The 115,343-nt window shown below is 62.9% G+C and carries 103 protein-coding genes, 1 pseudogene and 1 other annotated feature (2 of these 105 cut by a window edge); of the genes and pseudogenes, 44 read left to right on the forward strand and 60 right to left on the reverse strand.

Annotated elements, in window-relative coordinates:
* Nucleotides 1-632: the 3' end of an ABC transporter ATP-binding protein gene (locus tag ABC729_RS17810; protein WP_495608949.1), read on the forward strand. Its footprint begins 1,042 nt before the window's first position; the window shows 632 of its 1,674 coding nt (coding positions 1,043-1,674); its start codon lies off the left edge, out of view; its stop codon occupies nt 630-632.
* 83 nt (nt 633-715) lie between these two features.
* On the opposite strand, the gene ABC729_RS17815 is transcribed toward ABC729_RS17810, so the two are convergent.
* The 4 genes from ABC729_RS17815 to ABC729_RS17830 form a co-directional block, all read right to left on the reverse strand.
* Nucleotides 716-1,944, reverse strand: a protein-coding gene (locus ABC729_RS17815; protein ID WP_495606774.1) for an IS3 family transposase whose coding sequence is annotated in 2 segments (ribosomal slippage) — nt 716-1,656 and nt 1,656-1,944 — 1,230 coding nt in all. Because the reading frame shifts where the segments join, the coding sequence is not laid out codon by codon here.
* Nucleotides 1,547-1,663: a sequence feature (AL1L pseudoknot), on the reverse strand. It overlaps the preceding gene by 117 nt.
* A 79-nt stretch (nt 1,945-2,023) precedes the next feature.
* Nucleotides 2,024-2,800, reverse strand: coding sequence for a cobalamin B12-binding domain-containing protein (locus tag ABC729_RS17820; protein ID WP_495608950.1), 777 nt, complete (start codon nt 2,798-2,800; stop codon nt 2,024-2,026).
* A 270-nt stretch (nt 2,801-3,070) separates the two neighbouring features.
* Nucleotides 3,071-4,978 carry a 1-deoxy-D-xylulose-5-phosphate synthase gene (locus ABC729_RS17825; RefSeq protein WP_495608951.1) on the reverse strand — a complete coding sequence of 636 codons (1,908 nt, stop codon included), beginning with the start codon at nt 4,976-4,978 and terminating at the stop codon, nt 3,071-3,073.
* Between the two features lie 190 nt (nt 4,979-5,168).
* Complete coding sequence (locus ABC729_RS17830) at nt 5,169-5,657, reverse strand: c-type cytochrome (RefSeq protein ID WP_495608952.1); 489 nt, start codon at nt 5,655-5,657, stop codon at nt 5,169-5,171.
* A gap of 59 nt (nt 5,658-5,716) precedes the next feature.
* Between ABC729_RS17830 and ABC729_RS17835 the strand changes: the two genes are divergently transcribed.
* On the forward strand, nt 5,717-6,163 hold the full coding sequence (locus tag ABC729_RS17835; RefSeq protein ID WP_495608953.1) for a TspO/MBR family protein: 447 nt from the start codon (nt 5,717-5,719) through the stop codon (nt 6,161-6,163).
* Here the strand turns inward: ABC729_RS17835 and ABC729_RS17840 are convergent.
* From ABC729_RS17840 to ABC729_RS17865, 6 genes are all read right to left on the reverse strand, one after another.
* Nucleotides 6,130-6,429 carry a hypothetical protein gene (locus ABC729_RS17840; protein WP_495608954.1) on the reverse strand — a complete coding sequence of 100 codons (300 nt, stop codon included), beginning with the start codon at nt 6,427-6,429 and terminating at the stop codon, nt 6,130-6,132. The two genes, ABC729_RS17835 and ABC729_RS17840, sit on opposite strands and share 34 nt — an antisense overlap.
* Nucleotides 6,413-7,678, reverse strand: a complete 1,266-nt coding sequence (locus ABC729_RS17845) for a geranylgeranyl diphosphate reductase (protein ID WP_495608955.1) — start codon at nt 7,676-7,678, stop codon at nt 6,413-6,415. The genes ABC729_RS17840 and ABC729_RS17845 overlap by 17 nt, the downstream gene beginning before the upstream one ends.
* Before the next feature lie 3 nt (nt 7,679-7,681).
* Entirely contained in the window at nt 7,682-9,067 is a 1,386-nt protein-coding gene (locus ABC729_RS17850; RefSeq protein ID WP_495608956.1) for a BCD family MFS transporter, read from the reverse strand.
* Between the two features lie 10 nt (nt 9,068-9,077).
* Nucleotides 9,078-9,998: a chlorophyll synthase ChlG gene (gene chlG, locus ABC729_RS17855; RefSeq protein WP_495608957.1), complete on the reverse strand. Its 921-nt coding sequence runs from the start codon at nt 9,996-9,998 to the stop codon at nt 9,078-9,080.
* A 141-nt stretch (nt 9,999-10,139) separates the two neighbouring features.
* Nucleotides 10,140-11,576 carry a transcriptional regulator PpsR gene (gene ppsR / locus ABC729_RS17860; RefSeq protein WP_495608958.1) on the reverse strand — a complete coding sequence of 479 codons (1,437 nt, stop codon included), beginning with the start codon at nt 11,574-11,576 and terminating at the stop codon, nt 10,140-10,142.
* Entirely contained in the window at nt 11,573-12,355 is a 783-nt protein-coding gene (locus tag ABC729_RS17865) for a cobalamin-binding protein (RefSeq protein ID WP_495608959.1), read from the reverse strand. Before ABC729_RS17865 ends, ppsR begins: the two co-directional genes overlap by 4 nt.
* A gap of 393 nt (nt 12,356-12,748) precedes the next feature.
* On the opposite strand from ABC729_RS17865, the gene bchF reads away from it, so the two are divergent.
* Genes bchF through idi form a run of 16 tightly spaced genes read left to right on the forward strand, consistent with a single transcriptional unit; the run spans nt 12,749 to nt 29,014 of the window.
* Entirely contained in the window at nt 12,749-13,288 is a 540-nt protein-coding gene (gene bchF, locus ABC729_RS17870) for a 2-vinyl bacteriochlorophyllide hydratase (protein WP_495608960.1), read from the forward strand.
* Entirely contained in the window at nt 13,288-14,595 is a 1,308-nt protein-coding gene (locus tag ABC729_RS17875; protein WP_495608961.1) for a ferredoxin:protochlorophyllide reductase (ATP-dependent) subunit N, read from the forward strand. Before bchF ends, ABC729_RS17875 begins: the two co-directional genes overlap by 1 nt.
* Complete coding sequence (gene bchB, locus ABC729_RS17880) at nt 14,592-16,145, forward strand: ferredoxin:protochlorophyllide reductase (ATP-dependent) subunit B (RefSeq protein WP_495608962.1); 1,554 nt, start codon at nt 14,592-14,594, stop codon at nt 16,143-16,145. Before ABC729_RS17875 ends, bchB begins: the two co-directional genes overlap by 4 nt.
* Nucleotides 16,117-18,078 (forward strand): cobaltochelatase subunit CobN, encoded by a 1,962-nt coding sequence (locus ABC729_RS17885; protein WP_495608963.1) that lies wholly within the window; start codon nt 16,117-16,119, stop codon nt 18,076-18,078. Before bchB ends, ABC729_RS17885 begins: the two co-directional genes overlap by 29 nt.
* Nucleotides 17,960-19,891 carry a cobaltochelatase subunit CobN gene (locus ABC729_RS17890; protein WP_495608964.1) on the forward strand — a complete coding sequence of 644 codons (1,932 nt, stop codon included), beginning with the start codon at nt 17,960-17,962 and terminating at the stop codon, nt 19,889-19,891. Before ABC729_RS17885 ends, ABC729_RS17890 begins: the two co-directional genes overlap by 119 nt.
* A 41-nt stretch (nt 19,892-19,932) precedes the next feature.
* On the forward strand, nt 19,933-20,817 hold the full coding sequence (bchL, locus tag ABC729_RS17895) for a ferredoxin:protochlorophyllide reductase (ATP-dependent) iron-sulfur ATP-binding protein (protein ID WP_495609521.1): 885 nt from the start codon (nt 19,933-19,935) through the stop codon (nt 20,815-20,817).
* A 12-nt stretch (nt 20,818-20,829) separates the two neighbouring features.
* Nucleotides 20,830-21,543: a magnesium protoporphyrin IX methyltransferase gene (gene bchM, locus ABC729_RS17900; RefSeq protein WP_495608965.1), complete on the forward strand. Its 714-nt coding sequence runs from the start codon at nt 20,830-20,832 to the stop codon at nt 21,541-21,543.
* Nucleotides 21,540-22,979 (forward strand): BCD family MFS transporter, encoded by a 1,440-nt coding sequence (locus ABC729_RS17905; RefSeq protein WP_495608966.1) that lies wholly within the window; start codon nt 21,540-21,542, stop codon nt 22,977-22,979. Before bchM ends, ABC729_RS17905 begins: the two co-directional genes overlap by 4 nt.
* 35 nt (nt 22,980-23,014) lie before the next feature.
* Nucleotides 23,015-23,800: a photosynthetic reaction center subunit H gene (gene puhA, locus ABC729_RS17910; RefSeq protein WP_495608967.1), complete on the forward strand. Its 786-nt coding sequence runs from the start codon at nt 23,015-23,017 to the stop codon at nt 23,798-23,800.
* The gene (gene puhB, locus ABC729_RS17915; protein WP_495608968.1) at nt 23,797-24,468 is read left to right on the forward strand and encodes a photosynthetic complex putative assembly protein PuhB; all 672 of its coding nucleotides are present in this window, start codon (nt 23,797-23,799) and stop codon (nt 24,466-24,468) included. Before puhA ends, puhB begins: the two co-directional genes overlap by 4 nt.
* 6 nt (nt 24,469-24,474) lie before the next feature.
* Nucleotides 24,475-24,972 (forward strand): photosynthetic complex assembly protein PuhC, encoded by a 498-nt coding sequence (gene puhC, locus ABC729_RS17920; RefSeq protein ID WP_495608969.1) that lies wholly within the window; start codon nt 24,475-24,477, stop codon nt 24,970-24,972.
* The gene (locus tag ABC729_RS17925) at nt 24,969-25,274 is read left to right on the forward strand and encodes a hypothetical protein (RefSeq protein WP_495608970.1); all 306 of its coding nucleotides are present in this window, start codon (nt 24,969-24,971) and stop codon (nt 25,272-25,274) included. Before puhC ends, ABC729_RS17925 begins: the two co-directional genes overlap by 4 nt.
* Nucleotides 25,271-26,377, forward strand: a complete 1,107-nt coding sequence (acsF, locus tag ABC729_RS17930; protein WP_495608971.1) for a magnesium-protoporphyrin IX monomethyl ester (oxidative) cyclase — start codon at nt 25,271-25,273, stop codon at nt 26,375-26,377. The genes ABC729_RS17925 and acsF overlap by 4 nt, the downstream gene beginning before the upstream one ends.
* A gap of 6 nt (nt 26,378-26,383) precedes the next feature.
* Nucleotides 26,384-27,205: a putative photosynthetic complex assembly protein PuhE gene (gene puhE / locus ABC729_RS17935; RefSeq protein WP_495608972.1), complete on the forward strand. Its 822-nt coding sequence runs from the start codon at nt 26,384-26,386 to the stop codon at nt 27,203-27,205.
* Between the two features lie 33 nt (nt 27,206-27,238).
* Nucleotides 27,239-28,456, forward strand: a complete 1,218-nt coding sequence (gene hemA, locus ABC729_RS17940) for a 5-aminolevulinate synthase (protein WP_495608973.1) — start codon at nt 27,239-27,241, stop codon at nt 28,454-28,456.
* Nucleotides 28,457-28,477: 21 nt separating this feature from the next.
* Nucleotides 28,478-29,014 (forward strand): isopentenyl-diphosphate delta-isomerase, encoded by a 537-nt coding sequence (gene idi / locus ABC729_RS17945; RefSeq protein ID WP_495608974.1) that lies wholly within the window; start codon nt 28,478-28,480, stop codon nt 29,012-29,014.
* A 171-nt stretch (nt 29,015-29,185) separates the two neighbouring features.
* On the opposite strand, the gene pufC is transcribed toward idi, so the two are convergent.
* The 12 genes from pufC to ABC729_RS18005 all read right to left on the reverse strand — a co-directional run bounded on the left by pufC (nt 29,186) and on the right by ABC729_RS18005 (nt 40,157).
* Entirely contained in the window at nt 29,186-30,292 is a 1,107-nt protein-coding gene (gene pufC / locus ABC729_RS17950) for a photosynthetic reaction center cytochrome PufC (protein ID WP_495608975.1), read from the reverse strand.
* Between the two features lie 13 nt (nt 30,293-30,305).
* Entirely contained in the window at nt 30,306-31,268 is a 963-nt protein-coding gene (gene pufM / locus ABC729_RS17955; protein WP_488966155.1) for a photosynthetic reaction center subunit M, read from the reverse strand.
* 13 nt (nt 31,269-31,281) lie between these two features.
* Nucleotides 31,282-32,127 carry a photosynthetic reaction center subunit L gene (pufL, locus tag ABC729_RS17960; RefSeq protein ID WP_495608976.1) on the reverse strand — a complete coding sequence of 282 codons (846 nt, stop codon included), beginning with the start codon at nt 32,125-32,127 and terminating at the stop codon, nt 31,282-31,284.
* Nucleotides 32,128-32,241: 114 nt separating this feature from the next.
* Nucleotides 32,242-32,439 (reverse strand): light-harvesting antenna LH1, alpha subunit, encoded by a 198-nt coding sequence (gene pufA / locus ABC729_RS17965; RefSeq protein WP_495608977.1) that lies wholly within the window; start codon nt 32,437-32,439, stop codon nt 32,242-32,244.
* A 12-nt stretch (nt 32,440-32,451) separates the two neighbouring features.
* Complete coding sequence (pufB, locus tag ABC729_RS17970) at nt 32,452-32,673, reverse strand: light-harvesting antenna LH1, beta subunit (RefSeq protein WP_054166378.1); 222 nt, start codon at nt 32,671-32,673, stop codon at nt 32,452-32,454.
* A gap of 115 nt (nt 32,674-32,788) precedes the next feature.
* The gene (locus tag ABC729_RS17975; RefSeq protein ID WP_495608978.1) at nt 32,789-33,010 is read right to left on the reverse strand and encodes a hypothetical protein; all 222 of its coding nucleotides are present in this window, start codon (nt 33,008-33,010) and stop codon (nt 32,789-32,791) included.
* Nucleotides 33,011-33,056: 46 nt separating this feature from the next.
* Nucleotides 33,057-34,499, reverse strand: a complete 1,443-nt coding sequence (gene bchZ / locus ABC729_RS17980; protein WP_495608979.1) for a chlorophyllide a reductase subunit Z — start codon at nt 34,497-34,499, stop codon at nt 33,057-33,059.
* Nucleotides 34,493-36,073, reverse strand: a complete 1,581-nt coding sequence (bchY, locus tag ABC729_RS17985; RefSeq protein ID WP_495608980.1) for a chlorophyllide a reductase subunit Y — start codon at nt 36,071-36,073, stop codon at nt 34,493-34,495. Before bchY ends, bchZ begins: the two co-directional genes overlap by 7 nt.
* Before the next feature lie 13 nt (nt 36,074-36,086).
* Nucleotides 36,087-37,058, reverse strand: a complete 972-nt coding sequence (locus ABC729_RS17990; protein WP_495609522.1) for a chlorophyllide a reductase iron protein subunit X — start codon at nt 37,056-37,058, stop codon at nt 36,087-36,089.
* A 35-nt stretch (nt 37,059-37,093) separates the two neighbouring features.
* Nucleotides 37,094-38,032, reverse strand: a complete 939-nt coding sequence (bchC, locus tag ABC729_RS17995) for a chlorophyll synthesis pathway protein BchC (RefSeq protein ID WP_495608981.1) — start codon at nt 38,030-38,032, stop codon at nt 37,094-37,096.
* A 108-nt stretch (nt 38,033-38,140) separates the two neighbouring features.
* Entirely contained in the window at nt 38,141-39,280 is a 1,140-nt protein-coding gene (locus tag ABC729_RS18000; protein WP_495608982.1) for a methyltransferase, read from the reverse strand.
* 7 nt (nt 39,281-39,287) lie between these two features.
* Entirely contained in the window at nt 39,288-40,157 is an 870-nt protein-coding gene (locus ABC729_RS18005) for a polyprenyl synthetase family protein (protein ID WP_495608983.1), read from the reverse strand.
* Between the two features lie 110 nt (nt 40,158-40,267).
* Here ABC729_RS18005 and crtD point away from each other — a divergent pair, with 110 nt between their 5' ends.
* Nucleotides 40,268-41,845: a 1-hydroxycarotenoid 3,4-desaturase CrtD gene (crtD, locus tag ABC729_RS18010; protein ID WP_495608984.1), complete on the forward strand. Its 1,578-nt coding sequence runs from the start codon at nt 40,268-40,270 to the stop codon at nt 41,843-41,845.
* 14 nt (nt 41,846-41,859) lie between these two features.
* Entirely contained in the window at nt 41,860-42,714 is an 855-nt protein-coding gene (locus tag ABC729_RS18015; RefSeq protein ID WP_495609523.1) for a carotenoid 1,2-hydratase, read from the forward strand.
* Here ABC729_RS18015 and ABC729_RS18020 read toward each other — a convergent pair.
* From ABC729_RS18020 to ABC729_RS18065, 10 genes and pseudogenes are all read right to left on the reverse strand, one after another.
* Nucleotides 42,711-42,878 carry a hypothetical protein gene (locus ABC729_RS18020; RefSeq protein ID WP_495608985.1) on the reverse strand — a complete coding sequence of 56 codons (168 nt, stop codon included), beginning with the start codon at nt 42,876-42,878 and terminating at the stop codon, nt 42,711-42,713. The two genes, ABC729_RS18015 and ABC729_RS18020, sit on opposite strands and share 4 nt — an antisense overlap.
* Nucleotides 42,871-44,049, reverse strand: coding sequence for a phytoene/squalene synthase family protein (locus ABC729_RS18025; protein ID WP_495608986.1), 1,179 nt, complete (start codon nt 44,047-44,049; stop codon nt 42,871-42,873). The genes ABC729_RS18020 and ABC729_RS18025 overlap by 8 nt, the downstream gene beginning before the upstream one ends.
* Nucleotides 44,046-45,599, reverse strand: coding sequence for a phytoene desaturase family protein (crtI, locus tag ABC729_RS18030; RefSeq protein ID WP_495608987.1), 1,554 nt, complete (start codon nt 45,597-45,599; stop codon nt 44,046-44,048). The genes ABC729_RS18025 and crtI overlap by 4 nt, the downstream gene beginning before the upstream one ends.
* The gene (bchO, locus tag ABC729_RS18035) at nt 45,596-46,504 is read right to left on the reverse strand and encodes an alpha/beta fold hydrolase BchO (RefSeq protein WP_495608988.1); all 909 of its coding nucleotides are present in this window, start codon (nt 46,502-46,504) and stop codon (nt 45,596-45,598) included. The genes crtI and bchO overlap by 4 nt, the downstream gene beginning before the upstream one ends.
* The gene (locus tag ABC729_RS18040) at nt 46,501-48,264 is read right to left on the reverse strand and encodes a VWA domain-containing protein (RefSeq protein ID WP_495608989.1); all 1,764 of its coding nucleotides are present in this window, start codon (nt 48,262-48,264) and stop codon (nt 46,501-46,503) included. The genes bchO and ABC729_RS18040 overlap by 4 nt, the downstream gene beginning before the upstream one ends.
* Nucleotides 48,265-48,295: 31 nt before the next feature.
* Nucleotides 48,296-49,330 (reverse strand): magnesium chelatase ATPase subunit I, encoded by a 1,035-nt coding sequence (gene bchI / locus ABC729_RS18045; protein WP_495608990.1) that lies wholly within the window; start codon nt 49,328-49,330, stop codon nt 48,296-48,298.
* Nucleotides 49,331-49,370: 40 nt separating this feature from the next.
* Nucleotides 49,371-49,649: pseudogene (locus ABC729_RS18050) on the reverse strand (integrase core domain-containing protein); the annotation flags it as partial.
* Between the two features lie 126 nt (nt 49,650-49,775).
* A complete protein-coding gene (locus ABC729_RS18055) occupies nt 49,776-50,726 on the reverse strand; it encodes a hypothetical protein (protein ID WP_495608991.1) in 951 nt (316 codons plus the stop codon).
* A 35-nt stretch (nt 50,727-50,761) separates the two neighbouring features.
* Nucleotides 50,762-51,688, reverse strand: a complete 927-nt coding sequence (locus tag ABC729_RS18060) for a radical SAM/SPASM domain-containing protein (RefSeq protein ID WP_495608992.1) — start codon at nt 51,686-51,688, stop codon at nt 50,762-50,764.
* Nucleotides 51,689-51,693: 5 nt separating this feature from the next.
* Nucleotides 51,694-52,914 (reverse strand): tetratricopeptide repeat protein, encoded by a 1,221-nt coding sequence (locus ABC729_RS18065; protein WP_495608993.1) that lies wholly within the window; start codon nt 52,912-52,914, stop codon nt 51,694-51,696.
* 746 nt (nt 52,915-53,660) lie between these two features.
* Here ABC729_RS18065 and ABC729_RS18070 point away from each other — a divergent pair.
* From ABC729_RS18070 to ABC729_RS18095, 6 genes are all read left to right on the forward strand, one after another.
* Entirely contained in the window at nt 53,661-55,511 is a 1,851-nt protein-coding gene (locus tag ABC729_RS18070) for a glycosyltransferase family protein (protein ID WP_495608994.1), read from the forward strand.
* Nucleotides 55,512-55,591: 80 nt separating this feature from the next.
* Nucleotides 55,592-56,887: a glycosyltransferase family 4 protein gene (locus ABC729_RS18075; RefSeq protein ID WP_495608995.1), complete on the forward strand. Its 1,296-nt coding sequence runs from the start codon at nt 55,592-55,594 to the stop codon at nt 56,885-56,887.
* Nucleotides 56,887-57,627: a methyltransferase, TIGR04325 family gene (locus ABC729_RS18080; protein WP_495608996.1), complete on the forward strand. Its 741-nt coding sequence runs from the start codon at nt 56,887-56,889 to the stop codon at nt 57,625-57,627. Before ABC729_RS18075 ends, ABC729_RS18080 begins: the two co-directional genes overlap by 1 nt.
* On the forward strand, nt 57,627-58,058 hold the full coding sequence (locus tag ABC729_RS18085) for a hypothetical protein (protein WP_495608997.1): 432 nt from the start codon (nt 57,627-57,629) through the stop codon (nt 58,056-58,058). Before ABC729_RS18080 ends, ABC729_RS18085 begins: the two co-directional genes overlap by 1 nt.
* Complete coding sequence (locus ABC729_RS18090) at nt 58,055-59,158, forward strand: DegT/DnrJ/EryC1/StrS family aminotransferase (protein ID WP_495608998.1); 1,104 nt, start codon at nt 58,055-58,057, stop codon at nt 59,156-59,158. The genes ABC729_RS18085 and ABC729_RS18090 overlap by 4 nt, the downstream gene beginning before the upstream one ends.
* Nucleotides 59,155-59,934, forward strand: a complete 780-nt coding sequence (locus tag ABC729_RS18095; protein ID WP_495608999.1) for a class I SAM-dependent DNA methyltransferase — start codon at nt 59,155-59,157, stop codon at nt 59,932-59,934. Before ABC729_RS18090 ends, ABC729_RS18095 begins: the two co-directional genes overlap by 4 nt.
* 67 nt (nt 59,935-60,001) lie before the next feature.
* Here ABC729_RS18095 and ABC729_RS18100 read toward each other — a convergent pair whose 3' ends face one another.
* The gene (locus ABC729_RS18100) at nt 60,002-60,784 is read right to left on the reverse strand and encodes a sulfotransferase domain-containing protein (protein ID WP_495609000.1); all 783 of its coding nucleotides are present in this window, start codon (nt 60,782-60,784) and stop codon (nt 60,002-60,004) included.
* 289 nt (nt 60,785-61,073) lie between these two features.
* Between ABC729_RS18100 and ABC729_RS18105 the strand changes: the two genes are divergently transcribed.
* Both ABC729_RS18105 and ABC729_RS18110 read left to right on the forward strand, forming a co-directional pair.
* On the forward strand, nt 61,074-62,072 hold the full coding sequence (locus tag ABC729_RS18105) for a phosphoglycerate dehydrogenase (protein ID WP_495609001.1): 999 nt from the start codon (nt 61,074-61,076) through the stop codon (nt 62,070-62,072).
* Between the two features lie 109 nt (nt 62,073-62,181).
* Nucleotides 62,182-62,958, forward strand: a complete 777-nt coding sequence (locus ABC729_RS18110) for a GntR family transcriptional regulator (protein ID WP_495609002.1) — start codon at nt 62,182-62,184, stop codon at nt 62,956-62,958.
* On the opposite strand, the gene ABC729_RS18115 is transcribed toward ABC729_RS18110, so the two are convergent.
* The 7 genes from ABC729_RS18115 to ABC729_RS18145 form a co-directional block, all read right to left on the reverse strand.
* A complete protein-coding gene (locus ABC729_RS18115; protein WP_495609003.1) occupies nt 62,955-63,740 on the reverse strand; it encodes a MipA/OmpV family protein in 786 nt (261 codons plus the stop codon). The genes ABC729_RS18110 and ABC729_RS18115 overlap by 4 nt on opposite strands.
* 195 nt (nt 63,741-63,935) lie before the next feature.
* On the reverse strand, nt 63,936-64,244 hold the full coding sequence (locus tag ABC729_RS18120) for a DUF4387 domain-containing protein (RefSeq protein ID WP_495609004.1): 309 nt from the start codon (nt 64,242-64,244) through the stop codon (nt 63,936-63,938).
* Nucleotides 64,244-65,629 (reverse strand): acyclic terpene utilization AtuA family protein, encoded by a 1,386-nt coding sequence (locus ABC729_RS18125; protein WP_495609005.1) that lies wholly within the window; start codon nt 65,627-65,629, stop codon nt 64,244-64,246. The genes ABC729_RS18120 and ABC729_RS18125 overlap by 1 nt, the downstream gene beginning before the upstream one ends.
* Before the next feature lie 105 nt (nt 65,630-65,734).
* Nucleotides 65,735-66,430 (reverse strand): Crp/Fnr family transcriptional regulator, encoded by a 696-nt coding sequence (locus tag ABC729_RS18130; RefSeq protein ID WP_495609006.1) that lies wholly within the window; start codon nt 66,428-66,430, stop codon nt 65,735-65,737.
* Entirely contained in the window at nt 66,424-67,191 is a 768-nt protein-coding gene (locus ABC729_RS18135) for a class II aldolase/adducin family protein (protein WP_495609007.1), read from the reverse strand. The genes ABC729_RS18130 and ABC729_RS18135 overlap by 7 nt, the downstream gene beginning before the upstream one ends.
* Nucleotides 67,192-67,226: 35 nt before the next feature.
* Complete coding sequence (locus ABC729_RS18140; RefSeq protein ID WP_495609008.1) at nt 67,227-68,264, reverse strand: AbrB family transcriptional regulator; 1,038 nt, start codon at nt 68,262-68,264, stop codon at nt 67,227-67,229.
* Between the two features lie 3 nt (nt 68,265-68,267).
* The gene (locus ABC729_RS18145; RefSeq protein WP_495609009.1) at nt 68,268-69,527 is read right to left on the reverse strand and encodes a CitMHS family transporter; all 1,260 of its coding nucleotides are present in this window, start codon (nt 69,525-69,527) and stop codon (nt 68,268-68,270) included.
* On the opposite strand from ABC729_RS18145, the gene ABC729_RS18150 reads away from it, so the two are divergent.
* From ABC729_RS18150 to ABC729_RS18170, 5 genes are all read left to right on the forward strand, one after another.
* Nucleotides 69,526-69,762 carry a hypothetical protein gene (locus ABC729_RS18150; RefSeq protein WP_495609010.1) on the forward strand — a complete coding sequence of 79 codons (237 nt, stop codon included), beginning with the start codon at nt 69,526-69,528 and terminating at the stop codon, nt 69,760-69,762. The two genes, ABC729_RS18145 and ABC729_RS18150, sit on opposite strands and share 2 nt — an antisense overlap.
* 96 nt (nt 69,763-69,858) lie before the next feature.
* Nucleotides 69,859-72,006, forward strand: coding sequence for a TonB-dependent receptor (locus ABC729_RS18155; protein ID WP_495609011.1), 2,148 nt, complete (start codon nt 69,859-69,861; stop codon nt 72,004-72,006).
* 265 nt (nt 72,007-72,271) lie between these two features.
* On the forward strand, nt 72,272-73,636 hold the full coding sequence (locus ABC729_RS18160; protein WP_495609012.1) for an MmgE/PrpD family protein: 1,365 nt from the start codon (nt 72,272-72,274) through the stop codon (nt 73,634-73,636).
* A gap of 2 nt (nt 73,637-73,638) precedes the next feature.
* Nucleotides 73,639-74,913 (forward strand): glycerate kinase type-2 family protein, encoded by a 1,275-nt coding sequence (locus ABC729_RS18165; RefSeq protein WP_495609013.1) that lies wholly within the window; start codon nt 73,639-73,641, stop codon nt 74,911-74,913.
* Nucleotides 74,914-74,924: 11 nt separating this feature from the next.
* Nucleotides 74,925-76,007, forward strand: a complete 1,083-nt coding sequence (locus tag ABC729_RS18170) for a tartrate dehydrogenase (RefSeq protein ID WP_495609014.1) — start codon at nt 74,925-74,927, stop codon at nt 76,005-76,007.
* Between the two features lie 100 nt (nt 76,008-76,107).
* Here the strand turns inward: ABC729_RS18170 and ABC729_RS18175 are convergent, their stop codons facing one another.
* Nucleotides 76,108-76,416, reverse strand: a complete 309-nt coding sequence (locus ABC729_RS18175; RefSeq protein ID WP_495609015.1) for a winged helix-turn-helix transcriptional regulator — start codon at nt 76,414-76,416, stop codon at nt 76,108-76,110.
* Between the two features lie 95 nt (nt 76,417-76,511).
* Between ABC729_RS18175 and ABC729_RS18180 the strand changes: the two genes are divergently transcribed.
* Nucleotides 76,512-77,066 (forward strand): carboxymuconolactone decarboxylase family protein, encoded by a 555-nt coding sequence (locus ABC729_RS18180; protein ID WP_495609016.1) that lies wholly within the window; start codon nt 76,512-76,514, stop codon nt 77,064-77,066.
* A gap of 3 nt (nt 77,067-77,069) precedes the next feature.
* Here the strand turns inward: ABC729_RS18180 and ABC729_RS18185 are convergent, their stop codons facing one another.
* Nucleotides 77,070-77,297 (reverse strand): hypothetical protein, encoded by a 228-nt coding sequence (locus ABC729_RS18185; RefSeq protein ID WP_495609017.1) that lies wholly within the window; start codon nt 77,295-77,297, stop codon nt 77,070-77,072.
* Nucleotides 77,298-77,439: 142 nt separating this feature from the next.
* Here ABC729_RS18185 and ABC729_RS18190 point away from each other — a divergent pair, with 142 nt between their 5' ends.
* Nucleotides 77,440-78,705 carry a glycosyltransferase gene (locus ABC729_RS18190; protein ID WP_495609018.1) on the forward strand — a complete coding sequence of 422 codons (1,266 nt, stop codon included), beginning with the start codon at nt 77,440-77,442 and terminating at the stop codon, nt 78,703-78,705.
* Nucleotides 78,706-78,817: 112 nt separating this feature from the next.
* Here ABC729_RS18190 and ABC729_RS18195 read toward each other — a convergent pair whose 3' ends face one another.
* Entirely contained in the window at nt 78,818-81,379 is a 2,562-nt protein-coding gene (locus ABC729_RS18195) for a glycoside hydrolase family 3 protein (protein WP_495609019.1), read from the reverse strand.
* Nucleotides 81,380-82,060: 681 nt separating this feature from the next.
* Here ABC729_RS18195 and ABC729_RS18200 point away from each other — a divergent pair.
* Both ABC729_RS18200 and ABC729_RS18205 read left to right on the forward strand, forming a co-directional pair.
* A complete protein-coding gene (locus ABC729_RS18200; protein ID WP_495609020.1) occupies nt 82,061-85,039 on the forward strand; it encodes a TonB-dependent receptor in 2,979 nt (992 codons plus the stop codon).
* Nucleotides 85,040-85,185: 146 nt separating this feature from the next.
* Nucleotides 85,186-86,685 (forward strand): tryptophan halogenase family protein, encoded by a 1,500-nt coding sequence (locus ABC729_RS18205; RefSeq protein WP_495609021.1) that lies wholly within the window; start codon nt 85,186-85,188, stop codon nt 86,683-86,685.
* 255 nt (nt 86,686-86,940) lie between these two features.
* Here the strand turns inward: ABC729_RS18205 and ABC729_RS18210 are convergent, their stop codons facing one another.
* The 8 genes from ABC729_RS18210 to ABC729_RS18245 form a co-directional block, all read right to left on the reverse strand.
* Nucleotides 86,941-87,408 (reverse strand): hypothetical protein, encoded by a 468-nt coding sequence (locus ABC729_RS18210; protein ID WP_495609022.1) that lies wholly within the window; start codon nt 87,406-87,408, stop codon nt 86,941-86,943.
* A 229-nt stretch (nt 87,409-87,637) separates the two neighbouring features.
* Nucleotides 87,638-88,063: a hypothetical protein gene (locus ABC729_RS18215; RefSeq protein WP_495609023.1), complete on the reverse strand. Its 426-nt coding sequence runs from the start codon at nt 88,061-88,063 to the stop codon at nt 87,638-87,640.
* A 205-nt stretch (nt 88,064-88,268) separates the two neighbouring features.
* Nucleotides 88,269-89,243, reverse strand: coding sequence for a LysR family transcriptional regulator (locus ABC729_RS18220; RefSeq protein WP_495609024.1), 975 nt, complete (start codon nt 89,241-89,243; stop codon nt 88,269-88,271).
* 68 nt (nt 89,244-89,311) lie between these two features.
* The gene (locus ABC729_RS18225) at nt 89,312-90,643 is read right to left on the reverse strand and encodes a class-II fumarase/aspartase family protein (RefSeq protein ID WP_495609025.1); all 1,332 of its coding nucleotides are present in this window, start codon (nt 90,641-90,643) and stop codon (nt 89,312-89,314) included.
* A gap of 10 nt (nt 90,644-90,653) precedes the next feature.
* Nucleotides 90,654-91,475, reverse strand: coding sequence for a carbohydrate ABC transporter permease (locus ABC729_RS18230; RefSeq protein ID WP_495609026.1), 822 nt, complete (start codon nt 91,473-91,475; stop codon nt 90,654-90,656).
* A complete protein-coding gene (locus tag ABC729_RS18235) occupies nt 91,468-92,343 on the reverse strand; it encodes a carbohydrate ABC transporter permease (protein ID WP_495609027.1) in 876 nt (291 codons plus the stop codon). The genes ABC729_RS18230 and ABC729_RS18235 overlap by 8 nt, the downstream gene beginning before the upstream one ends.
* Nucleotides 92,340-93,680 carry an ABC transporter substrate-binding protein gene (locus ABC729_RS18240; protein WP_495609028.1) on the reverse strand — a complete coding sequence of 447 codons (1,341 nt, stop codon included), beginning with the start codon at nt 93,678-93,680 and terminating at the stop codon, nt 92,340-92,342. The genes ABC729_RS18235 and ABC729_RS18240 overlap by 4 nt, the downstream gene beginning before the upstream one ends.
* Complete coding sequence (locus ABC729_RS18245; protein ID WP_495609029.1) at nt 93,677-94,759, reverse strand: ABC transporter ATP-binding protein; 1,083 nt, start codon at nt 94,757-94,759, stop codon at nt 93,677-93,679. The genes ABC729_RS18240 and ABC729_RS18245 overlap by 4 nt, the downstream gene beginning before the upstream one ends.
* A gap of 195 nt (nt 94,760-94,954) precedes the next feature.
* Here ABC729_RS18245 and ABC729_RS18250 point away from each other — a divergent pair, with 195 nt between their 5' ends.
* Entirely contained in the window at nt 94,955-97,840 is a 2,886-nt protein-coding gene (locus ABC729_RS18250) for a TonB-dependent receptor domain-containing protein (RefSeq protein ID WP_495609030.1), read from the forward strand.
* A gap of 319 nt (nt 97,841-98,159) precedes the next feature.
* Here the strand turns inward: ABC729_RS18250 and galE are convergent, their stop codons facing one another.
* Nucleotides 98,160-99,161, reverse strand: coding sequence for a UDP-glucose 4-epimerase GalE (galE, locus tag ABC729_RS18255; RefSeq protein ID WP_495609031.1), 1,002 nt, complete (start codon nt 99,159-99,161; stop codon nt 98,160-98,162).
* Between the two features lie 316 nt (nt 99,162-99,477).
* On the opposite strand from galE, the gene ABC729_RS18260 reads away from it, so the two are divergent.
* From ABC729_RS18260 to ABC729_RS18275, 4 genes are read left to right on the forward strand one after another with little or no spacing between them, the layout of a single operon-like run.
* Entirely contained in the window at nt 99,478-100,893 is a 1,416-nt protein-coding gene (locus ABC729_RS18260; protein ID WP_495609032.1) for a hypothetical protein, read from the forward strand.
* Nucleotides 100,829-101,449, forward strand: coding sequence for a phosphoribosyltransferase family protein (locus ABC729_RS18265; protein WP_495609033.1), 621 nt, complete (start codon nt 100,829-100,831; stop codon nt 101,447-101,449). Before ABC729_RS18260 ends, ABC729_RS18265 begins: the two co-directional genes overlap by 65 nt.
* Nucleotides 101,442-102,125: an HAD family hydrolase gene (locus ABC729_RS18270; RefSeq protein WP_495609034.1), complete on the forward strand. Its 684-nt coding sequence runs from the start codon at nt 101,442-101,444 to the stop codon at nt 102,123-102,125. The genes ABC729_RS18265 and ABC729_RS18270 overlap by 8 nt, the downstream gene beginning before the upstream one ends.
* Before the next feature lie 21 nt (nt 102,126-102,146).
* Nucleotides 102,147-103,130, forward strand: coding sequence for a polysaccharide pyruvyl transferase family protein (locus ABC729_RS18275; RefSeq protein WP_495609035.1), 984 nt, complete (start codon nt 102,147-102,149; stop codon nt 103,128-103,130).
* On the opposite strand, the gene ABC729_RS18280 is transcribed toward ABC729_RS18275, so the two are convergent.
* The gene (locus ABC729_RS18280; protein WP_495609036.1) at nt 103,094-105,442 is read right to left on the reverse strand and encodes an acyltransferase family protein; all 2,349 of its coding nucleotides are present in this window, start codon (nt 105,440-105,442) and stop codon (nt 103,094-103,096) included. The genes ABC729_RS18275 and ABC729_RS18280 overlap by 37 nt on opposite strands.
* Before the next feature lie 201 nt (nt 105,443-105,643).
* On the opposite strand from ABC729_RS18280, the gene ABC729_RS18285 reads away from it, so the two are divergent.
* The gene (locus tag ABC729_RS18285; RefSeq protein WP_495609037.1) at nt 105,644-107,059 is read left to right on the forward strand and encodes a lipopolysaccharide biosynthesis protein; all 1,416 of its coding nucleotides are present in this window, start codon (nt 105,644-105,646) and stop codon (nt 107,057-107,059) included.
* 20 nt (nt 107,060-107,079) lie between these two features.
* A complete protein-coding gene (locus ABC729_RS18290; RefSeq protein WP_495609038.1) occupies nt 107,080-107,439 on the forward strand; it encodes a hypothetical protein in 360 nt (119 codons plus the stop codon).
* A 10-nt stretch (nt 107,440-107,449) separates the two neighbouring features.
* Here ABC729_RS18290 and ABC729_RS18295 read toward each other — a convergent pair whose 3' ends face one another.
* From ABC729_RS18295 to ABC729_RS18325, 7 genes are all read right to left on the reverse strand, one after another.
* Nucleotides 107,450-109,414 carry a glycosyl hydrolase family 28-related protein gene (locus tag ABC729_RS18295; protein ID WP_495609039.1) on the reverse strand — a complete coding sequence of 655 codons (1,965 nt, stop codon included), beginning with the start codon at nt 109,412-109,414 and terminating at the stop codon, nt 107,450-107,452.
* Entirely contained in the window at nt 109,353-110,597 is a 1,245-nt protein-coding gene (locus tag ABC729_RS18300) for a glycosyltransferase family 4 protein (RefSeq protein WP_495609040.1), read from the reverse strand. Before ABC729_RS18300 ends, ABC729_RS18295 begins: the two co-directional genes overlap by 62 nt.
* 2 nt (nt 110,598-110,599) lie before the next feature.
* A complete protein-coding gene (locus ABC729_RS18305; RefSeq protein ID WP_495609041.1) occupies nt 110,600-111,310 on the reverse strand; it encodes a P-loop NTPase family protein in 711 nt (236 codons plus the stop codon).
* Nucleotides 111,307-112,788: a GumC family protein gene (locus tag ABC729_RS18310; protein ID WP_495609042.1), complete on the reverse strand. Its 1,482-nt coding sequence runs from the start codon at nt 112,786-112,788 to the stop codon at nt 111,307-111,309. Before ABC729_RS18310 ends, ABC729_RS18305 begins: the two co-directional genes overlap by 4 nt.
* A 10-nt stretch (nt 112,789-112,798) precedes the next feature.
* Complete coding sequence (locus ABC729_RS18315) at nt 112,799-113,533, reverse strand: polysaccharide biosynthesis/export family protein (RefSeq protein WP_495609043.1); 735 nt, start codon at nt 113,531-113,533, stop codon at nt 112,799-112,801.
* A 14-nt stretch (nt 113,534-113,547) separates the two neighbouring features.
* Nucleotides 113,548-114,309: a sugar transferase gene (locus ABC729_RS18320; protein WP_495609044.1), complete on the reverse strand. Its 762-nt coding sequence runs from the start codon at nt 114,307-114,309 to the stop codon at nt 113,548-113,550.
* Nucleotides 114,310-114,439: 130 nt separating this feature from the next.
* On the reverse strand, nt 114,440-115,343 hold the 3' portion of the coding sequence (locus tag ABC729_RS18325; protein ID WP_495609045.1) for a CpsD/CapB family tyrosine-protein kinase. 83 nt of this gene lie beyond the right edge of the window; 904 of the gene's 987 nt are visible here — the last part of the coding sequence; the start codon falls outside the window, past its right edge; the stop codon is at nt 114,440-114,442.

Genomic DNA, 115,343 nt, shown 5'->3' on the forward strand with positions numbered 1-115,343 from the left:
GTTTCAGCTATCCCGACGGGCGCCGTGTTCTGCAAGACGTAAGCCTGGATATACCTCGGCACGCGCGGGTGGCGCTGATTGGGCCGTCGGGGGCGGGGAAATCGACCCTGTTGAACCTTATCGCGCGCTTTCACGATCCTGACGCTGGCACGATAATGATCGACGGCATCGATATCCGCGACATCAGCCTGTCTTCGCTACGACAACATGTGACCCTGGTCAGCCAGGAATGCGAACTCCTTGATGACACAATATGGGCCAACATAGCGGCTGGGCGTCCCGATGCTGACGAAGCCGCCATTCATGCCGCTGCACGGTCGGCGCTGCTCCACGATTTCATCATGACCCTGCCCGAAGGGTATGGGACACGAATTGGCGAGGCGGGCCTGAGCCTTTCCGGCGGGCAGCGCCAGCGCCTCGCTCTGGCGCGGGCCCTTTTAAAGGCATCGCCTATTCTGCTTCTGGACGAGGCGACATCCGCGTTGGACTTGGAATTGAGCCGGAGTTTTTGGAAAATTCTCCCCCTAATGGGTATGAACAAAACTGTTATAATTGCAGCGCATCAGCTCTTGAATGACATTGATGTTGATTTTACAATAAAAATCACGAACGGACGTGCTTCGTTAAAATAAAACTCCTATTCTTAGAGCTGCGTTTTCTGACTGGAATCGGGGATTGAACCGCTCCGAGTTTGCCGGAGGCTTGAATTTAATAGTTATGCGGCCATGGCTTTAGTTTCCAGCGCTGCGTAGAAGTTGGCTTCGGCTTCCGCAGGCGGGATGTTTCCGATTGGCTCGAGCAGGCGTCGGTTGTTGAACCAGTCGACCCATTCCAGGGTGGCATATTCCACGGCCTCGACGCCACGCCAGGGACCGCGACGGTGGATGACCTCTGCCTTGAACAGCCCGTTGATCGTCTCCGCCAGTGCATTGTCGTAACTGTCTCCGACGCTGCCGACCGAAGGCTCGATACCGGCTTCCGCCAGCCGCTCGGTGTAGCGGATGGACAGATATTGAGACCCGCGGTCGCTATGGTGAACCAGGCCCATGGCCTTGGCGGGGCGGCGGTCATGGACGGCCTGTTCCAAAGCGTCGAGCACGAACCCTGCCTGCGCAGAGGTGCTGACGCGCCAGCCCACGATCTTGCGGGCATAGGCGTCGATGACGAAAGCCACATAGACGAACCCTTTCCAAGTGGCGACATAAGTGAAATCCGACACCCACAGCCTGTTCGGCGCAGGTGCCCGGAACTGCCGGTTCACCTTGTCCAGCGGGCACGGTGCTTTCTTGTCGGGTATCGTCGTCCTGTGCGGCTTGCCACGGATGATGCCCTGGATACCCATGCCCTTCATCAGCCGGGCGACCGTGCAGCGGGCCACATCGAACCCCTCGCGCCCCAGTTGCCGCCAGATCTTCCGCACGCCATAGACCCGCCAGTTCTCCTCGAACACGCGGCGGATCTCCGGTCGCAACGCCGCATCCCGGCGCGCCCGGTCCGACAGCCGTTCCGGATCGGACCGCCCGGCCAGATGATTGTAGTATGTAGATGGGGCGATCGGCAGAACCCTGCAGATCGGCTCGACCCCGTGCGCATCGCGATGCGCATCGATGAACGACACCATCATTTCGACCGGCGGTCGAGCTCCGCCATCGCAAAATACGCCGACGCCTTGCGCAGGATTTCGTTCGCCTGGCGCAACTCACGGTTCTCCCGCTCAAGCGCCTTCATCCGCTCGGCCATCTCCGTCGGGATGCCGGCACGCCGGCCGCTGTCCACCTCGGCCTTCTTGACCCAATCGTTCAGGGTGGGGGCTGAACAGCCGATCTTGGCCGCAATCGACAGGATGGCCTGCCAACGTGAGCCATGCTGGCCCTCATTGTCCAGAACCAGCCGCACCGCGCGTTCGCGCACCTCAGGGGAAAACTTGTTCGTCGTCTTGCTCATGATGGCTCCATCCTACTCAAGAGTTGGAGCCTCCGGCAAACCCGGAGCGGTTCAGGCGGCGCGGCGGGATAGATCGCTCTTACGCATGACTTGCGAGTTGCATGACGTCCAAGGTTGATCGGGTGACGAAATCGGCACCGATGCGTTTGAAGGCCATTGGGGCGGCAATGACGGCGGGGCCGCCAATGGCAATCTTTATGTGCCGACTCTTCGGCGTCGCATGGACGCGCCGCACCACCTCCGAACAGGCCCGTGCCTCATCGACACGACCGACGGAAATCCCCAGCAGATCGTAGGGTTGACTTGAAAGGCGCGTGTACAGCCCCTCATCGACCTCAAGGTCGCTGCCGCCATCGACCACCCAGCCCATGTCGCGGAAACAGGACGCCACGATGGAAACGCCGAGCGTATGCTGCGCCCCATGGGTGCGGGCCAGCAGGATACGCCGCTGCGTATCGGGATTTAAGGTCGATGTGGCTGCGGCGTGGGACACGTGATTCACAATCATGCCCAACCGCGTCGAAGCGACGGCCACCTGCATGAAATCAGTCTCGTCAGTACACCAGCGATGGCCAAGTTGCGCTGCGACAGGTGCGAACAGATGCACGGCCAGCGTTCTGACAGGAATGGCGGAGCGGACCAGTTCCTCAATGACACCCCGGTGCTTGCGCGGGTCCGGGTCGATCAGACAGTTCAGCAGACTATCGCGATAGCCGATGGCCTGTTCCACCCCGGGCATCTGACGGGCGAGGGGGTGATTTTCCGGGTAGAGCATCAAATCCTCACCACCACCCGAATCCAGGCTATGGTGATTGGATACGTTCTCCGGGTGGCTGGCACCGACGATGTTCGACACAGAACCCCTGATCGCGCGCTCAAGAATGCTGTGATCGTTGATCCCCAGATGGGGTTCCCCTGACGCCGATTTCATCTGTCGCGATTGTGGATGCCTTGCGGCGTTTGGCAACCCGCTTGGCCCCTTATCGTCCTTGCTGGCCATGTCCCCCCCTCGGTGCTTGGCCTGGGAAGTATGGCTTCCTCATGGCGCGAGATTACCCCATCCCTACGATTCTGCAATTTTTTTCAGCTGTGATTTGACCCTGATCATTGTGCTGGTTTGTGCTTGTCATTCCGCTGCAATGCCGCGAACATCCGATACTTGCCCTTCTCTGCCGGAATAGGGCAGGGGGGATGCACGCGCCTGGTCGCGAATGTCGAGTGCGCTGATGACCAGCCGTTCAATATGCTCGGCGTTCAGATTGGCCATCCGGTACATTTCTTCTGGTGATGCGTGTCCCATGAAGCTGTCTGGCAGCGTCATGGTTCGTATCCCGCACCGGCCGTCCAGCATCCCGCTAGCCGCCAGGTGATGGAGGACGAGCGCCCCAAATCCACCCGTGGCCCCCTCCTCAATCGTGATCAGGAGACGATGACGCGACACCAGCTCTTCGATAAGCGCGGTGTCCAGGGGTTTCGCGAAACGCGCATCCGCCACGGTGACCGAGATACCCCGGCAGGCCAGCGCCTCACGCGCCGCCAGACATTGCCCCAGTCGCGTGCCGAAAGACAGAAGGGCGACGGTTGATCCGTCTTCGACCACGCGCCCCCGACCGATCGGCAGGACCGTTCCGCGTGCGGGAAGTGGTGTGCCAGAACCCTCACCGCGTGGATACCGGAACGCAATCGGCCCGCTATCGTGGGCTGCGGCTGTCGCCACCATATGGACAAGTTCCGCCTCGTCGCTGGCGGCCATTACAGTGAAGCCCGGAAGGTTCGCAAGATACCCGATATCAAAGGCACCGGCATGGGTGGGGCCATCGGCACCGACAAGGCCGGCCCTGTCGATAGCGAAACGCACGGGCAGTCTTTGCAGGGCCACATCGTGGACGATCTGGTCGTATGCCCGCTGCAGGAATGTGGAGTAGATCGCACAGAAGGGCCGCATTCCGCTGGCCGCCAAACCGGCGGCAAAGGTCACTGCATGCTGTTCCGCGATACCGACATCGAAGGCACGGTCGGGAAAGGCGCGGGTGAAGAGATCAATGCCCGTTCCTGCGGCCATGGCTGCCGTGATGCCAACGATACGGCCGTCATTCTCAGCCTCGGCAATCAGCGCGTTGGCAAAAACCTTGGTGAAGCTGGGTGCTCTGCTGGGCGATTTTGCCTGTACCCCCGTAGCGATATCGAAAGGGGAAACACCATGCAGTTTGTCTTCGGCCTTTTCGGCATGGACATAGCCCGCCCCTTTTCGGGTCAGTGCGTGCAGAAGGACCGGGCCGTTGGCGTCACGTTTCAGATGGCGCAGGGTGTTGAGCAGTCCCTTCATGTCATGCCCATCCACGGGGCCGTGATAGGTGAAGCCCATCTGTTCAAACAGGCTGGTCAGGCCTGTGGGTGTCATGTCTCCCGCGCCGGCACGCGATGGCCCGGCGAGGCGGTCCAGATGAGATGCCAGGGCACCCGTCGGCGGCGAGATGGACATGGCATTGTCATTGAGGATGACAAAGAGGCGGTGACCAAGCGCGCCGGCATTGTTGATCGCTTCGAATGCCATGCCGGCGGAGAGGGCACCATCACCGATGACGCAGATCACGTCGCCCACATCGGCACCCAGTTCCCGCGCAGCGGCAAAGCCCAATCCGGCAGAAATGGATGTGGAGGAGTGTGCGGCGCCAAACGGATCATGGCTGCTTTCGGCGCGTCGCGTGAATCCCGACGGCCCGCCTTTTTTTCGCAGCTTACGCATCGCGGCACGCCGACCGGTCAGCACCTTATGGGGGTAGCATTGATGACCCACATCCCAGATCAGCTTGTCGTGCGGCGTGTCGAAGACAGCATGCAACGCGACGGTCAGTTCCACCACCCCGAGACTGGATCCCAGATGTCCGCCGGTTTCAGAGACGATAGACAGCGTTTCCGACCGAAGCTCGCCGGCAAGCTGTATCAGGTCGTCATCCGACAGGGTCCGAAGGTTCGATGGCTCCCGGATGCGATCCAGCAGTGGTGTCTGTGACGATACGGATAACTGCCCCATTGCGTATCCTCCCGCGCATGAACATGCGCCCGCAGGTGATCCCTGCCGTCATTCTGTATGGGTGCCCTTTGCCTTTCCGGCGGGGCGTGTCAAGATTGATAGTCAGGGAAACCGGCTGGAGTGTAAACTTTTATTTACACTTTTTCAGATTTTGGTGCCGGCTGGTGAACAAACCGGCACCAGACCATTCTCACTTATGAGGGCTGAACTGTTTCAGATAGGCGATTACGTCGATGATTTCCTTGTCTGTTTTCAGACCAGGAAAGGCCATCTTGGTGCCGGTCACAAGGGTTTTAGGGTTGGGGAGATAGGCCTTCAACAGCGTCTCGTCCCAGATTTTGCCCACCCCAAAATCCACCATTGATTTGGAATATGTGTAACCCGCGACCGTTCCCGGTTGCCGGCCGAACAGGCCCAACAATGACGGGCCAACCTTGGGTTGGTCATTGTCGGCATTATGGCAGGCCATACATTTGTTGAAGACCAGCTTGCCGGCTGTCGCGTCGCCTTCCTGGGCAGTGACCATCGTTGGCAAGAGGGTCAGGGCAATGACGCTGGTGAGCGTCAGGATTCTGGACATGCTTACCTCCTGTGGTGAAGTCCTGAATTTTCCAATCGATTGAGCAGAAGCAGCCAGTTGGGTCTGGCTGTGCGACGCCGCATAGACCGGCAGGATCATTGCGGATTGCGTTTGTTCGTTTAGTGTCTCAACTGCCCATCGGGTTGGAGGAGGATTTCATGGCGGCACTGGTCTTTATCGTTATCGTCGTGATAGCCGCATCCAGCGGGGCTATTTTCAAGCCGGGCGAATGGTACGAAAGCCTTCGTAAACCGGCCTGGACGCCACCAAAATGGGCCTTTCCGGTGGTCTGGACGCTGCTGTACGCGGCAATGGCCTATGCCGGCTGGCAGGTTTGGACCCTGTCGGGCTTGTCTGTGCCAATGGCGTTCTGGGGCATTCAAATCGTCGTCAATGCCATGTGGTCATGGATGTTCTTCGGATTGCGCCGGATGCGTCTGGCCTTGGCCGACATTGCGGTCCTGTGGGCGTCGATCCTGGGCTTCATCCTCACGTCCTGGCCGATCTCGGAATTGGCGGCCGCGCTTTTCCTCCCCTATCTGGTGTGGGTGACGATTGCCGGGTTCCTCAATTATTCAGTCCTGCGGTTGAACAGCCCCTCGTGATCTGGTTCGCGCATGACGATATCGATGGCATGCGCCACAAGTGACGCTGCCAACAGCACCAGTATCCAGATAGGGCCATGTCCGCGAAGGGCCAGTCCCAGGGCTGCGAGAAGACAGGTCCCTGAACAGGCATTGGCGCAAAGAGCGCGAAAGCGCCGCAATGGCGCGCGCGACCTTAAGCAAAGGAACGACGTTTCCGTCCACAGCACCAGAATGGCGAAGAGGCAGATCCAGCCATTATTGAGCCCTTCAAGCAACAGTGTCATGCCCACCCGCCCGAATGCCGAACAATGCTTTGAGATCCTTGAAAAACACCCGGATATGGGCCAGAGGATCCCGCCGTACCAGCGCCTTGTTCAGGTAGGATTCCCATGTCAGACGCTGGACATCCGGGTCTGCACACATGGCAACGAATTTTTCCCGGAACCGGTCACTGCGATACCAGACGGCCTGCATGATGCCGAGGATGAAGAACACGCGGCCATGGGCGCGCATGAAGCGCCGCCGTGCCTGTTTCAAATCAGCCGGCTTCATCGTTTTCAAGAAGGAATCGACGGCGTCGGCGCAGAGCCGGCCGCAGAGCATGGCATAATGAATCCCCTCGCCAGAGGCCGGGGCAACCGTGCCTGCGGCATCTCCGGTCAGTAGGACATTTCGTCCATTGTCCCATCGCCGCATGGGCTTCAATGGCAATGGTGCCCCTTCCCGACGAACCACCCTGCAAGGGCCGAGCCCGGCTGCCTCCCGCAGATCCTTCGTCGCGCCGCGCAGATCATGCCCTTTCATCCCCGACCCGCAGCCAACCGAGGTGTGGATGCCATGGGGAAAGACCCAGCCATAGAAGTCCGGCGAAATGCGGCCATCATAGATGACGTCGCAGCGGTCCGGCGTGAAGGCCGGGACCTCGCCTTCTGTCGGACTTTCAACAATCTCGTGGTAGGCGAAGACATAGGGCGGACGCTTGTTCGCAGCGAACATCAGGCGACGCACAGTGGAATTGGCACCATCGGCACCGATAACCACCCGCGCGTGCAGGGTCAGCGGCGGGGAGGCGGGATCGGCATCGGCGGGGGTCAACGACAGTTGCAGCGTGCGATCAGCACGTTCATCCATTGCGATCAGCTTGCCCTTGAACAGCCGGGCACCCGCCCTTTCGGCCCTGGCGCGCAGATAGGGATCGAAGCTGGCCCTGTCCACCATCCCGACAAAACCGATGGCACCGATGCGCATCTCCACCGCGCGACCGGACGGGGCGATGATCCGTGCGGCGTTCGCACGGGCGACCAGCATGTCTTCGGGTATGGCGAAATCCGACAGGGTCCGCGATGGGATCGCCCCGCCGCATGGCTTAATGCGGTTACCCGGGTCAACCAGCAGGACCGTGCGCCCCATCTTTACAAGGCTTTCAGCCGCCATCGTGCCACTAGGACCGCCGCCGATGACAGCGACATCATACAAGTCGGGCCATGCAGGGCGACCTTCCGCCCGGTCGGGGTGGGTCGGGGCCGTGTCCATCGCTTACTCCGCCGCCTGGATGGAGGCTGGCCCGGACCGCAGCGCTACCGATGGCCTCCGTTGACGCCCGATCCGCAGCGCCACAATCGCAGAGGCCAGAAAAAGCAGGGACTCCAGAGCGAAAACCGTCCCAAAGGCGCTGCCATCATCGCCCGTCACCGCCCGACCAATATCCAGCGCGACACTGCCCAACAGGCCGCCAAGCCCAAAGGATATCGCCTGGGCCGCACCCCACACACCCATACGCATGCCGGCATTGCCGGTCCTGCCGTGCGTCGCCAGCTGCATCATCGTGCCGATGGCCGCGACGGCAAACATGCCATTGGCAAAACCCAGAGCAAAGATATGCGGGCTGAGCGGCCAATGCGGCGCGACCGTGGCCGCCAGACAAAGCAGCGCCAGCGCCACGGCGGAGCCAAGGCATCCGATGATGATGAACAGTCTGGCCAAGCCGGGCACCCGGCGGCTGAAGAAGAAGCCACCAAGCCCGACGATCGCCATACCTGCAAAAACACCGGCATGCTGCATACCCGACAGCTGCGTGGATTGGCCCGGCGTCATGCCGAACAAGATGCCCGCAAAGGGTTCCAGGATCAGGTCCTGGGTGGAATAAGCCAGCATCGACATGGCAATGAACAGCGTGAACAGGCGCGCCTCTCCGTCCCGCCAAACTTCCCGAAGGCTGTCGCTGAACCGCCCCGGTGGCGCGTTGGCTGCCCCGGCAGATGCAACGGCCGGCTTGCGTTCAATGCCCAGTACCGACAGCCAGGCAATACAGAACGCGACAACGCCGGTCGCCGCCGTGACTTCGACAAGGCGCAGGTGGGTGTAGGGCTCCAGCACGATGCCGGTAACAACGGAGGTCACGATGATGCCCATGACCATCATCATCCAGGTGATCGTGGCAGCCGTGGCCCGCCGTTCCGGCGATGTGCGCGTGGCAATCAGCGCCAACAGGGAGGTTCCGCTGGCCCCGATCCCGACCCCGATCAGGACATAAGCCACAAACACCACCGCGAGGCCCAGGGCATGGTTCTGTGAGAAAATCAGCGTCGTGGCGGAGGCAAGCGTGCCCGCAAAAGCCAGCAGCGCCAGACCGGCCAAAATCCAGATTGTTCGTGACCCGCCAGTGTCGGACCGATGTCCCCACACGGGCCGAGAGATCTGGACCGCATAATGCACCCCGACCAGGAGACCTGGAATAACAGCGGCCAGCCCCAGTTCGACGATCATCACGCGGTTCAAGGTGGAGTTGGTCAGAACCACAATCGCGCCCAGTGCAGCCTGCACCAGCCCCAGGCGCAGAATGTCGAACCACCCGAGCCCTCCGCCTGCGCTGGCCTTCTGGCGACCATCATGGTGGGAAACAGGCTGCGCATCCATGCTCATGACCTTGTCCTCAACCAAGAGAGTTGGTGAGCGCGGCGGTGCGCAGGCCAAAGGCGGCGACCATCATGCCCGTAACATAAAGACCGACGCCGACGGATGAATACCAGACAGCCCGACCGACCGGATCACTGAGGAAACGGCGCATGCAGGCCAACTGGATCGTCAGCACAAGGGCGACCCCCGCCGCATGAAACGGCAGGGTCAATGAGGCCAGAAGCCCAACCACGGCCAGTTGCGGCAGTGCCATGACGATACAGGCAATCCGCGCTGCCGCCGGTGCGCCGTGCAGGACCGGCAGTGTGGAGATATTCATTTCCCGGTCGCCCCGGATCGACTTAAAGTCGTTCAGCGTCAGGATACCGTGCGCGCCGACGCCATAGAGCGCGGCAACCAATAGGACATTTGTATCAGGCATCAGCCCCGTCATCGCCGTTGCCGCCGTGATCCAGGGCAGTGTTTCATAACTCAGCCCGACAGCGCCGTTGCCAATCCAACCATTCTGCTTGAAGCGGAAGGGGGGCGCGCTGTATCCCCAGGCCAGCGCCAAACCCGCCAATGCCGCCACAAAGACCAGCGGTCCCAGCAATGCCGCGACAGCGGCCGACAGCATCGACATCAGAAGGGCGATATAAAGCCCCCAACGGCCAGGCATCCGACCAGAAGGGATGACACGATCCGGCTCGTTGATGGCGTCAACATGGCGATCGAACCAGTCATTGACGGCTTGGCTGGTGCCGCAGAGCAACGGGCCGGCCAACAGGATGCCAAGGGCGGCATTGAGAGCGGCAGTGCCCAGTGACTGGCCCGACGACACAGCACCGCAGGCATAGGCCCACATGGGAGGAAACCAGGTAATGGGCTTCAGAAGCGCGAGCACCGCAGCGGGGCCCGGCCAATCACGCCTTTGTTGATCTGTCTGGGTGATTTCCATGAGGCGATGCTATGCCCGCCCCAGCACAAGTGTCAATCTGAATTGACAGTATTTCGATTGACACTCGCACTCACGGCGAACCTTCTCGCCGCGTACCCTGCGCACGATCTGTTGATCACCCTGGGCGGATCATGGGAACCGTCAGTTCGAGGGACGGTAATCTTCCAGGCCGTGTCGGCGCAGCTTGATATAGAGGCTCTGACGCGAAAGGCCCAGCATCTCTGCTGCGGAAGCGCGGTTATTGTTGGTCTGGTCCAGCGCCGCCTCAATACAGATTTTTTCGATCACTTCCAACGACTCGCGGACGAGATCCTTCAGCGGCACACGGCCCACCAGATTGGCGAACCCGTCGGCCTGATCGGGTGAGCCCGGAGCCGGAATGGTTCGCCTGTCGATGCTGACAGGCTGCGGAACCACGATCACCTGGGTCAGGCCAGATTCAGGATTGCGACGGGCGGACATCAGCACAGGCCGGTCGCCGGAGAGATTATCCGTCAAGGTGGTCGTAAAGCCCCGCACCACCTGCTCTTCCGCCAGACGCGAGTAGAAGACGTGCAGATCAAGCGAGGTTTTGGAGAACCAAGTCCCCAGGCTGCGACCGACCACCTGCGACAAGGAGGGGGCCTGCGCCAAGTCGAGGAACAAGGTATTGGCGGCCACGATCTGCCCTTGATCGTTTGTCTGAACCGCTGGTTCCGGCACATCGGCGAGGTCGACCTGACGCTCGTTGCGCTTTTCCACCTGTGTGGAACCCGCTTCCGCCGCGTCCCCGGTCTGCCAGGCAGAAATGATCAGGTTCGTGACGCCGTTCTCCCGATAGGATCGCAGGCTGAGCGAAATGGCGTCACCCTTTACCGTTTTGAGCGTGTCCAGCCGAACGGGTGCTGCGCTGTGCCGCGCCTCGCCGATCGCATCCCCCAATATTTCCCGGTCCTGCTTGCGGAAAAGGTCGCGGAACGGCTTGCCGACAATGCCCGCAGCGCCGCCACCGATCAGGCTTAGTGCGGCGGCATTGGCATCGAGAACCGTCTTGCGCTCCCCGTCCAGCATGACATGCGCGATGCTGGAAATGCGGAAGGCTGTCCGATACCGCGCCTCGGCCTCCTGAAGTTCCCGATAGTCGGCTTCCAATTCCATCTGCGTTTCGACCAGACGCTGCTGGTCCAGCATCTGCTGGCGCAACTCCCGACCAATGACGAGCGTATAGGCAAATCCTTGTGCGGAGAAGATGGAGTAGAGAACCGGCAGGTCGGGCCGGCCATCGCAACTATGGTTGATCTGATATCCCCTGGCCTGCCGCGCGCTGTCACGACCGGCCAGCATCGCGTCAACCTTTGGAACAGATTCGATGGTCACCAAGTCCCGTAGGCGTTGCCCAATCGCCTTGTCCAAACCATAACGACCGATTTCCGGGTCGGTATAATGAATGCGGGCAATCTTCTGATCCTGATCGATCAACAAAACGATATCGGCACCAAGGCCGACCAAGGCCACAATTGAATCGGCATCCAGCGACTTCAGCAGGCTGACTGCAACTTCGGCACCGTGCATCGCGTTCTTACCGTTATGGGGCTTCATCGTATCAGCCAATCAGGTCTGCCAGCACGGGCAAAGACCTTGTGGCCAGATGCCTGTGCCTGTTGGCCGATCGCTTCCAGTTCATGAAACTTCTCTAATATCCTAGAAGCGGAATAAACACTGTCACATACGCAGTCAATCCCCAAACCCACAAGAAAATCAATGGAATCCAGGGCGGCGACGCCGCCTGCGACAATCGGCGTTCGCGAAGCCGGCCCCAATGACCTCGCGGTGGTAACGATATCTTCGAATTCCTTCTTTAGGCGCTGATTGCTCCAACCAATGCAGATCATGTCCGCCCGCTTAAACGCAGAACGCAGTTCTGCCCCCTTTGGGTCTTTCCCTTCCAGGACCTGGCTGGTCCAGCCCATAGTGTCGAACAGAAGTGCCAGGATATGTTGAGCCAGCGTGTGCTGCTCCCCCATTGGCGTCGTGATGACTACGAAAGGCGTCCAGGCGCGGGAGCGCCGACTTCTGAATTCAAAAGAAAGCAGCCTGATTATTTCCTGAAGACGCGCGGTGCCGATGGTCACATCGATGAAATCGCAACTGTCATCAACCCACTTCTGTCCTAACAGACGCGCCGCGGCCTCGACAAAAAGCACTGTAACAATATCGGGCTGATCGGCGGATATCTCCCGCCGCATGAACTCCCGCAGGGAGGAGGCCCGTATCCCCGGGCGTGTAACCTCGGCGCAGAATGTGGCGAGAGCGGCGTCGTAGCGACGATCATGCTCCAACCCCAATTCATACCGCATTGCCAGTTTCTCGGCCGTCATTGGTGCCACGGTCCTCTGGATGATGCGGTTCAGTTCGTACCGATCACTTGATGCTAGGTACTCTCCTTGTCCCTGGCGGGCAAGCTTTACCCCTCCAGCCGGTCCGTCGGACCTCAGGGTCGTTTGCTCACAATAGTGGCTGTCGGCGTCGATGAATATCCTGCCCATCTGCTCGCGCTGGAACGCCCCCCTGTCAACCCAGAGCCTGCGCGACGCCAGGTGCGGACGGGGTGATTGCGACCGACACGCGAGCGGGCATCCAGAGAATGGCGGGCCCGGCATAAGATGTAAATAAATATTTACGTCAACTTAGATTGACACTTTTGCCATGGCGAGGATACTCTTTCTGATCTCGATGACCCCGCGACATGCGGACGGGGAGAAGGAGAGAGCGTGATCGGTAAGATCCATCCATCGCATCCCGGCCCGGCGCTTTACACCGACGAGGAAAGGCGGCGGCGTGACGCGAGCGGATGGACCCTGGTCCAGGGCGTGCTGGCACCTGTCCAGTTCCTGGTTTTCCTGGTCAGCCTGGGGTTGATTGTCCGGTATCTGTCGACCGGCGACGGCTTGGCGATGGCCCAGATGTCGGTGGTGGTCAAAACGCTGACGCTTTACGCCATCATGATCACCGGTTCCATTTGGGAACGGCGAGTGTTTGGCGTCTATCTCTTCGCCCGGCCCTTCTTCTGGGAAGATGTCTTCTCCATGCTGGTGCTGGCCCTGCACACGGCCTATCTGCTGGCGTTGTGGTCTGGTGCCCTTGGTTCAAATGGTTTGATGCTGCTGGCACTGGCGGCCTACGCCACCTACATCGTCAATGCGGGACAGTTTGTCTGGAAACTGCGTCTGGCCCGGCTGGATGCGGCCCGGCGGATTGATGCAGCCACGAGCAGTATGGATGCCGGTCTGTCAGCGGCGGGGAGGGTGTAATGAGCATGCCCCAGCTTGCCACCTGTACCGAGCCGCCTGCCGCCGTACAGCCCATCCGGCAGCGCGGCCAGCATGAGGTTTTCTGCGGTCTCACCTCCATCATCTGGCTGCATCGCAAGGTGCAAGACGCATTCTTCCTGGTCGTTGGTTCGCGGACCTGTGCGCATCTGCTGCAATCGGCAGCAGGCGTGATGATCTTCTCCGAACCGCGCTTTGCCACCGCCATCATGGAAGAACGGGATCTGGCCGGGATGGCCGACATGCATGATGAGCTGGATGGAGTTGTGGCGCGTCTGCTGGAACGCCGGCCTGATATCCGCATGCTGGTTCTGGTCGGTTCCTGCCCGTCGGAGGTGATCAAGCTGGATCTGTCGCGGGCGGCCACCCGCCTCAATGCTGTGCATGCCCCCCGCCACCGCGTGATCGCCTATTCTGGCAGCGGGATCGAGACAACCTTCACCCAGGGGGAGGATAACTTCCTCGCCGCCCTGATCGCCGACAAGACAGCGTCGCCGGCTGCGGGCATGCCCGCGAGGCTGGTGGTCGTCGGTTGTCTGGCCGATGTGGTGGAGGATCAGTTCTGTCGCCTGTTCGCGGAACTGGGTCTGACCGGGGTGGTGTTCCTGCCCGGTCGTGACGCCATCAAGGGGTTGGTCATGGGGCCGGATACCCGCTTCATCCTGGCCCAGCCCTATCTGGGGGCTACCGCCGCCGCACTGGAAGCGCGCGGGGTGCGGCGTATCGACTCCATTTTCCCGTTGGGTGCAGAAGGAACATCCGCGTGGCTGCGCGCCATCTGCACCGCCTTCGGCGTGGATATGGCGCGTTTCGATGCGGTGGTGGCACAGCCGAGCCGCCGGGCGGCAGAGGCCATGGCGCATTACCGGCCCTGGCTGGAGGGACGCAGCGTCTTTTTCTTCCCCGATTCCCAGATGGAGCCGTCGCTGGCCCGGTTCCTGGCCCGTGAAATGGGATCGGAACTGCTGGAGGTTGGCAGCCCGTATCTGCATCGTGAGCATGTGGCGGGCGAACTGGCGTTGTTACCGGCGGGTGTGCCCATCTCTGAAGGTCAGGACGTGGACCTTCAGATCGACCGCTGCCGTGATGCCAATCCCGATCTGATTGTCTGCGGCCTTGGCCTTGCCAATCCATTCGAGGCAGAGGGGCGGGTCAGCAAATGGTCAATCGAGTTCAGCTTCACGCCTATCCAGGGCTTTGAGCAGGCCGGTGATCTGGCGGAGCTGTTTGCACGGCCCCTGATGCGCAACGCGATCCTCAGCGGCGACCGCCGGGAGGCCACGCGATGAAGCTTTCCATGTGGACCTACGAAGGCCCGCCGCATGTGGGTGCCATGCGCATCGCCGCTTCGATGAAGGGTGTGCATTATGTGCTGCACGCGCCGCAGGGCGACACCTATGCTGATCTGCTGTTCACCATGATTGAACGGCGGCAATCGCGTCCGCCCGTCACCTACACCACCTTCCAGGCCCGCGATCTGGCCGGGTCGACGGCGGATATCTTCAAGAATGCCTGCCGTGACGCCGTGGCCCGGTTCGCACCGGAAGCTTTGCTGGTGGGAGCGTCCTGCACTGCGGAACTGCTCCAGGACGATCCGGGCGGGTTGGCCCGCACGCTGGATGTACCGGTGCCGGTGGTGCCCCTGGAACTGCCTTCTTATCAGAAGAAGGAGAATTGGGGCGCTGCGGAGACGTTTTACCGTCTGGTGCGCGCCTTCGTGGGCCGTGCGCCGCGCCCGGAAAACATCCCGGCCAACAGTTGCAACATCCTGGGCCCCACCTCGCTGGGTTTCCGTTGCCGCGACGATATCACCGAAATCGTCAAGCTGCTGACCGAGGAAGGGTTGGATGTGCGCGTTGTGGCCCCACTGGGTGCTGCGCCGGCTGATTTAGCCCGCCTGCCGGAAGCGGCGTTCAACATCGTTCTTTACCCCGAAATCGCCGATGTCACGGCCCGATGGCTGAAAACCGCGCATGGGATGCCGTTCATATCGACCATTCCCATTGGCGTCGGGGCCACGGAACAGTTTCTGACCGAGGTGCGGGCGCTGGCCGGACTGTCGGCGCAGGAGAGTCCCCGCCGTGACCGTCTGACCTGGTACAGCCGGTCCATTGACAGCAACTATCTGACGAATAAGCGAGTTTTTATCTTTGGCGACGCCACCCACGCCATCGCCGCCGCCAGGATCGCGTCGGAGGAACTGGGCTTCCGCGTCTGCGGCCTGGGCACCTATATGCGGGAATTTGCCCGCGATGTCCGGGATGCGGCGGCCAAGTACGGGGTGGAGGCGCTGATCAGCGACGACCATCTGGAGGTGGAGACCGCCATTGTTGCCGCCCGGCCCGAACTGGTGCTGGGTACACAGATGGAGCGGCACATCGCCAAACGGCTGCGCGTGCCCTGCGCCGTCATCTCCGCGCCCACGCATGTGCAAGATTTCCCCGCCCGCTACTCCCCGCAGATGGGGTTCGAAGGGGCGAATGTCATCTTCGACAGCTGGGTTCATCCCCTGATGATGGGGCTGGAGGAACATCTGTTGCAGATGTTCCGCGACGATTTCGAATTCAATGATGGTGCCGCCGCCTCGCACCTGCATCCGCAGGCGCCGGCTGTCAAGCTCGTGGCGGAGCCGCCGCAAGCGGCCCCCGCCATCGCTGTTACCGCCGCCGTAGGGGTGATCGCCACCTGGACGCTGGAGGCCGAAAGGGAGCTTCAGAAGGTTCCGTTCTTTGTCCGGGGCAAGGCCCGGCGCAATACCGAACTCTTTGCCCAGGGCAAGGGGATACATCCGATCACCGTGGAGACGCTGTATGACGCGAAAGCCCATTTCGCCCGCTGACAGCACCCCGGTCCGGGTGGTGCTGGTCACGCTGGACAACCACATTGTGGCGGCAGTGGATGCTGCCCGGCTGGCGCTGACGCGGGAGTTGCCGGGACTGACGCTGACCGTGCATGCCGCCACCGACTGGGCAGAGAATGCGGGGCGGCTGGCCGCCTGTCGGTCGGACATCCTGAATGGCGACATCATCATCGTCTCCATGATCTTCGTGGAAGAGCATGTGAAGGCCATTGCCGACGTGCTGGAGGCCCGGCATCGCGACTGTGACGCCATGGTCTGCTGCATGTCGGCCGGTATGATCATGAAATTCACCACCATGGGCCGCTTCCGGATGAGCGGTGAGCAGAAGGGTCCGCTGGCCTTGTTGAAGAAGCTGCGCGGGTCCAGTTCCCGGGGCGGCATGGACAATGGCAAGACGGCGGGGGAGCGGCAGTTGGCCATGCTGCGCCGCCTGCCGCAGCTTCTGCGCTTCATTCCCGGCACGGCCCAGGATGTGCGCAACTACTTCCTGACCCTGCAATACCGCATCGCCGCATCGGAAGAGAATGTGGCCAACATGGTGCGGTTGCTGGTCGCGAAATATGCCAAGGATGACCGCAAGGGCCTGCAGACCCGGGTCACGGTTGGCGATCCCGTCGAATATCCCGATGTCGGCCTGTATCATCCGCGTCTGAAACCGCGCGTCACCACGCAATTATCCGCCTTGCCGCAGCCGTCTGCGCCCAAGGGCACCATCGGCCTGCTGCTGATGCGCACCTATATCCTGTCGGGCGACACGGCGCATTATGACCGGGTGATCGCGGCACTGGAGGGGCGGGGATACCGCGTCGTTGCGGCCTTCTGCAGCGGTTTGGATATGCGCGGTGCGATTGAGCGTTACATGGACCCGGTGGGCGGTGGCACGGCCATTGACGCGCTGTGTTCCCTGACCGGTTTTTCGCTGGTGGGCGGCCCTGCCTACAGCGACAGCGCCGCTGCGGCCCGCACATTGGCAAAGCTGGATGTGCCTTACCTTTCGGCCTTCGTGACAGAGTTCCAGTCAAAGGAAGGCTGGCAGAAATCGGGCCAGGGCCTGACGCCCATCGAAACCACGCTGATGGTGGCGATCCCGGAACTGGATGGTGCCACAGGCGCCATGGTCTTCGGCGGCCGTTCCGAAGGTGGCACCAAGGCCAAGCCCTGCAGCTGTTCCCGGCAGTTGGGCGAATGCCCTGCTGCCCGTGCCTGCATGCAGCCGGATGATGAGCGGGTGGAGTTGCTGGCCAACCGGCTGGCGGCCATGGTCGATCTGCGCCGCAAGCAGCGGCGGGAGCGACGCATCGCCGTTACCCTGTTCAACTATCCGCCCAACAGCGGCAGCATCGGTACTGCCGCGTTCCTGGCGGTGTTTGAAAGCCTGCATGCCACCATGAAGCGGCTGGCCACCGAAGGCTATGAGGTTGCCGTCCCCGACAGCGTGGATACGCTGCGGACCATGCTGCTGGAAGGCAACGCGGTCTTCCACGGGACGGAGGCCAATGTTCATGCGGTTGTGACCGCCGACGAGCATGTGCGCCGGGAACGCCATCTGGCCGATATTGAAGCACAATGGGGACCAGCACCAGGCCGTATCCTCAGCAACGGGCGTGGCATTTTCGTGCTGGGTCGGCAGTTCGGCAATCTGCTGGTCGGGCTGCAACCCTCCTTCGGCTATGAAGGCGACCCGATGCGCCTGCTGTTCGAGGGCGGGTTCGCCCCCAACCATGCGTTCGCTGCCTATTATACCTATCTGCGGGAGACGTTCCGCGCCGATGCCGTGCTGCATTTCGGCACGCATGGCGCGCTGGAATTCATGCCGGGCAAGCAGACAGGGCTGTCGGCCACCTGCTGGCCGGACCGCATCCTGGGTGCCATGCCCAATATCTATCTCTACGCGGCCAACAACCCGTTCTGAGGGTTCCATCGCCAAGCGGCGGTCGGCGGCCACGCTTGTCAGCTACCTGACCCCGCCCATCACCCAGGCCGGGCTGTATAAGGGGTTGAGCGAGCTGAAAGTCAGCCTGGATCGCTATCGTGCGGCAGAGCCAGAAGCCGCGACGGAACGCAGCCGCATGATGGCCCTGATCCGTGTCCAGGCCGAGCAACTTGACCTCAGCCCCGCGCCACCCAATGCCGGTGAGGCGCAGGTGGTGCAGTATCTGATGCAGCAGATGATGGAGCTGGAATATGCGCTGATCCCGCATGGCCTTCATGTCGCGGGCCAGGGGATGGGACGTGCGGAACGGCTGGAACTGCTGGATCATATCGTTGCCGGAATGGAGGATGCGGCCTTCCTGCGCACCGATACCGCACTCACCACCGCGATCGTGGATCAGGACAGCCGCGCCATCGACATGACCCTTCGCGGCGCGGATGAGGGCAAGCGCGCCACCGTGGCGCGACTGTCGGCCATGAATGAGGGCCTGCTGCATAATGAAGAACTGGACGGTCTGGTCCGTGCCCTGGATGGCCGGTTCATCATGCCGTCACCATCGGGTGACCTGCTGCGCACGCCCGATCTGCTGCCCACCGGGCGCAATATCCATGGTTTTGACCCGTTCGGCATCCCCAGCGCCTATGCGATGCAGGATGGCGAGCGGCAGGCGGGCAAGGTGCTGGAACGGTATCGCCAGATCGACGGGCGTCTGCCGGAAACGGTCGCCATCGTGCTTTGGGGTACGGACAATCTGAAGACCGGTGGCGCGCCGATGGCGCAGGCCCTGGCCCTGATGGGCGCCCGTCCCCGGCTGGATGCGTACAACCGCGTCTGCGGGGCCGAACTGATCCCGTTGGCGGAGCTGAAGCGGCCCCGTATTGATGCCGTCATGACCCTGTCGGGCATCTTCCGTGACCTGCTGCCCATCCAGGCCAGCATGCTGGCGGAGGCCAGCTATCTGGCGGCCACGGCGGATGAGCCGGTGGAGATGAACTATATCCGCAAACATGCGCTGGCCTATTGCGAGACGCATGGCTGCGTGCTGGAGGCGGCGGCCTATCGCGTGTTCTCGAACGCCGAAGGGGCCTATGGCGCCAATGTGAACATGCTGATCGGTTCCTCATCCTGGACGGACGATGAAGAGATCGCGGAGACCTATACCCAGCGCAAAAGCTTCGCGATTAACCGCAAGGGCAAGAGCAGCAACCAGGCCGCCGTGCTGGACTCCATTCTCAGCGACGTGGACATGGCCTACCAGAACCTCGACTCTGTTGAGGTCGGCGTCACCACCATCGAACATTATTTCGACACGCTGGGCGGTCTGACCAAGGCTGTTTCCCGTGCCAAGGGCGATGCTGCTTTGCCGGTCTTCATCTCCGACCAGACGCAGGGCGAAGGCAAGGTCCGCACGCTGGGCGAACAGGTGGCCCTGGAAACGCGTACCCGCACCCTGAACCCGAAATGGTTCGAGGGCATGCTGAAACATGGGTACGAAGGGGTCCGCCATATCGAGGCGCAGGTGACCAATACGCTGGGCTGGTCGGCGACCGCCGGCGGTGTGGACCCCTGGGTCTATGAACAGATGACCGAGACATTCGTGCTCGACCCCCAGATGCGCCAGCGTCTGTCGAGCCTTAACCCCGCCTCTACGGCCCGCGTCGCGGCCCGGTTGATGGAGGCGCATGAGCGCAATTACTGGCAGCCGGACACCGAGACCCTGGCCGCCCTTAAACGGGCCGGTGAGGAGCTTGAGGACCGTCTGGAAGGCGTGGCAAGGGAGGCTGCCGAATGAACATACAGATCAATACCAAGACGGTTGAACGTGATACGCGAATGGTACAGTCGCTGCGCGAACGCGCGGATGGTGAGGGCAGCGTTCAGGTCCATCTCGATCCGACCATGGAGATTGATGGCGCCAAGGTCTTCGCCGTCTATGGCAAGGGTGGGATTGGTAAATCCACCACCTCGTCCAACCTCGCGGTCGCCTTCTCCAAGCTGGGCAAGCGGGTTTTGCAGATCGGCTGCGATCCCAAGCATGACTCCACCTTCACCCTGACCAAAAGCCTGATCCCTACGGTCATCGACGTGTTGGAGAAGGTGGGGTTCCATTCGGAGGAGCTGCGGCCCGAGGATTACATGGTCCAGGGCTATAACGGTGTGCAGTGTATCGAGGCGGGTGGACCGCCGGCGGGTACCGGCTGTGGTGGCTATGTGGTGGGGCAGACGGTCAAGCTGCTGAAGGAACACCACCTGCTGGATGATACCGACGTTGTGATCTTCGACGTGCTAGGTGATGTGGTCTGCGGTGGTTTTGCCTCCCCCCTTCAGCATGCCGAACGCGCCGTGATCGTGGCGGCCAATGATTTCGACAGCATCTTTGCCATGAACCGCATCGTGGCGGCCATCAAGGCCAAGTCGAAGAATTATGAGGTGCGGTTGGGTGGGGTCATCGCCAACCGGTCGCGGGAAACCGATCAGATCGACCGCTATAACGCCGCTATCGGCCTGAAGCGTCTGGCCCATATCCCGGACAGCGATCAGGTGCGCCTCAGCCGTCTGAAGAAAAGCACACTGTTCGAAATGGGTGACAGCCCGGAGATCGTGGCCATCCAGCAGGAATATCTGAAACTGGCCGAGACGCTGTGGGCCGGCACGCCGGGGTTGCTGGTGGAGCCGATGAAGGATCGGCAGATTTTCGACTTCCTCGGGTTTGAGTGACAGGGGCCCGCAATGACGCATGTCGACCACATACGCCGGACCGGAGAGATCGAACATTACTTCGATCGTACCGCGTTGGACGCCTGGAAGAAGCTGACCGGTGAACAGCCGGTCAGCGGCATTCGCGCGACGGTCCGCAGGGGCCGCGACACAATGCGTCAGATCATGATGGGCTGGCTGCCGAAGGATCTGACGGGCTGGCGCATCCTGGATGCGGGTTGCGGGTCGGGGGTGATGTCGCTGGACCTGATGGATCGTGGTGCGGACGTGCTGGGTATCGACCTGTCGGCGCAAATGGTGGATTTCGCCCGTCAGCGCGCGGCGGAGCATCGCCCGACCGGCGCGCATCGGGGCACGGTGCAGTTCGACAGTGGCGACATGCTGGATACGCGTCATGGTCGTTTTGACGCTGTCATGGCTATGGATGTGCTGATCCATTACGATGCCGCGCATGCGACCCGTGTGCTGGAGCAGCTGGCCGCCCGCGCCGACCGGAAGATGGTCTTCACGCTGGCACCGGGATCGCGGTTCCTGCGCACCATGCTGGCGGCGGGTCGCGCCTTCCCGCGCGGCAACCGCTCCCCCTCCATCTATCCCGTGGATACCGATGATCTGGTCGCCAATCTGGTTACCCGACCGGACATGAAGGGCTGGCTGGTCGGACGGACAGAGCGTGTCTCCATCGGGTTTTACAAGTCCCAAGCCATGGAGGTCTTCCGGCCATGAGCATGGGCACCGCCAACCGCAGGATCATCGGGCTCTGGCAGAAGCTGGGGACCCGATACATGCCGTTTGCGGATGCGGCGTCGGTCGAAATGCCGCTGTCCCGGTTGTTGCGTCTGGCCCTGTTCCAGATTTCGGTGGGCTGCGTCCTGGTACTGTTGAACGGCACCTTGAACCGGGTGATGATCGTTGAACTGGGCGTTCCAGTCGAACTCGTCTCTGCGGCTATCGCCATTCCGGTGCTGGCGGCCCCGTTGCGGTTGTTCTTTGGCTACCGGTCCGATGCGCACCGGTCAGTGCTGGGCTGGCGGCGCGTTCCTTATGTCTGGCTGGGCAGCCTGTTGCAGTTCGGGGGGCTGGCTATCATGCCGTTTGCCCTGCTGCTGCTGCAATCACAGACGGTGGGGCCGGAATGGGCGGGCGCTGTGGGTGCCTTTGCGGCCTTCATGCTGACCGGCTTTGGCATGCATATGTCACAGACGGCAGGTCTGGCGCTGGCAAGCGATCTGGTGCCGGCGGAGAAGCGGCCACGGGTCGTGGCCCTGCTCTATGTCATGCTGCTGGTCGGGATGATCGGGGCCTCTGCCTTCTACTCTGTCGCCCTGGTCGATTTCTCCGCCATGCACCTGATCCAGGTGATCCAGGGTACAGCGGTGTTCACCATCGTGCTGAACGTCGTCGCTATCTGGAAGCAGGAGGCGCGGAACCCCGCACGGGTTGCGGAGCGCGGTACCCGCGCCGACTTCTGGGAGGCGCTTAACCAATATCGCAGCGATCCAGGTACCGTTCGCCTGCTGCTGGCGGTGGCGGTGGGATCGGCGGCCTTCTCCATGCAGGACATCCTGCTGGAACCCTATGGCGGTGAAATCCTGGGCATGTCGGTGGGGCGCACGACGCTGCTGACCGGCTTCTGGGCTGCGGGCACCATGGCCGGCTTTGCCTGGGCGGCGCACAGCTTACACGCGGGCGGTCAGATGTACCGTATCGCCGCGCGCGGCCTTCTGATCGGTATCTCCGCCTTCTCTCTGATCATCCTGGCGGAACCGCTGGGTATGCGGAACCTGTTCTATGCCGGCGCTGCCGGTGTGGGCCTTGGCGGCGGGTTGTTTTCCGTTGGCACACTACTGGGTGCCATGGCGCTGTCGGCGCGGTCGGAAAACGGCATCGTGGTCGGTGCCTGGGGGGCGGTACAGTCCACCGCCATGGGGTGCAGCCTGCTGGCCGCCGGCCTGATCAAGAATGGCGTCAACAGCCTCGCGTTGGATGGCCGGCTGGGCGAGGCGATGATGACCCGCGCTTCGGGTTATCTCACCGTCTACCTGTTTGAAATCGTGCTTCTTTTTGTCTGTCTGGCCGTGATTGGTCCCCTGACGGGGCAGCACTGCCGGGCGGTCGGTTCTGGTGACATGCGTTTGGGCCTGGCGGAGATGCCCGGCTGATCGCCGGCGCAAGCGCCATCATTGGAGGGACAAAAATGATCGGTTCTCTCGGCGGCAGCCTTGATGTGGCGCAGATGGTGCTTTACGCCTTCTGGCTCTTCTTTGCGGGTCTTCTCTGGTACCTCCGGCAGGAGGACCGACGGGAGGGCTATCCGTTGGAGGAGGATGCGACAGGGCGGTACAACAAGAACCCGTTCCTGTTTATTCCGCCCAAAAAGACCTTCGTCCTGCCACATGGTCAGGGTGCCAAGCAGGTGCCGGACTTTGTCCGCGATACGCGGCCCCTGTCTGCCAAGCGCTTTGCCAAGGCACCGGGTTATCCGATCGAGCCGCTGGGCAACCCGTTGCTGGCCGGTGTCGGCCCCGGTTCATGGGCGGAACGGGCGGAAACACCGGACATGACGGCCCATGGCGACCCCCGCATCGTGCCGCTGCGCCATGCCGAAGGCTTTGCCATCGCCGAGGGGCAGACCGATCCCCGCGGCCTGTCGGTGATCGCCTGTGACGGTAAGGTTGCCGGCACGGTCAGCGATGTCTGGGTGGACCGGTCCGAACATCTGATCCGCTACTACGAGGTGGCGATTGGATCCGCCGACGGGGCGCGGAACGTTCTGCTGCCCAATAACTTCGTTGTGATCCAGACTGGGCGCGGCAATCGCCGTCAGCTCTATGTCCACGCCATCACGGCGACACAGTTCGCCGACGTGCCGGCAACGGTCAATGATGGGACGGTGACGCTGCGTGAGGAAGACAAGATCGCCGCCTATTACGGTGCCGGTCTGCTGTACGCCGTCAGTGACAGACAGGAGTCGCTGCTGTGAAACAGTTCGTTGCCCGTGAACATGAGATAGAACCGGTCGCCGGCCTGCCGGAACACCTTCCGGCGGGGGAGGAAATCCTCTGGCAGGGGCGGCCGTTGGCCCGGCTGGTGACCAAGCATGTGCTGAAAAGCACCTGGATCGGCGGCTATTTTGTCGTGCTGGCGCTGTGGGCTGCGGCGGCAGGTGTGGCGGATGGTCAGCCGGTCGGCGGTATCCTGTTTTCGGTTGCGGTTCTGACCGGTTTGGCTGGCTTGGCGTTGGGCCTGCTGGAACTGTTCGCCTGGGCGGTGGAGCGGACGACGCTCTATACCGTGACCAGTGAACGGGTGGTGATGCGGTTCGGCGTCGCGCTGTCGATGACGCTGAACCTGCCGTTCTCCCAGATTGATACGGTGGCGCTGGGCCGTCTGGGGGGAAAGGCCGGCACCATCGCCATGGCCCTGCGCAAGGGATACCGGCTGTCCTGGATGGTGCAATGGCCGCATGTGCGCGGCTGGCGCTTTGCGTCACCTGAACCCAGCTTGATCTGCCTGCCCGACGCCGAAGCAGTCGCAGCCGTCCTGACGCTGGCCTATGGACAGCATGCCAGTGCGCGGTCCGGCCACCCGCGTCTGCTGGTGGCGGCGAATTCCGTTGAGACCGTCCCGCATGCTGTTGATGCGGAATAGGAGGGGATGATGCCATCCGCGCTCAGCCTTGGTTATCTCGACAGCCGGAAGCGGCGGGGGACGAACCGGTTCCCGCGCTGGATATTGCTGTCCACCGCCACGCTTCTGATCTTCGCCACCGCCGCCGTGATGTTCGGTCAGGAGACCGGGATCGGCGTGGTGCGTGAGGAGGCGAGCCGCCCGGTCGCCATCCGCGACATCACCATCACCCGGGCACCGGGCGACAGGGTGACGGTCACAGATGCCACGACGGGTGCGGTGATCGCCGATTATCCCGTTGACGAGGGTGGGTTCGTGCGGGGATCGCTGCGTGCCTTTGAACGGATGCGCGATGTGGCCAAGGCCCCCAAGGATGCGCCCTACCGTCTGATCCGCTGGGAATCCGGGCGGGTCAGCCTGTCTGACACGGCGACGGGTGAGCGCATCTATCTTGACGCTTTCGGTCGCGACAATGCGGCAGCGTTTGCAGCATTGCTCGGTCTGCAAGGGGGACCAAGGCCATGAACCCTGTTTTTGCCTTGATGCGGCGGCGCGAGACCGTCGATTGCACCGTTGAGATCAACAATACGTTCGAGGCGTTGGGCGCGCATCTGCGCTTCGACAATGGCGTCATCGTCCATCCGGGTGACGAGGTGCTGGTGCATGGCGCCCCGGTCCAGGTTCCCTATGGCCAAAGCCGCAGCTTCCGCCGGCAGGCCACCATCACCCGGGCCGGTGCGCTGGAACGCGCCTGGATCCGGGCGACCGGCGATCTGGACATGCTGGAACTGTGCGAATTCAACTTCACGGAGAGGGCATTGTCATGAGCAACGCATTGAAGGCCGATCTCCACGACCATGAACCCTCCATTGAGGAAAAGCTGGCCGCAGTCAATGACACCACACGCAGCGCGTTGGTCTCCACCATGCTGGCACCACGCTTTTACACCACCGATTTCGACGAGATGGACAGGATCGATGTGGAGCCGGTGCGTGCTGAATGGGACGCCCTGATCGCACAGATGCGCAGCGACCCGAACCGGGGCCATTTCCGTCGCAATGCCGATTGGGACCATATCGACATTAATGAACTTGAACCGGCGCTGCGCGAAGAGTTGACCGATTTTCTGGTTTCTTCGCTGACGTCGGAATTTTCCGGCTGCGTCCTTTACAAGGAAATGAAGCGCCGGGGGACCAACAAGGAAATCTGTGAGCTATTCGGCTATATGAGCCGGGATGAGTCCCGCCATGCCAGCTTCATCAATGATGCGCTGAAGGATTTTGGCATCGGCGTCAATATGGGCTTCCTGGCTAAGGCTAAGAAATACACCTACTTCAAGCCGAAGTTCATCTATTACGCCACCTACCTGTCGGAAAAGATCGGCTATGCCCGATACATCACCATCTTCCGCCATCTTGAAAAGAACCCGGATCGCCGGTTTCACCCGATTTTCAAATGGTTCAAGGAGTGGTGTAACGATGAATTCTCGCATGGCGAGGCCTTCTCCCTGATCATCCGCTCCGATGAGCGGCTGTTGCAGGGCGTGAACAAGCTTTGGATCAAATTCTTCCTGCTGGCCGTGTTCGCCACCATGTATGTGCGCGACCATATGCGCCCGGCCTTTCATGCCGCCATGGGCGTGGATATCGATGATTACGATATGCGTGTCTTCCGCCTGACGTCGGAGATTTCGCGCCAATGCTTCCCGCTGGTCCTGGACCTGGATAATCCCGCCCTGTGTGAAGGGTTCCGTCGGATGGAGCGGATCAACCGTCGCATGATGGCGGCCAAGCGGCGCGGTGGCGTTGTGGGCGCGGCCGGCAAGGCTCTCTGGGGGGCGGCTGCGGGTGTCAACTTCCTGCGCATGTACATGATCCCGGCAAAGACCAATGCGATCCCCGCGACATCGCGCCTTCAACCGGTCTGGTAGGGCGTCATGGAAGTCGCCAACCCGGTCATCGTTGTGCTGATCGCCATCGGGGTCTGGTGGCTGTCGACCGGGCTTGTGCTGGCCATGGTCCATCGGACTGAGCGTGGAGGCTGGGGTCCGGTGCAGGTGATGCCGCTGATGACGCTGTTCGGTATCGCCGGCGTCGGCCTGATGTGGATTGGGGCGGAAGAGAAAACCTCGTTCGGGTCCTATGCCGGGTTCTTTGGTGCCCTGCTGGTCTGGGCCTGGCATGAGGCGGCGTTCCTGACCGGCGTGCTGATGGGCGGTCGGTCCGGGGAATGCCCGCCGGCCCTGTCTGGCTTTGCACGTTTCCGCGCCGCGTGGGAAGCGATCTGCGATCATGAGATTGCCATTCTGATCACCGGGCTTGGGCTTTGGCTGCTGCTGGCGGACAGCCCCAACCTGTTCGGTCTGGCGGCCTTTGGCCTGCTATGGGGCATGCGGATTTCGGCGAAGCTGTTGATTTTCTTCGGCGCGCCAAACGCGATCAGTGAGTTGATGCCAAGGCGCATCGCGCATCTGAAAAGCTACTTCAAGACCGATCACCTGACGCCGCTTTTTTATCTGCTGATGGCGGGTGCAGTTACGCTGTTCATCCTTCTGGTCATCGCGGCCAATGAGGCGACACAGGATCATTCCGTGGTCGGGCACTCATTGCTGGCGACCTTCATGGCGCTGGCCATCCTCGAACATCTGGTTCTCGTCCTCCCCGTTTCCGACACGGCGCTTTGGCGCTGGGCGGTGCCGGGCGGGGGCAAACATGGCCGGTTGCCCATTGGCGGGCAGGCCACCGACAAGCAGCAATAAGTCTGGGATACAGGGACGGAAAGGGGATTAAAAATGGACGTTTTCGCTCATATGCAGCAGGCATTGCACGACCTGAAGATAGCGGGCAATTACCGCGTCTTCGCTGAACTGGAGCGTCAGTGCGCGGACTTTCCCAGGGCGACCGTCCACAGGGCCGATGGTGAAACAGGCGAAGTGACCGTCTGGTGTTCCAATGACTATCTGGGCATGGGACAAAACCCCAAAGTGACCGGGCGGATGACGGAAATCATCGCCAAATGTGGGGCAGGGGCCGGCGGCACCCGTAACATTTCCGGCACCAACCATTACCATGTGCAACTGGAGAAGGAGCTGGCCGACCTGCATGGCAAGGAAGCGGCCCTGATCTTCACCTCCGGCTACGTTTCCAACTGGGCCGCACTTGGCACGTTGCTCTCACGCATCCCCGGCATCATCGTCTATTCCGATGCCCTGAACCATGCCTCCATGATCGAGGGCATCCGCCATTCGGGATGTGAGCGCCGCATCTTCCGGCACAATGATTACCAGCATCTGCGCAAGCTGATGGCCGCCGATGATCCGAAACTGCCCAAGATGGTCGCCTTTGAATCCGTCTATTCGATGGATGGCGACATCGCGCCGATCAAGGAGATCTGCGACGTTGCCGATGAGTTCGGTGCCATCACCTATATCGACGAGGTCCATGCCGTGGGCATGTATGGCCCGCGCGGTGGCGGCGTGGCGGAACGCGAAGGCCTGATGGACCGGATCACGGTCATTGAAGGCACGCTGGGCAAGGCCTATGGCTGCATGGGTGGCTATATCACGGGATCGGAAGTGCTGGTCGATTTCGTTCGTTCCTTCGCGTCGGGCTTCATCTTCACTACGGCCCTGCCGCCGGCGCTGGCCGCCGGTGCCACCGAGGCAATCCGGCATCTGAAGGAAAGCCAGATCGAACGGGCGCGCCACCAGGCAACGGTGGCCAAGGTACGCCAGGCGCTTGACGCGCGTGGTATCCCGCACATGCATAATCCCAGCCATATCGTGCCGGTGATGGTGGGCAATGCTGCCAAGTGCAAATGGATTTCCGACATCCTGCTGGATCAGTTCGGAATCTATGTGCAGCCCATCAATTATCCTACCGTTCCCGTCGGCACCGAACGTCTGCGCATCACGCCGACCCCGTTGCATACGGATGCCGATATCAAGCATCTGGCCGATGCGCTGTCGTCGCTGTGGTCACAATGTGCCCTGGCGCGTCAGGTGGCCTGATCCCAGGAGGCGACCATGGGAATGATCGACAGACCAATCGTCATCCCGGCAGTGGCCGCCGACGGATCGCTGTATCCAATTGAGAAAATGCAGGCCCATATTACGGGCCAGCTGCATCTGGCGGTCTCGGTCTTCGTCTTTGACGGGGACCGGCTGCTGCTGCAGAAGCGCGCGCAGGGCAAGTATCATTGCGGTGGCCTGTGGGCCAATACCTGCTGTTCCCACCCGCATTGGCGCGAAACGGTGGAAGATTGCGCCACCCGCCGTCTGACGGAGGAGCTGGGGATCACACTGCCCCTGCGGCGTCACCAGACCGTCGATTATGAAGCCGATGTCGGCGCCGGCCTTCGGGAGCATGAGCGCGTGACGCTGTTCAGCGCCTCGGCCGACCGGACCCGTCTGGTCCCAATTCCTGACCCGGAAGAGGTTGAGGCCACCCGCTGGATCAGCTTGGCCAACCTCCGGCGTGAAATCGCGCGTGATCCGAACAGTTTCACACCGTGGCTGCGGATTTATCTGGAGCGGTTCCCAGACCTGTCCTTCGATCAGGCGGCGTGATTTTCAAAGACATGGATCAGCGATGAGCGCCGGCGATTGCGGGCCCGTTTCGCATGTGCTGGACAAAAGAAAACAGGGGGAGCCTTGCGGCTCCCCCTGGAGTTGTCGCCGTCATGGGGGAACGACGGCCCATGACAGGGAGAGCTGCGGGACGTGCCCGCAGCCGGCCCCTTACGGCTGGGTAACGGGCGTGGCGGCGCCGCCTAGCACTTCGGTCTTGCCAGGAATGTAGGTGCTGAAATTCGGCACATCCGTGGAGCCTTTGACGGCAACAGCGTCGATGTAATCCTTCAGCATGGACACGCCATAGAGCGGCTTCTGCACGCCATTATGGCAGGTTGCACAGCCGATCTTCAGCACATCACCCTCCGGTCCCTTGCGGTTGGCCGGAAAGACAGGGGTCAGCCCCTGCATGTAATCGACATTAAGGTGACGGGCCATCTTGATGCCGTGCCATGCGGTCACCCGCTGCGGCGGGCTTTGGTCCCAATCGTTGAAGGCACGGGTATTGTGGCAGGTGGTACAGTTCACGCCGAGCGATTCCGACATGTGTACCATCAAGGCCCATGTTTCTTCGGTTTCCTTGGTTCCGACGGGGTTCTTGCCCGTGGGAAGGGCCGTTGTCGAATGAACCCGGATCGGTTTGTCACCCAGCAGATAATCAGACAGGGCGTTCTGCGGCAGGGAGGTCTTTCCAGCATTGACCGCGACGACGTTCTGGCCGCTGCGGTTGGAGGTCATGTTGCCCGCCGGTTTGGGGTCGAGGGTCGTACTCCAGACTTGTGCCGGCACACCCTTACCGCGATGGCAGGTGTAGCAGGTGACACCTGTTTCAGCGACATGGGCCTTCCAGTCGACATTGATCGATTGGGTCATCTGGATCATGCGGCGGGCGACGACCTTCTGATAGATCTCGTCCGATGCCATATTGTCCGGGTTATGGCAGTAGTTGCAGCCGGCTTCCGGTGCCACCCATTCGGTGATGGAGGCCATGAACTGGTTGAACTGATCGCCCGACAGATTGCCCAGAACCTGGACATTCTGATAAAGGGCAGAGGCCTTGTCGCCTGTCGGATCGGCCTCCCACGGGGCAGGTGGGGCGACGTTGGCGGCCTTCAGGGCGGCCTCTGTCTCCAAGTCCCGGTGGTGATACATGCCGGTACCACGAAAGCCGAGCTGATCGGTGGCAACGGGTGGCGCATCCCAGCCAGCGCCGACGAAGCTGGCCACGGCCAGCAGGGTGCCGGCGGAGGCGGCGAATGGTAACCAGAGTTTCATGGTCCTCCCTCCCTTATTGCGCCGGATCGACGACGTTGGGCCACATGTCGGGCAGCGGTGAGACAAGCCCGTGGTTGACGCCCCACAGGTACCAATTGTCGACCACGGTGCCGGTCAGCAGGATGCCGATGCCGCCCGTCAGCGGCGTCAGGATGGCGAACCACCAGGCCCAGCGGTGAACGGATTCCATGGTTGCGTTGAACCCCATCGTCCAGCGCCAGAACAGGGCCGCGCGTTCCGAGGCGGTGCCCCGGTCGGTGATCTGTTCCAGTTCCCGCTCGCCACCATATTTGCCGACCGCCAGGATCGTTGCGCCATGCATGGCGAACAGCAGGACGGAGCCGTACAGGAACACGATGGAGAGGCAGTGGAAGGGGTTGTAGTAGAGGTTGCCGTAGCGGATGGAGAAGGCGGCCGTCCAGTCCAGGTGCGGGAAGATGCCGAACGGCACCGCTTCGGAGAAATTCCCCATCAGCAACGGGCGGATGAAGCCCAGCACCAGGAACAGCCAGATGGCTGCTGCAAAGGCCCAGGCGACATGGGTCCCCATCTCCAGCTGCCGGGCGCGGCGATAGACGCGAACCCACCAGAGCAGAACCGACAGGGTCAGGAAGAAGCCAGCGATCAGCCACCAGCCACCCTCCGCCAAGGGCGGTAACACCTTCAGCCCGTATTTGGCCGCCGGCGGCTCCAGACCCAGCCAGAACAGCTGCCGGACAAACTCAATCGGGTCCCAGCCGACAGAGGCCAGCATGTTCAGCCCGATGATCTCAAAAGCGATGAAACCGAAGACCAGCGACAGGGTGCCCAGATAGCCCAGATAAATGGGCCCGATCTGGGCATTGCCGATAATGCCGAACAGGCGCACGAAGAATGGCTTACCGGTACGCGGACTGTCGCCCCGGGGCAGCGGCATGCCTTCTTCGGCGGGGCCGCTGACTTGGATCGGGGTGATGATGTTCTGATATTGTGCCATCACTCAATCCTCCTCAGCGCCAGATCGGAAGTTCAAGCCACCAGCTCCACCACTGGGGCCAGCCCTTGTTCCAGAAGGGCCCACTGATGATGATGCAGACCGCACTCCAGAACCCGGCATTCAGCGCCAGGATCAGACCCAGCCGGTGGATGCCCAGTGTGCCGATCGAATAGCCAATGATGTCGCGGAAGAAGGTGTCTTCATATTCCGGCGTCTTCACCTCGGCCTGTTTGCCCGGGTCATCAAGCGAGGCGCCCGGATTGGCAGCCGACAGGATCAGACCGCCATGGAGCGACAGGGCCAAGGTCGTCGTGAAGAAGAACGACACGGCGATCATGTGCGCCGGATTGTAATGGAAGTGCAGATACTGGTACCCGACGTTCGACACCCAGTCGAGGTGACTGAAAATGCCATACGGAAAGCCATTTCCCCACGCACCCAGCAGCAGGGGTCGAAACACCACCAGCGTGGCATAGGCGAAGATGGCGAAGGAAAAGGCGAAGGGGACGTGATAGCCGATGCCCAGCTTTCGACAAATCTCCACCTCACGCAGCGCCCAGGAGATGAACGCCCCCAACGCGCAGACCGTAATGATCTGCCACAGGCCGCCCTGTTTCAGCGGGGCCAGCGCCAGACCATAGGACAGGTCGGGCGGCGCGATTGAGATCTGCCAGATGTTCCAGGTTGGCCCGATGGCCGCCCCGTACAGGATCAGGGCTGTGCCCAAAATGGCGAAGAAGGCGGTGGTAACGCCGAAGAACCCGACATAGAAGGGCCCGACCCAGAAGTCGAACAGGTCGCCGCCGATCAGCGTTCCACCGCGCACGCGATATTTGCGTTCAAAACTGAGCAGCGCCATGTACGTGCCCTCCGAGAGAGGCCAGCCAGTTGGTCATCCAGTTGGCGATGTCTTTTGTTGAATGTTGGCGGCGGGCGGGGCCGTCACCGGCCACGCCTGCTGCCGTCTTGGGGATCAGCCGACGCTCTGTTGATCCGTACCCTGGTAGAGCGAATGCTCGATCACGCTGGTCTTGAGGGGCTTGCCCTCCAGCCAGTTGAACCGCTCAGTGCTCAGCAGGATGAAATGGATCAGGATGGCGAGCGTGAACAGAAACACGGACAGTGCGACCAGCGCCTTGCGCGGATCGAACATCAGCCAGATTCTCCACATATCGCTTTCTCCTTAACCGATCATCGGCAGCAGTGATTGTGCCGTTTGGCCGATGCCTTCCAGTGAGGCATAACCATTCGGCCCTGGGATCCATGGGCGCCACATCCAGACCAGAACATGCGCGGCGATGGCGATCGCCGTGAAGATCAGGAAGCCTTGGATGAAGAACGAATGGACCTCGCGAGCTTCGCTTTCGGTCAGACCCGAAAGTGAGACGTTTGATGAGTCAGCCATCAAATCCACCTCCTCGTCTCGAATGCCGCGGCACCCCCGCGGCAGGGTTCCAGCAATGCCACCGGGGTGACACGACCGGGATTTGACGGTGTCGAGCACACCGGCAAGGAAGCGGTTACACGTTGAACGCGTAACCGATGGCGGCGTGGGCCGACGAACGGGCCTCTGCAAAAATCGACTGCGCAGGGCGGGCGGTGCTGCGGTGGAAAACGCGGGTGGTCCGGCCAGCCATCGTGGCCGCCAGACAAAGCGGGTAGGAAATCAGGAAGACGAGGCGCATTTCTGCGCGCTCCAACTGTCGGCCCCTGGCGGCCCCATGTCCGATGCTGAACATCATCTTGTCCTCCCCGCTGCCGTCCCCCGACGGCATCTTGATTAGGTCTTTACGCGTGTACGCTGGCGGCCCCTTTGACATGACCAGCCGTGACCTCATGCGCGCCTTCGCGGCGCGCCTCCCTTTCGGCCGCTTCCCGCAGACGTTTGGCAGCCGAGATGCGGATCAGGACGGGTTCCGCGCTGATCCGCTGTTCCAGAAGCGCCTGTGCATCCGGCGACCAGGGCAGCGCGCTGCCGGTGCGCGTGGTGGTCGGCTCAATCGCGTCCAACTCTCCGGCCCGGGGCAGGATGTCGAACAGCATGTCGAAAAGGGCATTGCAAACCTCCTGGATCAACCAGGACGCCCCGGAATAGCCCATGACCGGCGTGCCTGTATGGCGACGGACAATGGCACCGGGATAGGAGAGCTGGATGAACTTGCCGCGCTGACCGCGCTCGGCCATGTACATGCGTTCGTTGAACGATCCGAACATGATCATCGGCGGCTTGCCGGTGACCATGTCCTGGATCGCGTCATTGTCGGTCTTGACGCCCGGCTTGCGCTGTACCGCGAAGGCGCAGGGCAGGCCCATTTCCTCTTCCAGGAAATTGCGCACGCCGCGCGTATAGGTTTCCCCCGCGACCACGGCGAAGCTTGCCGTCCCGAAGAAATCCTGGGTCACCGAGCGCCAGAGATCCCATAGCGGCTTCAGCGTTGTGTGTTTTTCGCGCTTGATGAAGGGTTCCGGGTCCAGACCCAGCATTTCCCCCAATTGCCGCAGGAAGGCGGTGGTGGAGTGGATGCCGATGGGGGCCTGCAAATAGGGGCGGTCCAGGCTTTCGCACAGCAACCGCCCGAATTCCCTGTATAGGCAGATATTGGCATCAGCATCGGCCAGCTTGCGAACATCATCTACGTGGCTTCCCAGGGGGAAGACCATGTTGACCTCTGCCCCCAACCCTTCTACGAGCCGGCGGATTTCCGCCAAGTCGGAGGGCATATTGTAGGTACCGTAGATGGGGCCGATGATATTGACGCGGGGCTTGGCCCCTTCCGGGCGTCGGCGCGGGGCGGGGACCTTGCCGCCCTTCGGTCCGAATTCCGTCCACAGCCATTTCAGGGCGCGGTCAGCACTCTGCCACTGGTCCTCATCGATGGTGCGCGGCAGGAAACGGACGATATTTGACCCTTCCGGCGTGACCCCGCCGCCGATCATCTCCGCGATGGAACCGGTGACCACGACGGCCGGCAGGTTGGGGTCCAGGGCCAGACGCGCCCGCTTCATCGCCCCTTCGGTGCCATGGCGGCCCAGCTCATCCTCCGACAGGCCGCTGACCACGATGGGCAGTTCATGCGGGGGCAGGGCGTCGGTATAGTGCAGCACGGAAGTGACGGGCAGGTTTTCACAGCCCACAGGGCCGTCAATGATCACCTGCAGCCCCTTGATCGCCGTGAAGGCGTAGACGCTGCCCCAGTAGCCGCCGGCTCTATCATGGTCGAGGATCAGCATCCGACGCTATCTCCATTATCGACCGCATTGCGCGATTGGTTGGTCTTAGCCGCGTATTTGCGACGAAAGGCGCTGCGGTCCTGTGGCACCTCTTCCCAGATGCCGGCGGCGTCACCCGTGCCAACCCCGTCGAAGAAGGCGTTCATCGCATCAAAGCGCGGCTTGTTGGCGATGGCACCATTGATGACCGAGGGCAGCGACCCCGGCCCCGCCGGGCCCATCAGGGGGCGGGCGGAGATCAGGTTGGTGAAGTAGAGCGCCGGCGTTCCCGCCTCCTTTGCCTTCTGCACCACGGGCGTCGTGCCGATGGCAAGGTCGGGTTTGAATTCGGCAAAGGCCGCCAGATCCTGTTCCAGCGAGGCGCGGAAACGGACGATCACGCCCTTGGCCGCAAGCCATTCCGCATCCTCGGCATTGTAGGGCGTCTTCGGGCAGGCCGTGCCGACATAGCGCAGGTCAGCGCCCAGTTCGACCAGCAAACGACCCACCAGCAGTTCAGAACCTTCATATCCCGACAGGGTGATACGGCCATTGATGCGGTTGGCGGCCAGCCCGGCGCTGATCGCGCCACGCATGGCGTTGCGGGTCTGGTCGATCTTGGCCTGCGGCACCCCACAGCGCTGCCCGATGGCGGACAGCCAGGCATCGGTGCCATCCAGCCCGATGGGGGCGGACCCGACAATGGGTCGGCCCGCCGCCGTAAATTCCCGGAAGGTGGCGGTGTAGAAAGGGTGTATGGCGGCAACGGCGGCGCAATCCAGCGCACCATACAGGTCCCGCCATTCCCGCACTGGAATGCTGGGTCCCACCGCCAGACCCATCGGGTCCAGCATATTGCCGATGACGACAGGGTCGGCCGGAAACATCTCGCCCACCAGCGTGACGGTCGGCTTGTCCTTCAACCCGGCACGCGGCATCTGTACCGGGCCTGCCTCTGCTTCCTGTCGCGCATAGGACAGCATGGCACCCGACAGCACGTCCTTGGCCTCGGCATGGGTAGGTACGCCGAAGCCGGGTACGTCGATCCCGATGATGCGGACCCCGTCAATCTCCTTCGGCAGCATTTTCAGCGGAATGCCCGATGCGGTGGGTACGCAGAGATTGGTGACGATGACGGCATCAAATCGACCCGGATCGGCCATCAGATGCACGGCCTCGACGATGTCCTCGTAAAGCTTGCCGGTGACCAGCGTTTCAGAGCTGAACGGCACATAGCCGACGGAGCGCTTGGCCCCATAGAAATGGGAGGTGAAGGTCAGACCATAGACGCAGCAGGCCGATCCCGACAGGATGGTGCCAACCCGCCGCATCCGCAAGCCAACGCGCAGCGATCCGAACGCCGGGCACATGGACTGCGGCTGATCATGCGGTCCCTTGGGGTAATCGCGTTCCAGCCGGTCCATCAGTTCGTCATTGCCGGCAGCACGGGCGGCGGCACGCGACAGCTCGACGCCACCATGGCACCCGGCTGCGACGGGCTTTACACCGTCCGCCGTGAAGCCCGTGCTCACGTCCCCGGACAGGGCCGTCTCACCGGCAGCTTCGCGTGTGAAGTCCAAGGGCTGGTCGTCCATGGTTGCGTGCCCCTCAGACCCGGTCGTAGATGACTTCGAGCGAAGCGCGTTTCAGCGCACCCGCAGGGCACATATCTTCCGGTGTCGCCGGTTCCAGCTGGAAATTGCCGCCGGTCTGACTGGCGTCGAACAGGCCCAGCAGGCCATCCTGATCCAGCGGGCGTGGCAGTACCGGCGGGGCTTCCGCCAGATTGATCGACAGCGCCTCGAACAGGGGTCCCCAACGATTATCGGGAGTACCGATGATCTGATAATTGGCGCTCTTGCGGCGGATGTCTTCGTCCTGCGGGATAGAGGCCAGAACCGGGATGCCGACCGCGTCGGCGAAGGCCTGCGCCTCCCCGGTGCCGTCATCCTTGTTGATGACCAGACCTGCCACACCGACATTGCCGCCCAGATTGCGAAAATATTTCACCGCTGAGCAGACATTATTGGCCACGTAGAGGGACTGGAGATCATTGGACCCGACCACCACGACTTTCTGGCACATATCGCGGGCGATCGGCAGGCCGAAGCCACCGCAGACCACATCGCCCAGGAAATCCAGCAGGACAAAGTCGAAGTCCCATTCATGGAACCCCAGCTTTTCCAGCGTCTCAAACCCGTGGATGATGCCGCGACCGCCGCAGCCACGGCCCACTTCCGGGCCGCCCAGTTCCATGGCGAACACGCCGTCGCGCTTGAAACAGACGTCGGAGATGGAAACTTCCTGACCGGCTTCCTTGCGGCGGGACGCTGTCTGGATGATGGTCGGGCAGGCGCGCCCCCCGAACAACAGCGATGTCGTGTCGCTTTTTGGGTCGCAGCCGATCAGCAGCACCTTCTTACCCAGCTGTGCCAGCATGTAGGAAAGGTTGGCCAGCGTGAAACTCTTGCCGATACCGCCCTTGCCATAGATGGCAATGATCTGGGTTTCCTTGGTGACCTTGCCGACATGCGGCGCATCGGGTTCGATGGCCGCTTCCTCACGCAGGCGCCTGCTCATGGATTTCGGGCTGCTGCGGACGTCCAGATCAAGGCTCATGCGGCTTTCCTCCAGTCGATCACCATTTTCAGGCAGCCGAGGTCGTTGAATGCGGTTGCGTAGGCAGATGACGCCTGGGCCGGTGCGGCCCGGTGTGTCAGCAACCCGTCGAGGGACAAACGCCCGGTTTCCACCAGACGAATAACCGCGGAAACATCCTCCGGGCGGAATTCCGCCGCGATGGACAAAGTCAGTTCCCGCATGAAGGCCGGGGCAAAGGCATAACCCACCCGTTCCCCATAGAACCCGGCCAGGATCAGTTCCGCCGGCTTGCGCAGGCGGGTAATGATGCTGTCGATGGCGGTGGCATCGCCGCTGGCATCAATCGCGGTGCCATAGCGCGTGTCGCCATCTTCCCCGGGATACATCACCGAATAGCCTTTGCCTCCGGTGCGACGGGTGGCGGCCGTTTCCCAAACAACGGGTGCCGCAAAATCAAGGGCAAGCACCATGCGGGCGATCAGACGCCCGAGCACGCCGTGGCCCACGACCAAACCCACCGGACCCTGCGCCCGTCGCACCGCATGGTGCGCCGTTGCCGCCAGGGCCAGCAGGACCCCATTCTCCTGCAAGGCAGGTCCAACTTCGAACACCCGCGCGCCCGGCACAACCAGGGTAGAAGCGTTGGCCCCAAACAGGCCCGCCGCGTCTGCATAGCAACTGGCACCGGGAACAAAGACCGTAGCGCCAATGCGATGGCCGGAGTCCGGTCCAGCCTGGATGACCTGCCCCACCGTTTCATAGCCAGGAACCAGCGGATAGGACATGCCGGGAAACCGGGGCATCGTGCCCTGGAACAGCATCTTCTCCGTGCCTGTGGAAACACCGCTGGCAACCGTCTCAACCACGACGTCGCCGGGCCCCGGAGCATGGAGAGCCAGTCGCCGAACAGCGACGTCTCCCGGTCTCTCGAATACCACAGCCGTCGCGTACATTCGGGCACCTCCCCAAGGCGAGCAATCCGTTTACGCTGATGTCATATTAAGTTGACACATAGAACTGTCAATTAGTATTTACACTTTTTTGGTTAACCGTGCTTGGCGTTATCGGACCGCAGTCACGATGGTGGCGATCAGCGGGTTTGGCGTCGCCAGTGTGCGGATGGTCTGGAACCCCGCTGCCGACAGAAATTGGGCGATTTCCCGCGCGCTGCGGCAACGTCCTGATCCCATGGCCAGGAAGTAGACACCGAAATAGGCGGCTGACAGCCGCGCCCCCTCGCTGTGCCCATCCATGGCTTCGGCGACGATCAGGGTGGTGCCGGGCCGCAGCGACCGGTGAATGTTGGCCAGAATGGTTTCCACACGCGAATCATCGTGATCGCACAGCACCCGGATCAGGGTCACGCAATCGGCGTCACCGGGCACCGGGTCGCGGCTGAAATCGCCACCATGGACCCGCGTTCGTGCCCCCAGGCCCAGAGTGTCAAGGTGCTGCGCCGCGCGGTCTGCCACAGCGGGGAGATCGAAAAGGCGCAGCCCAAGGCCTGGATGGGCATCGGCCGCCGCGGCCAGGAAAGCGCCATCGCCGCCCCCGATATCCAGCAGGATGGTGTACGGGCTGAAATCATGGCTGGCGAGAATGCAGTCAGCCATCATCGCCTGACTTTCCCGCATCAAGGTGGAGTAACCTTCCACTTCGGCGGGCATCGGTCCGTCGGCCCCCATATCCCGGACATAGGCCCAGTAGCGGCGCAATTCCGTCTGGTCGCCACCTGTCCGCAACAACTGGTCCGGATCGATCAGGTCACGGTAGAGCATGGCATGGTGGCGGACCATGGCGTCCAAACCCCTGTCCGCCGCCAGGATGACGCCAGTATCGTCCAACACCCACAGGTCGGGCCGGATCTCAATCAGCAGGTCCAAGGCGGCATTGGCGCGCAGCAGCAAGCGCGCCCGATCTGCCGGCAGCGCCAGACAGTCGGCAACTGAGGCCGTCGTCAGCGCCCCATGCTGCAAGGCCCGGTAGAGACCCAACCGTACCCCGGCCAGCAGCACCTGTGAAAAGATGAAACCGCCCGTCAGGCGGAACAGTGCATTGGCCTTGCCATTGCCGATGGCGCGCAGAAGCGGCAGCCGCGCCACCCATCGGCGGAAACCAGGGCTTGCCACCATCCGGATGCGCCACAACCGCAGACGAAGCGCCAAAGATGGGGTTTCCGCGTCGGCGATGGGCATTGGCATGCCTGTGTCAGGCAGCGCTGACGGACAGGGTCTTCGGCATCAGCCGCGTCGCCTCGTTCAGGATCATGGCACGGAACGGGTCGCGCCCGGCGCAGTCCGGCACGCTGTCAGCGGCGGTTTCCACCAGGGTGCGCAGATGTTGCAGCGCCTTGGGTACGCCCAGCGCCCTGACGATGTTGGGCTTGCCGTTACGCCCATCCTGGCCGGCGGGTTTCCCCATGCTGTCCGTGGCACCCAGTGCATCATAGAGATCATCCGCCACCTGATAGGCAGACCCCAGGGCATCGGCCAGCGTCAACCAATCCTGCGGATTGCCGCCCGCCGCGATGGCACCCGTCGAAACGGCGCCGGCAAACAGGGAGGCGGTCTTGGCCCGATGATACTGGGTAATGTCAATGTCCGCTTCCACTTCCCATGCCTGTCCGGCGACCAGCCCGTAAGGTGACCCGACAGCCTTGGCGATAGTGGCAATCAGGGGGGCGGTCAGGCGCGGCGCGTGCATTGTCTCGCGCGCCACGGTTTCGAACGCCGCCACGATCAGGCCATCCCCCACCAGAAGGGCGATCTCTTCGCCGAACTCTGTATGCACGGAAGCCTGCCCCCGCCGGGTCGCGGCATTGTCGAAACAGGGCATGTCGTCATGGACCAGCGAAGCACAGTGCAGCAATTCAATGGCGACGGCGGCGGCATTGGCCGCCTTCGGGTCCCCGTCGCCACAGGCCGTCGCGACGGCCAGGCAAAGACGAGGTCGTATGCGGGCACCACCGGGAAACACCGCGTGGCGCAGCCCCTTTGCCAGCAGCTGTGGACAACCATTGGCCGTCGCAAGCCGCAAGGCGAGCTGCAGTCCGGCTTCAATGCGCTCAGGCAAATCCATGGGCCGACCTCCGTGCACATAATTGTCAATTTAACTAGACGACAAAATGTGTAAATATAAATTGACACAAACGGATGGAAAGTCAATCCGCGAGGAGCAGGCCAAACGAAATGGGCGTTGACACCCGAACAGACGATGCCGTGGTCATTGTGGGGGCCGGTATGGGCGGCCTTGCGGCCTCGCTGGTGCTTGCCCATGCGGGATATCGGGTGACGGTCGTGGATGCCGCGACCGCCCCTGGCGGCAAGCTGCGGCAGGTGACGGCGGGCGGGCGTCTGTTTGATGCAGGGCCGACGGTCCTGACCATGAAATGGGTCTTTGATGAATTGCTCGCGCGGTTTGGCACGGCCCTGGAAACAGAGCTGCGGTTGACCCGGTGTGACGTGCTGGCCCGGCATTACTGGCGGGGTGGGCAGCAACTGGACCTCTTCACCAATGCCGCCCGGACCCAGGATGCCATCGGTGACTTTGCAGGTGCAAAGGCGGCGGCGGGTTTCGCCCGCTTCGCCACCGACAGCGCCCGGATATACCGGCTGCTGGAACGTAGCTTCATTGATGCACCAAGACCCAACCCGTTGTCGCTGTCGGTCCGTATCGGCTTGCACCGTCCAGCGTCACTGATGGCGCTTCGGCCTTACACCAAGCTCTGGTCGGCGCTCTCCAGTTACTTTGCCGATCAAAGGCTGCGGCAGCTGTTTGGCCGTTACGCCACTTATTGCGGGTCCTCGCCGTTCTTGGCACCGGCAACGCTGATGTTGATCGCGCATGTCGAACAGATGGGTGTGTGGATTGTCGATGGCGGCATGGCGGCACTGGCCCGGTGCCTGATGACCCTGGCGCAGGCGGCGGGTGTGGAATTTCGGTTTGGAGAACGGGTTGTCACGATCGACCGGGACCTGTCCGGCCGATCTGTCACCGGTGTGACAACCGATCAACAGCAGCATCTGCGCGCCGGTTCCATCATCTATAATGGTGATGTGGCGGCCTTGGCAGCAATGATGAACCCGGCGGCCCCGCCCCCGCGCCGACCGGCGGAACGGTCGCTGTCGGCGTTGGTCGCCTGTGGTGTGGCAAAGCCGGAAGGGGTCGCGCTGGCCCATCACTCCGTTTTCTTCAGCGATGATTACGCAGCGGAGTTCGATGCCATCCGGTGCCACCGTCGCCCACCAGCCGACCCTACCGTCTATCTCTGCGCCCAGGATCGGACCGACAGCGGGCGTCTGCGGGCAGACGGGGTGGGGGAACGGCTCTACAGCCTGATGAATATGCCGGCGGATGGCGACAGCCATGCCTATACGCAAAGCGAGATCGACCGATGCCTGTCCGCGATGGAAAGACGCCTTTCGGCCAACGGGTTGACGTTGACCTACGATCGCCTGGTTCTGTCGGTGACGACGCCGGACTGGTTTCACCGGCTGTATCCGGGAACGGGCGGGGCCTTGTACGGGATGGCGTCACATGGCCCGATGGCATCCTTTCGGCGTCCAGCGGCAGCGGGTCCGATCCGGGGTCTGTATCTGGCGGGGGGCAGCGTGCATCCGGGGCCGGGGGTGCCGATGGCGGCCCTGTCGGGGAAGATCGCGGCGGAAAGGCTTATAGCGGACCAGGCTTTGATCGGTCGGTCCCGGTCGGCGGCTACCACTGGTGGTATGTCGATGCGGTCAGTGACTGCGGACAATATGCGCTGACGGTCATCGCCTTCATCGGCTCCGTCTTCTCCCCCTATTATCATTGGTCCGGGCGGGGGCAGCCGGATGATCATGTGGCGCTGAACATCGCGCTTTATGGCCCTGGTGGCAATGTCTGGTGCATGACGGAGCGGGGTCGTGGCAGCCTTCAACGCAGCGTGCGACAGCTTCGGATCGGGCCCAGCGGCCTGTCGATGCATGGCGACCGGCTGGTGATTGATTTCACGGAAATGGCCTTGCCCTGGCCGGGGCAGCGCCTGTGGCCGAAGCGAGTAACGGGGCGTGTGGAACTGACCCCCTTTATCGGCGGTGACCGAGTTTTCCACATGGATCCCGCGGGCCGGCATGTCTGGTCGCCCCGTATGCCCCGGGCCATAGCCACTGTTGACTGCGATGCGTTGCCCGGCGGCGGCTGGCAGGGGCGTGCCTATCATGACATGAATTACGGCGACCGCGCCCTGGAACAGGATTTTGTCGGCTGGGACTGGGCCCGGGGCAGTGACGGGGCGGATGGCGATACGGTCATCCTTTATGACGCGCTTCTGCGTCAGGGACCCCGCCGCCGCTTCGCCCTGCGCTATGACGGTCGGGACGCAGCACCCCAGATGCTGACCATCCCCGACCGACAGCCATTGCCACGCGGCATCTGGGGCGTGCGCGCCGGGATCGCCTGCGACCTTGCGGACAGGCCGCGTATGTTGAACCGACTGGAAGATTCTCCATTCTATATCCGGTCGCGGGTTGAAACCGTCCTGGATGGACAGCGGATGGAGATGATGCACGAAACGCTGGATTGCCGCCGGCTGTCCCATCCCCTGGTGCGGCTGATGCTGCCCTTCCGTATGCCGCGCCGGGCGCGCTATCCTTAGCGACGATCCCTGCTGTCGTCGGGCGTCTCTGCCTGATGCGCCTTGGCGCGTTCGCGGTCCTGCTTCTCATATTTCCGCAGGTCCAGCCGTTGCCAGATATAAAATCCGATTGCCAGGGCGAAGACGAAAGCCGCTTCAATCAGCCCGAAATAATCCTCAAGCAACGCGCCCCGCTTTCTGCCACCGTTCCTGCCTTTGCGCCCGCCTTTCGTCCCGACTGCGCAGTTGCAGACGCAGCAAGATCGACGCCACGGTGTCCAGGCTGGCGGCAGGGCGTTGGTGTGGCGTTGCCACCGCGCGGGCCTGTTGAAAGGTTTCAGCGGCGGCCGTGACCATCTGGCGCACCGCCGGATCGGCAGGTGCGACTTCCGCCGTTTGGGTGATTCCGGCAGGCAGCGGGGTGGGTTTCAGGGCCTGTACCACCAGCACCAGCTTGCGCGCCAGCGTGGTACGGGCCCGGCAGCTGACACTGTCAAACCCGTTACGCGCGATGCTGCGGCCAATATCCTGATAGGTGAGGGCGGCGGCGCGGATGGCATGGCGGCAATCCGCCGGAAGCCGCACGATCCCGGTATGACCAAGCTGGTAATGGTGATCGGCAACCATCAACAGGCGCCGCACCACTTGGCCCAGTGCCGGCGTAAATCGGGGGGCGGCCAGGAAGGCATCGGCGTCAATCCCCGCCTCCCGCAGCCAGTCCAGGGGCAGATACAGGCGGCCATTGCGCGCATCCTCACCCACGTCGCGTGCAATATTGGTAAGCTGCATGGCAAGGCCCAGGTCGGCGGCCCGCGCCAGGGTCCAGACATCGCCCTCATTCATGACCAGCGACATCATCAGGCCGACGGTGGATGCGACCCGGGCCGCATAATCCTTAACGTCCGCCATCGTGTGGAACCGTCGCCCCTCCATATCCATGGCGAAGCCGTCGAGAAGGGCCAGCGGAATGGCCTTGGCAATGGCGTGCTGATGCACGATCCGGGCAAAGGCCCGGTCGCAGGCATGGTTGTACGGAACACCTTCATAAAGCCGGTCCAGCCGGTCACACAGCCGGTCCAGCGCATCGGGCTGTCGCGCCTGATCATCAATCAGATCGTCGGAGTGCCGGCAGAACGCATAGAGCGCATGGGCCGCCTGCCGGGTGTGCCGGGGCAACAGAAGGGAGGCGATATGGAACGATTTCGACCCGCGCCGGATAGAGGCGGTGCAATTGTCCAGATCGGCCATATCCCCCCTGAAACCATAATTCAGTTCGATAGACCGGCCCGACAGCGGCCGCGCCATACGATTAGCGTCGGTTTCCGGGCTGTCGGTGGTGGTGGTCAATTCCGTCATCGTGGCACGTTTCCCCCGCCGAAGGCGCTTGGGTCTGGTACAAGGCCGGCGACAATGCGGGCCGATGACAGGACCCCCGGCAGGCCGGCACCCGGGTGGGTTCCCGCCCCGCAGAGAAACAGATTATCAAGTTCCTCGCTGCGGTTATGGGGTCGGAACCAGGCGCTTTGCAGCAGTTTTGGTTCCAGGGCGAAGGCCGCCCCCTGCCATGACAGCAGCCGATCGCGGAAATCCAACGGTGTTGCCAAGTGGGAGACGGTGATATGCCGCTCCAGGTCGGGCAGGATGGTGCGCGACAGGTGGGCCGCGATGCGCTGACGATAGGTTTCCGCCATCTCCCCCCAATCCACCGCCCCGCCCAGATTGGGAACCGGGCTCAGCACATAAAAGGCATCGCAGCCTGCGGGGGCCACGCTGGGGTCGACGGCACTGGGGCGGTGAAGATACAGGCTGAAATCATCGGCGAGGCGTTGCCGGTGGAAGATATCATCCAACAGCCCACGGTAACGCGGCCCGAACAGCATTGTGTGGTGATGAACATCCTCATACCGCCGGCTGGTCCCGAAATACCAGACAAACAGCCCCATGGAATAATCGCCCCGGGCGATTTTACTGTCGGTCCAGCGCCGCCTGGGGTGGTGACGCAGCAAGCGCCCATAGGTGGTGGCCGGATCACCGTTTGAAATTACAATGTCGGCGGCAATCACCTCACCGCTGGTGAGACGCACGCCCGTGGCCCGTCGCCCCTCCGTCATGATCATGTCAACCGTTTCGCCCAGACGGATGGTTCCGCCATTGCGCCGGACCAGATTGGCAATCCCCTGTACCAGCGCATTGGTCCCGCCCATGGCATAATGCACGCCGTACCGGCTCTCCAAATGGGCGATCAGACAGTAGAAGGAGGTGGCGGAGTAGGGGTTGCCGCCGATCAGCAGCGGATGGAAAGAAAAGATGGTGCGCAGCCGGTCATTCCGGAAATGCTTCGACACAACCGAATGGACGGAGCGATAGCCGCCAAGCCGCGCCAGTGAGACCAGGGTTCGGGCTGTGAAGGTCAGGCTGTGGAAGGGGCGGTGGGCCAACTGTTCGAACGCGACCTCATAGATACGTCGGCTTTCGTCCATGAAACTGCGATATCCCGGCACGTCGCCGGGGGCGAAGCGGGCGACCTCCGCTTCCATCGCGACGGGATCACCGGAATAATCGAACCAAGCCCCGTCATCGAAACGGATACGGTAGAACGGATTGCAGGGCCGCAGTTCAACATCTTCGGACAGCCGCCCCCCGCAATCCCGCCACAGTTGCTCGAACATCCAGGGGGCGGTGATGATGGTTGGGCCCGCATCGAAAACGAACCCGTCCAGCCGGTGGGCGTAGGCCCGCCCGCCCGGCGCATCCAGCGGATCGATGATGGTGACGCCATAGCCGCGGGCCGCCAGCAGGGCACCAGTGGACAGCCCGCCGACCCCCGCGCCGATCACAACAGCCTGTGGCTGGGACGGATCGGGTGTCTGGGTGTCGATCCCTGGGCGGGGGCGGATCATGTTCATGCGGCATCCACCGTTTCGGACAGGCGGGTGGCGACAGCGTTGGCCACCAAGGTACTGACCAGATCGGGCCGGCATTCATGCAGCAGGTGGCCGCCGCGATCCACCAGGGTCAGGCGCGCCCCCTCGGCATGTTCCGCCGCGTGACGGGAATCCCGACAGGGCACCATCGGGTCATCCTTCGCGGCGATCAGGGTTGGCGGAACCGGCAAAGCGGCCAGCAGCCGGTCGAACCGGTTCAGGTTCCACGCCGCCATCATACCAAGCGCACCTTGTACATGCCCCGATGATGTCAGCAGCCTGCGATAAAGATCGGCGCCCCGATCATCGATGATGGACCCGGTGGCGGACAACAGATTATCCCCGAACCATCCACCCCGTGCGGCCAGGGAAAACATCGTCGCCGTGAAAGGGGCCGCGAACAGCGCCTTTGCCAGGGGGGAGAACAGCCTGTTGCCCTTGATGGGAAGGAAGGCCCCATTGATGGCGACGACCAGCGGCCCGGTCCGCCGCCGGCTTGCCGCGGCCAGGCTGATGGCGATGGCTGCCCCTGCTGAATGGCCGACAAGGGCGATCGGCGTCAGATCCATGGCCGATATCAGCGCCTGCACCAACCGGGTCATGCCGGTCAGCGACAGGTCCAGGTTTCGGCGCGGGCGGCTGAATCCATGGCAGGGCAGGTCAATGGCGACGACCCGGTGCGCCCCGGCGAGTGCAGGCATCAGATATCGCCAGGAATGGCAGGCAGCTCCCGTTCCATGCAACAGCAGCAGCAGCGGCCCCCCTTCCGGTCCCATTTCTTGAATATGCCAGCGCAGGTCCGCGGTATCGACAAAGCGGCTGGCCGACCGGTGGGGCCAGTCCTGTCCATCACGATCCCAGTCCAGCCAAGCCCCGCCCTGCGTCATGGCAGCCCCTTATGCATCGTGGTTCGCACGATCTGCGACATGCGTGCGGCATCGGCCTGACGCAGCAGATGCAGTTCGGCCCCCAGCATGCCGGCCAAGCTCGTCACGCTGTCGCGTGGTCGCCGCGCGATGTCGATACAGATGCAGGTCAGACCATGTTCACGGTAAAGGCTTGCGATCCTCTCAGTCTGGCGTCCGGCCAAGGCCCGGTCAGCGGTGCCATCCAAGGCGATATTGCCGCTGCCATCGGTCATCACCACCACAATGGGAGTACTGCCCCGTCGGCGCGCGGACAGGGCCATCTCCAACCCGCGCTCCAGCCCGGAGGCAAGCGGTGTCGGGCCGCCGCCGGGCATGGCCGACAGACGTCGCTTGGCCGACACCAGCGAGCGCGTGGGGGGCATCAGGATTTCCGCTGCCTTACCGCGAAAGGCGATGAGCGAGACCTCGTCACGCCGGACATAGCAGTCGGCCAGCAGCTGTTCGATGGCACCTTTGGTTTCGCCAAGCCGTTCCAAGGCGGTGGACCCAGAGGCATCCACGACAAAGATGGCGGTGGATGGTTGTTCATGTCGCCGCCGCCGGTAGCGGAAGTCCTCCTTGCGGATAAGCAGCCCGCCCGCATCGCCCGAACCGGGGCGCAACTGTGCCCGGAACATTTGCCAGGGAATGGCGGCCCTTAATGTCTCCACCAGATCGGGCCGCGCGTCGGGGAACGGGGGGCTGCTGCTGGCGGAATAGGGTCTACCCCGCCTCGTATTGCGTGCCGATGCACCACCTTTGCCGGCCCTGCGGCCCTGGCGGGCTGCCCGTTCCCCGCTGGTCAGTGTCAGGCCATCAATACGGCCCTGTTCCACAGCGGCCAGCAGTTCGGTCAGGCTGTCCAGTTCCTGAGGCATCCCATCAGCACCGTCCTGCGGGCCTGGGCCGCTTGCGGCATTTTCCGGGGCGGGGGGCGGTGCGCTCTGCTGTTCCGGTTTCGGCTGTACCTGTGGTGGTTCTACGCCAATACATAGTCGAAGTGCCGCCACAGCGTCTTCTGCACCTGCGGCCTCGCGTCCCGCAAGGGCGGCGTGGATGCGTGCCACCCGCGACAGGTGATGGAATGTACGCTGCGACCGATGGCCGGTCGCCGTCGCGATGCCACACAGAGCTTCAAGTATCCCGTCCGCGATCCCCACGGATTGCCAGTTATCGGGGGCCTGTGGCGATGCATCCGGCGTCATGCTGCTGGAAAGGGCCACACCGTCGAGGTTGATATGGAGACCCAGCCGATCGGCCAGGGCGGCGGGCAGCGCTTCTTCAGGATTGGCGGCCTCGTCCAGGGCGATGACGGTGAAACGGCAGGGAGGGCGTGGACATGCATCCATTCCTGGTCCTGGGCGCAGGCTGGGGCAGACCTGTGTGTCCATAGCCTCGGCAATCACCGCAGCGGCTCCCGGTTCCAGCCGTTCAGCCATCGGGATGGTCAGCAAGCCACCATCGGCGGCGGACAGGATACCACTGTCCCAGACCAGCCTGCTATCGGCCAGCGACCGCGCAATATCCAGACGACCGCTCAACGTCGCCGCCGTGACACCCGGTGGCAGCCGCATGTTGGGGCCGGAGGACATCAATGACCGAAGATGCGCCAGAAAGCGGTCGCGGACACCTGACGCGCGGGCGGTGACCCACAGGCCACCAATCGCCGTTCCGCCCGTTGCCAGGATCTGGGCTGCTGTCAGCGCCAAGCGCCATCGCTCCTCGCTCTGGCGCTGCATGTCGCTGCATGTTCCGTCGCCGTCTTCTGCCTCATGCATGGCCATGTCCGGTGTCCAGTGCCGCCAGCGCCCGTTCAATGCGCGGCGTCGTTCCCGCCTCGTCCATCGGGTCGCGGCGTAACCGGTGGCACAGCACCATGGGCGCGATCTCTTCAATGTCGGTCCAGGTCACCGTCATGCGTCCGGCCAGTGCGGCAGCCGCGCGCCCAGCCCGCAGCAAAGTCAATTCGCCGCGCATGCCGTCAATCCCCAACCGCATGCAAAGCTGGGACATACGGAACAGGATGGCGTCCGGCACCTCCACCTTTTTCACAATCTTGCGTGCGGCAACAACGCTGTTGCGGATGGCGGCCTCTCCCTTGGCCCGCGCCGCAACGAAACCGTCGGGATCGGATTCATAGGCATCACGGCGGCGGATCACCTCGATCCGCATTTTCAGGTCCATGATCGTTCGCACCTCGACCGATAGACCGAACCGATCCAGCAATTGCGGGCGCAGGTCGCCTTCCTCGGGATTGCCGCTGCCGACCAGCACGAACCGGGCGGCGTGTCGCACACTCAAGCCTTCACGCTCGACGACATTCACCCCGGATGCCGCCGCGTCCAAAAGCAGATCGACCAGATGGTCCTCCAGCAGGTTGACCTCGTCGATATAAAGGAAGCCGCGATTGGCCGTGGCCAGCAACCCCGGTTCAAACGCCTTTTCTCCGGCCACCAGCGCCTTTTCAATGTCAAGCGACCCGCAAACCCGATCCTCGGTCACGCCCAGGGGCAGGTCCACCATTGGCGTGCGGATCTTGACCATCGCCGGCTTGTTTTCACCAATGGCGCTGCAATGAGTGCATGCAGGCTGGGGGTCATTGGGCAGGCAATTATAGCGACAGCCAGCGCGTGTCTCGATCTTCGGCAAAAGCTCCGCCAACGCACGGACAGCGGTCGATTTGCCTGTGCCACGGTCACCCATGACCAGCACTCCGCCCAGCAACGGCTCTACCGCAGCCATCAGCAGTGCCTTCTTCATATCCTCCTGGCCGACGATGGCGGAGAATGGAAATGGGTTGGGCATGGGCGCGTTCCCTGCTGGGGAGTGTCAACATATATTGACACTATTTTGCGACTGTAAGAAGGGAAAATTGACACACAGGTGGCGCTGGTGACGCCGGGGTTGTTTTCTTGTGCCGCCGCGATACTTCCCTCACACGGTACTCACGGAGCTGGCCCCCCAGCGCAGAATGAGGGCGTTGGATATTGTAGTAATCGATCCAGCGTCCGATCCCGGCCCTGGCCTAGCTGCCAGTCTCGAAAGCGTGGTGATAGACGCATCCGTATGTCAGTGATCGCCAGAGCCATTCGATGAACATATTGTCCATCCAGCGGCCCCTTCCATGCATCATGGCGATCAGGTGCAGGAACCCCGCCGCAGGGGAATGTAGGTGATGTCCGTACAGCAGACATGGTCCGGCCGGCGCAAGCCGGGAACCAAGCGTGGCACCCTATCCGGTCACCGGGGACTAGCTCTGACCCATCCGGACCTGCCATTCCGGACTGTAGAGCTCATCTATCGCACCAAGGGGAACTGTTCTGTCTCTATCGACATCAACGACTGTCATATCTGCCAACAGCAGTGCCCGTTCGGAGCCGCCGATATGGGATAGACGCCCGTCTGGATCTCGCGATTCCCGGAATTGCGACGGCAGTGCCCGTCTTTCTTCAATGGCAAGATTGCCAGCCAATTCCCGGCGGACGAAGAAGGCATTGTGACCCGCCCGATTGCTGCCGACCAGCGTGTAACCCTTGCGTGCCGCCACCCTTTCCAGCGCCCGGATCGAGGCGCCGAAATACAGCCAGGAATAATGCGCTTTACTGCGCTGGAAGTCCGGGTCATAGGGAACGGTCAGGGCGTGCAGGTCGCCCAGGACCGCGTTGTATTCACAGATCACAATGTCCGGCCGCACTACATTGATGGCATCAAATACCCAGTAATCATTGCCATCAATGTCAATGCTCAGCAGGCCGATCTCTCCGGCATGGCCACAGTTGACGATGATCTCATTGATATTGTCCTTTGTAATGAAGGCCTGTTGAGCCGTCAGGTCGTGACGCCAATAGAGTTCATCGTTTCGAATGGTCTCGATATCGGCGGGGCTGGAATCCAAGACCAGACCTCGCCAATTGCGGTTCCGCATGAGATAGCGGCTATTGCTTTCCGTGAAGTCGCCCACACCAAATTCGATGAAGCGTTCGGTCCGGATATCCAAATTCTGGACCAGCCATTCAATAATGCCATCCTCACCCATCTGCGAGGAAACCTGGAACTCCACATCCGAAAGATGACGGATCTGCCGGCGGCTGCGCATCGCTTCCCCCAGCGCGCGTGCTGTCAGCATGAGCTGCCGGTCGGCCGCGCGCATCAGCTGATCATATTGCCTCCAGGGTAGTGCCTCTTCAGGGCGCGGGGACATGGGTGTTACCTTTCACGCGGCGGGAGGGGCGGAGATTATGCCCGAAGATAATCACAGTGGCGGCACAGGGGATTATCAACCTTGTTATCCAGGAACTCACGGCGCAGGTCGCGCATGGGCTGACCGTTCCATATTTCTTTCAGCGACTGCCGCCCCACATTTCCCAGCACCAGCCGCTTGTCGTAATCATAACAGCAAGGCACGACGTCCCCGTCCCAGGTGACCGTCATCCGTGTCCAGGGAAAGGTGCAGGTGACGTGGTCTCGGCGCGCCGTCGGACGCTCCCCATCCAGTCGGCTGACATCCGGGGCGTTGCCGTCCCAGGTGACGAAAGACTTGTCATAGAAGAAATCCACCCCTTCCAGCCCAGACCAGAAATCGCGGGTGCGGGCAATGCTTTCCTTGTTCTCCCCAAACAGGATCATCGACACACAGATTACGACCTTGGACCCCATGGCTTTCTTTAATTTCAGAAAATCCAGCAGATGACGAACTGACGGTTCATAGGCATCCTTAAGCCCGCGTATCCGCTCGAAAGTGGCATCGTCATGGCCATCGATGGAGAGATAAAGCTTGCGGGGTTCCGCCCGCAGCAGGGCTTGCGCTATGGCGGGCTTCAGCAGCAGCGGGTTCAACGACAGGGCCGTGAACACACCCCGCCCTGAGGCATAGGAGATGAAACGGTCGAACTCCGGATGCACCAGACTTTCCCCGAAATGGTGCAGCCAGCATTCCGACCCCATGGCCTGCTGGGGATTGTCCTCCACATATTCGTCAATCACCTTGCGGAACAGGTCGAATTCCATCAGTCCCTGTGCCCGCGTCATATTGTGCGTCCGCGCGCACATGATGCATTTGAAGGGGCAGCGGTTGGTCAGTTCGATGTTGAAAATTGAATAGGGTGCGTCGATCCATGTCGGATCCCCGACGGCCTTGACCGCCTCCGCGTGCTCTTGCACCATGTAATCTATCCCCCAAAGCCGGCTGCGCTCAAATGCGGCATCAGCGCTTCACCCGATGGTCCCAACAAACGCAGTGTTACGCCGATCCATTGGCTTTCCTCCCGCACCGCATCGGCTATCAACCGCTTTGCCTCCTCCACCTGTTTCAGGTCCAAGAGGGCGCGCGCGCGGCCAAGACGCGGTAGCGCGTGGCAAGCAAAATCCCCGCATTCCCCGTTGAAATCAGCCAGGGCCTCGGACGGTCGGAGACGCGCCAGCCAAATCAGGCCCTGGAATACGCGCGCCCGAAAAGTCTCGGGATCATCACGCCGGCCCTCATTGATGGCATGTTCCGCCGCATTCAGATCACCCGCCCGCAGATGCACCAGCCCCCGGATGATCAGCGCCCATTTCATCCAGGGATGTTCTGCCCTGACAAGGTCACAGATTTCCAGCGCCTCTGACAGACGGTCATGCAGCAGATGGGTGTAGCCGATCATGAGACCGGCCCAGACACGCAGCGGGTCGGTGCTGTTGCGGACCCGCCAGTAACATTCCAGGGCCTGTGTATCTTCGAAGCGGAGCCGATGAAACTGACCCAGGACATACCAGGATGACATCCGTTCCGGTGCCAGGTCGATCGAAGCCAGCAGATCCCGTTGGGCCTCCATCTGGCGATTGAGCAGCAGGTAGGAAAAGCCTTTTTGATGCAGAACATCGAACATGTCGTCAGTATGGGGGGCGGCCAGATCGCACCAACGCAGGGCCTCCTCGCTGTTACGGCGCAACCTCCCAGCGACCATGATCACTGTTCGGGGGCGGTAGCTGACGGCACCTGGAGCCAGCGAAAGTGCGCTTCGGGTCAAGGCAACAGCTTCGTCCCCCTCTCCATGGCTATGTGCTGCCTCTGCCTCGTCAAGGAGAACCATGGCCTGATATTCTGCTCCACCGGCGAAAATCTCATCCACCGCAGTGCGGGCCCATTCCCTTGCCGCTGCTCCCTCAAACTGTCGGATTAGGCGCATGGCGAACCCGTACCGGCCTGGATCGGCTTCAACCATTGTCTTAAGAGCCGCGACGGTCGCGTACTCTGTGGCCGCACGCGCGTGGTCGCGGACACTCCGCAGCTTCAAACGGTCCAGAAGCGCTGCGGCGAAGCCGTATTGGCGGGGGTCCAAGGTAACCAGCCGCTGTAACTCCGCCATCAGCGCGGCGTGGTCTTGCGCCTCCAGGAAGGCAGATGCCATGTGATGGTGATAGTTCAGAACCGTGTCGAGGCGGACTGTGTCCCGCCAATTCTCTATACATCCTTCCGTACTGCCTGCCCGGTTGTCGGCGGTGCCGCAGGAAACCATTGGGGTGTTCTGCATCATCCGAATGTTCTCAATCAACCGCCGGGACAGGGTGCTATCAGCGATGTATTATATTCTTATCATTGCATGTTTTGTTCAAAAAGAGATAGCATTCACTATGCGTAGTGGCGGAGGCTCGTTATTTAACCTGTGGGGCGCTAACCAAATCCAAGGCTAGTGGTTCGGGGTGGATGGATGCCGACTGTCCTAATCTCTTCAGTCGGCATTCGCACTTTTATCCGGGATTTTTGCGATTGCTGTCTGTTGAGAAAGGGTGACGTTCTCATGTCGATGCAATGCCGTGAGGACGGTCGGCCTGACGCGTACATGGTTTTGTTTGCCATTGCCGGCTCATATCCATGACGATGCGGCCTTCTTCCGCCGCCTTGCGTGTGGCTTTCTTCAATCCGTTCGAAACTGATGCTCCGTTTGCAGAGCGTGAATTGGCACTGCGCATGTTGGCCGCAGCCAACGCGATGGGGTGGCAAGCTATTGTTGCACACCGCGCGGCGGAGATTGAGGCCTTCGATCCTGACATGGTCATATCACTGCACCCGCAAGTCACGCCCAAGCTGACACGTCATTTTACGGTGGCGTGCCATTGGAATCCGCCCAAGCTACATGAAGCCTATCCCGTTTTCATGAGGAATGAGCGTTCCTATGATGGGTTCCTGATCGCAGCTGACGACCTGCGTCAACGGCTTGCAGATCTGTTCTGGCCTACCGCGCGCGCCCTGCTGACCGCGCCGATGTATCCGAGTTCTCCGGCGTGGGCGCTGGAACCAACACTCAGTCCCGACAGCCGGTTATTCTATATAGGTTCCAACTGGGACGGCAAAAGATATCCCCATCTGCTGAAACGGCTGGCGGCAGACGGCGTCCTGGCGCTCCATGGGCGCCGCGACCGGTGGGAACATATGGCGGATGCCTTTACGGGCGAGGTGCCATTCGATGGACGATCGGTTATTGAACAGGCCAATGCGTGCGGGCTTGGGTTGGCGTTGCATCTTCCGGTGCATGCCCAGGCTGCGATTCCCAACATGCGTATTTTTGAGCTGGCGGCGGCCGGTGCGCTGGCCATCGCGGATCATCATCCCTTCATCGCAGAGGCCTTCGGTGACAGTGTGCTCTATGTCGACCTGAAAGCGGGCGAGATGGAGGTCGCCGACCAGATACTGGCCCATGTCGCCTGGGCGCGGGCCAACCCCTTGCGCGGTCGGGAAATGGCGCGGGCGGCACAGGCCATCTTCCTGGAACGGTTCAGCCTGGAGAAGCTGTTCGCACCCTTGCCGGATCTGCTGGCGCAGGGTCGCAGGATGCTCGGCTTTGATCGGCCTTTGGACCCGCCCTCGCGGGTGCCGGTTGATCTGGTTCTGCCGGTGGAACCGGGTGGCTGGGACGACGCAATTGCGCGGGTTGAGGCCGTTGGCATGCAGACGGCAGGGCGTATCGGGGTGATCCTGGCGCATTCCAGTAATGATGAGGTCACTATTCCGGAAGGGCTGCTGCGTCCCCTGGCTGATCTGCGAATGGTCCGCGCCCCTGACGGGGCGGCGGCCGGGACGGTGTTATGGGCCGGATTGCGGGCGGCCAGGGCTGATTGGGTCGGCATCGTTCCACCAGGAGCCAGGCTCTTTCCCAACCATGTGGCCACGCTGCTTGCCGCGGCGGCGGAATTGGATGTGGATGCCGTGCATGGCGGCGCGGTTCAGCCCATGGTGCCGGAAGAATGCTATGAGTTGTTCCAGGCTGAAGCCCGCCCGGTTCCGGTGGGTTTTGGCCCCGTGGAAACCGCCACAGTCGAAGCCACGGCGGCCACCTTGCATCCAGCCAGTCTGCTGATGCGGCGCGCACGCCTGAAACCCGTTCTTCGCCGCGACCCTGAACTGGGCGAGGCGGCAGCCGGGTTCCTGGCGCACCGGGTGGTGGCGGGCGGTTTGACGGGTAGCAGCGGCCTGCTTACCGTCAGCGTCGACCGGCGGGCCGATGCGCCGGTTATCGCGGAGCGGGAACGCGTGCGCCGCTTGTCCCTTTTGCGCCCGGCAGCGGCCGTGAACAGCGGCAGTCCGCGGCAGGAAGGCGAGATGGCCATTACCGGCTTCACCGACCCTGACCCGGAACTGGCAGCGCGACTGCCGCGCCTATGGGGCCATGCCGACTTTGCCACCCTGCCACGGGATCGCCCTATCTACCTGTATGGTGCCTCACGCGGGGGCTGTATCGTGAAACAGGAGCTTGATCGGTGGAGTGGCTTGGCACCAACGGGTTTTGTTGACGGTCTATGGGCCGGCGAGGCCTGGGGCCTGTCTGTTTCATATCCGGAAAGCATTGCTGATGCGTTGCGGGGTGCCACTGTGATCATCTCCAGCCAGCATGTCTCAGAAATCGCCCGGCGTCTTGCTGCCATTGGCATCGCCGAACCCTACAACGCCTATCCCTTCATTGCCTGGCAGGTTCATATTGATAATCTGGCAGAGCAAGGGCGGAGATAACAGTCGCTACTGCACCCTTTTCCGTTCGCGGTGCCGGGCAACGACCGTCGGAAAGTGACCCCATTGGAGGGGATTTGACAATGCGGGTTGGGGTTTTCAGAGGCCTGTCCGTTTCTGCTGGCGGTGGCTATCAGTATGAAATGGCGCTGCTGGATGCGCTGTCCGATCTCGCGCCCTTGCTGCCATATGAACTGCCGTGCGTCAGCAACGATCCGGATGGTCTGCGCGGAAATCTGCATGCCCGACGGCTTCGCTATGGCAATATGCCGATTGTTCCGCTGCATGATCTTCACATTCAGCAGCACCCCCCAGAAGCATATCTGGCGCAGCCGCGCGCGGCACTGGCCATCACGCCGTCCGATGTGACGGGGCCGGATATCAATCTTGGTCGGGCATTGAGAGAGGAGGGGGTGGACCTGCTGCTCTCCCTCTACACCCCGCTATTTGGGCCGAAACCGCCGATCCCCTTCATCGTGCCGATCCATGACCTGCAGCATCGCATCCAGCCGGAATTTCCGGAGGTGGGCGACAAGGCGGAGGTGGAAATCCGCGACCATAGTTTCCGAACGCTTTGCCAGTACGCGACCCTGGTCCTGGTGGATTCCGAGGCTGGACGACAGGATGTGCTGCGCTTTTACGGGGATGTCATTGACGATGACCGCATCCGCGTTCTGCCTTACTTTCCACCGGCGCGGCGCGTCCAGCTTCCCGATGACAAGGACAGGGCGCGTGTCCGCCGGCGCTACAGCCTGCCCGACCGTTTCTTTTTCTATCCGGCACAGTTCTGGCCGCACAAGAATCACCGGTTGATCGTGGAGGCGCTGGCACGACTGCGTCATGAACAGGGAGAATGCCCGACGGTTGTCTTTGCCGGTGGCTATGCCGACCCGCTTCGTGCCCGGACCTTCATTGATGTCATGGAAATGGCCGGGCGATTGGGCGTGGGCGGCCATGTCCATTACCTGGGTTTTGTGCCGGACCGCGACATGCCCGCCCTTTATAGCTTATCGGCGGGTCTGGTGATGCCGACATTCTTCGGCCCGACCAACCTGCCACCGCTGGAGGCCTGGGCCTTCGGGCGTCCCGTCATCACAACTGACCTGCCCAGCATTCGTGACCACCTTGGCGATGGTGCCCTCTATGTCGATCCGCGCGATCCGGAAAGCCTGGCCAATGCCATGCGCAGCCTATGGCGCGACCAGGGTCTGGTTGCCGAATTGATGAAGAATGCAGCCCGGCGTCTTGCCAGTTTTCGCTATGAGGATTTCCTCAACGCGCTGCGGCATATCCTTGATGAAGGGGTTGAGCGTGTGCGGGCGGGACGGACACCCGTCATGCCGGACGGTTGGCATATCGAAGATGCGGGAAGTATCTGATGGGCATTTTCAGCGGCCTTTATCCAGACCACCTGACGGCCCGCCCCCTGGCCCAGTCCTATGATGATGCCCGCGTCGTGGACCGGTTGGCGGAAATCCAGGCAAGGGCGGCATGGGACGGCAGCCTGTATCCGCTGGCCCAGCAAATGGCCGCCGCTTTCATGGCGGCCATCGTGCGTGCCGGGTGCTCTGATCAGCGTATCCGTGTCTGCGATGTCGGGGGCGGGTTGGGCGGCAGCCGCCTTGTGATCTCAGGCCTGCTGGGCCGAACAATCCACCTTGACTGGGACGTTGTGGAAACGCCGGCCCTGGCGAGGGTCGGCAATGAACGCTTCGCCGGCCCGGATATCCGTTTCCACGACAGTCTTGATGCGCTGGAAGATCGGGAACATGACATCATCATCGCGTCCGGTGTTCTGCAATATCTACCAAACCCGGCAACAGCGTTCGCCCGGCTGGCCCGCCATCCCCATCATCATCTGGTACTGAACCGCTTTCCCATTCGTCACAGCCCGGATGGCGCACAGGACGATATCTGTACCATTCAGGATTTGGCGGCGCTGCTGCCCGGCGTCAGCGTGCCCCATTGGTGCTTTTCGCAGCCATTCTGGCAGGGCCTGATCGAGCGCAGCCACACATGTGTGGCGCACTGGACCGACGATTTCGATGGCCGTCACCCCCTGCCGGATGGCAGCGAGGTGTCATTCGTCGGTATGCTGCTGTCCCGAGGGATCGGGTGATGATCGAAACTGTCTGCCATGAGGGTAGGACGCTGGCCATCATCATCCGGGCTGAATTTCGGGAGCCCGGTATCCATTTCTTCACGCCACACGGCTTTTCCCAGCAGCTCGGTTTCATGCGCCACCCGGCTGGCAAGGTCATCGAACCGCATATGCACAACCCGGTCCCCCGAGCCGTCGATCTGACGCAGGAGGTTCTGATGATCCGGCGCGGTGTGCTGCGCGTCGATTTCTACGCCGGGGACCGCACCTATCTGCATAGTCGCGAATTGCGGGCCGGTGACGTGGTCCTTCTGGCGTCCGGCGGGCATGGTTTTCAGGTGATCGAAGAGGTGGAGATGGTAGAGGTCAAGCAGGGACCCTATACGGGGGATACCGACAAGACCCGCTTCGATGGTGTGTCCATCTCTCCTGAAGGATCGGCACCATGATCCCGGTCAGCGCGCCATTGCTGAACGGGCGGGAGATGGACTATGTCCGTGAGGCCGTGGAATCCGGTTGGATTTCCTCGGAAGGGCGGTTCATCGCGGCGTTCGAACAGCGCTGGGCGGAATATTGCGGCGTGCCGCATGGCATCGCGGTCAGCAATGGTACTGTCGCCCTGCAACTGGCCCTGCGCGCGCTGGATTTGCCAGCGGGTTCGGAAGTCATTCTGCCCAGTTGCACCATCATTTCCTGTGTGCTGGCGGTGCTGGAGGCGGATTGCGTGCCGGTACTGGTGGACAGCGACCCGCAGACATGGTGCATGAGTGCAGATCAAGTGGCGGCAAGGATCACGCCGCGCACGCGGGTGCTGATGCCTGTGCACCTGCTTGGCCATCCCTGCGACATGGCCCCGCTCTGGGAACTGGCTGACCGGCACGGGCTGCTGATCGTGGAGGATGCGGCGGAAGCGCATGGCGCGGAATATGACGGGCGACGCTGCGGCGGTTTGGGGACGCTGGCCTGTTTCAGCTTCTACGCCAACAAGATCATCACCACCGGTGAAGGGGGGATGGTAACCACCGCTGATCCCGTTCTAGCGGAGCGGCTGCGCGCAATGCGTAACCTGTGCTTTCGCCGCGACCGGCGGTTCCTGCATACGGAACTGGGGTTCAATTACCGCCTCACCAACATGCAGGCCGCCGTCGGTCTGGCACAGGTGGAACGGATCGGGGAGCATATCGCCATAAAACGCCGGATCGCGGCCCGCTATCTGGAGGGTCTTCAGGGTTTGCCGCTGACACTACCGGTGGAGCGCCCGTGGGCACGCAATGTCTATTGGATGTTTGGTCTGGTTCTGGATGATGGCATCCCGTTCGATGCGGAGGAACTGGCCGTCCGTCTGCGCAATGAAGGGGTGGATAGCCGCCCGTTCTTTTTGGGCATGCATGAACAGCCCATCCTGAAGGCACGCGGCCTGTTTGAGGGGGAACGATATCCGGTGGCGGAACGGCTGGCGCGCCGGGGACTTTATCTTCCCTCCGGCCTTGGCCTTGGGTCGGAGCAGCAGGAGAAGGTGATCGATGCCATGCGGCGGGTGTTGGCATGAACCCGGTCTTCGGCCCTGGCTATGCCTCGGTCTATGACGTGCTGTACCGGGACAAGGATTATGCGGGGGAGTGCGATCTGCTGACCCGGTTGTTCGCCGATTTTGGCGTCCGCCCCATCGGTTCCGTGCTTGACCTTGGCTGTGGTACAGGGGGACACGCGATGCCACTGGCCCGGCGCGGATTTCGCGTTACGGGGGTGGATGCCGCCCCGGCGATGCTGGATATTGCACGCAGCAAGGCCGCTATGGGGGCCCGTCCGGCAGGGGCCATTGATTTCGTGCCAGCAGACATACGCACATTCCAGCTCGGGACGCTGTTCGATGCCGCGATCATGATGTTCGCGGTGCTGGGCTACCAGAGGGAAGATGTTGACGTGCTTTCCACCCTGTCGGCTGTCCGGGGGCATCTGGTGCCGGGGGGGCTTTTCCTGTTCGATTGCTGGTATGGACCCGCTGTTCTGGCCCTGCGGCCGGAAGATCGGGTCCGCACGATCCGGCAAACCGATGGGCAGATTGTCCGCACGGCCCGCACCGATCTTGATGTCGATGCCCGGCTATGCCGGGTGTATTTTACTGTCACGCGGACCATCGGTGAACAGCGCCTGGGGGACGTACAGGAAACCCATGCCATGCGGTTTTTCTTTGCCGATGAACTTCGGACCTTCCTTGCCGCAACCGGGTTCCGCCTGGAGGCGCTGCGGGCCTTCCCCGACACTGCGCGCCTGCCGGATGAGACAAGCTGGAGCGTTATCGCCATCACCCGGACGATAGACTGAACAGCTTCAGCATCGGTTTTGTCGTGTGGTTCACGCTTTGGAAGGCTCCATTTCAATCGTTTAGACTTTATATGCGGCAGGACAAGGCAGGCAGTTCGGCAGCGAAGACCCGGTCGGCCAGTGTCCGCTCTTCATCTGTCAGGACGGTATGATAGCAGTCGCGATGGCCTTTATTAATGAAACGGCGACCGTGATTATAACCCTGTGCCAGTTCTGGACGGTAGAAAACGCCTGTTCGCCGATGGCGGGCTTCTTCTTCCTCCAGGGCTGCCATGGCTGGCATCGTGCTGCGGGCGATGGCCTGTTCCATTCGGGTGAGAGGGACCGGCAGTTCCAGAAAAGCCAGTATCCCTGCTAAGGTTTCTACAGGCTGATCAACAAGATCAGCATAGGTCACCAGATGGACCGGCACCATTCCCTGGTCCAGCCAAGAGCGGACATGGTGTCGCCATGTACCTGAGACATCGAACCCGCCCCCCCCGGATGACAACCAGTCTTGCACGAAGCCCTTTAACGCCGCCGCGTCCGTTGGCGCACTGCAAGGGTCCAGATACTGCCGGTAATCCCAGGCCGACATCATGACGTCGATCGGATGACGGATCAGATAGACCGCCTTTGCCGTGCGTCCGATGCCAGGCCTGTCGCTCGCAAAAGGGAAATGCGATTTGATGACATGGGGTTTGTCAGGCTCCCCAAAAGCCAGATCAGGCCAAGCATGGATATCGATCACATACCGGCGCTCCAGATCGCGAATATCCACCGCGTCATCGAAAAGACAGTGGAACAGCAGGAAGGACAGATATGTGACCCCCGACTTTGGAAAAGCCGACAGACAGAGCAGATCCCGCATCAACCACCCCGTGTGACCTTCGCCATTGGCCAGTATTTCCATCCTATCATCACCAACTGTGAGGTCAGCTTCCAACATTCAGCGCGGGACAAATTTTCTCCGCTCCAGGGTTCTCCAATGTGTTCCGGCCCTTCGCTTTGCTCAATCATGCCAGTCGGCATCGCGGAAGTGGGCTTTCACGTCGCCTGTTTAAGTCCGCATTAGAAAATCCATAAAGGCATTTTTTGGATGCAAAAAATCCTGTTGGAGATAGGATGAGCCTTTCTCTGACCATGAAGAGCACCGCCCCATGTCGTTCGTCCCTCATAAGATCGTCGTTACCCAGCGTTTCTTTGACGACAAGTCCCACGCCTTTTTGCGCGCCCATGGCTGTGAGGTGGAACTGGCCCCGCTGCCGCCGGGCAAGGGTGATGGCGATCTGGATTTCGAGACGCTGTGCCGGTTGCTGGACGGGGCAGCGGGGTGGATCGTCGGGCATGCGCGGGTGACACGGGCGTTGCTGGAGGCGCTGCCCGGCCTGCGGGTCATTGCGCGGCGTGGGGTGGGTTATGACCGGGTCGATGTGGCGGCAGCCCGCGCGTTGGGCCGGGTGGTCACCATCGCGGCGGGCGGCAATGATGATGCCGTGGCCGATCACACAATCGGCCTGATGATCGCCGTGGCACGGCGGTTCCGCGAAAGCCAGCTGGCCATGCTGGCCGGCGACTGGTCCATCCTGAACGGTCATGATCTGTGCGAGCGGACGGTGGGTCTGGTCGGGCTGGGCCGCATCGGCAAAAGCGTGGTGCGCCGCCTGTCCGGCTTTGACGCCAAGGTCCTGGTCCATACGCGCAACCCCGATCCCGATTACGCCGCCGCCACCGGCGTGGAGTATGTGGACCTGCCGGAACTGCTGCGCCGCAGTGACTTTGTCAGCCTGCACGCGCCGCTGACGCCCGCCACGCGTTTCATGATCGACGCGCCGGCACTGGCCGCCATGAAGAAGGGGGCCTTCCTGATCAATACGGCGCGCGGTGGGCTGGTTGATGATGCGGCGCTGCTGACGGCGCTGCGGTCGGGCCATCTGGGTGGGGTGGGGCTGGACGTGTTTGTCAGCGAGGGGGATGCCAGCTTCGCCCCTGTGTCCGATGCACTGTTGGCGCTGCCGCAGGTGGTGGCCACTCCCCATGCCGGGGCATCGTCGCATGAAGGGCTGGCGCGCACCAATCTGGTGGCGGCCCGATCTGTCATTGCCATCCTGAACGGCCTGACCCCGCCGCCCGGTACGGTGGTGGCGGACGGGCGCTGATCGCCAATATTCGGGCAGCCACTCTTTCAGGGGTTGCAAGGCTGCCCGGGGATCGGTGTAAGAGGAAGGGCACGGGACGCCACAGGCGGGCGCGCGGGGGATCAAGCTCATGGAACAGGCGATGGAAGCGGCGGGCATTGACGAGGCGGAAGCAGGCGAACTGGCCGAGCCGCAGCAGACCGAGCCGGCCACGCATTCCGTGCTGATGCAACTGCGCGAAATGATCGTGACGGGCAAGATCGCCCCGGACAGCAAGTTGCGAGCCGAAGCGCTGGCCAGTCTTCTGAACGTGTCGCGCACGCCCATCCGCAGTGCGCTGGCCGTGCTGTCGGCGGAAGGGCTGGTGAATTACAGCGTCAATCGCGGCTATACCGTCCGCGCCGTCACCATCGGCGACGTGTTCGACAGTCTTGAAGTGCGTGCAACGCTGGAAGGTATCGCCGCACGGTCGGCGGTCAATCTGGGCTGGGAACCGGACGCGCTGCGCCAGTCGATCAGTCTGGTCGAACAGGGGCGGGCCATACTGGACAAGGGGCAATGGTCCGAACAGATCGAATATGAATGGTATGAGCTGAACCGGCAGTTCCACCGCTCCATCCTGGTGGCGTCGCGTAATGAGGTGCTGCGCAACGCCGTGCGCATGACTTTGATCTACCCGATCCTGGGTGACGCCGCCCGGCTGTGCCCCAGCATCGCGGCCAGCGTGCCACTGCGCTATCGCCAGCTTTCATCCACCCCGCCCGACCATGTCATGGAAAGCCAGGCCGAGCATGAGGCGGCGCTGGACGCCTTTCGCCGCGAGGATGCGGACGAGGCACAGCGCCTGATGTCCAGCCATGTGCTGGCCACCAGGCACCGGCTCAAGACTATTGTGATCCCGCGCTAGAAGCGATAGCCGATGGCAAGGGCACCGGAGAGCTGGCTGGTACTGCCTTCCAGATCGACGATGGGGCTGTCCTTGAAATCGCCCGTCAGTTGCTTGTAGCTGCCCAGAAGCTGGATGCTCCAGTTCTCGTCCAGGGCGTATCCGACCTTGGCGCTGAGGCCGATATCGCGGATGCCGCCGCCGGCATTGTATGCGGGAAGGCCGCTGGCTGTCGCCCCGGCGGCATCGATGCCGAAATAGGCCTGGGCATATTTGTCATCGACATAGGTCAGGCGGATGCCGGCCCCGACCGACCAGCGGTCGCCCAGCCTGCGACCATAGTTCAGGCCCAGCGAACCGATGGTGCCGTCATGGTCGTTGGAAAGGTCGGCCAGGAAGGTCGTGTCCAGGGTCAGGCTGTCGCGCCGGTCGAACAGGCCCTGCCAGGAATAGCGGGCGAACCCCCCGGCCTCGAACGCGTCACCGATCTTCGGCAGGCGGCCGACCCGGTCGCTTTTCACACCTTTGTCACGGCCATTGCCGATATTCATCATCGGCCCCAGTGCTAGGCCGTTTGCGGGTTCGAAGCCCAGCCGGACCTCCTGTCCCTGTGCCTCCAGGAAATAGGGGCCGTAGGACAGGTCGCCGGCGATATAGGGCGTCAGTTCGAAATCGTCCGAACCCAGATAATCGGGCCGGGTGCCGATGCCAGCGGCAATGCTACCGGACCATTCATGAGCATGTGCCGTGAACGTAGCGGCCGACAGGGCGGCCAGCAGGATATGGAGGCGGAAGCCCCGCATAATCAATCTCCTCGTCAGATGACGGGCGTCGTCCCTCCCACAGGGATTTCGCGGCGGTGGCGACCATCCTGTCCCCTTCCCGCCGGCTTTGATTGTCTGCGAGGCTCCGTTCTATTTTGTTCCGTCAAGCGCTGGCCTGCACCGGCAAGAGCATGAGCGCTCACGCCGGTGCTTTCGGGCCTTACAGCGCCTGGGCTATCCCAACTCGACATCCAGCAACCGCACGAATTGCTGGCCGCAATGCATGTCGCGCTCCACCACGCCGCCCTGGGGGCTGATGCGGGCATGGGAGATCTTGACCATGTTCAGGCTGGGCACCGGATAGTGGCGCACCAGGGCGGGGTCGGCACCGTAAAGGCGGTGGAACGTGTCCGGGCCGAGCGCCGGGTGGGCGTGATAGTCGCGGAACTTCTCCGGTCCATCGAAGAAAAGGTCGAAGGTGACCCAGAAGGGTCCAGCATTCTTGGACCGGACATGGCGGCAGACATCCTTGAGCTTGACCATTATGCCGCCCCCCCTTGGGCAAGATCGATCCAGACTGTGCGTACCAGTTCCATCGGGTCGTCCAGTTCCACCACATGGTTCAGCAGGAACTCATAGACGGGACCACGGTCGATGTCGGCCGGGCTGAAGGCGAAGCCGTAGCTGGGTAGTTCCTCATCCATCACCACGGGGAAATGGAAGAAATAGGGGTTGCAGGCCTTGGCGATCTGCGACGCCATTTCCTGGCTGTCGGCGGTGGCCACGAACAGTACCCCGATTTCCCTTGGGGCCGGTGTGCCGGGCGGCGGCCGGTCGCCGGATACGGCGTTCCAGCCATACATGCGCAGCGAGATATGGAAATCCCCTGCCGCCGCACCGATGGTCTTGTGCACCCGGTCATAGAGCGCGGCCAGCATGCGGTCGTGGAAACTGTCCACATCGGTCAGGACATGCGGGTCCTGGATGCCGATCAGCATCACCGTCTGAAACCGGCGGCTGCCGGCCCCTTCCAGCTTCATCGTGTAGGGCTGCGGCCGCCAGACGGAGCCGGTAACGGCGACGGTACGGTCATCGCGCTGGGTATAGACCGCGTCGGTCACGTCCAGCACGCCGCCGGGTTCGGTCAGCAGGAATGGGTTGCTGTTCTCATACAGCATATGGGCCGACACGCTGTCTGGATTGCAGCGGTTGGCCGGCGACAGCGGCTCCACCTCGAACCCGTCATTGCCGATGGAGATCAGGATACCGGCGCTGGCGGCGGGGGAGACGGTGCATTGCCCACCGCATTCCGCGATCTTGGCCGCATGCCAGGAGGCACCGACATGCGCGCCCTTCAGCAGGGCGAAGCTGGCCAGCACCGCCGTATCCGTGGTGCGCCCACCCAGAATGATGTCGGCCCCCGAGGCCAGGGCGGCCATATAGGGTTCCGGCCCCATGACGGCGACGATATGGTCGCATTCGTCGATGGTCTCATTCGCAAGATTGCCCAGCGGCGGCAGCGGTCGGATCTTGCCGGCTTCGTTATATTTCTTCAGCGTTTCTTTTTCCTGCTCGCAATAGAGCAGGGCGATCTTAGGGGCCAGACCCAGTTCGGCGGCCACTTCCAGCACGATGTCGCGGGTCCAGTCCAGGTTGCGGTCGCCACCGGCCTGACCGCTGGTGCCCACGATCAGCGGGATGCCGGCATCAGCGCCGGCCCGCATCAGGATGGTCAGGTCCCGCTTCACGGAGCCGCGATTATTCTTGGAAATGCCCAGCGCCAGATAGGCGGCACCGCTGTCGGTGGAGCCGGCATCGGTGGCGATGGCGTGCGCGCCACGGGCGATGCCGTAACGCACCTCGTCCTCCCGCGCGCCGGCGCCCAGGGACCCGGTGGGGACCAGGATTTTGATCGGACCGTCCAACATGATTGCTCAATCCAGATGATTGCGGAGGCCTGCCGTGAGGCCAGTGGGGAGAGACTGAATTATTGAATTCATTCTGTCAAGATTTTGGATGCAAAAACTCGACACTCAACGCGCCAGGGCCGAAAGCCCTTCAAGATCCAGGATGTCGATGCCGCCCTGACGGTTGCGGATCAGGCCGGCGCGTTCGGTTTCCAGGAGCAATTGTCCCAATCCCTGACGCGACAGGCCCATGCGTCCGGCCAGATCATCACGCGCGATGCGCACGCGGCCACCATCCGCCCCGCCCGCCATGGCCAGCAGCAGATCCGCCAGCCGGGCCGGCGGGCTGCGCCGCAGCAGCAGCCCAACATGGTCGATGGCGGCCCGCTGCTGCTGACAGGCCAGCAGGGCAAGATGGCGCAACAGGTCGGGAGATACGGCGCTGATCGCGTCGATGTCGGGCTTGGGGATATGCAGCAGGATGGTGCGGCCCATGGCGATGGCATCATAAGGCTGCGCCCCGCCATCCAGCGTGGACAGGACCCCGAACCAGCGGCCGGCGGTCACCACCAGATTGACCAGGGGACGTCCCGTGGCAGGATATGAGACCAGCCGCACCCCACCCGACAGGACGCGGAACAGCCCGCCCGCCGGATCGCCCACGCGATAAGCCAGATCAGCCTCTGCCAGCCGGGTGCGCCGCGCGGCGGCGGCCAGCCAGCCACGGCAGGCCGGTGGCAACTCGGCAAACCAGGGGTCCGTTTCCAGCAGAGGCAGGATGCCCGACAGCGACACCGGCATGGGACGGGCCGCGATCAGCACCGGAAACCGGGATCGACCCGGTCCAGCCGGCGCAGCAGGGCGGGCCAGGCCAGCCGTTCCGCCGCCATGTCGGCCATGGGGCCGGTCGATTGCTGGCGCACCTTGTCGATGGCGGCGGCGGCGGGCTGATGCAGCGCGTCCCGGCCCGCCGTCAGCATATGGACCTGTGCCTCGCAGGCGCGTTCCAGGAAGTAGATGCGCAGGAAGGCGGTGGCGATGGAGGAACCGACGGCCAGCGTGCCATGGTTACGCAGCATCAGGATGTTCTTCGCCCCTATATCGGCGACCAGCCTGTCGCGTTCCTCCAGATCGGTGGCGATGCCTTCATATTCATGGAAGGCGATGTCGTGATGCACGATCATCGCCGTCTGGGTCAGGGGCAGCAGCCCGTCTTGCATGGCCGACACGGCCTGACCGTGCGGCGTGTGCAGATGGATGACGGCCTGCGCATCGTGGCGGGCCATATGCAGGGCGGAATGGATGGTGAAGCCGGCGGGATTGACCATATGCGGCGTCGGTTCCACCGCCTTGCCTTCCACATCGATCTTCACCAGCGAGGAGGCCGTGATCTCCTCGAACATCAGATTGTAGGGATTGATCAGGAAATGATGGTCCGGCCCCGGAATGCGCACCGACATGTGGGTGAAGATCAGATCGTCCCAGCCATAAAGGGCGGCCAGCCGGAAGGCGGCGGCGAGGTCGGCGCGCAGTTTCCATTCCGCCGGCGACACCTGTTCCGGGATGCTTGCAGCGTTGGTCATCGGAATTCTCCGGTTTGAGAAATCGGGAAAGCCCGTCAGGTCAGGCGGCGGGCCACATAGGTCGCCAGGGCCGGTCCCAGCAGCAGGACCAGCAGCACGCGCACCACCTGCGCCGACAGGATGAAGGGAAGGTCAACAGGTACCGTGGCACCGATGATCAGGATGGCGTCGATGCCGCCGGGCGTCGTCGCCAGATAGCCGGTCAGCAGATCGACCTCGCACAGAGCGGAGACCGCCAGTCCCAGCAAGGCGCACAGCACGATCAGCGCGACGGTGGCGGTCATGATGCGGGGCAGGGCGCGGATGCAGCCGGCCAGGGTTTCGCGGGTGAAGGACAGGCCGATATTCCAGCCGATGATGGCATAGGCGGCGGCGGCCAGAAGCGGCGGCACCGACGGGCGCGCCAGACCCGCCGCCATCAGGCCCGCCCCCAGCAGCCCCGGCACCAGGAAAGCGCCGGAGGGAAAGCGCAGGAACCGAGCCACGACGGCACCGGCCAGGGCCAGGGCCGCCGTTTCCCCCAGGCCCCAGCTGTCGAGTGGCGGGAACCAGCCGGCGCCATGCAGCGGCACCGTCTGCCCCGACAGGAAATGGGCCAGCGCGATGGATGATCCGGTGACGGTCAGGATGCGCAGATACTGCATCACCGCCACCATGCGACCGTCACCGCCATGTTCCTGCGCCAGCGCCACCATGCCGGCGGCCCCGCCTGGGGCCAGGCCCCAGACAGCGGTGGAACCGCTGAACCAGCCGCCGCGCGCCAGCAGCCAGCCCAAAGCAGTGCCGGTCAGCAGCGTGGCCATCGCCGCTGTCAGCAACAGGGGCAGGCGCATCAGCATCTGCGGCCCCATGGCCCGGCCCAGCGCCACCGCCACCAGACAGCCGACAATGGTATAGGCGACCAGGAGTGCTGATTTCGGCACCCGTGCCCCGGCCCCGGACAGGGCGAAGCCGATGCCGGCCAGCAGCGGCCCCAGCAGCAGGGCGGCAGGCACATCCTGTGCCTTCAGCCCCCAGACCAGCAGGCCGGTTACCGTGGCCAGCAGCAGCCAGATGATGGCGCGGCGTGGCATGGCTTAACCTGCCCGCAGCGGAATGGCCCCGGTGGCGATGGCGGCGACCAGCACCACCAGCGATATCAGCACCGCCCATTTCAGGGCGAAGCGCTGCGCATCCGCCACATCCACGCCCAACAGCCCGCAGGCCAGATAGATGGGGGCCAGCAGGGGGCTGAGCGTGTGGACCGGCTGTCCGATCAGGGAGGCGCGGGCAATCACCTCCGGGCTGATGCCATAGCTGGCGGCGGCATTGGCGATGATCGGGACCACCCCGAAATAATAAGCGTCGTTCGACATGACGAAGGTCAGCGGCATGCTGGCGAGCGCCGTGATGGGTGCCATATAGGGGCCGATATCGGGCGGGATGACGTCCAGCGCCGCCTTGGCCATGGCGTCGGCCATGCCCGTGCCGTTCAGGATGCCGGTAAAGGCCCCCGCCGCGAACAGCAGCATGACGATATTCACGACATTGTCGGCATGCGCGCTGATCCGCGCCGTCTGATCGCGCAGGCGCGGATAGTTGATGGTGATGGCGAGCGCAAAGGCCCCCATCATCATCACAGGCAAGGGCGCGAATCCCAGAACCATGCCCAGCACCAGCAGCAGGGTCAGCCCCAGATTGACCCAGAACAAGCCGGGACGTCGCGCCTCCATATCGATCCCCAGCTTGGCGGACAGCTTGACCGCCGGGCCTTCATCGGCCCTTGGCGCGGTGCCGGCCAGCCGGCGGCGTTCGGAGCGGCCGAACATCCAGGCCAGCGTGAAGATCGCCAGGAAGCCCGCCAGCATGGCCGGGATCAGCGGCGCGAACACCTGTCCTAAGTCCGCGCCAACAGCGGCGGCGGCCCGCGCCGACGGCCCGCCCCAGGGCACATAATTCATCAGCGAATTGCACAGGCCCAGCAACGTCGCCAGGATCAGCGGGTTCATACCTACGCGCCGGTAGACCGGCAGGAAGGCCGTGATGATGATCAGCGCCGTCGTGGTGCCATCGCCGTCCAGCGACACCAGCGTGGTCAGCGCCGCCGTGCCCAGCGCGATGCGCACGGGATCGTCGCCCACCATGGCCAGCACGCGCCGCACCAGCGGATCGAACAGGCCCGCATCCATCATGACGGCGAAATACAGCACGGCGAAGGTCAGCATCAGCGCCGTGGGTGCCACCTGCAGCACGCCGTCGATGATCATCTTTCCCAGACCGGGGCCGGCCCCGGCCAGCAGGCCGAACAGGATGGGGATCAGCAGCAGGGCGGCCACAGCCGACATGCGCTTGGTCATGATCAACACCATGAAGGTGGTGACCATCGCCGTTCCCAGCAGGGCAGGCGAAAGCAAAGTTTCAAACAAGGCACCGTCTCCCGCAGCCCGGATCGCCACCGTTTTCCCACCATTGATCTGGGCAGGAAAGCGCGCGCCAGGGGCCGCCGCATGGAATGAAGGAGGCATCGCTACCGGTGCCATCATCCTGCGTGGGTGGTCCGGTTTCGTCAAGAACAACATCCATAATGAATAATTTTTGCATCCAATATGTTGACCAACGACATCCAGTCTGTCTACTCTGCCTTCACAACCGGCCCAGACCGGAGAAAAAGCCCAGAGGGAGGATCGAATGAGAAGGTTCAGCCGCAACGCGATGGCCGGTGGCGCATCGGCCCTGATGCTGCTGTCGGGCGCTGTCGCCCAGGCCCAGAACGCGGCCCCATCGGATACGCTGGAAGAAATCATCGTCACCGCGCAGCGCCGCAGCGAGCGTCTGCAGGACGTGCCGGTCACCGTGACCGCCTTCAGCGCCGAAGAGATCGCACAGGCGCGGCTGCGCCAGTTGGATGATATTTCCAGCCGCACGCCCGGCCTGAATTTCGATGCCTTTCCCACGTCGCAGCCGCGCGTTGCCATCCGTGGCATCGGGTCCAGCGACCGGGGTGCCGCCGGGGATCCCAGCTCTGCCGTCTTCCTGGACGAGATCTATCTGGGCCGTCCGGCCGCCGTGGCCTTTGATGCGTTCGACGTGTCGCGGATTGAGGTTCTGAAAGGTCCGCAGGGCACGCTTTATGGCCGCAATGTCGTGGGGGGTGCCATCAATGTGGTGAGCAACCGTCCCGACCTGTCCGGTACGGACGCGGCCATTGAGGCGACGGTCGGCAATTATGAGCGGCTGGAAGGGGCCGGTTTCGTCAATCTGCCGATGGGCGAGAAATGGGCCGCGCGCGCCAGCGGCGCCTGGCGCACCCATGATGGCTATGTGAAGAACAGCTTTACCGGTGGCCGGGTCGAGGATCAGGACACGCGCAGCGGCCGGTTCCAGATCTATGGCGAGCCGTCGGAAACGGTACGCGTCCTGCTGGGCGTGGACGGCACGCGCGACCGGGCCGATGGCCCGGCCCAGCATGTGCTGGACCTGGACATGACGGACCCGCGCCGCGCGCTGTGGACCGTCAACCGCGACCGCAAGGTCACCGCCGGGTCTGATGAGGGGTATCAGGACCGCGATACCTGGGGCCTGCGAGGGCAGATCGACTGGGACCTGTCCTTCGCGACCGTCACCTATCTGGCCTCATATCGCGACCTTGACTATCACGTCGCCTATGATTTCGATGGCGGGCACCCGCCGGCCAACCGCCTGAACATTGCCGGCGGCAATGACGAGGACAGCAACTTCTCCAGCCATGAGCTGCGGTTGAATTCGCTGCCCGACAGCCCCATCCAGTGGGTGGCGGGGCTTTACAATTTCAACAATGAGACCGACCGTCTGGACACGCTGGTCATCGATCAGGGACGGCCCGCCACCGAGATCTACACCCAGGCGGCCAAGCTGAATTCCTATGCCGCGTTTGGCGATGTCACCGTGCCTTTGAACGAGCAGTTCTCCGTCATCGGCGGCCTGCGCTATTCCAAGGATGAGAAGGATTACCGCGTTTCCAACACAGCCGGCACGGCGGTGCTGCGCGGGACCGGGCGGTTCGATGTCAGCACGTCTGACAACTATGACGCCTGGACCTGGCGTGGTGGCGCGCAATACAAGCTGGACCGCGATCATCAGCTCTATGCCATGGTGTCCAGGGGCTTCAAGAGCGGTGGTTTCCAGGATACGCCATCCTCTGCCGCCGACGCCGCCGACGGGTTCGAGCCGGAATTCGCCACCCAGTATGAGGTGGGCCAGAAGAGCAGTTTCCTGAACGGGCGGTTGATCTGGAACAACACCCTGTTCGTGATGAAATACACGGACCTGCAGACCAAGCGGACCCTGCCCAACCTGTCCATCGTTACCGAAAATGCCGGCAAGGCGACCATCAAGGGCTATGAAACGCAGCTGAACTGGAGCCTGTTCGCCGGCGCGCGGCTGTCTGCCAGCTATGGCTATACCGACGCCACCTTTGACGAGTTCGCGCCGGAGCCGGGCGTGGATTATGCCGGCAACCGCATCTCCCGCACGCCCAAGCACAAGATCGTGCTGTCGCCTTCCTACGAGGCGGCGCTGGGCGACGGGTCGAGCCTGCTGTTCGCGACCGATTACCGGTACGAAAGCATGATCTTCGACGATAATTCCAATGACGGGCCGGAGCGGCGGGACCCCACCCATTTCGTTGATGCCCGCATCGTCTTCACCCCCGCCGCCGGGCAATGGACTCTGTCCCTGTGGGGCAAGAACCTGACCCAGGAGGTGACCCGCACCCATCAGACCGTGTTCCTGGGGGCCAATTTCGGGTCCTACAACCCGCCGCGCACCTTTGGTGCCACGGTCAGCTGGCGCATGTGAGGGCAGGGGTCCGGCGGCAGTCGGGGGCGGTCAGGTTTAGATTGGATCGCCCCTTGTTTGTCATCCCCGCGAAAGCGGGGACCCAGCGAGAGCAGCGGTAGCTGCGACATGACTCATATCGGCGCTAACCGCGCCTTACGCTGGGTCCCCGCTTTCGCGGGGATGACGGTGGGGGCGGTGAGAAACCAGCTCAACCTCGACTAGACAGGCTTTAGCGGCAGGGTCCGGCCTGCAATGACCGCGCAAGCAGGGGGAAAAACTGGACATGAATATCGCAGAGCAGATTGCGGATTACGCGCACGGTCTGGATGGCGGGCGGCTGCCGCCGCTGGTCGTGCATCGTGTGAAGCAGCGTATGGTCGACAGTCTGGCCTGTGCGCTGGGTGCCTACGGGTCGGTGCCGGCACGGGCGGCGACGGCCATGGCCGCTATGGTGCCGGTGCCGGCCGCCAGCGTTCTGGGCACAAGGCTGCGTACCACGCCCGACCTTGCCGCCTTCGCCAATGGCACGCTGGTCCGTTACCTGGATTATAATGACGGTTATATGAGCCGGGACCCCGGCCATCCCAGCGACAATATCCCGGCCTGCCTTGCCGTGGCGGAGGCAGAGGGGGTGCCGGGCCATGAACTGATCGCCGCGATTGTCTTGGCCTATGAGGTGCAGATGCGCCTGCAGGACGCGGCGGGGCTGAACCGGCGCGGCTGGGACCATGTGAACTATATCCTGGTGTCGATGGCCGCCGCCGCATCCCGTCTGATGAAGCTGGACCGGCGGCAGACGGTACAGGCCATCAACATGGCCCTGAATGGCCATATCGCCATGCGTCAGGTGCGGTCGGGCGAATTGTCGGCCTGGAAAGGCTGCTCCGCCGCCAATGCCGCCCGCAACGCCATCTTCTGTGCCGGGCTGGCCCGCCATGGTCTGGACGGCCCGTCGCCGATCTTCGAGGGCAAGATGGGGTTCATCCGTCAGGTCTGCGGCGAGATGGATTTTGATATTTCCCGCTTCGGCACGGCGGAAAGCGGGGATTTCCGTATCCTGAAGTCGCTCACCAAGAGCTTCCCCACCAATGGGGAACTGCACACGGCGGTCTTTGCGGCCATCGACCTGCGCCCCCAACTGGGCAATATCGAAGAGGTGGAGGCGATCCATATCGACACCACCGATATCGGCTTTCGCATCCTGGCCAGCGATCCGCAGAAATGGCGGCCGGCCACGCGGGAAACCGCCGATCACAGCCTGCCCTATAATGTGGCGCGGGCCTTGCTGGACGGCGACATCACGCTGGCCTCCTATGATCCCGGCATGATCGCCGACCCGCGCGCCGCCGCCCTGATGGACCGGACGACAGTCGCGGAGGACCCGGCCCTGACGGCCCTTTTCCCAGCCCATCTGCCCAACCGGGTGACGGTGACGATGCGGTCGGGACAGGTATTTCGCCGCGAAGTAGTCTCCGGGCCGGGAAGCGTCGAAAACCCGATGACGGATGCCGATTTCGAGGTCAAATTCCGCCGCATGGCGGATGGCCGGATCGACGGGCAGCAGCAGGATCGCACGCTGGACTTCGTGATGGGGCTGGAACGCCAAGGCAGCTATGCCGCCCTGTTCGAAGCTATGCGCGGGCCGTGACCATGACCGTTCCCCAACTGACGCCAGCCCCCGAAACGGTGCTGCGCGCGCTGTTCCAGGCAGCCATCAACGCCGCCTCTCCTGATCTGTGTCTGCCGCCGCACCTGCCGCCCCCGCCCAGGGGACGGACGCTGGTGGTGGGGGCAGGCAAGGCGGCGGCGGCCATGGCCGCCGCCGTGGAACGGCACTGGTCGGGGCCGCTGTCGGGTCTGGTCATCACGCGCTATGGCCATGGCGCCCCGTGCCAGCGGGTTGAGGTGGTGGAGGCGGCCCACCCCGTGACGGACGAGGCAGGCATCCGTGCCACGGCCCGGATGCTGGACCTCCTGTCCGGGTTGACGGCGGATGATCTGGTCCTGTGCCTGATCTCCGGCGGAGGATCGGCCCTGCTGGCGGCACCGGCACCGGGCCTGACCCTGGCTGATAAGCAGCAGGTTGCCCGCGCCCTGCTGAAAAGCGGGGCGACCATCGCCGAGATGAATTGCGTGCGCAAGCATCTGTCGGCGGTAAAGGGCGGGCGTCTGGCGCGCATGGCGGCACCGGCCTCCGTCGTCACCCTGATGATCTCCGACGTGCCGGGCGACGATCCCGCCACCATCGCATCAGGCCCCACCCTGCCTGATGCCAGCACGCGCCAGGAGGCGCTGGCGGTGCTGGCCAAGTATGGCATCAAGGTCCCGGATGCCGTCACGGCCTGGCTGTCCGATCCCGCCAGCGAGACGCCGAAATCGCTGGCCGACCTGCCGCCCGGCACGGCGACAATCATCGCCACACCGGCCGGTGCCATCGCGGCGGCGGCCGAACAGGCGCGTGGCATGGGCATCGCGCCCTTGTTCCTGGGCAGCGCCATCGAGGGGGAGGCGCGCGAGGTCGCGGTCTGGCATGCGGATTTCGTGCGCGCCGTCACCAGCGGAGCCATACCGGCGAAGCGTCCCTGTCTTCTGCTGTCGGGCGGGGAGACCAGCGTTACGGTGCGCGGCAAGGGAAGGGGCGGGCGCAATGCCGAATTCCTGCTGGCGCTGGCTGTCGAACTGAACGGTCATCCGGGCGTGCATGCCCTGGCCGCTGATACCGACGGCATCGACGGGTCGGAGGATAATGCCGGTGCCTGGATCGGCCCCGATATCCTGTCCCGCGCTGCGCAGGTCGGGATCATTCCCCGCCGGCTTCTGGATGACAATGACGGCTACGGCTTCTTCCAGGCCATGGGAACCCTGCTGTTCACCGGCCCCACCCGCACCAATGTCAATGATTTCAGGGCCATCCTGATCGAGTGAGGATTAGCGTCATGAGCAATCAACCCATCCATCGCATCGCCGTGATCCCTGGCGACGGCATCGGCAAGGAAGTGGTGCCCGAGGGGCTGCGCGTGCTGGATGCCGTCACGCAGCGTTTTGGCGTGCGTTTCCAGTTCGACCATTTCGACTTCGCCAGCTGTGACTATTATCTCCAGCACGGCAAGATGATGCCCGATGACTGGAAGGGACAGATCGGCGGGCATGACGCCATCTTCTTCGGCGCTGTCGGCTGGCCCGCCACGGTGCCGGACCATGTCTCGCTGTGGGGATCGCTGATCCAGTTCAGGCGGGAATTCGATCAGTATGTCAATCTGCGCCCCGTCCGCCTGATGCCCGGCGTGCCCAGCCCGCTGGCGGGCCGTAAGCCCGGCGATATCGATTTCTACGTGGTACGGGAGAACACCGAGGGCGAGTATTCATCCATCGGCGGCCGCATCTTCCCCGGCACGGAGCGGGAAGTGGTGATGCAGGAAACCGTGATGACCCGCATCGGCACCGACCGCATCCTGAAATACGCCTTCGATCTGGCGCGGCGGCGGGACAAGAAGCACCTGACATCCGCCACCAAGTCCAACGGCATCGCCATCACTATGCCGTACTGGGACGAGCGGGTGGAGGCGATGGCGGCGCATTATCCCGACGTGCGCTGGGACAAGTACCATATCGACATTCTGGCCGCGCATTTCGTGCAGCATCCGGACTGGTTCGACGTGGTGGTGGCGTCCAACCTGTTCGGCGACATCCTGTCGGACCTGGGGCCGGCCTGCACCGGCACCATTGGCATCGCGCCGGCCGGCAATATCAATCCCGACCGCAAATTCCCTTCGCTGTTCGAACCGGTGCATGGATCCGCCCCCGACATTGCCGGCAAGGGCATCGCCAATCCGGTGGGGCAGATCTGGTCGGCGGCCCTGATGCTGGATCATCTGGGGGAGTATCAAGCCGCCGCCGCCATTGTTCTGGCCATTGAAACCGTGCTGGCCCAGTCGGAACTGCGCACTCGCGACCTGGGCGGGCCTGCCGACACTGTTACCTGTGGCAGTGCCATCGCCGAGGCGGTGCGGCAGGGTTGAGCCGCAGATTTGGCATTGCAGGGTTCGCGGCAAAGCAGAGAGGTCGCGGCCAGTTAATCGTGTCGCCCATTGACATGCCTTGCGTCGTCAGTGGGCGGCATCACGCTGGGGACCCGCCGAAATGCCCCTCAGCCCAATGGTAAAGTGGCATCATCAGACAGCCCAGTTCCTTACCCTCTGCTGTTAAAGAGTAGCCGTCTTCCGCCGTGATCAAGCGGGCCTCGCGCAGTTCGGTCAGGCGGGTGTTGAGGACGGACGGGGAGATATCGGCGCAGCGTTCGCGCAAGCTGCGGAAGGTCTGGCCCGGCTGCTGATGCAGTTCCCAAAGAATGCGCAGGGTCCAGCGGCGGCCCATCAGGTCCAGCAGGAGCATGATGGGGCGGGTGGATTTGGGGTTCCGGGCGGGCATGGACGTCATTCTCCGGCGCTACGATTTTCGTAGCGAACATTCGTCAGTTGCGCTACGAATTCTGTAGCACGAATGATGGAAGCGGAGGAATGATCATGTCGGCGCGTCTTTCACCCGTTCAGGCTCCCTTTGATCCGCTGGTGGCGGCGCAGATTGAGCGGTTGCGGCCGCCGGGTGCCCCGCCGCTGACCCTGTTCACAACCCTGGCGCATAATCCGCGCGTGCTGTCGCGGCTGTTTGCGGGCGGGCTGCTGGATGCAGGGTCGGTGACGGTGCGGCAACGGGAGCTGATGATCCTGCGCACCTGTTCGCAAGGCTCGGCCGATTATGAATGGGGGGTGCATGCGGCGCTGTTCGCGGGCGCGGCGGGCCTGAGTGAAGATCAAGTGGCGGCGACGCGGCGGGATAATCCGCTGGGGCCGGACTGGTCCGAGGATGACCTGTTGATCCTGGATACGGCGGATGCGCTTTATGCCCAGGGCGATCTGACGGACGGGCAATGGGCGGCGCTGTCGGCGCGGTTTTCGGCGGAACAGGTGGTGGAGCTGATCGCGCTGGCGGGATATTACCGGACCATCGCCCTGTTCTGCCGCACCCTGCGGCTGCCGATGGAGGGGTTTGCGGGCGGGGTCGAAGAAGAAGCGGCGTAGGGGTTATTGCTCGGCATCAACGCTGGCATAGGCCTCGGCGGGGCGTTGGGGGGTGTAGTAATAGCCGGACTGCATCTTTTCCCGCTCGGCATTGGCGGCGATGCGGTCGATGATGGGCAGCGACCAAGCGGCGGCCAGGAGGCCCGTCCACAGGGCCACGACCATGACGCGATCCGCCACTTTTTTGCCGCTGACGATAGTTTTTGGGTGGCTGGCTGTGACGCCGGACATTTTTGCCTCCATTAGTCCCTGGTAGTTCCAGGGTGTGCATCAACTATGCCAGTCAATCTTTGCCGGTATCTTAACGGGCGGGTGCCCGACCGGCGGCAAGCCTGTGACATTGTCAAGGCAGTGAAGAGTGGGGGTTTTGGACGTGCGTATTGTAATGATGGCCTTAGGCTCACGCGGCGATGTGCAGCCGTTCGCGGCACTGGCGGTGGCGCTGGCGGCGCGGGGGCATGAGGTGCGGCTGCTGACCTATGGCAGCTTTGCCGATCTGGTGGCGGGCAGGGGCGTGACGCTGGTGCCCGTGGAAGGCGATATCCAGGCCGACCTGAAGGGACCGGAGGCCACCGCCATGTTCGCGGAAGGGGCCAAGCCCGGCGTCGTGATGGCGGCCATGCGCGCCTTTGCCGAGAAGAATGGCGAGAGCTGGGCCAGAAGCCTTTTGCATGAGGCGCGGACGGCCGATCTGCTGATCCCCGCAGGGGCCAGTGTGTTTATCGGCGCGTCGGTGGCAGAGGCGCTGAACATCCCCTATGTTCATGCCTATCCGCAGCCGACATTGCCGACCCGCGCCTTTCCCAGCGCCATGGTGCCGCCGCAGGGCAAGCGTCCGGGGCTGGGCAACCTGTTGCAGAGCTGGACCATCTCCATCGTCTTCTGGCAGATTTTCCGCAAATCGGTGAACCGGGTGCGGCAGGAACTGCTGGGTCTGAAGCCCTATCCGCTGCTGGGACCTTACTGGCGCTGGCACCGTCAGGGCTTGCCCATGCTGATGGAATACAGCCCGATCCTGGTGCCCCGGCCCGAGGATTGGCCGCCGGCGGCCAAGGTTTCCGGTTTCTGGTTCCTGGACCACCCGGAATGGGTGATGCCGGACGATCTGTCGGCCTTTCTGGCTGACGGGCCGCCTCCGGTCTATATCGGCTTCGGCAGCATGATGCCGGGCGACCCGGTCCGCACCACCCGCATCATCGTGGAGGCGGTGCGCAAGGTGGGGTGCCGCGCCGTTCTGGCCGGCGGTTGGGGCGGGTTGAAGCCCGATAGGCCGACGCCGGATATCTTTCCGCTGGAAGCCGCACCGCATGACCGGCTGCTGCCGCATATGGCCGCCGTGGTGCATCATGGCGGGGCCGGGACGACAGCGGCAGGGGTGCGCGCTGGCGTGCCCGCTGTCATCGTGCCGTTCCTGGCGGATCAGTTCTTCTGGGCCTGGCGGCTGGACGAGCTGGGGGTGTGTGGCGGCATGTTGCGCCATCGTGACCTTGATGCCGATCAGCTGGCCAAGGCCATCCGCCGCTGTCTGGAGGATCAGGGCATGCGCGACCGAGCGGCGGCCCTGGGTGCCAAGGTGCGGGCCGAGGATGGGCTTGGCGCGGCCGTTCGGGAGATCGAAGCGCTGGTTGCCGCCCGCTGAATGAAAAATGGGCCGCCCGGTTGAGGGGCGGCCCGAAGTGGGGTGACAAGAAGAGAGAGAACCGTCGCAATCCCCACCCGTGCCGGCGGAGACGAAACGGGTCCGCCGGCGATCACTTCGCCGGGCAGACGGCGTTGCCCGGATCGGCGTCCAGCTTCAGATCGGTGACCGTCAGGCCCATCCGACCCTCGGTGCTGATCACCACAGGTGCTTCGATACTCGCCATCTGCGCACCGGCAGCGGCGAAACATTTCAGGGAAATCTTGGTGGTCTGGAACGTGCCCGGCTTGGCGTCGGCCAGGATCTTGGTCAGGTCCAGATCGGCGCGGCAGTTGGGGCCGCAGACCATGGAGACATGGGCCTTGCCCGTCGGTGCCTGATCCACGCGGTAGCGCAGGGACAGGGTGACGTCGCCGTTCGACTGCCGCGACAGATCGACAGCGCGGCCGGAGATGATGAAGGCGCCCCGGCCCGTGCCGTTCCAGGTCAGCTGCTTGGCATCTTCCTGGGCGGCCACGTCCACCGACTTCAGGTCCACGACCTTGCCCGGGCTGGTGCCCGTGGTGGTGGTGACGCGCAGGTCGCCCACCTGATCGGCAATGGCCAGCGACCAGGGGGCGGGGGCACCACCGCGGCGGAAGAACACACCGGTGGAGGAGCCGGACCCGGCGGGAACGCCGCTATTCTCCGACAGGGGGGCCAGATCGCCCTTGTCCTTGTAGGTCAGGCCATAGCCATAAGCGAATTGCGGATCGTAATTGGCATCGCCCCGGTTCAGCGGCGTCTGCACGGCAGTCTTCGGCCAGGAGAAGGAAAGCTTGCCGGTGAAGTCATACTTCACCTTGCCGTCAGCACCCTTGAACAGCACGTCGGCGACGCCATTGCCCTCGGTCCCCGGCAGCCAAGCGGCCACGAAAGCGTCGGACGCATTGATCTCCGGGTTCACCCACAGGGGGCGGCCCGACAGAAACACGGCGACGGTGGGGATACCCTGGGCCTTCAGCTTCTTCAGCAGGGCCAAGTCGGACTTATCGCCCGGCTGATATTCCAAGGTCTCCACATCGCCCTGGAATTCGGCATAGGGTTCCTCTCCGAATACCACGATGGCGACGTCGGGCTTGTCCTTGAAGGCACCGGCCTTGTCATAGGCGACGGAACCGCCGGCGGCACCCACCGCCTGCTTGATGCCGTCCAGGATGCTGGTGGCACCGGGGAATTCATCATTGCGGTTGCCGGTCCCCTGCCAGGAGATGGTCCAGCCGCCCGCCTGCTTGCCGATATTGTCAGCCCCGTCGCCGGCGACCAGCACTTTGGCCTTGGGCGACAGCGGCAGGACGCCGCCCTGGTTCTTCAGCAGCACCAGCGATTTGCGCACGGCTTCGCGGCCCACGGCGCGGTTTTCAGCGCTGCCCAGGGTGGAAATGGCGGGGACATCCTTGCGGTCCTTGGGTGCCGGCTTGTCAAACAGGCCGGCATGGAACTTCACGCGCAGGATGCGGCGCACAGCATCATCCAGGCGGGCCATGGGGATGGTCCCGTCCTTCACCTGCGCCAGCGTGTTCTTGTAGAGCAGTTCCCAACTGTCGGACGCCATGTACATGTCCAGACCCGCGATCAGCGAGGTCGGGCAATTATACTTGGTGCAGCCCGGCACCTGATCATGGGCGTTCCAGTCGCCCACGATGAAGCCGTTGAAGCCCATGCGGCCCTTCAGCACATCGGTCATCAGCTGCTTGTTGCCGTGATGCTTGATGCCCTGCCAGGAGCTGAACGAGGTCATGATGGTCAGCACGCCGGCATCAATGGCCGGCGGGTAGCCGGCATTGTGCAGCCGCACCAGTTCTTCCTCGCTGACCTTGGCGTCGCCCTGGTCACGACCGCCATCGGTGCCGCCATCGGCCAGGAAATGCTTGGCGGTTGCCACCGTGCGGCCCGGCTTCATGAATTCCTTGGAGCCGATGACGCCCTGGATACCCTCCACTACCGCACCGGCATAGGAGGCCACCACTTCCGGGTCTTCGGAGAAGCCTTCATAGGAGCGGCCCCAGCGGTCATCACGCACAACGGAAAGGGCAGGGGCGAAGGTCCAGTCGATGCCGGTGGCGGCCATTTCGCGGGCCGTCACCTCGCCCGTCCGGCGCAGCAGGTCACGGTCCCGAGTCGCGCCCAGCGCGATATTGTGCGGGAAGATGGTGGCGGCACCGATATTGCCATGGCCATGCACAGCATCGACGCCGAAGATCACGGGAATCTGGACGCGACCGGGCTTCTTTTCCATGGAAACCCGGTAGAATTCATCCGCCAGGTCCAGCCAAGCCTGCGCCGGGGCGCGGTCATCGCCACCCGGGCCGGAATTACCGCCTGCCAGGATCGATCCCAGCGGGTATTTGCGCAGATCAGCAGGCTTGATCGTGGAAATATCGCCTTGGATGGTCTGACCGACCTTCTCCTCAACGCTCATCTGCGCCATCAGCGCATCGATCTTTTTCTCGACGGCGGGATCAATCAGGCGCTGCGTCTTGGCGGCAGGCCACTTCTCCGGGTGCAGGGTTTGGGCAGGGGACGCCGTGCCGTCGGCGGAAAAGGCCACATTGGCCGACAGGCCGCCCACCAGGGCCAGCGCGCTGACAAGGCCAAGGGCGCGGACCAGCCGCGTGGTTTGCTTCGACGTCACTTGCATCCTCCCAATCTGCTTTCATTCATTGTCGCCTCCGGTCTTTGAGCCTTTGGCGAAGTCTGTCCTGACATCGTTGTCAGATGGAATGACATCAACGCGGCGGGCTGTCAACGCCCAACTCTCGGAATTTATCCGAACTTTCCCGCAGAAAGCCGGGTGGGAGGGCGAGTGTCTCCGCCTGTCGCTATGTCAACGCTGTCAGAAGTAATGTCCATATGTCAGCCGGCCGGGTGAAACAGCCAGCCGCGTGGTTACCGCTACCATCAATCTACCATCCTTTGCAAAGCTTTGCGCGGTGTAGGGGGTGTGGGGCGGTGAAATTTTTGTATCGGCAATTGGCAGCGATGTCAATTGCAGGATTGGTCATTTTCGGGCGCTACCGTTTTGCTGCGATTGCGAACAAAACCCATAATTTCCGCCAATAGTATGTAGATTTTCCGGATGGCGGTTTCCTTGTTTGAATCATGACAGCGTTATCAAGACCTATTGACTGCGCTGTCAATATTGTCCAAGGTGTGGCCCGGGCGATGAAGCACATCAAGACGGCTGAGCAAGGCCGAGGCGCCCAATGACGGAGGGGAGGCCGTTGAAGTGGGCCTGAGCATGGCGCACGTCAGGGGCTCCCATTAAATAAAGCAAAATGCCTTATTTGGGCTAAATCCTTACGGGAGGTAAAAAATGTCAGTGAAGTTAAAGCCCGGATTCTATCTGGGTTCCGTCGCCGCCATCGCGCTGGCGGCCTCCATGCCGGCCCTGGCGCAGCAGGCCCCGGCCCCGTCGGCCCCCGCCGCCGAGGGGACGCTGGACGAGATCATCGTGACCGGCTTCCGCGCCTCGTTGGCCAACGCGCTGCAGACCAAGCGCAATTCCAACGAGATCATCGAATCCATCACCGCCGAGGACATGGGCAAATTCCCGGACCAGAATATCGCGGAAAGCCTGCAGCGCCTGTCGGGCGTGCAGATCGACCGTGACAATGGTCAGGGCACCAAGGTCCGCATCCGTGGTCTGGACCAGAATGTCACGCTGTTGAATGACGAAATTTTCCTGACCGGTCTGGAGATTTTCACCCTGGGTGAAGGCCAGACCCGCAACAATGACAGCCTGGAAGGCGTGCCGTCGGAACTGCTGGGTGGGGTGGATGTCTATAAGTCGCCCAACGCCAAGCTGCTGGAAGGTGGTCTGGGCGGTACGGTCAACCTGAAGACCCGCAACCCGCTGGTTCTGGACCCTGGCTACACAATCGCCGGTAACGTGCGTGCTGCCAAGTCTTCGGGTGCCGATGGCGGCTGGAAGCCGCTGGGCGCGCTTGCGCTGGGTTACAACTGGGACGACAAGGCGGCCTTTATCGCTACCCTGTCCTATGACAAGCAGAACAGCCAGACGGATGTTCTGGGTGGTCAGAACCGTGGTAACTGGCGCTTTGCCGACCGTGGCGACAAGGCCACCGTCACCAAGAACTATTACGCCCCGGAATATCGCTACGTCACCGACCGCGAACAGACCCGCGAGCGTATCGGCGGCTCGCTGGCCGGCGCGGTGCAGCTGTCGGACAGTGTCGAAGTCTCGGGCGAATGGTTCCATTCCGAATTGGATATCCTGACGTCAGAAGCCTCGCTGAAGTTCCCGTTCGCCATTGAAAGCCCCGGCCTGGACGCCACCAAGCCCTATACGATTGACAATAATGGTGTGCTGATCAACGGCACCATCATTGCCAATTCGGCCGAGGCCATTTCCTATGTCCAGAACTCCAAGATCGACAGCGACAATTTCGGCCTGAAGCTGAAATATGATGATGGCGGCAATTTCCGTGGTTCTGTGCGCGGTGCCTATGCCAAGGCCGATCTATTCTCTGACAGCGCTAACAATGACGTTCGCTATACGCAGTACAGCGTGCCGACGGCAGACGCCACAAGCCCGACCGGGTTCAGCCACAGGCCGGCCAACCCGTCGGCCCCGGCCAATTACCGGTTCAATTACGCCAACAATAACGGCACCTTGCCGTCCTTCAGTCTGGCGACCACGCCCGACCTTTATACCAATCCGGCCTATGGCTATTTCAAGTCGCATTGGGTGTTTGGCGACCGCGCTGATCTGGAAAACTACTCGCTGCGGGCAGATGGCGAATATGATCCGGAATTCATCGCCGCCGGCAATGTGACCCTGTCCACGGGTTACCGTTACGCGTCCCGCGATGTTGACTATCAGCGTGGCCGGTACCTTGCCAACCTGTCGGGTCGTGGCGAGTTGGACGGCACCAAGTTCGGTCAGAAATGGACGCCCTATGGCTACTTCATGGATGGTGCCATCGGCTTCAAGTCGTGCGAACTGCCCGCCGGCACGCCGGGTATCCCGAACCGTTGTAACAACCGTTTCGGCAACTCGGCCCCGGTCCTGACCCCGTTCCAGACCTTCACGGGTTCGTCGGGCCGGGTGGAAACCATCAACAACTTCTTCTCCTCCGGCGATATGGTCGGTGGCAAGGTCCTCGTCCAGGATCGCAGCCAGATGAAGAATGGGGCGGAATGGATCCAGTCGCTGTACCCGACCCTGCCGTTCGCCTTCTATGAAGAACCGCTGGAAAGCTTCCGGGTGAAGGAAAGCACCCATTCGGGTTACCTGATGGCCGATATCGGCGATCCGGGTGAGGGCTATCACATCAATGTCGGTGCCCGCCTGATCCACACCAACCTGACCGTCTATCAGAACCGCGCCACCGACCCGGACCCGGTCTATTTGGGTACCGACAGCTGGAACGGCGTTCTGCGTGACAGCGAGACCATCGCCAATGAGCGGTCCTATACGGACATCCTGCCCAGCCTGAACATGGTCTTTGACCTGGATGAAGGCCAGAAGGTGCGCTTCGCCGCCTCGCGCGTCGTGGCCCGTCAGAACCTGTTCGATCTGGGCCGTGGTTTCCGCGTGGATTTCACCCGTAACCCCACCACCAACCTGTTCGAGGCCGTCAACGGTTCCGCCGGCAACCCCGATCTGGACCCGTTCCGCGCCTCGCAGTTCGACCTGGGCTACGAATATTATTTCGGCAGCCAGGGTCTGGTGTCCGCGGTCGGCTTCTGGAAGGAAGTGGACAGCTTCATCGGCAGCGAGACCAAGCCTGAATTCGTTCTGGATCAGGCAGGTGGGCGTAACACCCCCATCGCGCGTCCTGTCAATGGCGAGGGGGGGCGCATCAAGGGCTTCGAATTGGGTGCCCAGTATGCCTTTGATTTCGGTGCCGGTTTCAACGTCAACTACACGTTCTCCGACAGCAAGTCGCCCATCCGCAACGATTTTGACAAAGGTCTGCCCATTCCGGGCGTGGCGAAGCACGCCTTCAACGGCCAGATCTATTACGAGTATGAGGGTTTGGAGACGCGCGTTTCCTACACTTGGCGTAACAAGTCGTTCGCGGGCAATTTCGGCTTTGCAGATGGTGCGGCCACCCGCACGCTGGGTATCTGGAACCGGTCCTACGGCCAGCTGGACGCGCAGATCGGCTATCAGGTCACCGAGCAGATCGGCCTGACCCTGGAAGCGGTCAACCTGACCAAGGAAGACCAGAGCCAGTATTTGCAGTTCGACAACCTGCCCTTCACCTATAGCTCCGGCTCGCAGCGCATCATGGCGGGCGTCCGGTTCAAGCTGGGGGCGGAGTAAGCGTGTCGGGACGTAGCGCGGATTAGGCGAAGCCGTAATCCGCGGAGCGACGGTTGCGTTGTTCCGCGGATTACGCTGCGTTAATCCGCGCTACGATCAAATCAAGGCCCGATATAACGGGCCGCTTTTGGGGGGAGGAAACGACCATGGCGGGCAATCTTCCGGGCAGCATCCTGATTGTGGGGGGTGGTACAGCCGGTTGGATGGCGGCGGCCGCGCTTGCCCGTGCCGTCGGGCGGCACACCAAAATCCAACTGGTTGAAAGCAGCGCCATTGGCACCGTCGGGGTGGGGGAGGCGACGATCCCCGCCATTCGTGGCTTCAACCATATGCTGGGCCTGGACGAGGCGGATTTCCTACGTTTCACCCAGGGGACCTATAAGCTGGGGATTGAATTCCGCGACTGGACCCGCCTGAACCATTCCTACTTCCACCCGTTCGGGGTGCATGGGGCCAGCCTGGACGCCAATTACACCCACCAATACTGGCTGCGCCTGAACGCCATGGGTGAGGGCGGGCGGCTGGAGGATTACTCGCTCTGCACCATCATGGCAGAGCAGGGGCGTTACATGGCCCCGGTCACCGACCCGCGAAACATCATGTCGGTGGTTGGGTCCGCCTATCATTTCGATGCCAGCCTCTATGCTGACTATCTGCGCCGCTATGCGGAACGGCTGGGTGTTGTCCGGCTGGACCGCAAGGTGGTGGATGTGGCGCTGCGCGGGGAGGATGGATTTGTCGAGGCGGTCATCTGTGATGGCGGTGAGCGGCTGGCGGCGGATTTCTTCATCGACTGCACCGGCTTCACCGGCCTGCTGATCGAAAAGGCGCTGAAGGCCGGGTATGAGGACTGGACGCACTGGCTGCCCTGCGACCGGGCCTGGGCGGTGCCCTCATCGGGCGACGGGCGCATCACGCCCTTCACTCGCTCCACCGCGCGCGAAGCCGGGTGGCAATGGCGTATCCCGCTGCGCCACCGGGTCGGCAACGGCCATGTCTTCTGCAGCGCCCATGTCAGCGAGGAACGGGCGCGTGAGGTGCTGCTGGCCAATATTGACGGGCAGGCACTGGCCGAACCGAAGCTGCTGCGCTTTGTCACCGGGCGGCGCAAACAGGCCTGGGTGAAGAACTGCCTGTCGCTGGGTCTGGCGTCCGGGTTCCTGGAACCACTGGAAAGCACGTCGATCCACCTGATCCAGACGGGCATCACCAAGCTGCTGGATTTCTTTCCCGGACGGCAGATCGACGGGGCGGAAGTGCGGGAATATAATGCCCTGGCGCAGGGCGAGTTCGAGGCAGTGCGCGACTTCCTGATCCTGCACTATCATTTGACGGAACGGTCGGACAGCGCCTTCTGGAACCATTGCCGGACCATGGACATTCCCGACAGTCTGAAAAGCCGGATCGAGCTTTTCCGCCGGCGGGGGCGGGTATCGACGCGGGCCCGCGCCCTGTTCACCGATACAAGCTGGATCGCCGTGATGATCGGGCAGGGGATCATGCCGGAAACCTATGACCCGCTGGTCGATCTGCACCCGCTGCCGGCGGTGCGAGAGCGGATGGCGAGCATGCGGGCCCGCATCCGGCAGGCGGCGGACAGCATGCCGACGCATGAAGCGTTCCTGGGCAAGCAGGCGGCGGCGTAGCTAATTGTTTTAGCTTGATTGTGCTGGTTTAAATGATCTGGCTCCTACGCCGTTTTGGTGAAGGACTAGATCACGTTCCCTGGGGTGGTGCAGGAGCGGTTTCCCGCCCTTTGGGCGGTTATCGAGTTTCTTCGTTAAAGTCTGGTCACCACAACAAAACCCCAACCGAGGGTGACCACGATGACCGACGAGATGATGTCGCCGCTTCCCACACCGCCTCAGGGAACATGATCCCGGTGATGATCTCCAGACCTGTCATGACATTCTCCTGTGGGAAAGTGATCGCCGGATCATCACGAACACCGTGCCCAGTCCCAACAGCAGGCCGACCAAACTCCAGGGGCGACGGGAAGCTTTCAGTAAAGGCTCGACAGCGCCCTCTTTGGCATTGGGTGAAGGTACATCATTGGTCTTTTCCGCAGGGGCTTGGTCGGTAGCAAGCCCCTGCGAATAGGTTGCGGGAAATGGGGAGAGGGACCCCGTGCCGTCGTCGGTCGGGCGCGATGCAGGGGATTGCGACTGCCCACCCTCCCAGTTTGCATCGACGGGATCGCGCCTTCCCTGATGCGCGGCCGATTTCCCCATCGGGTGGGAGGGCGTGTGGCTTCCGCCAGCCTCTTCATCCGTGCCCAATGGTGCCGCCGCAGGATCAGGGAAAGCGACCTTGTCGCGCGTCACGCCCCGGTCGATATCTATCCTATGTCTATCTGTCGTGGTCATCATGACCTCCAGGTGCAGGGTGAGTTCAAGCGCGCCATGCCGCTTTCCAGGTGACCGACTTGGAACAGCTCGTCAGCAGTGGATCTGGCCCGGCGTTTGACGTCGAAGCCCCAATTGACCTGGCCTGCGTGCTTCGGCTCGGGTACTTATAACAGGAGGATGGCTTGCGGGTTCCCTTCGAAAATCGGATGGAACTGGACAATAGGAGGTCTGGGCAATGTAAAATGGATTGTTAAGTAAGAAAATTAGAAATAATATCGTAATTATTTTTATTTATTATTTGTAAATATCCTGCATATTTAAGCTGTTGGTGGTGCGACTGTCGATAGTCGTGTGCGATTTTCAGCAAATAAACTTTTCTCACCGTATTTTGGCCCACTTTCGGGGGAACGTTCACATTCCGATTACGCTTCCATATGCCGACGTTCGGGATCGGTATCGTTTCCATAAAGGACACCGCCATGTTCATGCACAACAAGCGCCTGATGTACACGGTGCGCGTGGATGCGCCCGGCCCCAATCGGATGATGACCGCGGTTATTCCTCGCGCGGTGGCCGCTACGAGGATGACGATGACCGCCGCTACAGCGGCCGTAGCCGGGACGATGATGATGATCGCCAGGGCCATGGCGGCTGGTTCGGTGATCCGCGCGGCCATGCCGAGGCGTCCCGCCGTGGTTGGGAAGGCCGTCGTCGCTGACGCCTTGGGCTGATAGCTGGAGAGCCGCCATATCGGCGGCTCTCCTTGTTACCAAGCGCGTCTGAGGACCTGTGAAAAAATCCGCAAGATCAAAATCTTGTTGGGGTTTTATTTCTGGATAGTATCAATCACAATCAATGGATTGGAGACGCAGATTCGAATTTCACACAGCCTGCGACAGGCCGGTTCCGGCGCTTTGCATGGATCGCAGGACGTCGGTGAATTTGCTGATGCCGGGGGTGGGCAGGCGTGACGGGTTGGTCAGGATGCAGGTTTCATAGGCCATGGATGGTTCCAACCGCACGAAACGCACGTCTGGGCCGGTGCGCAACATGACAGGGAACGGGTTGACGATGGCCAGCCCGATCCCCTGTTCCACATGCTCCACGGCTGAGAGCGCGTCGGAGGTTTCGACCACGATGTTGGGCAGGCCGCCCTCACGCCATAACAGCCGATCCAGCATGGTGCGGAACGGGTTGCGTTTGATCAGGACGATCAGCGGCTGATCGCCGATCTCGTCTGCCCGCAAGAATCGGCGATTGGCCCAAGGATGGTCCTTGGGCACGGCCACGGCCAGGTGGGAGCGACGGAAGGGCTGTTTGCGCACGCCCCAATCCCCTTCCGGTACTTCCGCGATACCCAGCTGTGCCTGATCGCTGGCGATACGGCTGATCACCTCCACCGAGGTCTGGATTTCCAGAGTGACGGTGATGTTGGGATTTTCGCGGGTGAAACGGGCAATGACCTGGGGCAGCAGGCAATGGGCCAGCGTCGGTGCGGCGACGAGGGACAGACGCTCCTGCTCCGGCTCCAGCCAACGGAATTCCTCAATGCCCCGCAGTGCCTCGAATACCATGCCAGAGGCGGAAAAGAGCTGCATCGCCTCCGCCGTCGGCAGCAGTTGGGTGCCCTGGCGTGTGAAGAAGGTGCGGCCCGACCGTTCCTCCAGCAACGACAGGGTGCGGCTGACGGCGGGTTGCGAAATGCCCAGATGCCGGGCGGCAGACGTTACGCCCCCCTGTTCGATGACGGCGCGCAAGACCTCCAGATCGCGGATGCTGGCCCAGCTTCCAGACCAGCCGCCGCGTGGCGTGCGATCGATGGCGGTCTTGCTGTCACCTGTGGCTTTGTCGTTCATCTTTCCCATTCGCCTGGAATTGGCTACTGGTCATATAGATGCCTGACCGCCCCGCGCAGGTCGAGACCCTATCCCAGCCCTGCGATCCGATCGACGATGGCGTCCACTTCTCCCAGATAGCGGGTCGGGTCCAGAAGCGCATCAAGATCAATCGCGTCCTGATGCATAACCAGTCCAGGATGGCTTCGCACGGCGTCGGCGAAGGTCTGTCCCAATGCATGGGCCTGTGCCGTCGCCTCATGAAGGAAATGGTGGGCTTCCCCTCGGCCCAGGGCACGGCCCAGACGCATCATCACCGCTTCGGCACAGATCATGCCGCCGGTGATATCCAGATTGGCACGCATGCGGGCGGGATCGGGATGGGCGTTGTCAAGAAGCCGGGCCAGGGCCGCGATGGCGGACGCAGCCAGAACACAGAAATCTGGCATCAACACATCGGTGACATTGGTGGAAGCGGCGTCGCCTTCATCCTGTCGCACCATGGCCTCCAGTACCATGGGCACCCGGCCACGCGTCAGTCGTGCCAGGGCGATAACGCGCTGCGCCTCCGATGGGTTGCGCTTCTGGGCCATGGTGGAGCTGCCGACCCGGTCAGGATAATGGTCTTCCGATACCTCAGCAATTTCAGTGCGTTGCAGGAAGGACAGATCGGCGGCGATGCGCTCGGCTCCGGCGGCGCAGGCGGCCAGCGCCGTCATGATCTCTGCCTGCCGGTCGAAGTCAGCGCGCCCGGCCAGGTCGGGTACGGCAAGGCCCAGGGAGACGGCCAGCGCCTCCTCCACTTCCCGCCCGCGTCCCTCCAGGGCGGCATAGGTGCCGACAGCACCGCTGATCCGGGCGACGCAGCCGCATTCGGCGGCGATGGCCAGACGTTCGGCGTGGCGGCGCAGTTCCGCCAGCCAGCCAGTCAGTTTGAAGCCATAGGTGATGGGCAGGGCATGCTGCCCATGGGTGCGCCCTGCCTGCGGCGTCGCGCGGTGCTGGCGTGCTTCCCGGGCCAGCCGGTCACAGGCATGATCCAGATGACGGCGTACCAGCTTGACCGTGGCGGCCAGTTGCATTGCCTGGGCGGTGTCGAAGATGTTCTGGGTGGTCGCACCCCAGTGCAGCCAGCCGCCGCCTTCGTCCCCCGCGAACTGTTCGATCTGTTTCAGCACGGGCACCAGCGGATGCTGGGCGATGGCGATGGCGTCGGCAAGCAGGGTCAGATCGAACCGGTCGGGCTGCGCCGCCTGTTCGATACCGGCGGCGGCGGCGGCGGGGATGATCCCAAGGTCCGCCTGCACGCGGGCCAGGGCCCGTTCGACCTCCAGCCAGCGGGAAAGGGTTGCGCGGTCATCCCAGAGGGACAGCGCCTCTTTGTCGAACCAGTAAGCGTTGTAGAAGCTAATGCCGATCATGGCGGAGTTCTCATCCTTTGACGGCGCCGGACGACAATCCGGCGACGATGTAGCGCTGGCAGGCGAGGAAGAAGGCGATGCTGGGCAGCAGCGTCAGGGCGACGAAGGCGAGAACCAGGTTCCATTCCTGAATATTCTCGCCCTGGAAGGCCATGATGCCCAGCGGCCAGGTGTACCGGTCCTCCGATGCCAGCAGGACCAGGGGAATGATGTAGTTGTTCCAACTCTGCACGAACTGGATGGTTGCCACGGTCGCCAGGATCGGCGTTGCCAACGGCAGCACGATGGTCAGGAAAAAGCGCCAGGGGCCGCAGCCATCCAGCATCGCCGCCTGATGCAGTTCGGCGGGGATCTCCTTGAAGAATTGCACCAGCAGGATGGTGGCCATCGCCAGACCGAAGGAGACCTGCGGAAGGATCAGGCCCAGCGGCGTATCCAATAGACCCAGGTCGCGCACCTGCAGGAAGATGGGCATGATGGCGATGGCCGGCGGCACCATCAGCCCCAGCGCGAACAGCTTCATCAGCCGCTCTCCCCAGGGTCCCAGGACGAAGACGGCGCCGAAGGCCGCCATGGCCGAGATGGTGGTGGTGATGGCCACCGCGCTGAGTGTAACCAGGGCGGAATTGCCCAGATAGGACCAGAAGCGCGGGTCGCCCAGCACGCGGGCATAGGCGTCCATGTGCCATATGGCGGGCAGGCCGGCGGGGTTGGTCGCCAGTTCGTCCAGCGATTTGAACCCGCCCAGCATCACCACGACCAAGGGCAGCAGGATCAGGCTGGCCAACACCAGAAGGGCGGCGTGACGCAGGATCGGGGTGCGGTCAGCCATGGTGACGCCTCCGCATCTTGAAGGCCAGGGTCGTCGCCAGACAGGTGGCGAACAGCAGCACGCCGACGGCGCTGCCATAGCCGATGCGCAGGCGCGACAGGCCGTTGCTGTAGAGATAGGTGACAAGGGTCTGGGTGGCGTCGTTGGGGCCGCCCATGGTCAGAGACATGACCAGATCGAAAAGCTGCAGCGCCGTCAGTACCCCGAAGAAGGCTACCAGCGCCATCACGGGTCGCAGATGCGGCAGGGTGATATAGCGCAGCACCTGCCAACGGTTCGCCCCGTCGATTTTGGCCGCTTCCACCAGACTGGGGTCCAGCGATTGCAGCCCGGCCACGAACAGCATCATGCCGAAGCCGAAATATTTCCAGATCATCACCGCTACCACGGCAGGCAGCGCCGTATCCGGATTACCCAGCAGGAAGACGGGGTCGATCTCCAGCCAGCGCGTCACCTGGGCCGCCAGTCCATAGCGGCCATCATAGAGAAAGGTGAAGACCAGACCGGTCGCGGTTTGGGCCAGCACATAGGGCAGGAACAGCACCAGCCGGTAGAGCGTCACCCCCCGAAACCGGTCACCCACCAGCAGCGCGCAGGCCAGACCCAGCGGCAGCTGGATCAGCAGGGCCGCCAGGATCAGTATTCCGACATCGAACAGGGCGCGGCGGAAGGCGGGGGCTTGCAACGCCTCCAGATAATTGGCCAGCCCGACGAAATCCGTCGGACTGCCAAAGCCGTTCCAGTTGTAGAGCGAGAAGCGGAAGGCCTGACACATCGGTAGGACCACGAAGAAACCGAACAGCAGCAGGGCGGGGGCCATGAAGACGGCGCCCGTGCGCATGTCGCGCCGGCTCAAAGGCTGGTTCATGGCGTCCCCCTTCCGGCAAGATCGGCGATGGCGCCCGCATATGGGCCGTCCAGGCCGTCGGCCCGGCGTTCGATTTGCCAGCCACGGCGAATGGCCTTCATTGCTTCCGCCGGCCCCATCCGGCCCGTGGCCAATCGCACCGCGACATCGTTTGCGGTCGGGCCGCCATTGCTGCCCAGCAGTTGATCCCAGGAAAGCAGGATGTTCTCCGCGCCATCCAACCGACGGGCGGCGGCGGCCAGTTCGGGATGGGTCAGGGCGCTTCGGGCCGCCAGATTGGCGGGAATGATGTGTCCGCCAGCGGCCAGGGCCGCCTGTGTCTCATGGCCCGTCAGTTGCTCCAGTAAGGCGATGGCGGCGGGCGGGGCGCAGTTGCTGACCAGCCAGCCATTCAGCTGACCCTGACGCACCGTGGCCGCAGAACTGTTCAGGGATGGAAAGCCGATGAAGGGGAAATCCACTGCCAATGCCGCAGGGTCGCGCCCCGTCAGCGCGCCAGCCTGTCGGTAGAACCAAGTGCCATGCATTATCAATGCGGCCCCACCCTTCACGAAAAGCTGCATCGCGCCCTGAGCCTTGGTGCCGAGATAGCCGGGCTGGAATGGGTCCAGGGCGGCCAGAGATGCGAAGCGGTCGGCGGCGGTTAGCAGGGCAGGGGCTTCGAACCCGCCGTCCCGATCCTCCAGCACCGCCGCGATGCCGTCCGCCCCCGCGCCGGCCAGGGCCAGCTGTCCCAGAACCAGGGTCAGGGGCCATTGATCCATGCCGCCCATGGCCAGTGCCGGGATGCCCGCCTGCTTCAACTGCGCCAGCGCCGATATGAAACCGTGCCAGTCGACCAGCATCGCGGGTGTCACACCTGCCCTTTCCAGCAGGGCGCGATTGGCGATCAGCCCGATCTCCGTCGCCAGATAGGGCAGGCCGTAAAGCCGCCCCTGCCGCCGATAGGCACCCAGCGCCTTGGGCATCAGGCCGGCGGTGGTGCCGGGCGACAGGTGGTCGGTGATATCCGCCAGCAATCCCGCCGCCCGTAGCGCATCCAGCGACGCCCCGCCCCAGCTGTAGAACAGGTGCGGGCGACCGTCGCTTTGCAGCAGGGTGGACATGCGTGACTGAAACGATTTCGGCTCCATCACGCGGAATTCGACGGTGATACCGGGATGGCGGGCCGTGAAACGATGGGCTGCCGCCTGCCAGATCGACAGGACTTCCCGATTGGTTTCGATATGCAGCACGCGCACACTGTTGGCATCGCGGATCCGGCCGCACCCGGCCAGCGCGGTCAGGGACATCCCCGACAGAATTTCGCGGCGCGTGAGGGGAACGGATAAGGTCATGCTGGCACCGCCCTGAGAGTGCGCAGCCTCTCCTCCGTTCCGGCATCAAAGAAAAGGCAATGGGCCGGGTCCAGCCTGATCGCGGTTTCCACACCAGGCCTTGTGGTGGCTGGGGGGCGGGCGACCAGCGTTATGGTCCCGTTACCACAGAAGCCGCGGATATGCACTTCAGCCCCCGTATTCTCCACGGTTCGGACCGTCAGCGGCAATGTGCCCGGCCCGTCGGACAGCATGACATGTTCGGGCCGGATTCCCAGCAGGACCGGGCGTCCTTCATCCCCCGGCGAGATGCCGGACAGCGGCAGCGAGTGCCCCGTTTCCGCCCGCCAGACGGCACCGGTAATCTGACCGGCCAGGAAATTCATGGAGGGCGAGCCGATGAATTCCGCCACGAAGCGATTGTCGGGATCATCATAGAGCGTCTGCGGTGGTCCCGACTGGGCAATACGGCCCTGATTCAGGACCAGAATGACGTCGGCCATGGTCATGGCTTCGATCTGGTCATGGGTGACGTAAAGGCAGGTGCTGCCCAGGCTTTGCTGCAGGGCCCGGATTTCGGAGCGCATCTGCACCCGCAGCTTGGCGTCGAGGTTCGACAGGGGCTCATCGAACAGAAAGACTTTGGGATCGCGCACGATGGCGCGGCCCATGGCCACCCGCTGCCGCTGGCCGCCCGACAGCTGCCGGGGCAGCCGGTCCAGCAGATGGTCCAGTGACAGGCGCGCCGCCGCTGCCTTCACCCGCCGGTCGATCTCCGCCTGTGGCGTGCCGCGCAGGGTCAGCGCGAAACCCATGTTCCGAGCCACATCCATATGCGGGTAGAGCGCGTAGCTCTGGAATACCATGGCGATGTCGCGCTGCTGAGGTGCTGTGCGGCTGACATCTTGTCCGTCGATCATAATGGTCCCGTCGGTCGGCACCTCCAGCCCAGCCAGCAGGCGCAGCAGCGTGGATTTCCCGCATCCGGACGGGCCGACCAGCACGGCGAAGCTGCCATCGGCGATCATCGTATTGATGCCACGCAGGATATGCGTTCCCCCGAAACTCTTGGTGACGCCGCGAAACTGCACTGATGCCACGTCTCACTCCCCCTCTTCGAACATTCTTCGTCGTTGAGGGTAGAATAAAACATAATCGTTATGTTATGCAATCCATAATCTAATTTGACATCCATCCGGTTTGGGGTTATCCCCGAAAACAAGCAGCCAAAGAGGGCTGCGCCGGCACCGTCGACAAAGACCGGCATCATCCGCAAAAAGGAGGGGGAGGAACCCATGAAGCTTCGTTTCGCCAACCGGCAGAGCGGCCTGATCCGCTCATGCGTCAGTATTGTCGCCCTGGCGGCTGTCATTCCGTCGCTGGCCCTGGCGCAGGACGCCCAGCCGCCGGCCAATACCGGCGATGCGCTGGAGACGCTGGAAGAGATCATTGTTACCGGCAGCCGCCTGAACATGGGCTTTGCCGCGCCGACGCCGCTGACCGTGGTGACGACCGACGATCTAAGCTTGGCGGCACCCGCCAATCTGGCCGATGGTCTGGCCAGCCTGCCGCAGTTCGTGAACAATAATAAAACGAATGTCGGCGTGCCGTCGGTGGCCATCGGCACCACGGGCCAGAACCTGTTGAACCTGCGCGGTCTGGGCTTCAACCGCAATCTGGTGCTGCTGGACGGGCAGCGGATCGTGGCGACCAATCAGGTCGGGTCCGTGGACGTCAACATGTTGCCCCAGGCCATCGTGAAGCAGGTGGATACGGTGACCGGCGGTGCCTCGGCCGCCTATGGCTCCGATGCCATCTCCGGCGTCGTCAATTTTGTGCTGGACCGGCAGTTCACGGGCCTGAAGGCCGAATTGCAGGGCGGGATTTCCACGCGTGGCGATGTGCCCAACGGGCTGGGCCAGCTCAGCTGGGGCGATAGTTTCGCCGGCGGGCGCGGGCACGTCGTGCTCAGCGGTGAATATTTCAAGATGAACGGCATCGACGTGAACGAGGACAGCCATCGTTCATGGTATGAGAAGGCGGCGGGCCGCATCGCCAACCCGGTGGCCGGTGCCACGCCCTCCTTCATCCTGGTCGATGATATCCGCAGTTCGGTGGGTTTCCCCGGCGGCTTCATTACTTACGCCGCCGGTAACGGCGCGTTGCGCGGCACTACCTTCCTGCCGGGTGGGCAACTGGGCACCTTCGACCGTGGCACGGTGACGGGCAGCGCCTTTCAGAATGGCGGCAGCGGCGCGCGGGTCAATGTCTCCCTGGTGCCCAACCAGGAACGCTACAACGCGTTCGGCAGCGTGGAATATGCGCTCACCGACGATCTGAACCTGACCATCAATGGTCTTCATGCCCGCTCCCACACACTTCAGCGCGCGTTCATGGAGCCGGAGACGGGGACGGCCAGCCAGTTCACCATCTTCAGCGGCAACGCCTTCATGCCGGCGGCGTTGCAGACCCTGATGACGGCCAACAACCTGGCTTCCGTCGCGGTGGGCCGGTATGAGGCAGATTTCCCGCCCGTGGAGCTTGAATATACCACCAAGCTCTACCGGGGCAGCATTGGGCTGGACGGGAAGCTGGGCGATGGCTGGAGCTGGGATGCAGGCTATGCCTACAGCCAGACCGATCAGCGCGCCGTGGAAGGCAACAATGTCATCAGCCGCAACCTCTATGCCGCCGCCGATGCCGTGCTGAACCCCGCCAATGGCCAGATCGTCTGCCGGTCCACCCTGTCGGGCCTGGACCCCGGCTGCGTGCCGCTGAATATTTTCGGCCTGGGCGCGCCCAGTGCGGCTGCCATCGATTATGTGCTGGGCGACAGCTACAAGGACCTGCGCCTGACCCAGCATAACGCCTCCCTGAATGTGCGCGGCGAGGTCGGTGACGGGTTCCTGGCCAGCACCAAGTCGGTGTCGCTGGCCGCCGGTATCGAATATCGTGATGACGGCGCGGAGCAGACCTCCGACGCGCTGTCGAAGCAGGTCAACAGCTTCACCGGTTTGCGCGGCGCGCCATCGGCGCAGAATGGCCGCCAGGGCGCCTTCCGCTTCTTCAATCCGCAGCCCTTCAGCGGCGGCATCAAGGTCAAGGAAGCCTATAGCGAGGTGGGCGTGCCGCTGGCCGACAACCGGCCTTTCTTCCAGCAACTGGATTTGAACGCCGCCCTGCGCCATGCAAAGTACAAGGCGGATGGCCGGGTCTACAGCTTCGCGGGCGGGGTTTCATCCTCCACCCCGTCTTCCAGTTCCTTCAATGCCACGACCTGGAAGGTGGGCGGTAACTGGGCGCCGGCGGAGGATATGCGGTTCCGTGCCACCCGGTCGCGCGATATCCGGGCACCGGGCATTATCGACCTTTACAATGGCAGCCAGTTCTCCAGCAGCACCGTCACCTATAATGGCACGACGGTGCCGCTGTTCCAGCTGACGCGTGGCAATCCCAACCTTCGCCCGGAAAAGGCGGACACGCTGACCTTCGGTGCGGTGCTGGAACCTGCCTTCATCCCGGATTTCCAGCTGTCGGTCGATTACTATAAGATCAACCTCAAGAACGCGATCAGCACGCTGCTGGCGCCGCAGCAGGTCAATCTCTGCGCCGCCGGGGACCAGACTTTCTGCGCCCTGCAAAGCTTCGCCAACGGAGCCCTGACAGTGATCACTCCGCCCTTCAACCTGAATACCCAGATCGTGCGAGGCTGGGATATTGAGGGGCGTTACAGCACCGATGTCGGCGATGGTCGCCTGACGCTGCGCGGTTTCCTTAACATCAACACCAAGGACATGATCCGCCCGGCGGTGGGATCGGTGATCCAGCAGCGCGGCGCCTCCACCAACCCGAAATGGCGGGCCAGCCTGCAGGCGACCTACGATCTCGATCCGTTCAGCTTCTTCGTGCAGGAACGGATCATCGCCAAATCGCTGATCGATCCGACCCTGGTGGAAGGGGTGGGCATTTCGGAGAATGACATTCCCCGCGTCGCCTACACCGATGTAACGGTGACGGCGAAGTTCGCCGAACATTACGAGACGTATCTGTCCGTCTCCAACCTGTTCGACCGCGATCCGCCGCCATCGCCGTTGCCGACAACCACCTTCTCTATTCCCTATTCCGGGGCCTATGACACGATTGGCCGCGCCTTCACGCTGGGTGTACGGGCGAAGTTCTGATCCGCCTTTACCAGGCCATGCTAGACCGGTTTTCCTTTGACTGGAAAACCGGTCCGACGGCGACTGCCGCGGCCCGTGCCGCATGACGCCAAGCCGCGGATGCGACGCCGGCGCTTGAGGAGCTGAAAGATTGGAGCGTGTTTCCTGTTGACGGAAATACGCTTTAAGCAGCCCTGGTCCGGCTTAAGACGGAACAGGGTTACATGTGCCGATACCGGTAATGAGGCCAGAGCCACGGCACGACGGGCGTCCCATGGCCGAGAGTTACAGTCTGGCTTGCGCTTCAGACCAGCTTGCTATGACTGCCCATGCGGTGCTGTCAGGCATAGGCCAAGGATTGGTTTTCACGCGGCAGGATCCAGGCGGCGGCATGCCGGATATGATCGCGGATATCTGTGAAGTTCGGCGTCCAGCCCAACGTCGCTCGTGCAGCGTTGGCGTCGGCAATCAGGATCGCCGGATCGCCGGGCCGCCGCTCCTGATCGATAGTGGTGACAGGAAACCCGGTGACGGCGGCGGCGGTTCGCACGATCTCACGCACAGAAAAGCCGCGGCCGCAGCCCAGGTTCAAGGCCACGCTCTGCCCACCGGCAAGCAGGCGTTGCAGGGCCAGCAAGTGGGCCGAAGCCAGGTCTGTGACATGCACATAGTCGCGGATGCAGGTGCCGTCCGGGGTGGGGTAGTCGGTGCCATAGATGCTGATATGGGGCCGCTGGCCGAACGCGGCTTGCAGGACCAGGGGGATCAGATGGGTTTCCGGGTCGTGCGTCTCTCCCACTTCGCCTTCTGGATCAGCCCCCGACGCATTGAAATAGCGTAGCGCCGTGAAATGAAGGCCGGTTGCAGGGCCTAGATCAGCCAGTATCGTCTCCGCCATCAACTTGCTTTGCCCATAGGGGTTGACGGGTCGTAAAGGATGCGTTTCCGGTATCGGACCCTCGCCGGCATTGCCATAGACGGCGGCGGTGGAGGAGAAGATCAGCACGTTCACGCCTGCCCGTGCCATCGCCTCCGTCAGGGCCAGCGTACCGACGACATTGTTGCGATAGAACCGACCTGGCGCACGTACAGACTCCCCGGCCTCGATCAAGGCTGCGAAATGCAGGACGCCGACGGGGCGGTGCCGCTGGAAAACGCTGTCCATGAAGGACGCGTCCTCCAGATCGCCCTTTTCGAACGGCCCCCAGCGCACGGCATCGGCGGAGCCATTGGAGAGATTGTCAACGGCAACAGGCAGGAAACCGGCCCGTGACAGGGCCTTGCAGGTATGGCTGCCGATGAAGCCGGCGCCGCCGGTTACAATCACCCTGGGTGTGGTCATGGATAAGCACTCCATTCGTCGGAATTCAGGGGTGGTTCCCTCTGGGAAACAACGCGATGCCGTGCGAGGGTATGTTGCGTAGCAGCAAGATCACAGGGGCGGGTGCAGGCGTCAACCCACGTCGGGACCAAGAAGGGACGCTGTGCAGGGAATGAAATGATCTATATTTAGTTATGATATTTAACTGAACCATCAATATATTGTTGAGTTACATCTGGACTACTACGCCAGCTCCGCTGGTAAGCCGTGCCTACCGCAGTGCGGCCACATATTGATCACAACCGGTCAGACCGGTGCCGTGGTTCAGATGGTCGTCATGAGCGACGCCATCCTTCATCACGGCAGTATCTTGGGCCGACGCGACAATCCCGCTCCTTTCACGGGGGCAGGCAATATTGACATGCCCGGTTTCGTCGCCCTGTTCGCCTTTTGCGGGCTTCTCTATCTGTCCATTTATACGCTGGAGGCGCCGACACGTTATGGCCTGTATCTGGCGGGTCAGGACAGCCTGATCCTGCTGCGTGACGGGTTGATCGTCCTGCCGCTGCTCCTGCTGGCCGCAGCGCAGGGTGCTCAACTGCGGCTGCATCCGGCCTTCATCGCGTCGGGGGTGGTGCTGGCTTTTCATGCCCTTGTGCTGATGGGCACGGTCGGTAGCCCGCTGGGGGCGGTCTATGGCGTGAAGGTCCTGATGAACATGCTGTTCGGCTTCTTCGCCGGCTGCATGTTCATCGCTCCGGGCGGAAGGGTGCTACGGATTTTCGCTCTGCTCTGGGTGCTGATCATGATCGGCATCTGCCTGGACAAGTTCGTTCTGACTTTCCCCTGGACGGGCATGCGGACCATGGTCGGTGACCTGAATGTCGATGTGTCCAAGGATTGGCAGATCAGCGATCCCTTTGCCCGCCGCGTTGCCGGTTTCACACGCAGTTCTATCGCGGTCGCAGCGGTGTTGCCATGCCTGACCATTGTGCTGATGTGCCGGCTTCGCGGCCTGAAGGCGCGGGCGGGCCTGGCCGTGCCGGCCTTGGTCGGTGTGTTCTTGACCACCCAGAAGGGATCACTGATCGCCTTCGCGCCCGTGGCCTTGCTCTTATGCCTCCCCTTAGCGGGTCGTCTGACGAAGCTGCGCCTCTGTTTCCTCTGTTTCCTTCTGCTGGCGGCGGGGTTGCCGCTGTTCACCCATGGCCTGCATCTGGATCACGGGGATGGTGTGTTCAGCATGGAATCCCTATTCCTGCGGATCGCCTATACCTGGCCCGATGCCTGGGACTGGATCGCCCGGAACCAGATGCTGTGGTTCGGGGTCGGTCTGGGCGGGATTGGCGGGCCGCAGCGCCTCTACGCCGCCGACAGCTTCAACCCCGCCGACAACATCGCCGTCCTGCTCTACGCCTATTTCGGTCTGTTCGCCGTGCTGTATGTCGCGCTGGTCGTTCGTATGACGTGCCGCCCTATCACGGGTGATGAGAGCAGGGTGGAACCAGCCGTCGCCATCCTGGCCTTTGCCGCCGGATACGGCGTGGTGCTGTCGGTGATCGAGGATCAGTCCGCCTCCCTGTTTCTGGGGGCGGCCATTGGAACGCTCTGGCGGGAAACCGCCCCGACCGCTTCCGCCGTCCGGCTTGTTCCGGAACCCTTCGCCCCCAACCCGATGGAGACATCCGATGCAGGATATTTCAAGCACCGCCCGGCAATCCGGGGTCGTCACCCTGGATCGCGCCGGCTTTGATGATGCCTGTGCCGCATTGATGCGGCAGGTGTTGCAGGAAGGGCGGCCCGACGCCCTGATCGCCATCCCGACAGGTGGGCTGCATGTGGCCGAGGCCATGGCTCGCACCCTGGGGACAGGCATTCCCATCCTGTCGCTGACCTGCCGTCGGGCCACTACCCAGTACAAGCAGGGTATGGCGGCCTTCAAAAGCCTGATGGCCAGCCTGCCGCGCCCCATCGTTGACCGGTTGCGGGTATGGGAACATGCGCTTCTCACGCAACGGTCCCGTCCAACCGCGCCCTGCGGTTATCAGTTCGACAAGGATGAACTGACTCGCCTGTCGACCTGGCTTTCCGCTGCCGGCAAGGCGCCATCGGTGGTGGTGGTGGATGATGCCGTCGATAGCGGGGCCACCCTGTCGCAGGTGCTGGACGTTGTGCATCGCCATGCGCCGCCGGGCGCGCGCATCCGGTCCGCCGCCATCACAGTGACCACAGGTCAGCCATGGGTGACCCCGCATCATGCGCGTTACCACGGGCAATTGTGCCGCTTCCCCTGGTCGTTCGATGCATAGCGTCGTCATCCTCGATCTGGACGGCACCGTCCTCAGCGTCAACAGCTTCCGGCTCTGGGTCGCGCACATGCTGCGTGCCCGGTTTCCGCATCTGCCGCCGATCAAGCGCCTGGGCATCGCCCTGGCCGCCGGCCGGTTGCTGGCGGCCCGAAAGACCGGGCTTATGGGTCATGAGGCGCTGAAATGGCGGTTGCAGCAGCTTTGGTGCCGGGCCGTTGAAGGCGGGGAGACGGGGCCGGAGGCGGCTTTGGTCGAGCGGCTGAAATCCTTTGTCCGGCCTGAGCTGTATCCGGTGCTGGCCGCTGTCGCAGACGGGCGGATGGATGGCGTGCTGGCGACAGCGGCGGTGGCCGACTACGCCCATGGTCTGGCCAGCGCCCTCTCCCTGCCGCATGTCCTGGCCACGGCGCGGGAGCGAACGGCCGACAGCCCCAGTAACGTCGGCCCGCACAAGCGCGACGCCGTGCTGGGCTTTCTGGCGGACCGGGGCTGGGCGGAACGGCCGTTGATCCTGTTCACGGACCATCGGGAGGATCTGCCGCTGATCCGGGTCTGCGGCACGGTCTACTGGTTCGGGGATGAGGCCGACGGCACCGCCCTGTCCACTCTTCTGCCCGGCACCGTGCTGCGCCCCGGCCACCTGGGGGCGGAGATCGTGGCCAGCCGTTCCAATTGATATCGATCAAGGGAGAAAGCCATGCTGATCAACATGTTCGACACCGCCATCGACAGCGACAATCTGGGGGACCAATTCATCATGGATGCGGTATGGGAGGCGGTGACGCCGCTGTTCCCGGGTGCCGACTACCTGCGCACGCCCACCCACCGCCGCGCCAGCCGGACGGAGATGCGGGCGGGGCGAAGCGCCGACCTGTCCATTGTCGGCGGCACCAACATCCTGAAATCGCATATGCTGGTGCGCGGCAACTGGCGTATCACGCCGCTGGATTATCTGAACTGGCGCAATGTCGTGCTGCTGGGTGTGGGCTGGCAGCAATATGGACAGACAGGGGCCGATGCCGCCACGCGCCTGTTCTTCCGCTCCGTCCTGTCGAAGCACTGGCTGCATTCGGTGCGCGACATGCACACCTACGAATTGCTGCGTCCGCATGTGCAGAACATTGTCTATACGGCTTGCCCAACCATGTGGATGCTGGACCCGGCCTTCTGCCAGTCCATTCCCGTGCGCATGGCACGCGATGTCGTCTTCGCCGTCACCTATTACCGCCCGGCGCCGGAACTGGACCGGCAGGTCTTCGACCTTCTGAAGCAGCATTACCGCACGATCTATTTCTGGCCGCAGCAGGAACAGGATCTGTCCTACATGCGGGAAATCGGGGCGTCGGGTTACGTGCCGCTGCCGTCGGATGTGGCCGCCTATAACCGCCTGCTGGAGACGCAGGATGTGGATTTCGTGGGCGCCCGCCTGCATGGCGGTATCCGCGCCCTGCAATATCGCCGCCGCGCCCTGATCATACCCGTCGATAACCGCGCGGCGGAGATCAGCATCTCCACCGGCCTGCCGGTGGCTTCCCGGACGGAGCCAGAAGCCATTGAGCGCTGGATCACCTGTCCGCGTCCCACCGTGCTGACTTTGCCCACGGAGGGGATCGCGCGCTGGCAGGGGCAGTTCGGACAGGCCGGTCAGGCCACCACCCCCCGCGCCACCGCCGTGCGATAGATGGCCAGCAGATCCGCGACATGCCGGTCCCCGGACCGGCTGTCGGCCCAGAAGGACCAATAGGCGGCCAGTCCCGCCGCCCGCACCCGTCCGTCGTCAGCGATCAGCGACAGGCAGCGGGCCAGATCGGCAGCCTCCCCGCTGCGGAAGCGCCAGCCGGTGACCCCATCCTCCACCCGTTCCGCCGCTGCCGTGATATCGCTGACGATGGCGGGCACGCCGCGCGCCGCCGCCTCCGCGACCGTCAGGCCGAAGGTCTCGTACCAGAGGCTGGGGAAGACCAGACAGCGCGCCCGCGACAGATGCGCCTGGATAGCCTTGCCATCGACCCAGCCTGTCACAGCCATGCCGGGCACCGCTTCAATCACCAAACGCAGCGGCCCATCGCCGACGAAGGTGACGGGCAGGCCCAGGCTTGCGGCAACATGCGCCAGCAGACGCACGCCCTTTTCCTCATCCAGGCGCCCCAGATAGATGATCGTGTTATTCTGCGCGACCGGGACGGGGGCGTCCTTGGGGGCGTCTACCGGGTTGGGCAGGCGATGGACCTTTGCCGCTGCCGGCAGGTACGGCGACAGGATGGCGGCGGAGCGTTCCGACAGCGCGATGTAATGGCCGACGGCCGCCGGGAAGCGGCCGGCACTGCGCTGGATCAGGCCGCGCGCCACCCGGAACAGCTTATGTATATGCCGGCGCTTGTCGCATCGCGTGGCGATGCAGCCCCGTGACAGGGCCTGGCGCGTGCAGGGTTTGGCGGAGCGGTAGTTGAAGAAGGCGCCGTTGGGGCATGCCGGAAAGAAATCATGCAGGGTGCAGATGATGGGCACGCCCAGCTTCTCCGCCGCGCGCACCGGGCTGGTGGTCAGGGCCTTGGTGTAACCGTGCAGATGCACGATGGTGCCGTCCGGCGGCAGGGGGCGCAGGATCTCCGCCACAATCCGCGCCGCCTTGCCGTTCCACAGCCCTTGCAATGCCGCACCGGGATGGCGCGCGGCATCCAGCAATTCATGCTGGCCCAGGCAATGGACGGTTAGCGGCGCATCGCGGAGCTGGTCGCAGATGGGGCCGACGGCACCGACGAAGATCACTTTCACGCCCGACTGCGCCAGCCGTACCGCCTCATCGATGGCGACCTTGCTGGCCCCGCCCTGCACATGACAGAAATCGTTCAACATGACGATTGTCAGTTCTTGCGACGTCGCATCGGCAGGGGCGGGGGGCTTGCGCGACAGCCTGCGGATCAGCCGCCGGCCTATGGCGATCCCTGGCATCTCCACCACCCGTTCGGCCAGCAAGGCCAGGGTAATGACAATGGCCAGGATCATGGCAAGCCCATCCAGCCCTGACTGGTAAAACCCGAACAGCAGGAACAGCTGAATGGTCGGTGCGTGCAGCAGATAGACGCCATAGGAGATGTCGGTTTTCATGCGCAGGCGCGGGGTCAGCAGGGCCAGGGTCATGACCAGGGCGGCAACCACCAGAGGATAGAGAATGGGTGGGCGCGGGACCATCAACATCGTCGCTGCCAGTGCCAGCACCGCCCCCAGGGCCAGACCGATCCAGCGGTTCTCCAGCCAAAGAAGCTGACGATAGCGGTAGGCGGCAATGCCCAGTACGAAGAACTGCAACTGTCCCGGCAATTGCTTGGCCAGCGTTTCGTGCCCGGCCCCGCGCATGGCCTCTCCATACAGCGCCGACAGCAGGAATATGGCGACCAAGGTCAGTGGACCCCTCCGGTCCAGCAGCCGCCAGATGAAGGGCAGCAGAAGATAGAAGGCGAATTCGATCTTCAGCGTCCACAGGCTGGCATTCAGGCTGGGGTCGACCAGTCCCGTCAGGACGCCGGTGCCGACATCATATTGCAGGAAATTGGCAAAGACGGCGTTGGCCGCCAGATATGTTGCCATCGATCCCAGATTGGCCAGGAACCCGCGTTCCTCCAGGCTACCCAAGATCAGCGTCTGGGCCAGCACGACCGTGATATAGAGCGGATAAATGCGGAACAGCCGTTTGATGAAAAAGCGCCGCAGGTCGGGATCGCGGTCAAAACTGTTGGCGACCAGATAGCCGCTGACCACGAAGAAACATTCAACGGCCACGGCGGCGTAATTGAAGGGCCAGTCGGGCGAATGGATGCCGATGAAGGCCTGGAAGTGGCCCAGCACCACCAGCAGGGCCAGCATCAGCCGCAGGGGCGTAAAGTTATTGTCGTCGAACTTCTCCTCAGCGCGTATCGCGCCCTTCCGCGACGGGCGGCGCACTGCGGATGATGTGGGTGCATGGGTGATGCGATCCACAATTCTCATGCTCATGACCGCTCACCATTTTTGGATTTTAAGGAAGCGTGGAAGATCGTCCATGAATTATGAACAATCACTATCGGTACGAATGCGCACTCAATTCACTGAATGTGCCAATTCCACGCTTAGTATTTAATCTCTGATGGCATGATCCGGTTGTGACTTCGCTGTGACCCGGACTTTTCGGCGATGCGTCCAAGAATTCGCAATGTTATGGCATCGTCGCAAGCAGCGGAGACGATGATGCATCAGGGCACCGCACAAGGGATTGCACCCGCCCAACAGCGACGCCGCTGGATGGCCTTGCCCGGCGAAAAAGTCCGCCGCCTGCGCCAGGCTCTGGCCAGCCGGCCCTTCCTGCGCAACGTCTTCGTGCTGCTGACCGGGTCGGCTGGCGGGCAGGCCGTCAGTATCCTGCTGTCACCGGTCCTGACCCGGCTTTACACGCCGGAGCAGTTTGGCGTGCTGTCCGTCTATTCGGCGACGCTGACCATATTGGTGGTCATCGCCTCCCTTCGCTATGAGCTGGCTCTACCGCTGGTACGGCGGGAACGCGATGCCTTGAACCTGATGGCGGTCTGCTTGTGCATACTGATGCTCACCACGGCGGCGATGGGTTGGGCGGCTTTTGCCTTGACGGCGGAACTGGTGCAGGCCGTTTGGCCCGCACCGCTGGCTGATGGCCCGCTGTCCGTTTATCGGGGCCTGCTGGTCATGGGCTATATCTGTCTGGGCGGTTACTATATCGCCTTGCAACTGGCGACACGTGTCGGTGCTTTTCCTGCCATCGCCAGGACGCGGCTGGCGCAGGGTGCGGTGGGGCCGGTCAGTCAGATCGGGTTGGCTTTTGCCGCAGCGGGGACGCCGGGTTTGCTAATCGGGTCGATCCTGGGACAATCGGCGGGCACTTGGGGCCTGTTCGGCAGCGTACTGTCGCAGGCACGCGGCTGGATGCGTGTCCTTTCCTGGCGGCGAATGCTGCTTCTGGCGCGCCGCTACGCCCGCTTTCCGCTGATTAGCAGCTGGGCCGCCCTGATTGATGCCGCCGGCAGCAGCCAGTTGCTCTATCTGCTGGTGACGCTGACATACTCCCCGCATATCGCGGGTTTCATCTTCCTGGTGGAACGGGTGGTGTCGCGGCCGCTGGCCATCGTCGGCACGTCCATTCTGCAGGTCTATATGGGGGAGGCGGGGAAGATCGCCGTCAGCGACCCCGCCCGCCTGTACCGGCGTTTCATGCAGGTTGTTTCCCACCAGTTCCTGCTTGCCCTGACCTGGGTGCTGCTGGCCAACGTTGCCGGCACCCTGACCTTCGCCATCATCTTCGGACCGGAATGGCAGGAGGGGGTGTTGTATCTGCGGGCCATGAGTATCGGCTATCTGGCCCAGGCGGCCGTGCAGCCGGTTTTCCATACGCTCCAGATCCTGGAAAAGCAGGGGCTGGCGGCGGGGTGGCAGATCGGGCGGCTGCTGCTGACTGTCGCCGTCTTCATGGCCGGGGTCGGCCTGGGGCTTGAACCATGGTGGGTGATCACGGGCTACAACGCCGCGCAAGGTCTGTGCTGCGTGATCCTGCTGCTGCTGATCGCGCGCGCCATCGACCGGGTGCGCCGGAAGGAGATGCGATGAAAAGGTCACATGGAACTGTCTTGGGTGCGCTGACCCTGCTACTGGTGCCACTCCCGGCCATGGCCGCCCCCTTCTGCGTGAAGGTCACGGGCGTGCCGGCACAGTGTCTGTATGTCGATCCCGCCCAATGCCAGCGGGAGGCGCAGCGCGCCGGCGGTCGTTGCGACACCAACCCCCGCGAATACACGGCACCGGTGTCCGCCCTGGGATACTGTCTGGCGCAGGCCGGGAACGCCCTGTCCTGTGTCTATCCGGCCTATGCCGATTGCGAGAATGACGCCCGGCGTCTGGGCGGCAGCTGCGTGGCGGCCGCTAAGCCCAAGGGTCCGCGCCCGGCGGCGGAACCGGGCAAGGACCCGTTTGAACTGACGCGCCCCTGAACGGGATTGCTCATGGCATCGGCGCGTCCTCCAGGGCCGGCACGAAGCGGCCATACCCGCGCGCAGGGAAGGCCGTCACCGGCACGGGCCCACGCGGATCGGCGGGATCGCGGGCGATATAGACCTGATACCGGCTGCCCGCGCGCAGGGATTCTTCCACAAAGCTGGCCGACAGGAAGGAACCAATATTGGTAAAGGTTGGAACGGATGGCGCGGCACCGTCACGCACGACATAGACCAGCCCGCCGAAAATGTCGCTGTGCGCGCCATCGCGGTTTTCCAACACGGTGCAGACCCCCTCCGTCTTCAACCCCAGAATGGATAGAGGGCTGCCCCGGTTGATGATGCGGGTGGTTGTCCCCTCGCTGTCGAACTGCCGGGCGAAGACGGGTTGCGGTCCCATCAGGCGCAACAGGCCGCAGCACATATTCTCCAGAAAGGCGCGCCCGCCACCGGCCTTGCGGTCCAGCATGGTGGTCCCGGCGGACACGATGTCGCGCAGGATGATGTCGCGGGGGCCGGACAGTTCGACGCCAACCTGCTCACCCAGATTGGTATTGTCGAAGGCCAGCCGTTCAATGAACAGCGGCGGCCCCGCCGTGGCCGCGCGGAACATGCCGCTGCTGCGGGCAAAGGTCGGCTGACGTGGGCTGAAAACGCGGATGGTGGCGTTCATGCCGACGATCCGCTGCACACTGGCCGGGATGTCCACACTATCCCGCACGGCATAGGTGCCGTTGGGCAGGTAGATGATGGCGGCACCAGAGGCGAAGGCCTGACGCAGGGCGTTGGTCGCATCCTGGCCGGCATTGCCGGTGGCACCGAACTGGGCCACGCTGACCCATTGGTCAGCCGGTGCCGTTGGGGTTGGTGGCGCATCCTGCAAAGGCATGTGCCAGCCGGGGCGGTTCGCCGGCTGCCACCAATCGCGGCCTTGCAGGATGCCATCCAGTGCGCTCCCGCCCAGGAAAAGGCCCCGGACGGTCACAAAGCCGTCATTGCGAAACAGCGCCGGGACGCTGCCCGCCGTCGCTGATCCGCCATCGATGACGATGAAGCCCTTGTCGCCGCTATTGATGATGACCGGGTTGTCTCCCGTGATCCGCATGTCATGGATGGTCAGGGCGTTCTGGCTGTTGGCGATGGCGGCCTGCGTCTGGTCGCGCAACACGATGTGATCGAAGGTCAGTCCATATTCCGTCTGGGCCGTGGCGATGCCCGTCGCAAAACCATCGATGGTCAGCCGCTGGATCAGCGTGGGGCCGGGCCATTTGCGGACCATCGACAGGCCCACGGCCCCACTGCCGGGGGCGGCGCGCAGGGTGACGTCGCGGATGGCCCCGCTATTATTGCCCAGATAATCGATGGCGATGGCGCCGGGATTGCCGTTGCCGACATCGATGGTCAGGTTCTCCACGAAATTCATATAGGCGTCATTGCCTTCGCCCCGACCCAGATAATCCTTGCCGCCGTCATTTGCATTGCCACGCAGAAGCTTGGATGTCGTGAAGATGACGGCGCGGGGCTGCTGCGGATCGCCATAGCCGGGAGCCTGATCGGGTAGCCGCAAGACCGTGCCCGACTGCGACTGCCCGATCAGGATGAAGCCGGAGCCGAAATTGCCATTGGCGTACCGTTTCACCAGCGGGGCCGTGATGCGGTAGGTGCCGTCAGGCACGAAGACGATGCGGTCCTGCCAGAAGGTGGTGCCGGTATCGCCGCCGCTGGCGGCCAGGGCTGCCAGGAAGGCGGCGGTGTCGTCGCTCTGCCCGTCACCGCGCGCGCCGAAATCACGGACATTCAGGACCGCGTCCTCGGGAAACGTCTCGGCCCGGACCGCCAGGGCGGGCAGGACCAGAACCAGCCCCAGCAAGGCCAGAACCAGCAGGGTCAGGGAGGCCGCACGCCGCGTGTCACGCGGCCGGGGCCATGGCGCGCTGGCCGGCCAGCGTCCGATAATGCTCCTCATAGGCATTGATCATCTGCTCCATCGTGAAACGTTGCGCCAAGGCGGCCGAAGCCTCCGGCAAGGCCGGCAGCGCACCGGGGTCGCGGGCCAGACGTGTCATGATGGCGGCCAGCGCCCCGGCGTCGCCGGGTGGGAACAGGAACCCGCTGCGGCCGGGCTCAATAAATTCCGGGATGCCGCCAATGTCGCTGGCCACAAGGCCCAGACCATAGGCGGCGGCTTCCACGATGGTCACCGGCGCGTTCTCGTACCAGAGGGAGGGCAGCAGCAGGTGGCCGTGCCGGGCCAGCGCCCGGGCCTTTGCCTCCCCATCCAGGAAGCCCAGATAGCGGATACGCGGGTCACGGGCCGCCGCCGCCCGCACCTTGTCCTCCAGCGGGCCTTTGCCGGCAACGGACAGTTCGACGGGCAGATCGGCTGGTAGCCGCGCCATGGCATCCAGCGCCGTCTCCACCCCCTTTTCCACCGTCAGCCGTGTCAGCATCAGGAAGCGCTGCCTGCTGTCGGGCGCACGGGTGCGGCGGATCAGGTCGGCATCGGCGGGCAGGGGGATGCCATTGTGAACCACGCGGGCATCCGCTGCCTTCAAACCGGCCCGTTGATGCAGGTCCAGAAGGAAGCGTGACGGGCTGGCGAACAGATCGACATGCCGCGTCGTGTCGATATGCCAGCGCCGGTACAGCCGGCAATGCGCCCGTGGCATGGTGCACAGACGCCAATCCGCAGTCAGCAGGAAGGCGCGGGGGCACAGCAGATGATAATCATGGGCCGTGTGCAGCACGGACACGCCCGCCCGCCGGGCCCGCGCCCAGATGGCGGCTGAAAACCCGTCGATCAGATGGCTGTGCAGGATGTCGGGCCGGTCCCGTTCCATGATGGCTTGCAGCCGGTCAGCGGCGGCACCGTTCCAGGCGTCACGAGCATGCCAGAGCCATTTGCGCGGGCCGGGGGTCAGCGACCGCTGGAACGACCAGTAGAGGTTCGGAGGGAAGAAGCGGATCACCTCCACCCCGTTCTGCCGTTCGATGGGATAGGGCTCCATCTCCGGTCCGCAGGTGGACACGACCGTCACGCGGTGCCCCCGGCGGGCCAGCCCTTCGCACAGCCAGACGACGATGCGTTCGGCACCGCCGGCCATCAGGGGGGGATAGAGGTTGTTCACCACCATCACGTGCAGGGGCGAAGGCATCCTCATATCAGCTGGGCCATCCAGCCGGGTACATGGTTCTGCCGGTCATGCAGGATGGCGCCCAGGATCGGGCGACGGCAGCGGGCCAGCAATTCGCGCAGGCGGATGGCAGATGACCGGCGCGTCTGCTCTGCTTCGATCACCACGATATTGCCATCGACCAGCCCGGCCAGAACCGCGCCCAGCGGGTCGCTGTCAGCGGGCGGCGCCACCAGCACCACCATGTCGAAGTGACGTCGGAATTCCTGAATATGGTGGCTGATCCCCTCCGTCCCGGCGGGGGGCAGGCCCCGGCCCGGTCCGGTCAACAGGTCCAGCATGTACATCTCGTATCCGGGCATCTTCAGCAGTTCGGTTTGCCGGGCCAGGGCGCGGACCATGCTGTCCCCGGTGCCGGATAGCGATGCGGGTGGCCAGGGCGTCCAGGCCTGACGGGTACAGTTCAACACCAGCATCTTCTTGCCCAGCAGGCTGGTCGCCGCCCAGGCCATGTCCAGCGCGACCTCCGAACTGCCTGGCCCGGCGGAGGCGGCCAGAAGCTGGATAACCATGCCGTCTTCATCAGACAGTGCCGCGTCGATTTCCAGATAGAGTTCGATGAGATCGACCATGGCGAGGTCCTCCGGTATCGGCCAGTCGACCTCCCGGATATCGAACTCACGCCGTGGGCCGATTTCGGGGTAGGCCTCCGCAGCGATGTTCAGCTTCGTCATTCTCCGTCTCCGAGCGCCAGCAATTGCAGGGGCGGTCGATGCGGCTGCCGTTCGAAGCTGGCCAGGACGGGCAGGTCCAGCATGTAGACAACCTGCTCCGCCGTGGTGAAACGATCATCGCGCGCCTCACGCAGAAGGACGGCAACGGTGGCCAGGATGGCCCCGCCGATCAGACAGGCGAGCAAGGTGGCCAGGGTGCGCGGCCGCACGGTCCGATAAGGCTGCGTCGGCTCGCTCAGCACGGCGGCGGGGGAGATCCGCTCATCGTTCAGGCTGCCTTTCACCTTGGCGTCGGCATGCTGCATCGACAGTGACCGGTACGTTTCCTCCGCGATCTGGTATTCGCGCACCAGATCATTGAATGTGCCGCGGTTGCGGCGCAGGTCGGTCAGCCGCTGGTCCAGCGCCTCAATCTGGCCTGTCAGAATCTCCACGGGCCGGATATTGCTTTCGGCATCGGCGCTGGCTCGCAGATAATCGGTCTGCAAGGTCTGGTAGACGCTGTTGGGCGCGGTGACGGACCGGCGCTCAAGCTCGATCCTACGCCTCGCCACTTCCCGTTCCGCCGTTGTGATCCCGGCTTTCAACGCTGCCATGGCCCGACTTTCCGGCGCGTATGTCGCCAGCATCTGGCTCTGCTTCATCTTCAGTTCGGTCAGCCGCGACTGTGCATCGTCAAGCGCGCGGTATTTCTCACTGCTGGCGGTTTCAGGCACCTTTTCCGGCACTTTGCGCATCAATTGCTCCAACCCCCTCCGGCGTTCCTGGGCCAGGGCGAGATTGGCGCGGGCGGTATGCAGGCTGGTGTCCAGTTCGCTGCGCTGGGCCAGCAGATCCTCCACCTCCTTGTCGAAGCTGGTGATGCGCCATTGGTCCTTGAACTTTTCCAGGGCCTGCTGCGCGCTGGAAAGATTGCCGCCGGCTTCTCCGACCTCGCCGGCCAGGAACCCTTCATGGGGGTTGTGATAGATCTGGGTCTGCCGGGCGACATAGAGGTCGATCATCTTGCGCACCAGCTTCGCCACCAGTTCCTTGTCTGGATGGCGCAGTGACAGGGTGATGATGTTGTCCTGCATCCCGACCTCGGCGGCCAGATTGTCCCGGAAGCGGGTGATGGCGGCGTCCATGGGGGTGCCGTCGGATGGCTCTTCCTCCGCCAGATCGGGATAGACGGCGGCCAGCCCGAAGCTTTCGATGGTCTGCCGCGCCAGATCATGGCTGCGCAGGATGGCGGCATGGGCCTGCACGATCTCGTGCCGGTCGGACGGGGTCAGTTCCGTGGCGGGCATGCGCTCCACCTCCGGCGCCGACCAGCGGCCGAAGGTCACCACCAGCTCGGCCACCGATTCATATTTACGTGTGGCGACAAGTAGATAGGCTGTGCCGATCAGCATCACGCCCAGGAACACCGTCATGAACAGCCGCCACCGCTTGCAAATGGCGATAGCGACGCCATAGGGGATTGCGCTTGCGTGCATGTCTGCCCCCTCAGTCGTTCGACGGGTTGATGTTGTAGGTGAAGCCCCAGTTGAACGGCACGAATTGCTGCGCAAACTGGTTCCAGAAGGTGTAGGCCTCGTAGACGCCGGTACGCGGCACATAGACCACGTCATACTGGGCCAGCCGCACATCGGCGGCGGGGTCATTGCCAGAAATGACGGCCATGTAATCCACGGCCAGGGCCTGCGGCTTGTCGTCCGCGCCCCGGCGCAGGATGAAGATATTGGCGCGCGCCGCGCTCAGCTTCACGCCACCGGCCCGTGCCACGGCCTGGCTGACGGTCAGGTTGGGCCCGACGGTGATGAACTCGCCCGGGCTGTTGACCTCACCCGCCACATAGACCCGGTTAGGGGCGAAGGAATGCACGATGACCGTGATCTTCGGGTCAATGAGCAGTGCCCGGTATTGCTCGCGCAGGGTCTGGGAAATCTCTGCCGGTGAGCGGTTATAGGCCATGACATCTTCCGCGACGGCGGTGGAAATCTTGCCGTCCGGCCGCACCACCACTTCCTCGTTCAGTTCCGGATTGAGGTAGAGGCGCACATGGAGCATGTCGCCGACCTGCACCATGTAGGGCGGCAGGTCCGCCGGTGTGCCGGCCAGGGGCGTTGCCACCTGCGGGGCCGGCGGCAGTTCCGCCTGCCGTTGGGCGCAGCCGCCCAGCAACCCGATCAGCAGGAGAAGCAGGGTGACGTGCGATAAGACAGGTTCGTGGCGGGCCATGGCTGCGTCCGCTTTCAATAGGCACCGCTGCGGCCCAGCACGACCAGGGGCGTGCGCAGCAGCAGACGGAGATCGTTCAGAAAGCTCCAGTTCCGGGCATAGTCGCGGTCCAGCCGGACGCGTTCCCCGTAGCCGACATCGTTTCGGCCGCTGATCTGCCAGACCCCGGTGATGCCGGGGCGGCAACGACTATAGTCATGGAAAGCCGCGCCATAGCGCTTGACCTCGTCGCGGACGATGGGGCGGGGGCCAACCAGGCTCATTTCCCCGGCCAGCACATTGATGAGCTGGGGAAGTTCATCCAGGCTGGTCGTGCGCAGGAAACCGCCGATGGGCGTGATGCGCGGATCATTGCGCAGTTTGAAGTCCCGTTCCCATTCCGCCCTTGCTTCGGGATCGTTCGCCAGCAGCCGGGCCAATACCGCCTCGGCGTCGGGCACCATGGTGCGGAATTTCCAGCATTTGAAGGTACGACCCTGCGCGCCGATGCGGCGATGGCCGAAAAGAATGGGCCCGCCATCCTGTTTTGCCCGAATGGCGATGATCAGGAACAGCGGAGACAGCAAGGCCAATAGCAGCGATGCTCCCACGATGTCGAACAGCCGCTTGCTGATCCGCGTGGCCGGCTCCCGCATCCGGGGACGCCGCTCCCGGTCCAGATGGCTGTCGATGGCGACCGCATGCAGTCGGTGCCAGTCATACCCGCGATCAACCGCCGCTGATGATGCCGACAGGCCGGAGCGGGAAAGAGTGCCGGTAAAATATTGAGGTGCCATGATGCGCTCCACTATCGGGTTAAGTGCAGTGATTGTTTGTGGATTACTCTCCACAGACATTCATTGGTGCCGAATGGGGCCGTGTTTCTCTCTGCAGACCTTAACAACCGGGATGGCGATCCGGTTGTGGTCATTCTGTGGTCGGTTGATGCTGCGCTGCATCAAAGCGTGACGTCGGGTCGTCCATCTGCTGCGGGGCTTTCATGCGGGTCAGGGCGATGCCGGCCACCCGACCGCGCGCCTTGCGCAACCGCGTCATCGCCGCCATGGCCGGACCGTGGCCGACATGGTTCCAGCGGATGACGAACAGGATACGATCCACCAGACGCGCCAGCAGCAGGACATCGCGGGCGGCCTGCACGGGCGGCAGGTCCAGGATCACCAGTTCATAGCAGCGGGTGCAGGCCGCCAGGGTCTGCCGCATGTGATCGGACAGCAGCATGCGGGCGCCCAATCGCCCGCCGCGTCCGGTGGTGATGAAATCCAGTCCGGACAGCGGGTCTGTATGGATCGCGTCATCCAGGAGATGCGGCCGTTGTTCCAGCAGCCGCGTCAGGCCCCCGTCATGCGGAACCTTGAACAAATTGTGCTGGTCGGGATGATGCCAGTCGCAGTCGATCAGCAGCACGCGCCGGCCTTCGCGGGCCAGAAGCCGCCCCAGGCTGGCGGCCAGGATTGAACGGCCTTCCCCTGTGGTGGTTGATGTGATCGCCACTGTCAGTGGGGTGCCAGGCTGGCTTGTTGCCACCAAACGCATGTGCAAGGTCCTCAGTGCCTGCGCATAGGGACCTGACGGTTCCCGAAGTGCGTGGTTAAGGGTGGCATCGCCGTCGGCCAGTTCAGGCAGGCTGGTCAGGACGGTCAGATCTGTCGCGGCCTCAATCTGCTCCGGGTGCTGGAACCGACGCCTCGCGCGACGGTGAAGGATGCAGGCAACGGCGATACACCCCAGAAGGCCGGCAGCCAGGATCAGCAGATCGGTCGGCGGGTCCGTGACGGCGTCGGCGATGGTCTCCATCAACCCCGATCCTTTG

It is taken from the genome of Niveispirillum sp. CC-CTL257 (assembly GCF_059489915.1).

Excerpts from the sequence above, each read along its gene's own strand:
- ABC729_RS18120 (WP_495609004.1), bottom strand. The coding sequence starts at position 64,244 with ATGGTCAAGCTCAAGGATGTCTGCCGCCATGTCCGGTCCAAGAATGCT.
- ABC729_RS18300 (WP_495609040.1), bottom strand. The coding sequence starts at position 110,597 with ATGCCTTCGCCCCTGCACGTGATGGTGGTGAACAACCTCTATCCCCCC.
- ABC729_RS18145 (WP_495609009.1), bottom strand. The coding sequence starts at position 69,527 with ATGACCAAGCGCATGTCGGCTGTGGCCGCCCTGCTGCTGATCCCCATC.
- puhC (WP_495608969.1), top strand. The coding sequence starts at position 24,475 with ATGATGCCATCCGCGCTCAGCCTTGGTTATCTCGACAGCCGGAAGCGG.
- ABC729_RS18275 (WP_495609035.1), top strand. The coding sequence starts at position 102,147 with ATGCTGATCAACATGTTCGACACCGCCATCGACAGCGACAATCTGGGG.
- ABC729_RS18095 (WP_495608999.1), top strand. The coding sequence starts at position 59,155 with ATGAACCCGGTCTTCGGCCCTGGCTATGCCTCGGTCTATGACGTGCTG.
- ABC729_RS17840 (WP_495608954.1), bottom strand. The coding sequence starts at position 6,429 with ATGACACTGTTGCTTGAAGGGCTCAATAATGGCTGGATCTGCCTCTTC.
- galE (WP_495609031.1), bottom strand. The coding sequence starts at position 99,161 with ATGACCACACCCAGGGTGATTGTAACCGGCGGCGCCGGCTTCATCGGC.
- pufC (WP_495608975.1), bottom strand. The coding sequence starts at position 30,292 with ATGAAACTCTGGTTACCATTCGCCGCCTCCGCCGGCACCCTGCTGGCC.
- ABC729_RS18055 (WP_495608991.1), bottom strand. The coding sequence starts at position 50,726 with ATGTCCCCGCGCCCTGAAGAGGCACTACCCTGGAGGCAATATGATCAG.
- ppsR (WP_495608958.1), bottom strand. The coding sequence starts at position 11,576 with ATGAAGCCCCATAACGGTAAGAACGCGATGCACGGTGCCGAAGTTGCA.
- bchY (WP_495608980.1), bottom strand. The coding sequence starts at position 36,073 with ATGGACGACCAGCCCTTGGACTTCACACGCGAAGCTGCCGGTGAGACG.
- crtI (WP_495608987.1), bottom strand. The coding sequence starts at position 45,599 with ATGAACATGATCCGCCCCCGCCCAGGGATCGACACCCAGACACCCGAT.
- ABC729_RS18115 (WP_495609003.1), bottom strand. The coding sequence starts at position 63,740 with ATGCGGGGCTTCCGCCTCCATATCCTGCTGGCCGCCCTGTCGGCCGCT.
- ABC729_RS18270 (WP_495609034.1), top strand. The coding sequence starts at position 101,442 with ATGCATAGCGTCGTCATCCTCGATCTGGACGGCACCGTCCTCAGCGTC.
- ABC729_RS18155 (WP_495609011.1), top strand. The coding sequence starts at position 69,859 with ATGAGAAGGTTCAGCCGCAACGCGATGGCCGGTGGCGCATCGGCCCTG.
- ABC729_RS18080 (WP_495608996.1), top strand. The coding sequence starts at position 56,887 with ATGGGCATTTTCAGCGGCCTTTATCCAGACCACCTGACGGCCCGCCCC.
- ABC729_RS18205 (WP_495609021.1), top strand. The coding sequence starts at position 85,186 with ATGGCGGGCAATCTTCCGGGCAGCATCCTGATTGTGGGGGGTGGTACA.
- ABC729_RS17825 (WP_495608951.1), bottom strand. The coding sequence starts at position 4,978 with ATGGGGCAGTTATCCGTATCGTCACAGACACCACTGCTGGATCGCATC.
- ABC729_RS18215 (WP_495609023.1), bottom strand. The coding sequence starts at position 88,063 with ATGGCCGCGCGGATCACCGAACCAGCCGCCATGGCCCTGGCGATCATC.
- ABC729_RS18170 (WP_495609014.1), top strand. The coding sequence starts at position 74,925 with ATGAGCAATCAACCCATCCATCGCATCGCCGTGATCCCTGGCGACGGC.
- ABC729_RS18175 (WP_495609015.1), bottom strand. The coding sequence starts at position 76,416 with ATGCCCGCCCGGAACCCCAAATCCACCCGCCCCATCATGCTCCTGCTG.
- ABC729_RS18230 (WP_495609026.1), bottom strand. The coding sequence starts at position 91,475 with ATGGCTGACCGCACCCCGATCCTGCGTCACGCCGCCCTTCTGGTGTTG.
- ABC729_RS18210 (WP_495609022.1), bottom strand. The coding sequence starts at position 87,408 with ATGATGACCACGACAGATAGACATAGGATAGATATCGACCGGGGCGTG.
- pufL (WP_495608976.1), bottom strand. The coding sequence starts at position 32,127 with ATGGCGCTGCTCAGTTTTGAACGCAAATATCGCGTGCGCGGTGGAACG.
- ABC729_RS17885 (WP_495608963.1), top strand. The coding sequence starts at position 16,117 with ATGACGCGAAAGCCCATTTCGCCCGCTGACAGCACCCCGGTCCGGGTG.
- bchL (WP_495609521.1), top strand. The coding sequence starts at position 19,933 with ATGGTACAGTCGCTGCGCGAACGCGCGGATGGTGAGGGCAGCGTTCAG.
- ABC729_RS17845 (WP_495608955.1), bottom strand. The coding sequence starts at position 7,678 with ATGGACACGGCCCCGACCCACCCCGACCGGGCGGAAGGTCGCCCTGCA.
- ABC729_RS18250 (WP_495609030.1), top strand. The coding sequence starts at position 94,955 with ATGAAGCTTCGTTTCGCCAACCGGCAGAGCGGCCTGATCCGCTCATGC.
- ABC729_RS18185 (WP_495609017.1), bottom strand. The coding sequence starts at position 77,297 with ATGTCCGGCGTCACAGCCAGCCACCCAAAAACTATCGTCAGCGGCAAA.
- pufB (WP_054166378.1), bottom strand. The coding sequence starts at position 32,673 with ATGGCTGACTCATCAAACGTCTCACTTTCGGGTCTGACCGAAAGCGAA.
- ABC729_RS17850 (WP_495608956.1), bottom strand. The coding sequence starts at position 9,067 with ATGAGCATGGATGCGCAGCCTGTTTCCCACCATGATGGTCGCCAGAAG.
- crtD (WP_495608984.1), top strand. The coding sequence starts at position 40,268 with ATGGGCGTTGACACCCGAACAGACGATGCCGTGGTCATTGTGGGGGCC.
- bchI (WP_495608990.1), bottom strand. The coding sequence starts at position 49,330 with ATGCCCAACCCATTTCCATTCTCCGCCATCGTCGGCCAGGAGGATATG.
- puhA (WP_495608967.1), top strand. The coding sequence starts at position 23,015 with ATGATCGGTTCTCTCGGCGGCAGCCTTGATGTGGCGCAGATGGTGCTT.
- ABC729_RS18265 (WP_495609033.1), top strand. The coding sequence starts at position 100,829 with ATGCAGGATATTTCAAGCACCGCCCGGCAATCCGGGGTCGTCACCCTG.
- bchM (WP_495608965.1), top strand. The coding sequence starts at position 20,830 with ATGACGCATGTCGACCACATACGCCGGACCGGAGAGATCGAACATTAC.
- ABC729_RS18150 (WP_495609010.1), top strand. The coding sequence starts at position 69,526 with ATGATCAACACCATGAAGGTGGTGACCATCGCCGTTCCCAGCAGGGCA.
- ABC729_RS18070 (WP_495608994.1), top strand. The coding sequence starts at position 53,661 with ATGAGGAATGAGCGTTCCTATGATGGGTTCCTGATCGCAGCTGACGAC.
- ABC729_RS18105 (WP_495609001.1), top strand. The coding sequence starts at position 61,074 with ATGTCGTTCGTCCCTCATAAGATCGTCGTTACCCAGCGTTTCTTTGAC.
- ABC729_RS18025 (WP_495608986.1), bottom strand. The coding sequence starts at position 44,049 with ATGACGGAATTGACCACCACCACCGACAGCCCGGAAACCGACGCTAAT.
- ABC729_RS18225 (WP_495609025.1), bottom strand. The coding sequence starts at position 90,643 with ATGATCGGCATTAGCTTCTACAACGCTTACTGGTTCGACAAAGAGGCG.
- ABC729_RS18075 (WP_495608995.1), top strand. The coding sequence starts at position 55,592 with ATGCGGGTTGGGGTTTTCAGAGGCCTGTCCGTTTCTGCTGGCGGTGGC.
- pufA (WP_495608977.1), bottom strand. The coding sequence starts at position 32,439 with ATGTGGAGAATCTGGCTGATGTTCGATCCGCGCAAGGCGCTGGTCGCA.
- bchZ (WP_495608979.1), bottom strand. The coding sequence starts at position 34,499 with ATGCTGATCCTCGACCATGATAGAGCCGGCGGCTACTGGGGCAGCGTC.
- ABC729_RS17835 (WP_495608953.1), top strand. The coding sequence starts at position 5,717 with ATGGCGGCACTGGTCTTTATCGTTATCGTCGTGATAGCCGCATCCAGC.
- ABC729_RS18160 (WP_495609012.1), top strand. The coding sequence starts at position 72,272 with ATGAATATCGCAGAGCAGATTGCGGATTACGCGCACGGTCTGGATGGC.
- ABC729_RS18065 (WP_495608993.1), bottom strand. The coding sequence starts at position 52,914 with ATGGCATCTGCCTTCCTGGAGGCGCAAGACCACGCCGCGCTGATGGCG.
- bchO (WP_495608988.1), bottom strand. The coding sequence starts at position 46,504 with ATGACGCAGGGCGGGGCTTGGCTGGACTGGGATCGTGATGGACAGGAC.
- bchC (WP_495608981.1), bottom strand. The coding sequence starts at position 38,032 with ATGTACGCGACGGCTGTGGTATTCGAGAGACCGGGAGACGTCGCTGTT.
- ABC729_RS18060 (WP_495608992.1), bottom strand. The coding sequence starts at position 51,688 with ATGGTGCAAGAGCACGCGGAGGCGGTCAAGGCCGTCGGGGATCCGACA.
- ABC729_RS18085 (WP_495608997.1), top strand. The coding sequence starts at position 57,627 with ATGATCGAAACTGTCTGCCATGAGGGTAGGACGCTGGCCATCATCATC.
- ABC729_RS18090 (WP_495608998.1), top strand. The coding sequence starts at position 58,055 with ATGATCCCGGTCAGCGCGCCATTGCTGAACGGGCGGGAGATGGACTAT.
- ABC729_RS18000 (WP_495608982.1), bottom strand. The coding sequence starts at position 39,280 with ATGCCAATGCCCATCGCCGACGCGGAAACCCCATCTTTGGCGCTTCGT.
- ABC729_RS18295 (WP_495609039.1), bottom strand. The coding sequence starts at position 109,414 with ATGCCTATGAGGAGCATTATCGGACGCTGGCCGGCCAGCGCGCCATGG.
- pufM (WP_488966155.1), bottom strand. The coding sequence starts at position 31,268 with ATGGCACAATATCAGAACATCATCACCCCGATCCAAGTCAGCGGCCCC.
- ABC729_RS18260 (WP_495609032.1), top strand. The coding sequence starts at position 99,478 with ATGAGCGACGCCATCCTTCATCACGGCAGTATCTTGGGCCGACGCGAC.
- ABC729_RS18040 (WP_495608989.1), bottom strand. The coding sequence starts at position 48,264 with ATGCAGCGCCAGAGCGAGGAGCGATGGCGCTTGGCGCTGACAGCAGCC.
- puhE (WP_495608972.1), top strand. The coding sequence starts at position 26,384 with ATGGAAGTCGCCAACCCGGTCATCGTTGTGCTGATCGCCATCGGGGTC.
- ABC729_RS18180 (WP_495609016.1), top strand. The coding sequence starts at position 76,512 with ATGTCGGCGCGTCTTTCACCCGTTCAGGCTCCCTTTGATCCGCTGGTG.
- ABC729_RS18100 (WP_495609000.1), bottom strand. The coding sequence starts at position 60,784 with ATGCGGGATCTGCTCTGTCTGTCGGCTTTTCCAAAGTCGGGGGTCACA.
- ABC729_RS18315 (WP_495609043.1), bottom strand. The coding sequence starts at position 113,533 with ATGGCCCGCCACGAACCTGTCTTATCGCACGTCACCCTGCTTCTCCTG.
- ABC729_RS18140 (WP_495609008.1), bottom strand. The coding sequence starts at position 68,264 with ATGCCACGCCGCGCCATCATCTGGCTGCTGCTGGCCACGGTAACCGGC.
- bchB (WP_495608962.1), top strand. The coding sequence starts at position 14,592 with ATGAAGCTTTCCATGTGGACCTACGAAGGCCCGCCGCATGTGGGTGCC.
- ABC729_RS18165 (WP_495609013.1), top strand. The coding sequence starts at position 73,639 with ATGACCGTTCCCCAACTGACGCCAGCCCCCGAAACGGTGCTGCGCGCG.
- ABC729_RS18005 (WP_495608983.1), bottom strand. The coding sequence starts at position 40,157 with ATGGATTTGCCTGAGCGCATTGAAGCCGGACTGCAGCTCGCCTTGCGG.
- ABC729_RS18110 (WP_495609002.1), top strand. The coding sequence starts at position 62,182 with ATGGAACAGGCGATGGAAGCGGCGGGCATTGACGAGGCGGAAGCAGGC.
- ABC729_RS17890 (WP_495608964.1), top strand. The coding sequence starts at position 17,960 with ATGGCGCGCTGGAATTCATGCCGGGCAAGCAGACAGGGCTGTCGGCCA.
- ABC729_RS18240 (WP_495609028.1), bottom strand. The coding sequence starts at position 93,680 with ATGACCTTATCCGTTCCCCTCACGCGCCGCGAAATTCTGTCGGGGATG.
- ABC729_RS17875 (WP_495608961.1), top strand. The coding sequence starts at position 13,288 with ATGAGCATGCCCCAGCTTGCCACCTGTACCGAGCCGCCTGCCGCCGTA.
- ABC729_RS17905 (WP_495608966.1), top strand. The coding sequence starts at position 21,540 with ATGAGCATGGGCACCGCCAACCGCAGGATCATCGGGCTCTGGCAGAAG.
- ABC729_RS18280 (WP_495609036.1), bottom strand. The coding sequence starts at position 105,442 with ATGAGCATGAGAATTGTGGATCGCATCACCCATGCACCCACATCATCC.
- ABC729_RS18285 (WP_495609037.1), top strand. The coding sequence starts at position 105,644 with ATGGCATCGTCGCAAGCAGCGGAGACGATGATGCATCAGGGCACCGCA.
- chlG (WP_495608957.1), bottom strand. The coding sequence starts at position 9,998 with ATGGAAATCACCCAGACAGATCAACAAAGGCGTGATTGGCCGGGCCCC.
- acsF (WP_495608971.1), top strand. The coding sequence starts at position 25,271 with ATGAGCAACGCATTGAAGGCCGATCTCCACGACCATGAACCCTCCATT.
- ABC729_RS18220 (WP_495609024.1), bottom strand. The coding sequence starts at position 89,243 with ATGAACGACAAAGCCACAGGTGACAGCAAGACCGCCATCGATCGCACG.
- hemA (WP_495608973.1), top strand. The coding sequence starts at position 27,239 with ATGGACGTTTTCGCTCATATGCAGCAGGCATTGCACGACCTGAAGATA.
- ABC729_RS18310 (WP_495609042.1), bottom strand. The coding sequence starts at position 112,788 with ATGCACGCAAGCGCAATCCCCTATGGCGTCGCTATCGCCATTTGCAAG.
- ABC729_RS18135 (WP_495609007.1), bottom strand. The coding sequence starts at position 67,191 with ATGACCAACGCTGCAAGCATCCCGGAACAGGTGTCGCCGGCGGAATGG.
- ABC729_RS17830 (WP_495608952.1), bottom strand. The coding sequence starts at position 5,657 with ATGATCCTGCCGGTCTATGCGGCGTCGCACAGCCAGACCCAACTGGCT.
- ABC729_RS17975 (WP_495608978.1), bottom strand. The coding sequence starts at position 33,010 with ATGATGTTCAGCATCGGACATGGGGCCGCCAGGGGCCGACAGTTGGAG.
- ABC729_RS18320 (WP_495609044.1), bottom strand. The coding sequence starts at position 114,309 with ATGGCACCTCAATATTTTACCGGCACTCTTTCCCGCTCCGGCCTGTCG.
- idi (WP_495608974.1), top strand. The coding sequence starts at position 28,478 with ATGATCGACAGACCAATCGTCATCCCGGCAGTGGCCGCCGACGGATCG.
- ABC729_RS17925 (WP_495608970.1), top strand. The coding sequence starts at position 24,969 with ATGAACCCTGTTTTTGCCTTGATGCGGCGGCGCGAGACCGTCGATTGC.
- ABC729_RS17990 (WP_495609522.1), bottom strand. The coding sequence starts at position 37,058 with ATGAGCAGGCGCCTGCGTGAGGAAGCGGCCATCGAACCCGATGCGCCG.
- ABC729_RS17865 (WP_495608959.1), bottom strand. The coding sequence starts at position 12,355 with ATGACGGCCGAGAAACTGGCAATGCGGTATGAATTGGGGTTGGAGCAT.
- ABC729_RS18305 (WP_495609041.1), bottom strand. The coding sequence starts at position 111,310 with ATGACGAAGCTGAACATCGCTGCGGAGGCCTACCCCGAAATCGGCCCA.
- ABC729_RS18200 (WP_495609020.1), top strand. The coding sequence starts at position 82,061 with ATGTCAGTGAAGTTAAAGCCCGGATTCTATCTGGGTTCCGTCGCCGCC.
- ABC729_RS18235 (WP_495609027.1), bottom strand. The coding sequence starts at position 92,343 with ATGAACCAGCCTTTGAGCCGGCGCGACATGCGCACGGGCGCCGTCTTC.
- ABC729_RS18125 (WP_495609005.1), bottom strand. The coding sequence starts at position 65,629 with ATGTTGGACGGTCCGATCAAAATCCTGGTCCCCACCGGGTCCCTGGGC.